Here is a 113,663-nt window from a genome sequence, read left to right on the forward strand (position 1 = left end):
GCTATGGCCTCCAGCACCGGCCCCTTGGGTGTGGCCTGCATGGCCAGTTGTGCGGAATCTGCCGCAACCACAACCCCCAGCACCGCCGGGCGCACGGCATACCCTACGGCCTGACGGGGCTGCACAGCCGCCTCCACCTGCCGCGTTGTGCCCACAAACAGCCGCCCTCCGGTTGCGGGGTCTGGTATGGTGACCACCTGCCCCGGCTGGGCCTGCGCAAACAGCACACGCCCCGGCTCCGGCTGTAGGTGCGTGGCAGGCAGGGTGGCGGGGGCGTGGCAACTCCCCTGCCCCGCCTTACGGGCAACACACAGCAGCCAGCCAGCCTTCTGCCGTTCCACCACGAGGGTGGGATGGTCCGGCAGATACAGCCGCAGAAGCGTGGCGCCGTTAAGGGCTATGCTCTCACGCCGGTCAAACAGGCTGCCATCCCCCGGCAGGTGGAACAAGGCAGGCAGGGCACGGTCCACCACCACCATAAGCTCCGCCCCGGACCAGAACGCCGCCAACCCGGTGTTGCCATCGCACGGCAGGAACAGGCTGGGGTCTGCCTGCGGCACAACACGCGGCAACGCATCCGCCTGCACGCTGGTCACTGGCAGGGCGTGCAGCCCGTCCGACCGGGGCACATCCTGCACGGCCGGGGCGGACTGGCTGGCCGGATGGGTGCGCAGGGGGGCCGTATATGCGCAGGGCCCCGTGGCAACCAGCCCTACGCAGGCCGCGCCTGCCAGCAACCCTATGGCCAAATGCCGCCGGTCTTCTCCCCTCCTGTCTGCCACGTGCCCTGTCTGCCCTTATAACGTTGCGCGTAACCCGGCCTGCGCCCCCATTGGTGTGCGCATGGCCGAACATCTGCCCGGTGTTTAGCCCAGCATGACAAAAACAAACATGGGCTGCTAGAACAGATGCGTGTTTTAGCCCGCATCCCCCAGCCCCGCCCCTCTTACAGGAGCCGCTCCTTGCTTGACCGTTTCACCAGTATGCAGGTTTTTGTTAAGGTGGTGCAGGTTGGCAGCTTTAGTGCTGCAGCCCGTGCGCTGGCCCTCTCCCCCACTATGGTCACCAAGCATGTCACCGCGTTGGAAGACCGGCTGGGCGTAACGCTGTTCCGCCGCAGCACACGCCACCTCTCGCTCACCGAGGCGGGGCGCCTGTTCCTTGAAGGTGGGCAGCGTATTCTGGCCGACATGGAAGAAGTGGAACTGGCCGTAACCGAACAGCGGCGCGAGCCACGCGGCCACCTGCGGCTGAATGCCCCTGTCTCCTTCGCCATACGGTATGTGGCCCCTTATCTGCCGGAATTCAGCCGACTGTACCCACACGTAACGGTGGAACTGGGCCTGAACGACCGCACCGTGGACCTGATAGACGAGGGCTGGGACCTAACCCTGCGCATACGCAAAATGCCCGCTAGCACCCTACGCAGCCGCAGGCTGGCCACCATTCGTATGGTCGTGTGCGCCGCCCCCGCTTATCTGGACCGCGCAGGCACCCCCACCCATGTGGAGGAACTAAGCCAGCACGCCTGCCTTGGCTACACACTCAGCGGCACCAACAGCGCCAACCGCTGGAGCTTTGGTGAACGGGGAGAAAAAACCGTGTCCGTTTCCGGCCCACTTAGCGCCAATAACGGAGATGTTCTGCGCGAGGCCGCACTAGCCGGGGCGGGCATAGTGTACCAGCCCGTGTTTGTTGTGAGCGAGGAACTCCGCGCTGGCCGCCTGCGTGCTTTGGCGCTGGACATGCCCCCCGTACCGGGGCCGGATCTGCACGCCGTTTATGCACCGGGCATAAACCTGCCGCTTAAAACCCGCGCCATGATAGATTTCCTCACGCAGTGTTACGCCCCTACCCCACCGTGGGAACAGGCGCTCGGCAACACGCTGTAAAAGCCAATCCACGCAAATATGCGGCTGCGGGCCAGACGTTACACGCCCGACCCGGCACCGCTCATACGCCAGATAAAGCCTGCTCAATGGCGGCCAGTTCCGTGGCGTCAAATGTCAGATTATCCAGTGCGGCCAGTGTTTCATCCAGTTGCTGCACGTTTCTGGCACCGATAATGGCGGATGTAACCACCGGGTTGCGCAGCGTCCACGCCACGGCCATTTGCGCCAGACTCTGCCCGCGCGCCTGCGCCAGTTGGTCCAGCTGGCGCACGGCATCCAACACCTGCGGAGTTATGGCTGCCTGATCCAGAAAACGGCTTGTGGCCGCACGGGATTCGGATGGAATACCCCCCAGATATTTGCGCGTCAGCACCCCTTGAGCCAAAGGGGAGAAAATAACACACCCAACCCCAAGCTCCTCCAGCGTTGGCAAAAGGGTGGCCTCTATGCCCCGGTTCAGCAGCGAGTATGCGGGCTGGTGCACAAGCAGGGGAACACCCGCAGAGCGCAAAATGACCTCGGCCTCCCGCGTGCTGGCAGCATCGTAGGAGGAAATGCCCACATAAAGCGCCTTGCCCTGCCTGTGGGCCTGCACCAGCGCACCTATGGTCTCTTCCAGCGGCACATCGGGCGTTGGGCGGTGGGAATAAAAAATATCCACGTAGTCCAGCCCCATGCGCTTCAGGCTCTGGTTAAGGGAGGCGAGCAGATATTTGCGTGACCCGCCATTGCCATAGGGACCGGGCCACATATCCCACCCCGCCTTGGTGGAAATAACCAGTTCATCGCGGTAGGGATGCAGGTCTTTTTGCAAAATACGCCCGAAGTTTTCCTCCGCCGAGCCATAGGGCGTGCCATAATTGTTGGCGAGGTCAAAATGCGTCACGCCCCGGTCAAACGCCCGGCGGATGGTGGCGCGGCCGGTTGCAAAGGCGTCCGTATCTCCAAAATTATGCCACAGACCGAGGGAAATACGCGGCAGGTCCAGCCCGGAATGCCCACAACGCCGGAAGTCTGCCTGCTCGTACCGCGTGGCGGAAGGTTGCCAGTTCATTGGATTACATGATCCTTTTTGGATAAAAATGGAAAAATTGTTATTCAGGCTTGTGTTTTACGCTACCAGAGCCACGTTCCCGCCCTGTGGCTCGCAAAAAGTACTCTCCAGCCACACGGGGGCCACCCGCACACGCAGCACGCTCCATGCCAGCACATAGGCCAGACTGCACCCACCCAGAATAATCGGCATGGGCACAAAGCCGCTGGCCCACAGAATGGACGCCCCGCCAAGGTTACCGCAGAACGCGCCAATACCCGTGGCCCGCCCGACCAAGCTGGCTGGCAGCCAGTCCGTAACCACCCCAAACAGGTTACTGGCAAAAACCTGATGCGCCATAAGGGCAACGGTAAACAGGAGCAGACCAACAGTCAGCGACGTTGTGAAAAACACAAACATCATCGGCACAACGCATAGGGCTGCCGTGCCCATAACAATGCGGCGCGCCTGCTCCAAAGACCCCACATAGGGCCGCAAAAGCCCCGGCAGAACACCCCCGCAGAATGCGCCAATACCCGCACCAATATAAACCGTGCCCGATGCGCCGCTCATGCCGCGCATACTCAGGCCAAAATGGGCATGAAAAATATCGGGCAACCAGCTTAGCAGCAGCCACCATGTGGCGTCCGACAGCACCTTGCTAATGGAAAACGCCACAACAACCCGGCGCACCGCTGGGTCTCGCAGCTGTGCCTGTGCTCCACCACCCGCCTGTTGTGGCGCAACCGAGGTAAAGGCAACCGGCCCACGGAACTGCCAGCACAACGCCAGCACAAGCCCGACCCCGCCAAGCGCCACCACAAGGGCGCGCCAGCCAACCAGAGGCAGAGCCAGCGCCACCAGCAGGGGTGTCAGCACCGCGGCCACATTGGGGGTGGCGTTAAGAATACCAATAACCCTGCCCCGCTCGGAACGCGGGAAGACCTGCGCAATAAACTTCATCATACTAGGGGTGCCTGCGCCCTCAAACGCGCCAAGGCCCGCACGGATCAACACAAAATCCCGCACGGAGGAGGCAAAGGCGTGCAGCACGGTCAGCAGGCTCCAGCCTGTTAGCGCTACACCCAACGTGCGTTTTGGCCCCGCCCAGTCCACCAGCCACCCTGCCGCCAGCAGGCTGCACGCTGCGGCAACCTGCGTCCATGCGGCAATGCTGGCGTAGTCCCGCGCCGTCCAGCCAAATGTCTGATCCAGAACGGGCTTGAGCAGCGCAATAATCTGCCTGTCTGCTGCTGCCACCACAATAATGGAGCATAACAGAACTGTTGTAAAAACCTGCGAAGGACGCTTGGATATTCCGTTCTGTGCCATACTCAGAAATCCTTGCGAAGCACAAAGCCGCCGTAACGCCCGTAATCACGCGGGATGGAGCTGGTCACACCGCCCAGCGCGCCATAGGCCATGTAGGAGGCATAATGCGTGTTAATGGCGTTCCGCATGACAAGTGAAAGCTGGAGCTTGAGCTTTTTGTCCTGCAATGTGGTGCTCATGTTCCATATGCCATAAGCCTTCTGCACCGTGTCTGGCGTTTCGGTCAGGGCGAACTGCGTGCGGCTCTGCCATGTGTAGTCACTATCCACCGATACGGTGAAGCGGTTGTTCAGGCTTTTTGTGTAATCCGCGTTCAGCACAAACTTCCAGCGTGGTGCAAACGGTAAGGGCTGGCCATTCACATTGCACGATGCCGGAGCACCCGCAGGGCAGTTAAACTTGTCCACCACAGCGTAGGTGTAGGCAAAGTTGCCGCCCAGCGTCAGCCCCGGCAGGGTGCGCACGGCCACATCCCCTTCGACCCCCTTGGAGGAGACGGACCCGGCATTGATCATACGGTAAACTGCGCCACCGGCCACGTTATCCAGAAAATTAGCCTGATAGTTGGAAAAATTTTCAATAAATGCCGCAAAGTTTGCCGTCACACGCCGGTGCAGGAACTGGGATTTAAGCCCCAGTTCAAAACTGTTGTTCTGCTCGGGCTTAAGCACCTGCGCATCTGTTGCCTGCATATTGAAAAACGTATTGTAAGCAGGCCCCTTATAGCCATGCGAATAGGTAAAATACGCATGAATATCGGGCTTGATGTCATATTGCAGGCCGATGCGGTCCACATACCCATTTTGCGATGTTGAGCCAGAGGACGCATAGGACGGGCGAATACCCGTGACCGCCACGGCGGATGTGGACCGGCGTGACATGTCATACCCCAGATCATCCCGCAGCAGACGCAGACCCAGAATAGCCCGGAATTTTTTTGTAAAGTTCAGGTTCCCTTCGGCAAAAACGGCATAGTTGTTGTTGGTGATGCCATAATGCGACTGGCCATAAGCCGTGCTTTGCCCATTTTGCGAAAGAGCGCGGCTATACACCTCCCGGTCCACCCCATGCAGGTAGTAAAACCCGGCGACATAATCAAAAAAGTGCCCGCGGGGGGAGGCAATGCGCACTTCCTGCGAGGCCTGCCAGAAGTTCAGCGTGCCGTGGTCCCGCACCTCTGGCAGGGTGGCATACACACCGGACAGGCCATCGTAGTCCTGATCCTGAATGTTCTGCCACTGCCTGTAGGCGGAAATGGATGTTAGCTTGTACCCACGCCCAAGATCCCGATCAACCGTTGCGGAAAACCCGCCAGTATGGTCCACGGACCGGCTTTGTGTATTATTGCTGACCGAGGTGTTGTTTTTGGACGGCGTAACCCCCTCGCCCGCCAGAGCGGAGGCCAATGTGGGGTTGGTTGTCACTGCGCCTGTGGGGTACGCTACCTGATTGGTGGAGGTATAAACCCCTGTTGGCACCAGGTCGTTCTGGTACATGTAGTCCAGCCCAAAGGTAACCTGTGTTTCCTCATCCGGGGTCCAGAGGAACTTGCTGCGTGCGCCACGGTGTTCGTAGCCATTGACCATTGTATCATTGGCCAGATTTTTAACATTCCCGTCAAAACCACCGACCAGAAAAGACGCATTGGCAACAAGTTTGGACGGAACAAGCGTGCCCGAAACACCCCCGGTCAGTCGGTATTCATTACCCGAAAAATAGGAGGTCTCCGCAAAGGCATGAAAGTCCGCCGTAGGCTGCCGGGTTACAATATTGACCGCGCCAGCCGAGGCATTTTTGCCAAACAGCGTCCCCTGTGGCCCGCGCATGACCTCCACATGGTCAAGGTCCAGAATATCCGCCGTGGCCTGCCCCGGCCGGGCCAGCACCACCCCATCCAGCACGGTGGAAACAGACGGCTCCACCCCCGGCGAGGTTGCAATGGTGCCTATACCGCGCACAAAGGTTGCCCGGTCCTTGGAGGAGGAGTTGGCCCGAAAGTTGGCGGAAGGGATAAATTCAAAAATCCCCTGCAGGTCATGCACGTTATCCCGCGTGGCCTGTTTGGCGGAATAGACTGATGTTGCCACCGGCACCTTTTGCAACGGTTCGCTGCGCCTGCGCACGCTAACGGTTACATCCTCCGCCTGCCCGGCTTCGAGTGCAGTGTGGTTTGTGGAAGATTTTTTAGTGGCTGGTGTCTGTAACTGCGCCTGTGCGGTGCCAGCGACCATGGCGCAACCAAGGGACGTCACCGAGACATTCAGAACAATACGGCGCAGGTTCGAAGGCAGGGTGAGCATTCTATTTTCCACTACGTCTGGAAGTTTAAATACGAATCGACTCGCAATTAACGATGCAATTTCGTTATGTAGTCAAGATTAAACTATCAATCGTTGTTAATAATAGAATTTTAGTATATTTAACGATCAAGAATCGCCATAATCCGAGTCCGGAACGGGGTTTCCTGCTCCCGACTCCACGCAACACATTGTGGGACTGCTCAATGCCTGAAACAAAGATATGTTGTAAAACAACACTCTAAGACAAACTTCAGACGCATCCCCTTCCATCACACATATTCCACCAAAAATTGGTGTTGTTTTTGAGGAATACCCAAATGTCTCTCGGTCTGGTAGAAAAAACAGCCTCGCCCACCGTTACAAAACTTGGTGGCCAGATTGGCGCGGAGATCAGGGGCATTACCTTGTCCCCCGATCTGGACGAAGCCAGCGTTGCGTTCGTTTACAACGCCATGCTGGAGCATAAGGTTGTCTTCTTTCGCAAACAGTCGCTGACCAGCGCGCAGCAGGAGGCGCTTGGCGCACGGTTTGGCACGCTTGTGTCCCACCCCACGGTCTCCAGCGCACAAGGCACAAAACATATTTTTGAGCTTAAGGCGCGCAAAGGACGGGCGGCCAACACATGGCACGCGGACATGACATTCATGGCCTCCTACCCCAAGGCGTCCATCCTGCGGTGCATCCGCCCCTCCCCTTATGGCGGCGCAACATTGTGGGCCAATACCGCCACGGCGTACCGCTCGCTACCACAACCCTTGCAGGATCTGGCCGACAAATTATGGGCCATTCACACCAATAACGAGTATGACCACACGGACCTGATTGCCGAGCGCGACTGGGAATTTATTCAGTGGCAGGCCAATGTTTTTGCCGCCCGCGTGTTTGAGGCCAAACACCCTGTGGTGCGCGTACACCCCGAAACGGGGGAAAAGACCCTGCTGCTGGGCCAGTTCATTAAACGGCTGGTCGGCTTCAACCTGCCGGATTCACGGGCATTGCTTGGCATTTTGCAAGGGCATGTTACCCGGCCGGAAAATACAATAACCTGGCACTGGCAGGCTGGGGATGTTGCCATGTGGGATAACAGGGCGACTGAACACCGCGCCATTGCCGACTTTGGTCAGGAGGAGCGGGAACTCCAGCGCGTTACACTGGTGGGGGACACCCCCCGCAGCGTGGATGGGCAGCAAAGCCAGCAGGTTGTAAACGGCACGCCCAACCCGGTCCTGCTACTGGAACAAACGGGCACATGGGGCCCACGCGCGCAGGACTAACGTAACAAGGGGTGCGGAGCGGACCCGGCTTTGGGGCCGCTCAGTCCCACGCAAAAGCCATTTCCACCTCGCGCCCGCCTGCAACGGCCTGCTGTTGCGGGCGGCCAAGGTAATACCCCTGTGCTTCCGAACACCCCATGTTGCAGACCATCTGCAACTGGGCGGCTGTTTCCACCCCTTCCACCGTTACGGTCATGGCGCGAATACTGGCAATGCCCAGAATGGCCTGTATGATTTCCTTGGCGGTAGGGTCTGGCAGCGCCTGCACAAAGCTCCGGTCGATCTTGATTTTGTCGAACGAGAATTTCCACAAATAACTCAGCGAGGAATAGCCTGTTCCAAAATCGTCCATGCTGATCTTGCAGCCCAGCGCCTTGAGCTCGCTTAAAATAACGTTCTTGTGTTCGTATTCATCCATCAGCACGCTTTCGGTAATTTCCACCTCAAGCCGCCTGCCATCCAGACCGGTCTCTTCCAGAACACGTTTGACAATTTCGGGGAATTTTCTGTTTTTGAGCTGAAGGGGGGAAACGTTGACCGAGACATTAACATGCGCTGGCCAGTTCAGCGCCTCGTGGCAGGCAATATACAGGATGCGGGCACCAAGCTGATGAATAAGCCCTGTTTCCTCCGCCAGACGGATAAACACATCAGGCGGGATCATCCCCCGTTCGGGGTGGTTCCAGCGGGCCAGCGCCTCGTAGGACTGCACCTTGCGGGCACTAATGCCGTAAATGGGCTGGTAGTGCAGGAGCAGCCCCTCCCCTTCCACCAGCCGGTGCAGGGCGGATACCAGCTCGGCCCTTTCCAGAATTTCGTAGCTCAGATCGGTATCAAACAGCTTGTGCTGGCAACGCCCTAGCGCCTTGGCGCGGTAGAGCGCCATATCCGCATATTGCAGCAGGGTGGTCACATCCCCCGCCTGCGAGGGAAAACCGGCCGCACCAATACTGGCCCCGGACTTGGCCTCCGCCCCCTGAATAATGTAGGGGCGGCCAAGGCTTGCCACCAGCTCCTCCAGCCGCGCCTCAATTTCCGTCAACGGGCCGCAGTGCTGCCAAACAACCGCAAATTCATCGCCCCCCAACCGGGCAACAAAGTCTTCCTCCCGGCAGCAGGCCTTCAGCCGGTTGGCTGCGGCAATCAGCAGTTCGTCCCCGCCGCTATGGCCATACATGTCGTTAATGGATTTAAAGTAGTCCAGATCTATATACAGCAGCACGAACGGGTTGTCCGTATCCTGCGAGAGTTCGCCAAGATGGATACCCAGATAATAGCGGTTGGGTAGCCCGGTCAGGCTGTCATAATGGGCCAGTCGTTCAATCCGGCGCTGGGCGTCACGGTATTCGGTAATATCGTCGGCAACACACAGCTCCCAGCGCATATTGCCGTCATCATCCGCAATCAGCAGGTCATGGCGGGAGACAACGCGCTCGCGCCCCTGCCGGTCCATCAGTGTTTCCTCCACCGCATCGGGCTTTTGGTACAGAAATGGGTCTTCAGGCAGTTTGCCATCCAGCAGCAACGGCGCGTTATGGGAAACATTGGCGTAGGCGGCCGTAGTATGCAGGCCGTATTCCTCCGCTGCCTTGTTATGCACAATAATGTCGCCCGTTTTTATATCCCGCACCTGAATGGCGGTGGGGATATTATCCACAATACCGGAAATAAAGGATTTATCGCGCATGATGGTTTTGTTGGCCTGCCGGAGTTCGCCCGCAATCTTGTTGAGCTCGGTAATGGTATCAATGGCCTGTGCGTGCAGGGAACGCGTCAGGCTGAGTGCTGAACCAAGTCCGTAATACTGCCCCTCTTCCGTTATGATGAATTCGTTAATCTGGTTAAGGGAGCGGATGTTCAGGATTGTTGCAACAAAGTCGGACACTTTTTCGTGCACATCAACCAGTATGGGTTCACACTCCATAAGGAGGGAAATCGGTCGGTTGGCGTAAACCTCGTAGCCAAACCGCTGCCCAAGCCGCAAAAAAAAGTCCCGCCGCTGCACAATGCCTATGGGCCTGTTGTGCTCATCCACCACGGGAATACCCGCCAGTTCGGCATTGTCCTGAAAAATGGCAAGAACGTGCGACCCGGCTTCCGTTGCGTGAACGGGCGCGACCCTGCTCGCAATATCGCGCATCAGGCGTTGGTTAGAATATGCGGGCACGTCCACCTCTAATAAACGCAACGTCATGTTTTTTCGCCTTAATCCAGCCCGCAAGGTCAGGACAGGAAAATTCTTAACAACCGATTAGAAATACAACAACATGAAATATAACCGTTTTTTTGTGAACTTAATGTTATTTTCAGAGATTACGCTTGACCCCTCTTACCTTTTTTCTGCCTCATTCATCCTGCCCTTTTTCACCTTTCTGAATCCGCGCTCCCTCCCGCGCATGGGGCCAGCACGTGGTGGCGCACAGGCCACAACGCGCCGCCGCCCGCCGCTTATCGCCCCGCCAGCCTGCCATCAGGCCGCAATGGCTTGCGCAAACAGCGCCGCATTGCGGTGCGAGTCCGCAGCACCCAGCGCTGTATTATAAAATTGTTTATGATACGCGCTGAGGCCACACGCATCCTCCGGCGCGGGCAAAGCAGTCGGTGCGCGGGCATACACCACGCGGGCCATCCCACACGCATAAGCCAGATTACCAACCAGCAACCCGGCCCCACCCAGACCAGCCCCAGCACCCCCCAGCCGCATTATGGCGGATGCCAAAGCGGGCCTGTAGAATAGAAAATTCCGCCAGCAATCATCATGCGTTGCGGGTTCCATCTGCCACAGGCCCAAAGCGGGACCGCCACCATTCTGCCTGAGCCATACCAGCCCACTTTCCACCAACGCCGTGCCTGCCAGCAGGTTAACCGCGCTATTCCCCCCAAGGCCCAACTGCGCCAGAACCGGGCGCACAAGCATGGCCTTGAGCTGCCCCAGATCAAGGCCCGGCATTGGGCATTCCCTGGTGGCGGCATATCCCACGGCTCACGCAGGTGCAGCCATTGCACCCATATGGTGCTGGCCACCTCCTGGTCGGACAGCAGGGTGGACCCGACCGCCGCACCAATAGTGCACAAAAGCCCCGCCACAACGGCCAGTTTGCGCCACCGCCGCAGGCTGTCCTCCGCCAGTTCGTTCTGGCGGCGTTGTGCGCCCGTCTGTTCGGCCAGTTGCTGGGTCAGGGCCGCAAGGGCGTTGCGCGTATCCTGCGCCTGCGCCGCCCTGTTGCGCTCACGCTCCTGCCCCTGTGCCTCTATGGAAATCAGGCGTTCCATCATGGCGCTCTGGCCGGACTTGAGCGTATCCACATCGTCCTCCAGCCCATCCAGACGGCGGGCGTGGCGGTCCACAATCAGGCGCAGGTCATCCTCAGCCGCGCAGGGGGCTGCGCACTGTGTTTCGGTCATCTGTATTTATCCGGGCATAAAAAAACCGCCTCAGCTGGCGGTATGTTTTGTCAGAGTGATACGGAGCCTTATGTGGCCGCCGTGCTGGTGGTCATCACATCCGTGGGTTGGGCAGGCAGGGCCGTGCTGGTGGTGTCCGTGCCGTTAGCTATGGCGGCAATGGCCTGCACATAGGCCTTCATATCCGCGGTAAAGACTTCGCCCATGGCGGCAGCAAGGTTGGCCTGCTGCTGTATCCATGCCTGCGCCGAGATAGCCTGCGTTTTAAGCGGCACAGCCACAACCGGGGGCGTGTAGTCCACCAGCGCGCCGTTCACGACGGCCATGCTTTTTGTGCCTGTGTCTCCACCTTTTGCGGCCCATTGGTCTGCCGTCATGGCAAACAGCGTGTTGGCGGCGGGCAGCCCATCCATGGAGGAATACTCCCACATATCATACCAGCCACAGGGTTGGTCCATTGTGGCATAATAACGCGCCGGGTAGGCGGCTTTTAGGTCGTCTAAAATGCTCATTAGAACGCTCCTACGGCTATTACCGGAATAAAGTTGTTCTCCACCAGATTATAGAAGTTGCTGCTCCCGCCCCAGCCAACACCGTAAATGGTAAAACCCGTGTTGCTTATAGACAAAGTGCCGTCAGACGCTTTGGCAATACCAATAAATGACCACTTGCCGGGCTGTTCCTGTGTGGAGGGGAGCACCACGGTTGGGGTAACCCCCGGCGCGAATGCCTTTGGAAAAGTGATTGTGGTATAACCGTTGGACGCAAATTTTACATATGCAGTGAAGACCTGAATTTTCTGGGTAGGGTCAGAAAGTGGCAGGTCCGTCACATTAGCCAGAACAGGCGCGTTTGTCCCATCTCCAAAAACCGCGCGGCCATCTGCATTTTCCACCAGTGACGTAATACGTGTCTGACCCGCCGCCGGAACGGACGGCACGTACTGTGCTGCTATCCGCGCCGCTGTTTCCTCTGTTATGGCGGTGTTCAGTGTCTGCTCGGCACTGCTGCGCTGCTGCGCCTCCAAAGTCAGGGCGGCTTGGGTCGCCAGCCCGTTAAACAGGCTTTGCCACATTGCCCCATCTGCTCCGGGTGGGGAGACATTGGCATCCGCCATGCTCACCCAGAATGCGCCGGGTGTGCCGCCGCACACAATGGCCCCGGCCGGGTAACCACCAATGGACTGGGCAAAGGTGGCATCAAACGGGCCAAGGTAGCCTGTCTGCAACACCTGTATGGCGCTGGAAAGCAGGTTGAGCAGGCCGTTCATATCCTGCCCGCGCGGGGGTTCGCCCCCGGCTGCGCGCGCAATAAACGTTTCCGGCGGAAAGCCAAGAGCCACCGAGGCCGTGCCATCCCCCGCCTTGGTCTGTGTTTGCGGTATGCTCACAATGTTCCCCGCAACAGCCTGCGCCCCTATGGGGGTGCCAAACATCTTGCGATCATCTGTGCTTTTCATCAGGATGTACTCTCAATAACGTAGGAAACACCAACCCCCACGGGGCGTGGCAGAACACCGCTGTTCTGAATAATGCTGACCTGCACGGCCGTTGGCACAAACCGGAAAACATAAGTCATGGTCATGTCCCCATTGTCGCGCACATAGGCATCGCCCTGCCCGGCAAACAGGGTCATCAACACCTGATTGATCTGCAGGACGGAACCATCCGCAATATTGGCCAGCGCCTTGGCGTAAATAAGCTGGCGGTAGCCATCATCCGCCAGACGGTAATTGCTGGTTGCCTCCACACCCTGGTACCACGGGGTCTGGTTAAAGCCCTCTTCCGTTAGGTCCGAGGCTTCAAAAAAACCAGTGTAGGACTGGGAGGACAGGGTGAGCACGCGGGATACACCCACAATGCGGCCCCATACATCCAGCCCGTAGCCCTGCGCGGTGTGCATGTTCCACACCATTTGGTACCACTGGTCTATCAGGGGGGCGGGGTCCAGCATCTGGTTCCAGCCCTCAATTAACGCCACAATACGCGGCGCATTGGCATACTGGGACAAAAGGGTCTGCTGCACATCCTGCATCAGGACACCACAACGCTAATTGTGGAGGCCGATACAACGGGGATCTGGTCAATTCCCACCTGTGCCGTCAGCCCGGTAGGGTTTTGTGCAAGGCCCACGCTGACCTCAACAATACGGACCCAGCTCCCCAGTGCGCTCAGGCAGGCATAAAAGCGGCTGGCGTAAACCGTGCCGCCAATGGGCACACGCTGGGCGTCCGCTACGTTTTCAAACGCGGCCACAATGGCGGCCTGCACATCCGTCCCAGCGGTGGAGGGCACATCCACCCCAGCCGCCAGCACCACCGCCACATACACGGGCACCGCCTGCGCGCGCGTAAACTGCACGGTATAGCTTGGCGGTGTGGCATAACTGGCGTTGGGGTCCACAACGACCACGCTGCTTGTGCCCACACTGGCACAACCGGGGGGCTTACGGCGCAGGATGGCAAGCGCCACGTCCTTATCCGCGCCCCCATTTACGCACACATACAGGCTATGGGCTGGCAGGGTTACACCCCCTATAACCAGAGGCTCCGCCGTGCTGTTTTCGTTCACATACGCATCGGTCACGCCCGCAACGGACAGAACCTCCCCCGCAAGAGCGTCCAGCGGGCCAATGGCGTTATGCGCCACAGTCTGCTGCCGACGGAGTTCAAAGGCCTGCCGCCCCTCCACCGCTGCCCCGGTCACACCCGCCGCCGCGTTGGTAACGCTGGTTAGCCCCACGACCGACTGGTACACCCCTATGCTGTGTGGCGGGCACTCCACCGCCCCCGTAACCGTGCAGGAAAATGCGCCAACACCGTTGCCCGTGGCATCCAGCGTAATGGCGCCATCCGCCGCGTAGGTGTTGCCGCTTCCATCCTGCACCAGCGTGCCCTGCGGTACAACGGTGCCAGCCGCCCCCACGCACTGGCAGGTAACAACCGTGGCTGTGGCGGGTTTGCGGGTCATAAAATACAGGTTGCCAATGGCGTCCTGCATTCGGCCTGCGGCTCTGGCCGGGTCCACGCCGTTAAACAGTGCCAGCATCTGGTCATACGCATCGCCCACAATAGCGGTGAGCGACATGGCAAGTTGCCCTTGCGGGGTGGACAGGTCGGTATTGAGCACATTGCCAAAAGCTGCGTTCATATCATCCAGAATACCGGCCAGAATATCGCTCTCGGCCGGGGCCACAAAGCCTGCATCCGTCATGGTGGGTGCGGGAACGGATGTTGTGCCCACACTGCTAGAACCCGACATGCTGCACATCCCCCTGTGTTGTGGATACAAGAACATAGCCAGAAAGCTGGCGGTTGGCGGAAAGTCCGGTCAGCACGCACCGGGCGGCGGCAACCCCGTCCACCGCGCTGGCGGCCTGCTCGGCCTGCATTCTAAAAACCGGAGCCGCCTGTGTATGGGCCAGAATATGCTGCCGGTAAGGCAGGCCCTTGGCCGTGTCATAATAACATTCGCCCAAAAAAACCCTGATGGCGGAAGAAACATTCTGGCTTATGGCATAAGATCCGGACGCCACAGCCACGTTGCCGTTGGCATCTGGCAGCAGGTCCCATGTTGTGCGGTCAAGCAGCAGCGTCGTCATGGTGCCTCAACAAAAAAGGCCGCCCGTAAAGGCGGCCTGTCATGGAAAATATTGTGATCTGTAAAAAGACATTGCCACATTACTGTGGCACACCCGTCTGCCCCGAACCGGGCTGAACCCCGGCATGGGTGTGCGTTTGCAGGCTGATCTGCCCTGCCTGCACGTCCCCTCCGGCACTCACCGCGCCTTGCACCTGCACGGCGCAGTTTATCTGGCACTGGGTGGCGTTAACAATAAACCGGCCTGTTGTGTTGAGCACAAAGTCCTCCCCCACCCAGCCTGCGTATTCCTGCGGAATTCCGTTTAAAAACCCGCCAATATACAGAGAGTCTGCGTAATCATGCTGGCGGAAGGACCCCGGCGCACCCGGCTGGCGCGTGGCCTTTACGCTGGCAATATCGCGCCCACACACAATAATGGCTCCAATATCCCCCACTGCCGGGTCGCAGATCAGGGCGCGCCGCCCACCCTGCAACCGCAGGTAAGGCACATTGTGGATCAGCCCATGCGGCACCGTGCGGCCTGCCCCATCCTGCTGGTGCACCATAGGCTGCACATCCACCGTGCCCACCGGGTTTAGGCCACTGGCGCGCACCGCCCGTACCTGCACCAGCGCTGTGGCGCCCAACATAGCCAGCACCCGGCGAATAGCCGCATTGGTGGCGTTAAAGGCACTTGCGCCATCTTCCGCCTGCAAGGAGCCTATCAGTTTATTTTGCAAAAGCCTGTCCGGCAAAGTCTGGCCTTGCCGCCTCTACTGTTGTGAACCACGGGGCATCGGGCAGCTCGGTTTGCAGGTCGTGGCGCACACTCTGCACCACCCACAACCCACTGGCGGGCAGCGTAACGCCAGATGCCTGCGGGGCCATGCCCGTTTGCAGGCTCACCGTATCGCGGTAGCGAATACCGGGGTTAAACACGGTCTGGAACTGCACGCCGTACTGGCTGTAGCTGGGGTAGCCAAGCAACCCTGTATCGGCCGACACGGGCACGGCCTGCGCATCCGCCTGCGCCACCATGCCCGTGGGCCATATGGCCAGCACCCCCACCCCGATCTGGTAGGCAATTCTGGCCGCGCGGGCGCAGCTATCCACCTGCTCGGCCACGGAACCTTTGTAATACACGCCCCCACGCAGCATGGTCTGCACGCCATAGTCCACAAAGGTCAGCCCCGCCTTGGTGGCCAACACCTGCATGACCGTACTGACCGCAACATCCCCCCCAAACGATGTTGGCGTAACCGGCACCGCCGCAGGCAACGCGCCGGAGAGGGCGCGCAGCTCAAACGCTACATCGGGGCTATTTGCGTAATCCACAAAAGCCTCGACCACACCGCCAGAAAACACAACCGGCTTTTGCTCCCCCGCATTGCCTGCCAGAATGGTCACAGTATTGCGGGTTTGCGTGGCAATACCCGCTTGCAGGACGGAAAGGCGGTTGAGCAACGGCAGCGCCAGCCCTTCCACCCGTAGGGAGCAGGCCATGCCGCTTTCCAGCCCCGTGCTCAAGATCTGGCAGCGCACCCTGTAGCCGCTCAGGGTTATGGTGTCTGTTCCGCCTTGGCCAAATCCGTCCTGCGCAAGGTTAAATACAACCTCCACCTGCCGGTTGCCCAACGTTGCCGCCTGTGTGCCGTCAGACATTCTGCCCCTCCGCATAAACCAGCACAAACCGGCTACCCAGCCCGCTATAGTCCGGGTCCTGCGTGCCCTGCGTATCGGCAAAGGCAAGGTCTCCGGGCATACCATAGGCGGCATTGCGGATAAGCCATGTCCGGTCCTGGCACAGCACGCCCGCCAGCACGGGCACATCATCCATCCACACCGAGGCATATAGGCCAGTCCCCCGCTGTTGCAGGTCCAGCCTTACGGCATGGCCGGAAAGGGGGACGCGCAGGCTCTGGTACGCCACCGCACCCAGAGGAATAACAACCGCCATTACTGGTACCCCGTTACATCCATATTGGAGGCCAGAGCCTGCACATGCCCCGCATTGCACACGGCCTGCCCCTGTGGGCACGCAGTCCCCGCAAGTGTGGTGCTGGCCCCCAGCCGCACCTCCTGCACGCTCAGTTCGGCCAGCAGCAGGCTTACACCCTGCCGGGCCTCCCGCCGCAGGCGGTAGCCGGTTACGTTCACGTTGGCGTAAACCGCCTCGGGCATAACAATGTGGTAAAGGTTAAGGTCTGCTACCAGACTATCCAGTGCCGCCATAAACACGGCCCGCGTCTGCAACGCGCCAGAAAGGCCAGACACCCCAAAGCTGGAGAGCAGGTCCCCCAGCGCACTGGCGCTGCCCAGCTCCATGCTGGAGCCGTCGCACAGCATTTCCACCTCATACAGCCCCGGCACACGCACCTTGTTGTAGGAGAGGAAGGACCCATCCTCCAGCGGTGCATTGGCAATGCGGCACTGGCTTTGCACACCAAGGGCGCGCACATGCCCCGATGTTAGGACCGGTCTGTTATCCTGCGTAAAAATACCCCATTGCCGCTCCGCCTGCGCCAGCAAGGCGGCATCCAGCGCAGTGGCCAGCGTGGTGGAGGCAGAGGCCGAAACCCCGGCACCAACCGACTGGCCCAGCAGCGCAGGCACCCCCGCGGCCACGGGCACATCCCACACCGAAGGAAGACTGACGGGAAGCAAAGGCATAACGGGCTAACTCCATCCCTGTAAAATCGGGCATGTATGAGGGAAGGCCGCACGGGCGGCGGACAAAACAGAAAAGGCGGCCCCGTGGAGCCGCCTATGCGTAAAAACACTCAAAAAAGGAGACAGCCCCGTAAGGCCCGTGCAGGTCTTATGGCGCGGGCAGGCGCCACGCCTCCGCCTTGACCTGAGCCGACACGGCGGGGAACGGGTCCACCCCTGCGTTGCGGATAAGGGTTTGCACGGTCACTTGGTCACAATGCGGGTGTACAGCCCTGTTTTTGCACACATACACCCCCGCCCTGTTGCGTGATGGCGAGTAAACCGCCTTCCACACCGAGCTGGGCACATACACATGGTCACGTCCCAACGTGGCAATGGGCCGGGTATGAAAAGCAGGCCCAGTCACCACAAACAGTTCACCCTCGCGCCGGGCCAGCACCCGCACCTTTTTTTCCAGACGGGCCCATATGCCTTTGTTCAACACAGAAGCCTGCGGAACAATGTTGGACAGGGCATAGGTTTCCGCCTGTGCCTGTGGGGTGGGCTGGTCGCCACTGGGGGCCATGTGCCCCCGGTCGTAGGGTTTTTTCCGCTTGTAATCGCTCAGGGTGGGCCCACCAGACCAGCGCGGGTCGGAAAAAAAGTGCCCCGTCCGGGGGAGCTTGGCGGCCATGCCCAGCTCATCCGCCCGCAAATGCTCCGCCGCCCACAACGGCCCGTGCGATACGGTGGACACAAGGACCACATACCCCCGGTTACACAGCAATGTTGTGCCCTGCTCCAGCCGCGTGCTGGTTAACACCGGCAACTGGGCTTTAACCCCAAACGCATTACACCGCTCCTCCACCGCCCAAGCGGGAGAGGACAGAAAACAGCATACAGCAAAAGCCAGAAACAGACGCATACAGCGACCATAAACCAGATACCCCCCTGCTGAACAGCCATGTAGCCCCCACGCAGCAAGGAACCCTAAAGGAGGGCCTAAAACTGCCCCAGATTAGCCTGCCGCGCCTGCATCCGCAGTGTGTCCATCCGGCGTTCCAGCTCATCCCCTATGGCGCGGGGCGTGCTGCCGTTGGCGTTAACGGTAATCTGTGCCTGCACAGCGGGTCCGGGCTGCACCCGTGCGGGGGTCACCGTGCTGGCAAACCCCACCGCCTGGCTGGTTGCGTGCAGGTACTGTGCTGGCACGGCAGGCAAAGCCAGCGCCTGAGCACCCTTTGCCCCCCAATCCGCCCCCAGCACACCGGGCGGCACAGCATGGGCCATAAGCCCCGCATGGGGTGAGGGAGCATTATGCTCCGGCCACGCGGCATACTCCTGCTGCAACGTCCGCACCACCGCATGGCGCATAGCCGTACTGGCAGAGCGCACACCCGCCTGGCCCAGCAAATGGACCAGACCGTGCAAAGGCCGATGGTACGAACCACCTGCCCCCACCAGCATCCCGGTTGGCAGCCTAAGCGTATGCGCCTCAGTGCCCAGCCCTCCGGCGCGGCCAGCCCACCCTTGGTGCCGCGTGGCCACTGGTCGTGGCAAGACTGCGGCATCTGCTCCAGACGGTATTGTTCTATCACTTATGTTTTTCAAAAAATGAGCAGATGCCTCCGCCCCCTCATAAGGAACCGCTGCAACTGCTGGGTTCGGCGCCACAAGCCGTATTCCCCCGCCAGTATCCACCCTAGGCACCCACCTACGGCGGAGCGGGGCGCGCACCACCCCACCTCCAGCCCCCTGCTGCGTGGGCAGGGGCACGGCCCCTTCCACCACGCCAGCGTGTGCCCGTGCGGGAGCCATAACGGTAGAGACAAGAGCCTCCAGCGCGCTTTGCCCACCATACCCGCGCCCACCAACCGGCTGGCGCACGGGCGCAAAACTGGCCCCTGCCAGCACAGACAGCACAGCCCGTGCCAGAGCGGACCCCGCCTCCCCCGGCCCGGCACCATCCCCCCCGTGGGAGCAGAGCAGGACGGACGCCAGCCACTGTGTTAGCGTTGCCATTGCGTTTACCTGTTAAATCGTTTGACCAGAGCCATTTCCAGCAGGTTTTCAAAATCCTCGCTGTCATACACGCTCTGGAGTTCATGCAGGCTGGCCAGACCTTCCATCATAACCAGCGCATGGCGCTCACTCACATTGGGGCATCGGGCGGCGGCGCGCTGGCTTCCGTCTGAAGCAGTGCCGACAGAAGGGAAAACAACGGGCCGACGCCCTTGAAAAAATCCACATGCAGGGCAAAGGCTTCCTTCTGGAGCCAACCAACAGTGGGAATTTCCTCCAGATCGCTCTCATCCAGCGGGCGGCGGACTGCGGCGTTGCGCGGGTCCGGCTGCACGCTGACACACTGCATCAACCGGGCCAGCAACCCGTCCATCCGCTCTGGGTCCATGGCGCCAAAAAATACCCAGCCCCACAGCGGCAAGGCCCGCCAAACCCGCATCCGCATCCAGCCCCGGAATATCCGCCCCTGAGGCAATGGCGGCCTGAAGGCAATGCCGCCCCCACCTGTCCGCCTCCATGGCGGACATGCGGGTAATGACAAATGTTTTGCCCTTATCCGCCCCTTCCAGCGGAACGCACACCTGTACCTGACGGATAGCCATTACAGCCCCGCTGGGTAAATGGCCTGCCAGCATACGGCAAAGTGCCGGTCCGCCAGCATACGCCCGGCACTGGGCATGGGGGCCATGGCGCGCAGCACACCATTAACCATGGTGTATTTGCGGCCTGTGGAGGTCAACGTCACCTCTGCCCCAAGGCGGTAGAGGGTGCGGGCGGTCTGCTGCGCGGTCATAATGGCCTCAAACACCAATATGCTCTCGCTCGCGGCGGACAGCATAATGTGCTGGTCCACGGGTTCGGGCACAAAACCCGCGTTCAGGTATCCATCAATGGACATCTGGACCTGTGCGCAGCTCTGCTCGGCCACATCCCACGCACGGTCTGTAGCAAAGTTCTTGAGTGTGACAGGCGCATTGTAAAGCCCCGGCACCGTAATGGTAAAAATGGCATTGGCTGCCGAAATATCGAGCGCCATGGTTACTGCACCTCAACACTGTTCAGGGTAATGGCCTGCACGCTCTGCCCATCCGCGTACCACAGGCGTGCGGGGGGAGTGGTGCGCGCCACACGGTAGGACGCCGCAGCGGTAGACACACAGGGCAGGAAGTACCACCCCCGCGTGGCAACGCTATCAGCCGCGGTCGCCACGCCAGATGCGTTGTTGATCTGCTGTTTTTGCGTGGTACTCAGCGCAACACCGGGCTGGATGGCCCCAAAGCCCAGCGCCTGTGTAATGGTGCCCTGCACACTGGCGGCCACCAGCGTATCGCCCTCCGTATTATACGGAATCTGCCCGGTATTGAGCAGCAGGGTAATCAGGTCCGATGTCAGGTTGGCATTCAGCCAGATCTGGTTGACGTAACTATCCGCCCACAAAAACGGACCGGACACACAGCCGGGCCGCATGAACTGGAAGGTGCTGGCCGCGTTGGCGTATGCGCCGTAAAAATTGTAGCCATTATCCAGCAGTGTCTGGGCCGTGGTGCCATCCACCACTGGCGGGGTTACAAGGCCCGATGCATCCTGCACCATGGCCAGCGTCTGCCGCCCGCCCGTTGTCCCAAAGGAGAGGGACGCCATCCACCCAAGGCACAGGGCGGCGGTTAGCGGGTCGTTATACACAGCGCTCACACCGCTCAGGTTCTGGTTTTTAAGCCATACGCCAAACGCGCTCTCGCTGTTCTGGGTTGTGGCCTGTACGTCCGTGTCCCACAGCACGCACCACAGCGTGTTGCTCTGCAACGCCACCCACTGGGCCAGCGCCTGCTTGTCCGCCAGAGCGGGTTCAAACGCGGTTGCAAGGGCGTTCCACCCGCCATTGGCAACCCGCAGCGCGGTCATCTGCTCCGCAACGCTGCTATTGGCAGCAGGTGCCGTGTACCCACCAAACAGCAGGCGGGCGGGCGTCATAACCGCATTGGTATAGCCTGCAAAATACACAGAGGCCATCTGGTATTCTACGGACTCCATACCAAAGACGCTGCCAACATCGGCCGCGGTGGTAAAACTCCTGACCGTACCGGCAGGCACGGCGGTTACATTGGTGCTGAGCACAAGCGCGGTCAGGGCGTTCAGGCCGCCTCCGGCGGCAAGAACACCGGGCGTGACCTTAACAAGGGTGGAAATGGGAATGCCAGCCACAGCGTTACTCCTCTGGCGGGTCGGTCACATCCGCCGAAAGGGCGTTGACCGAAAGGGTTATTGCAAAATCCTGAGCCATGCTCAGGCAGAACGTGACCTGCATGTGCAGCGCCACGGTCCAGTTTTCTTCGTACTGGTGTTCACCATCCCTAAAGCCGGACTGGCCGGGTGGCCCCACATCCAGCGGGGCAAGCTGGAACGGCAGCCCCGCAAAAAACAGGGCGGCCTGCGGGTCTTGCCACAGGGCGGTTAGCGTTTGCGCGTACGCCCCGGCTGCTGGGCCAAACAGGTCAAGCTGCATGGTCAGCCTTGCCGGTTCGCTCACCTCCCGCGTGGTCGCGGTGTAGGACCAGCCATTGGTGGCCAAGCGCGTGCGCTCTGTTACTGTCATGGTGATAAAAGGGGCCGGGGGTGGGGCCACGCGGTTCTGCTGGCCCTGCACAACCTGCACACCCGCAGGCAGAACACTCAGCAGCCAGTTCCGCACCGCGCCATAAATCTGCCCATCATCGGGCGTGGCTACACAGCCGGACTGCTCTGCCGCGTTACCAGAACCTTCGACCATGCACCCTCCCCCCATTCTTCCAAGGACTGGGTGATCAGCCAGTCAGATCCGTAAAACTGCAAAATATCGCCCCCACATTGCAAAGGTCTGTTAAGGGCGCGGGCAGCGGCAGGCACGTACACCACGCGCCTGTCCGCCTGCTGGGTAATGGACTGCACCTGTTGCAGGTCCTCCCCCGCCAGTGCCTGTACCTCCACGCGCAGGGGCAGTGTGGTGTAGGTTGGCGTTTGCGTGCCATCGGGGTTGGTAACGCTGCCCGTGCTGGCCAGAAGCGTTGCCGCAACACTGGGGTTAACCGCAGCAGACAGGCGGCCAGCCAGCGCAAAAAGACGCATGGTGGAATGCTCCCCGTTATGGAAAAATTATGGCCATATGCGCGGCATCTGCGGACCACCGGGCACATAGCGCGCCTGCCGCAGCCCACGCGTGGCCGCCCAGAAGGCCGCCCCATACTGCGTTTGCGCAAACCACGTTGCACGCTCTGGCTGGCGGCCAAAGTCGGTTGTGACCGACACACTCCCCCGGCTGGCGGACGCCACACGGCCAACCAGTCCACCGGCCCCACCCTGCTCCTCCGGCAGGGCCAGTGTGGCAATATGCGCCACCAGAAGGCCCAGCAGCAGGGCACGCCTGCCCACATCCCGCACCGGGCTGGTGGGCGTATTGGGCAGGTAGAGGGTTGCCTCCTCAAAACAGGCCTGCGCCTGCGCCGCGCCCACATTGGCGGCAAGCGTGGCAAAGCGCGCCGACCACGCAGCGTAGTCGAACGCCACAACGCCCGGCCCCGCCGTGGTCGTGCCCGACATCAGGCCACATCCTTGGCAAAGGGCGTGACACCGGGCAGGCTTTTGGGTTCCAGCCCTTCCAGCCCACTGCGGTGCTGGCCACGCTCCGCCAGTTCAGCACTGGCGTCCTGCGCACGGGGCTGGGCAAAAATCAGCCCGTTAACAAGTGGCAGAAAATGAGGGTTCTGCGCAGTCCATGCCTGCCAAAAGCTGGCATCCACCTCCGTGCGGCCACCCATGCCAAGCAGAACATTATCCCGCGCATGGTAGCGCGGGTCTGCCTTGGCCCCGTTCAGCCGCACGCTGGCGGTGGGTTTGGGGGGCGCCATAACCGGGGTGGAAGCACCGGCGCGGGCCGCCAGTTCGCCCGCATCATACAGGTCCAGCACAAGCCCTGCGGGCATCCGGCAAATAACCGTAACCGTGCTAGCGGTCCGGGTGGTGTGAGGTGCTGCCATTGGTGTTAAATCCCTGCCATGGTGACGCAGGCCTGCGGGTAAAACCAGATGGTCCCCCATGTGCCCTGCGATTTTTTCTGACGGAAGCTGGAGGAATACCGCTCCACCGCATGGGTGCGCAGTTTTTCGGTAAACGCGGTGGTTACGGACTGCTGGCCCTCCACCTCGCTTACAAACAACTGCATAAGCGTGGTTGTTGCCTGCCCGCCACCCAGAGTAACCCCGGCTTCGGGCAGGGTCTCAATTTTCAGGTTTGGCAGGTTTTTCTTCAACAGGTCACTCAGGGCAACCTGATACTGGTTTGTGTACAGCAGGCACTGCTGCCGCTCGGTCGGAATGACCAGCGTAAGCGGCGCCTCCAGCGTAAGGTTGCCCCCCATCTGGGCGGACAAAACCCCAAAAGCCTTGAGAATATCGGCATAAACCTGCACGGGGTCGGTTGTATCCGCCCATGTGTTGCCAGCCGCTGCCGTACCTGATGCCGCAAATTTGGGCGTGGGCGCAATGGCAGCAGGCAGGTTGGGGTCGTTCAGCGCGCCGTACAGTTCCAGCCCGGCAATGCCAAACAGGTTGATCTGGTTCTGGTTCCTGTTCAGCACGGAGGCGGAGGCAAGGTTCTTCTGGTTCACCCAGTCAATCTTGGCAGCCCCCATGCGCTCTACCTCACGCTCGCCCCAGCGGGTCCACGTCTGGTAATAAAAGGACTGGCGCTGCACCCAGTTAGCGTTGGAATCCGATGTGCCAGCCGGGCTGTAATCATCATAAGCCGAGGCATAGCCGGACAGTTCCACAACCGGAAACTGGGCTGTATCGGTTGTCCAATCCCCTTTACGCGCCGTGCCATAAATGGCTTCCGAGCGGGTGGGCGTAACCAGTGCGCGAATAACCACCGGGTCTGTGTAGGTGGTAAACAGGGCGGGAATACCGCTGTTAGGCCCGGTAACAGCCGCGTTGGCTGGCAGGGCTGCATCCTGCGCCATTTCGGAAAAATATCGGCTGACACCGCTTAAATGAATACCCCAGTCCCGCGCAAGGGTTGGTGCGTCATGCCGGAAAAATGTGTTCATAACCCGTTAGTTCCCTGTGCCGGACGTGGAGGAAGCCGTGCTGCGCGCAACTGCCAGCGGCCCGGTCATAATAAAGGGCAGGCCCGCAGCGGCCCCCTGCGCCACGGTCCAGCCCGTGTCCACCGTGCCGGTGGGGGCGGCGCCTGCGGCAGCGCACTGGAGAGTGCCATCGCTCAGGGAGGCATAAACCGCCTGCCCGGTTACGGAGGCCGTGGTTGCAAGGGCAAACACATCCCCCCCACTGGCCAGCACCACCATAAAACCCTGCGCAATGGTCATGGTGTTTTCCTGAAGGTAGCGCGTACCCAGCCCCTGCTGGCTGCGCACCACAAACCCGGTGGGCGCTGCCGTGGGGGTTGTGGCGTCAGGCTTGTTCAGCACAGTTGCGCCATCGGCCTGCACCCAAGCAAAGGCAGCAATGGTGACACCCCCTGCCCCGGCGCGGAACCCGTTAGCCCCCGGCACAACCATGCGCTGGGGGTTCTGCCCAGCCCATGCACCGGGGAACCCGGCAGGCCAGCCATAATGCACTGTATTGGGAAAAGGCATTGCATCTGCCTCCTTGTTTTAGAGTTTGCGCGGCGCGTGGACGCCAAAGCGGGTTGCAACAGGGGCCGCATGATCGGCCGCGCCAACAGGCCCACCTGCCACGGCGGAAGAGGCCGCAGAACCAAGGCAGGACAGCACCAGCGCCTTAAGTCCCGGTTCGTTTACGCCATCGGTCTGCACGCCCTGTTCGGCCAGCGCGTAGCGCAAAATGTCGGTCGCGCTGTCCATCCCCAGCACGTCCCCCACCAAGGGGCGCACAAGGCTCCGGGCCTCCTGCGCGTGCTGGTTGCGCAGGCGTTCCGCCGCAAGGGCGGCTGCCACGGCGCTTTGCACGGCACTGTCCTGCGCTGTGGCGGGGGGCTGCGTGGAGGCGGATGCGCCTTCCGCAGAGGGTGTGGCGTTACTGCCTGCCCCCGGCTCCGTGGGCCTGTCCTGCGTGGCGTGCCCACTTGCGGCCTTGGGGGCTGGCGTAGCCGGGGCCTGCATTGCGCCATTGCGTTTAAGCCATGCCTCCAGCTCCGCCATGCTGGCGGTCATGGCCAGTGCGCCAGAGGCAAAAGCCGTGCCAAGGCGGGCAAAAATCTGCCCAGCCGTGGGGGCTGCGTGTTCTTCAACCATTGAAATGTCCTTTGGTTTGGCATCCGCCACCAGCACATCCGGCCCGGCGCGCCCGCTAGGCACGAGCGCTACATGGTTGCCGCGAATGTTGGTCATGCGTCCGTCATAGGGCTGGCCCTCAAACTCGCCTGCCTCCATGACTGGGGTGTAGCGATACGCGCAGGAAAGTTCGCGCTGCGCACCCGAGCGGATGTTGTGAATGGCCCCGGCATTCCAGATCGCCAGGGAATTGGTCAGGTACGGGCTGGCAAAGGTGGCGTCCGTGCCTGTGGTGCCCACCACCAGCTCCGCCCGTGGGGCCTGCGCGGTCACATGCGCATGTTCGGCCAGCACCGGCAGGGCATTAAAGGTGGGGGCGGCGCGCGCCAGTTCTGCCGGGTCACGCAGCAGGCGGTAAAGCCGGTCGGGCACAAGGCCCAACGCATCCGCCCCCGGTATTTCCCGCCCGTAATAGGTGTTGACGGTGGCCTTGCTTATGGGCGTTGCGGCCACATACAGGCGTCCGTCCTCATCCGTCATACGCACGGAACCCATACGGTCATGCGCGAGTATTTTATTCATGCTGTTCTGCTCTTTTTGCCGAAGGCGCGTTGACGGGCGGTGGTGTGCTGCTGGCCTGCATGGGCCGGGCAAGCCCCGCCGTGCGGTACAGGCTGTGGGCATCCGCCGCCTCCCGCGTGCGGGCCTCGTGCGGGGTAATTTTGCCCGAGCGGATGTTGGCCGTGTCCATGTCGGTTTTGGTTTTTTCCACCGCCGCCGCCTCCTGTTCGGACATCTGCCACAAAGGCACGAACTCAAAGTCCAGATCGGGGTCTATGGCCCCCCACAGGTTAAGCTGCACAAGCTGGAACAGCTTACGCAGCACAGGGGCCACGTGCGCCTCCTGAAAAGCGGCGATCTCATCATAAAAAACCCTGATCTCACCTTGGGAGGACGCATTAAGCCCCTGCGGCTGAATGCCAAACAGCTTGACCAGCGGAATACCCGGAATACCGGCCATAAACTCCTGCGACTGGGCCTGAAGCTCCGCAAGACCCGTGAGCGGGGCTGACTTTATGTCAAAATCCTCGCTCTCGCGGTCCAGCACAAAGGTGCCGTTGTTGCTCTGCCACGCGTTCATGGCCGCCACGCGGGCGGTTACGCTGTCTGCATCAATATCCGCATAATGCAGGCCGCCATCGGACTGCATGGTGCCGCTCATGTCGGTTTTTAAAATCTTGGTGGCGTAATTGCTCACCATGTCCGACACGGACTGCCGCGTGCGCAAAAAGTTGTGCACGTAGGTTTCCAACATCTGGGGCAGGGCCAGACCACCAAAGTTGAAGGCGGGTTTAAGAATGTCCGGCACCTCAAACGGCACCACACTCAGCAGGCGGGTGCTGTTCACAAGCACGCCCTGCACCCACCAGTCCGCCGGGCGGTAATAGTCCGCCCGGAGCGGGTTTTCCGCATTATAGCTGTTGGGCGTGGTCCATATGGGGTCTATGTTCACCAGCCGTTCAAGCTGGCCACGCGCCATGCCATGCGGTGTGGCCAACAAGGGCACGGCCTGCCCTGTATCGGTCAGCGGCACGCCACGCAGGCCAACCCATATGTGCCCCACGCCAAAGCCAAGCCCATGCACAATCTGGCGGCGCACCACATCGCGCACATGCAGGCGCAGAAACTCCACCTCCACCGCACGCAGGCGGGCCGCCGTCTGGGCCGCATCCGCCTGCACGCCATTACAGCGAAAGCGGATCCACGCGCGCGTGGCCTCACGCGCAATAATTTCCACGGGTTTTCTAAACTCGGCGCGGAGCATCATGGCCGCAAGGGTGGGGTAGCCCTTAAAGGCGAGCCCCTGCTCCACAAAGCTGGAATCCATGCCATACGCCCCGGCGGCATAGGCCCCTAGCCCCGCATCCATAGCCAGCGCGCCGGCCCCGCGCACGCCCCGTGGCGGCTGGTACGGCTGGAACAAAAGGGCCGCCCGGTCCTGCATGGTTGGTGGAAGCTGTGCAGAACGCCCCCAGCCCAATGCCGCGCCAAGGCCCAAACGCCTAGAACGCGGCTTTGCCACCGGGCCGTTGAGCACCGGCTCCGTGCGTGTAGAACCTGCCCCGGTCTGGGGTGGTGCGCCCAAACACCCGCGCAGGCGGGCCAGCCAGTCTGTCATCCGTTGTTTCCGCCTTTGCTGGAATGAAGAATGTGCCGGACTGTTCCGGCATTAAAGCGGGGCATGGTGCGCCGGTTATGGATAACGCCATCCAGCGCGTACCGCAGGGCGTCCATCCAGTGGTTGTGCGCGTCCTCCACAATGGGCAGGACATCCCCCGTATCTTTATCAACCCTATAGGAATATAAACGAAATTCCTCTGCCACTCGCCTACAGCGCGGATGCACCACAATACGGTCAAATGCCTTAAGCCGCGCTATGCCGTCTTCCACACTACCGGGCCATTTTTTGGCTGCACTAATGCGAAAACCATAGGAGCGGGACAAAAAGCTTATGGTCTCCGGCCGTGCACCATCTGCCTTCCACGGCCATTGCCGGGCCTGCGGTATCTGGTCCAGCAGGGCGGGTATGGCGTCCAGCTCCACGCCAACGCCCCCGGCCTCGTCATCCACATACAACGTGTTGCTGGTAATGTGGCAACGCAGGGCCGCCAGCGGGTCGCGCGCAAAACCCCAGTCCACACCATAATAAAACCGGGTATCCTCCGGCGTAGCAAAGTCCTCCACAACAACCCGGCCTTTAAAGATCTGGGCGTTGGTAAAGGTCTGGTAGTCCCCCTCCCACACATGGCCGTATTCATCGGGGCGGCTGCGCAGGTCCTCCAACCGTTCTGTTGGCAAAGTCCCCTGCTCAAACCAGGGGTTATCCGACCAGTTGGCACGCACCGCCACAAGGTCCGCACGGTCCGACCCCGCCCCACGAAAAAACGCATCCACCGCATCCTGCGGGGAATGTGGGTTCCACGATGCCCATATTTCCGCCCCCGCCTTGCGTAGCGTTGGCCGCAGCAACCGCCAGCTCTGGGCAGAGATGGACTGCGCCTCCTCCACCCATGCCCGGTCAAACCCTTCCAGCGACTTCAGACTTTCCGACGTATGGTTCTGCATTCCCTGAAAAATAATCAGCCCGTCACCGGGGGTTTTAATGGCCCTATCCTGCACATCAAAATAACGTTGCAGGTTAAACTGCCTGATCTTATCAAGAATCAACTGGCGGGAGGACAACTGCGTGGACTTCTGCACCTCGCGCAGACACACCGTTCTGTGGCCTGCCAGCCTTAAATGCTCCTCCACCACGCATTCACCAAAAAAATGCGATTTACCAGACCCACGCCCCCCATAGGCCCCCTTATACCGGCAGGGGGACAGCAGAGGTGCAAACACCCGTGCTGTAGGAATTTTAAGGCTTGGTCTTCTCATTTTCCTTTTCCCACCGGGTCCACAATTACCCGCCGGATGGTGCGTGGCCTGCCATCGGCCTGTGCGGCAGGCTCCACCGTGGCCTCGGCCGCCGCTTTTTCGCCGTAACGGGAGGGTGCACGTTTGGACATAATCCATTTAAGGGTTTCTATCCGCAGGCGCATGGCGGCGGTATCATCCCCGCTAATGCTCTGCACCTCCTGCAAAAGCCGGTCCTCAAACGCCTCCGCCGCCAGCACACGTGCGCGGGCATAACGGGTAGCCAAAGCCTGATTGGTGCGCAGGCTGTGGCGCATTTGCTCCCATGCTGGCATCCCCGCCTGCGTGCTGATCTGCCGCAGCGTCTGCCCCTCCTCCGCCAGACTGAAGATGCGCTCCCACTGTTCAGGCGTAATGGACAGATCGGGTTCTGGCGTGCTGGGAGCGGATGTTTTTTTGCAGGCAGGCATGGGGAGCACTCTTGCTGTGTAGGGTGGACCTGCGCGGCCAGCCCCCTTCCGCCGTCTGGCTGGTACGCTCCCGCATAATCGTGGCGTGAATACGCTGCATGGTGGACGGGGGCAGTTGCCCCACAACCGGGGCACGCACCTGCCGGGCCTGCACAACGCAGCGCACACGCACATCTGGCGGCAGGTTAGCCTGCGCGCTTTCGCACCAAGATAGAGAGACATCGGCCCTATGCCGTGTATTTTCCGCTGGTGGCACCATAAAGCAGAGCAACGCCTGCCCTGCATGAACACCAACGCACACCGCATCCGTGCGGCTCAGGCGCACAACATCGGCATAACAAATTGACTGGGTCATGAATTTTCCAAAAACCGGAGAATGCGGTTTGTGCACCGCGCTGCGCCCAGCCCATAAAAAAAGCCGCCCGATGAGGGGGCGGCTTGCTGCTCTGGCGCAGGAATTCCAATGTAGGTATTTACATACTCAGGCTGCGCGCACATGGCAAGGGGAAAAAACGCATTCTCTTATTTTTTTGTTATACCCTCTTTTATACCGTTATCTTTTTCAAACCCTCACTGTCTTTTCCATCTGGGGTGACTGGGGTTTGCGGTCACGCACCTTGCGCCGCAAAGTGGCATAAAACCCCTCCAGTTGCTCCAGCAACATCGCGCACTGGGCAGAAACCTTAAGCCGCGCACGCGCATCGGACAGATGCGGGAAAATAATCCGCCCGATCTGCATGAATGACAGCTCATCCACCAGCATCAGCTTAAGCCGCACCTCCGCGCAGGCTCCCAGTGCATGGCGCACATCGGCCAGACGGCCCGCAGCATGGGCGCGCGTCATCTGCCACGAAACATCATCATGCCGCGTCAGGGTGCTGGGTTTGTGGTTGGCCGGGTATTCAATATGCCCCACATAGGCAAACACCCAGTCCCTATACCAACGTTCTGCTGCATTGGCGGCATCCTGCGTAATGTCCCGCGCATTCAGCAACGCCTGCACTGTTGTTAACACCCGTAACGGACGCCCCGGCACAAGAGGATCTTGTGCAAAAACGGATTTTTCCATCCGCTCCGCTGTTGGTCCATAATCCCCCTGCGCGGACAAAAGACCAACCGAAGGGTCTACCGCCCGCTTTTTGGAAACCTGCGTGTAGGGTGTGCTCATTTCTATAAAATCCTTGCGTGGACCTGCCTCCACGCCATTGGGGACAGCAGGCCAAAACCTGTTCAAAATTTTGTGATTCTGAGTGGATTCAGGAGATGTTTTTCATATAATCCACATTATCCACAGGGTTGTACACAGGGTGGGCGCCGTGGCGCTGCTCCCATTGCGCCCAGCGCTCCTGTTGCGCGCGCTCTTGCGCAGCACGCCGGTCGGCCTCCGCCACCAGCAGGTTCAGGCGGCCATAAAGCGCGCGTGCCGCACCACATCGCCCCTCCAGCAAAGCCACAAGCTGCGCCGCAGATGGAAAAAACGTAAACGTCACCAGAGCCTGCCGCACGGCCACACTGGTCCATGCCAGCGCGGGCACCGTGGCACAGGCCGTAACCAGCGCCACACAGCGCAGTTGCAGCGCCACACCGGGCAGCGGGTTGGCAACACCTGCGTTCAGCATTTCCGCAAACTCCTCCACTACATGGGTGAGTTCCCGCTCTGGTAATGGGGCCAGCGCGCGCGCCAATGCGGGCAGCACAGTGCGAGCCTCCTCCAGCACGCAGATGGGGGGCGCAAACCCACCGGGCCGAAAGCCATCCAGCACACCAACCAGTGCTGGGCTCATATGGGGCAGCGGGCTGGCCTTGCAGTGCAGCACGGTCATCCCTCCTCCTTTTGCCCCATTGCACGCAGGCCAAGCCGCTCCGCCTGCTCCTCCAACGGGTGCGGCGCACGCCCCGCTGCCCGGCCTGCCCGCCCACGGGTTTTGCCCCGTAGTGCCAGCCCTTGCGTTAAACCGCCTGTATTCTCCTGCCCCGAACGGCGTGAGGGAGTCTCCCTTTCACTCTCCCTCTCCCTTGCATGTGCGTCGGCATTGCCGTGGCATATGGCCTCCGGCTCCCGCCCCCAGCGGCGGGCGGCGCGGGCGCGCTGGGCCAGACGGGCCTTCCATGCCTGATTGGCTTTTTCCGCAATAACCGGATGGTAAAGCCGCCCGTCCGAGCAGACCACCCAGCCATGCAGGGCAACAGCCCGCAGCGCAGGCCACCGCCCACCCGCACCGGACAGATGCGCTAAAACCCGGTCATTATGCGGCAGGCTCCCTGCGGGCACCTGCTGCCACGCCTTGCACCACAGGGCGACGGCGCACTTAAACCCATCCCCCGTGCTGAGGGCGAACAGGTCGCTATCCAACAGGCGGCAGGTATCAAGCGGCATAAATGGTAGCCCCCGCAAATCGCTCTGTGGCGGGGTCAGGGGGGCCGGGGGTGGGCTGTGCGGCCCTTGCGCCCCGTCTGGCAGACTGGTATGTGCGTTGTTCATGCACATAATGTGCGTATTAAAAATACAAACTGCAAGCGGTTTTTACGCACTGACATGCACGACACTTTTGCTCACAATGCAGACATGAACCAGAATCGGGTCACAGACAGGCTTAAAACCCTGCGCGAGCGCGCCGGATACACGGTTCGTGAATTTGCGCGCGAACTGGGGTACGGGGAGAAGTTCTCCTCCTACCGCATGTACGAAACCAGCTACAAAAAGGATGTGCTACCCCTGCCCATGGTCAAAACCATGGTGCCGCTGCTGAGTGGCCGGGGCGAACCGCCCATTACGGCCAACGAGGTGTGGAGCCTTGCGGGCGTTACGGCGGGCGAGTCCGGCCTCGTCGCCAGAGTAACACCCCGACCAGCGCCGCCTCCGCCACAACCCTGTGCGGAGGACCTGCCCCCCGCTGGCTCCAACCGCATTGCCATACCGGAATACGATGTTATTACATCCGCCGGGCCGGGCTGTGTGCCGGTCCTGTGCTCCCCGCAGGACGGGCTACGCCCTGTGGAACACTGGACCCTTCCGCGCGGCTACGTTGCGGCGTTTTCCGAAACCCCAGACACGCTGGCCATTGTCCGCGTAGCGGGGGACAGTATGGAACCGGACTACCAGTCCGGCGACCGGGTGCTGGTGGATACCGCCCACCGTATTCCCTCCCCCCCGGCGTGTATGTGCTGTGGGACGGGTTTGGCCTTGTGCTCAAACGGCTGGAGCTAATCCCCGGCATGGAGGAACCACGGCGAGTGCGGATTATGAGCATTAACGCCGCCTACTCCACTTACGAGCTGACACTGGACGAAATCAGCATCAACGGCCGTGTGGTTGGCAAATGGACATGGAAGTAACCCGGCACGCACCATAGGTGACACCACACGTCTGCGTGTTCTCCCTCTTGATTTGTGCGTTTATTACGCACATATTGAGCCATACTGTAGAGGGAGACTGCTTTGAAACCGTACACAACCTGCCCTGACCATTCACCCACACCGCAGGTTGATACTTATACCCTTGCAGCCCAGCGCGGCCTGTTCAGCACCGATACGCTGCCCAGCGCCACGGCGCAGGAGCTTGCCCGTTACGAGCAGGCCATCCTGCACCTGCGCGCAGCCAGCCACAGCCTGCAATGGCCCTTTTACACCAACACCGCCTTTGCGGCCGACCAACACCGTTACTGCGAGGAAAGCATAGGTGAGATTGTGCAAACCGTGCGTGACCTACTGGAACGCCAACAACAGCCTTTGGGGTAACGCCACACCAGCAGCCGGGCGGGCATAAGGCACCGGCTCACACTCGCCTCCCCCGCTCTTCCGGCCTGAGCGCAGGACTCAGTCTTTAAGGCCTGAAGATTGACTATATTCCCGCGGCATAAACTCATCCTCCTGAAAGGAAATTTTCTAAATCGATATATTGAGCGCGGAAACATTGGTAAGCGGCCATTCGTGCGGCTGGGTTTTCACACGCAGAGAAAGCGCTTCCAGAACAAAGTCTGGGACTAAACGCCTAGTCTGGCCAGCCACCGTCACGCTGGGCGAGCAGGCGCAGGGTTACGGCCAGCGCAACCCCCACCAGCCCGACAAGCCCCCCACCCAGCACCATACCGCACTCAAAATCCACACTCATGATGCCTGAATAGCTGTGTTGTCAGCCTGACATTTGGCAAATATGGCCGCAATATCCGCATCACTGGGGCCCGTGCCGCTTTTGCTTTGCTCAATGGCGCTCAACACCGTGTTGTAAGCCTCCGGCCCATATTTTTCCGCCAAAGAGACAACGGTGCCCACAATGCCCAGAATGGCGCTAATTTCTGCTGCGGTCATGCTTCAGTTACTCCCGGTTGTGGTCGTTGTCGTGGTCGCCGCACCTGCGGCCACAGTGGCGGTTGCCCCGCAGCTTTGGGGGGTAGTCCCTGCCGTAAGCCCTGCCCAGCAGGAGGAAAAAGATGCAAAATCCGCCTGAAGGGCCGCCACGGCGGTTTCGGCCAGAGTGCTGCCGTTCTGGGTTGCCTGCTCCAGTGCGGCAAGTTCGTTCAGCACAGTCTGGCTGGCTTTGCGGGCAAGCTCTTTCTGCCCGTCGCTCAGACTGACACCCGGCACATGCCCTGCCATAACATCGGGCATGGGGCTGGCCAGCACGTGGTAAGCGCTGGCCGTATCGTACACAGCCTGCCGCAACTTGCCCTGTGCGGTTTGCGCGCAGGAACACAGCAGGCACAAAGCCGCAAGGCTGCCTGCAAACACATAGTTTTTCATAAACTCTGATCCGTCAGAAAAATTTCAAGATGTTGCCGTCTTGTCCGCCACGGCATTGGTGGCGGACACATCCGGCTGGGATGCGTTGCTGCCGCTCAAAACAGGCGTTTTTACAAGGTGGGTTGCCATATACGGCACGGCGTACTGCACCCCCAGACCCGCAACCCGCACGATCTGATACACCACCACCAGAACCCGGTTGTGCACAGGGGCTGGCACCGCAGCGGTTATGGCCGCGCATGTCACCATGCCCGCGCAAATAACAAGCGCCATGTTTTGTGGCAGTGCGGCAAAAAATGTAGGAATAAACGCAACAATAGCAGCCACCTTGGCTGTGTTACGCGTTGTGGAGCCCGCAACAGGTGCGGACTGGCCTGTATTGGCCATAGCTAAGGCCTCCCCTTTGGCTGGTTGATCGTTGCCACAAACCGCACCATGCTCAACGGGAGCTGCCCAAGGCGCAAAAGCGCCCATTACCCCAGACAGAACACCTTAAGACCCTGCATACAAAAAAACCTGCTCCCAACACGCAGGAACAGGCTCAGCAGAACAGAAGAAAGAATGTGGGAAAACCGTGGCTTTTCAGGCGTAACGCAGAACGCCGCCCACCGGGCGCACAAATGGCAACGATACAGGGCTTATGGCATAACCTGCGCGCAGGTACAAGCGCTTTCCACCCCGTAACAGCACAAAGCCCGCACACCCCATGTGGCGTTAGCCCTCGCGCTTTTGCTCCGTTGCCAGGCATCCGGGCCGCGTGCATTTGCGATGCTGGAATTCACCACTTCCATCCCAGGACGTCTGGCGCTGCCACGGCCCCCATTTATGGCCAAGAAGGCGGCAGATCATACTTGTGGCAAACCATCTCATACAGAAGGTCCTTTAAGCAGGGTAAGTGAGCCTGCTGTTAAATAAAGGCCGAACCCGCTGTTTGTCACTATCCCCCCACCCCTTGCCGCAAAACGCACACATGTGCTGGCTCACAGCAAGGCAGAACCTGCCCATTCTGCCCCCGTGGAATGAGAACAGTTTCCAAACTGAATACGTACCGGGATGGCTTCCGCATTTTAGGAACAATCTTCAATCTGGCCAAACTTGAGCGGCCACTCTTATGCTTTTCTATTATATCCGCAGTGCTCTTCAGCCTATCGCTTATACTGGGCCTGCCGGTTATACATGAATACTTCCGTACCGGGTATGTGCCCCGCTTCCCCACGGCTATCCTCGCTGCCGGGTTAATGATCCTTGCGGCATTATCGGGCGTTTGCGGTCTGATCATGGATATGATTGCAACAGGGCGCAGAGAAACAAAAAGACTGGCTTATCTGCGATACCTTCCCTTCCAAAGTGAAGAATCCAGCTAACCTTAGTGCACGCAGGAACCTAAAACACCCATGCCAGACCAAAGCCGCTTTGGAAATAAGGTGATGATTTTGTTGCCTTGTTTCATCCTGTTCCTAGGGTTTTTGCTGCATACACACAGGCTTCCCGATCACGATGTCACCTGGTTTGCATGGGGCGCGCGTGAATGGCTGAATGGCGCTGTCATTGGGCAGGATGTGACTGACCCAAACTTCCCGCTTGCGTATCTGCTTTATCTTCCAGCAATCTTTCTGTCGCATTTCATACCGTTTACGCAGGCCCTATACGTCTATCCCCTGCTTTTAACCGCGTTTATTATTTTTATTGCGTGGGATGATGTACCATCATCTGCCCGGCTTCCCATTTTTAGTATGCTGGCTTTTTTTGTTGGCCTGAATTGGCCGCGTGAATTTGCACAAAGGGAAGAGTTGGTCATGCTCCTCGTTTTTCCTTATGTGCTACCTGTTGAAAGACGGGGCTGGCGTGCCATAGTGACGGGTGTACTGGCTGGTATTGGCTTTGCCGTTAAACCCTTTTTTCTTATTCCGTGGCTGCTGTTAGAGATCAAACGCAAGCCTTTCCGGAGCGAGCAGTTGGCCCTTATGGCAACGGGGGCCATATATGCTGTGTCGCTTCTGGTGTTTTTTCCTGTCTTTATCTTCCACCAATTACCAATTACGTCTCAGGTTTATGGTGCGTTCAATAATAAATTCTCAAACTTTATTCGCGATGGGCTTGCTCCCACTCTTATTTCCATCGCATTTTTTCTATGTGCCCTCAAAATAAAGAATAAATTCATAACGGCATTTTCCATTGCGGCAATCGGCTTTAATATTGTCGCTCTCATACAAATGAAATTCTATATTTATCAGTTTCTGGCGACATATGGGTTTATCATGGTCGGCGCAACGGCCATGATCTGTTTAGGCAAAAAATATTGCAAAATCTTAGGCGGTATCTTTCTGGTTCTCGCCTACGCGCCACAAATCAAATTTAACCGCCTCTGGTACAAACACTATGACGAAAACCTTTACCAACAACCTTTGTTCCTGAAAAAGCTTCAGGATGAAGGGGCGCACTCATTCGCCGCCATTGATGTGCATCCTTACCCGGTCTTCCCCACCGTTATTTACGCCAGAGAACAGGGTATCAATTTTGTCGGTTCGGCCAGCAGTTACTGGTATTTACCAGCCGCGGCAAAAGGCAGTGCACTGGCAACACAGATGAGCCAGCAGCAACTCCTGAATGACCTGAGGAAGAAGCCCGACGTTATTATTGTGGATACTGACTGGCGACGCCATACCCACGTCTCACGCAGCTTTAACGGGTTAGCGCTCCTGCTACAGGACCCGCTTATTGCGCAGGAGTGGGCGCACTATGTGCCGGATGGCGCCATCCTGAAAATGGTCTTCTACAAACGGCTACCGGATAAACCCTGAGCATATGGCCAGCAGAAGAGGTGTGATAGCGACCGTAATGAAACCCAACCACGTCACCTCAAGGTTGGTGGCCATGAGCCACAAAAACACGCAGCTCTAACCAAAAAATATAGTGAATATTGGTTTACGAAGGAAAAGCGTTGTAATTGACAAAGCCGATCATCAGAACAAGACTGCACGGTATATTCGCGTTACAATTATCAAAAAAGAACACAATGGGTTAATTTACTATGTCCAAACTGCTGGACTTGAATAAATTTGATATTTTTGACTTGTTTCCGCGCCTAGCCGATCTGGGTGCGGGCGCGTTTGGCGAGGATGCTGATATCTTTGGCGATACATTGGCAGAAGTTATTGAAAATGCGCCGCACGGTCATGCCCTGCCGTTCAAGCAACAAACAGTCAACGAATTAAAGACTTTATTGGCTTGCAATGGTGCGGAAATCAACCATGCAAGCCTTGCTTTGATCCGCATAAGTCCCACTGAATACGTTGAAGAACCACCTCATTGGGGCCGTTTCCCAAGCCTGCGGGCATTCTGGTCTGCCGTCCTTCAGGTTTTTGAAAATGACCCCGAGGTGCAGGCGGGAAAAAAGATTGACCCAAATACACCGCTATGTTCCTGCCCCAATTCTCAAACTCGCAATTCAATATGGGAAAAGAGGGGTGGACCCCCGTGGCACACCTAGGTGTTTCAAATATACTATTCCTATAACCAGATGGTCACGAGCTACTGGTGGCGATCCGCGTCATTATACTCTTGAAGTAATAGTACGTGAAAAAGATTGGACAATTATGCACTTTCTATACAAATAAGGATAAAATATGGTAAAATTTAATTTCTTACCCTGCGATGTATTTCCGCATTTGAACGCTACATGTTCGATATACGAATTTGATGCGACAATCATTTATCCTCTTTCCTATGGAAATAAAAAAACTGCCATACAGAAATATATAGAATCGCATGCCGGGTTTAAAGAAAATTTTCCAGTAATAAATATAGATTCAATTATACCTTATGGATGGGAATATAGTCCGATCCATAAGCTTGCATTTCGGTGAAATAGAGGAAGAAGAGTTTAGTTACGAAGGGAATTTTGAAAAATACCCTCTAGCAACCCTTGAAATATTAGACATAGATACACAACAGGATAATTTGTATTTCAAAGAACAAGTTTCTGTTAAAATTGATAGAGAAAAGCGTGTTATATGTGTTGGTTTCGGGGAAAGAAAAGAAATATATCAAACCTTTTCTCTGGCAGATAATCTGATAGTACATGCAGATAAAGATAACAATCTGGTAGCTATGGTTTTTCGTAACTTCCAATGGATAGATATAGAAACTGAACCCAGCATTCCATGGCAGCATATGGGTAAGAAACGGTCTCTTTTTTTACCCTGACAAAATATCTGCGGAAATTATTTTAATGCCTGTTTGATGGTGTTCCGTTTGGAAAAGTAGATCTTCCGCTTTCCCTCCCAAGGCCGCCTGTCTGCTTAATGAATTTAAAGCAGACAGGTGGCGGTCGCCCTCAAGCCGGACATCGGAGTGGGGATGGCGGCTGCCCGAAAGTTGGCATTTTCAGGTGAACCGCAATAGACTGCGTTTGAGGACTTTTCTGCCGGTCCGCTTTGGCGAATGAAGACAGTCCGTTCGCGCTGAACTGCTACCCGTTCTTGGACCACCCAGCTTGCCGTTATCCAGCTTCTGCTGATAGCGGCGGCCATGTGCCGTGAATGAAAGACGGAAGTCACGTCAGAAGTCAGAAAGGTAGGTCATAGTCATCATCATCGTCAAAGTTGAATGGATTTCTCCAACGTTCCCAGTCATGGACATCGGAATCCGAGCCGTAGTCCTCGCCTAGAGTTTCATAGCGCCGGGACCGCGGCGGCACACTGGAGATGATTTCGATTGCGCCGCGAAGGATCGCCGAGCGGCGCCCCTCAAGAGCCTCTTGTAATTTAGGGCCGATTGCCGGGAGGGCCAGCGGCAGGTTAGTGGTGCTATTGTCGAAAAAGGAGACGTTGGCGTCGCGCATCGCACGAAAGTGCGTGTCGGCCTGGACGGCCTCTCGCGCGCCAGGGACCCGCCAAGTCTTGCGGATGCCCGCCTCATAAATCAGCATCCAATGCTCGCCGCGAAGGCTCTCAGTATTGACCGTGCCCGTCCAATCTGAAACCGCACCGCGTCCGCTCAGTAGACGCCGGGAGCGCAGCATTAGGACGAGGCAGGCGCAGATGCTGTTTTCGATACGCGCAACGAGAGCAGTGGCGCGCTCGCTCAACTTGATCTCGAGGCTACGGCAGAGCCAGAGCACCCAGACCACTTCGAAATGATGGTTGTAGGGCGCGTGATCCTCAATCATCCGTTCGACAAAGTCGTTGACCGCCGAGCCTACGGGATAGCCAGCCGCAGCATAGGTGCACAGGATTTTCACGACGGCGTCGAGGCAACTTGAATTCTCGCGTGCAACGCGCAGCAGGAATGGCTCATACAGGCCCCAGTTCTCGCGTTGGATCAGGACGCGGGAGGTTGTCCGCACCGCATAAGAAGCGATGCTTTCGTCTGGGTGTGACTTCGACAAGGCGATTACTTCGGTAAAGAAGCGCATCAGGTCGTGCCGTTGATCGCGCGCGGACGCGGCGAGCGACAGGCTGGCGATCGCTCCTGGCCAGCTCGCTTCGTTGAAATCGAGTGCCGCAGTGATCGCTGTCTTGGATGCGTTCAGTTGCAGGTCGAATTTCAAAACAGCGCCGCGCAGTGCGGCCAGATAGCGCTCGGCATCGACATGCGAGCCAAAGGCGAGAAAGAAATCGTCGACGTATCGATAGCCACCGAGAAGGCTGGCAGAAATGGCGGGATCGATCTCACGTTCGACTGCGCAGAGGATAAGTTCGGAAAGGATTCGCGAGCTATCTGGCCCAACCGGGATACCGATGGTCTGGCCGTCCTGACAGCCTCGCATCAAGAAATCGAGGCGGTTGCCGAGTAGGGTCGCGTCATGACGGTTACGTTTGGCGGTGCGCTTGTCGTGAAGCGCCCAAGGAATCGAATGGGTATAGATCGCGTGGTAGAAGCTGAGCACATCGGTCTGCAGTATTGCGCGGCTCGTAGCATAGGCCTTGATCCGGTGTTCCGCGAGCAAGGACAACTTGGGCATCGGCACGGCGCGGCTATCGAGAGGCGTGACCAGCGCCGGTGTCATGCTGATCGCCGACGTCGCCATCTGGGTTTCGATAGCCCTCCAGTTTTGGGCGAGGGCCTGCACCAGATAGTATTGGTTGATTGGGTTGGGGATAGCCAGCATCCGACGAGAATGCCCCTTCCGCGCCATGTCGAAGCGGCCACAGTTCGAGGGAAAGGGGTAGTTGCGCTTGTCCTTCGCAGGCAACGCGTCGGCATGAGTCTTCCAAGCAGCGGCGACGGGCGTGATGTTGCGGGCAAAGCTTACGCTGGTGAACGGCGGCGGAAGTTCCTTTGGCAAATAGCCGCGCCCAAGCAGTGCATCGATCCGAGCGTCCTCTTCCATGCATGCTAGCATAGCATTTTATTTGATTTCGTTACAATCGTGTGAAACGGACGGTCGAGCTTTTGAAGAGCCCAAAAACGGTCAGGCAGATGGCGGCCCAGCAGCGGCTGAACTGCGTCCGGTTATACCCGCCGGTCAGCAAGGCACCCCAACTGCTGCCGTTCGCTCTGTCATTTAGCGAGCCGGGAAGCGGTCAGTCTGCAGATGGTTGGTAGGCGTCATGAACCTGCGTGCTGCGAATGGCTACTTTCGGCTATCGCTTCCCGACAGCCGACCTTCCGTTCCCCCCCCCGGAGCTGAACTACAATCTCAACGAGGAGCTCGATGGAAAAGCGTTTCTCAATGGGCGGTTGATCGTGCGCGTCGAACGTGTTTCGACCTGTGTGTCAGCGGTCTCGACCCGAAGTGGCGTCGTCGGATCGCCGCTGCGGCGCGACCTGCTGGAATGAGACAAAATGTTTAATGGCGATCCTCGGATTGAGGCTCAGTCTTACTATTTGACGTTCGTCTATGCCGACCATCGGAACGACGATGTCGTATCCATGCCTATCACGGCGCATCCGGACCGTTTTGAAGACACGGCCGCTGTCAACCTTCTATCGTGCCAACCGAAACAGCATCATCACAAGTCATGATCTCTGCGTCGGTCGATCCCGCCGGAAACATAACGCTCGGCGGGTCTACCGAAGCAAAACCCGATGAAACAGAGCCTTTGTGCTGAACCAGAGTTCAGTAGAAATTCTCCAGACACCGTTTATCTCCCAAATGTTCCTAAAATTACTTATATAGTAAAAGCATATCGCAAAGGCTCTCTGCGGCCCTTGGCCTATAGGGACAAGACTAAGGCTTGCTTTCGCGCTCTTGCTCTACACAGGGCGGCGTAGGAGCGATGTTGTGGAGATGGGGGAGTTGTCTATCAAAGGTGGCGCGATCAGGATTACCCAGATCAAAACAGGAGCATATCTTGAGCTACTTATGCCGGCCCGATTGATTGAAGCGATAGATGCCATGGCTACGCTGCAAAAAAGAAATATTGTACAATTCTGCGCGGATTAGCATTTTTTTAGGGAGAAATGGTGAGCCGGGAGGGACTCGAACCCTCGACCATTCGATTAAAAGTCGAATGCTCTACCAGCTGAGCTACCGGCTCACACATGGAACCACGCGGTCAGGGACCGTGCGTGATGGGGCTGTTCCTAACTGGATTAACCCCTTGCGTCAAGCGCAGAAAGGCATTTTTCCGCCAGAAACCCCACAAAACAAAAACGGCCCGCCTGAGTGGGCGGGCCGCTTGCGTGGGATCAGGCTTCCGCCTTGTCCGCCGGGACCATTTTGGCAATCCGGTCGGGCTCATTCACCACGCCGGACATGCCGGAGCCGCGTTTGATCTTGTCCACGTTCTCCATGCCTTCAATCACTTCACCCACAATGGTGTACTGGCCATCCAGATGGGGGGAAGGTTCGAACATGATGAAGAACTGGCTGTTGGCGCTGTTCGGGTCAGACGTGCGGGCCATGCCAATGGTGCCACGTTCAAACTTGGCCTTGTTGGTAAATTCGGCCGGCAGGTCCGGCAGGTCGGAACCGTGCATACCCGTGCCCGTGGGGTCCCCACCCTGCGCCATAAAGCCGGAGATAACGCGGTGGAAGGGCACGTTGTCATAAAAGCCCTGTTCCGCCAGCGTGCGAATACGCTCCGCCGCTTTGGGCGCCAGATCCGGGCGCAGGCGAATAACGACGCGGCCTGCGGGCACATCCATATAGATCAGGTCTTTTTTATCTTCTGTGGACATCAGAAACTCTCCTGTTAATGCAACACCCAACCCAACGCGCGGGTCAGCCTGTGCGTTCGGCCAGACGGGCCAGCAGGCGCGCCTGTGTGTAGGGTGTTACGAACTCTGAAATATCGCCGTTATAGCTGGCAATTTCCTTCACCATCCGGGAGGAAATAAACTGCGTACGCTCGGACGCCATAAGGAACACGGTTTCTATTCCGCTATCCAGCCTACGGTTTACGCCCGACATCTGCACTTCGTAATCAAAGTCGGACAGAACGCGCAGGCCACGGAAGATCAGCGTGGCCCCATTCGCCCGCACTGCCTCCACCAGCAACGAGTGGAAGGAGACCACAGTCATGTCTCCCCCCGTGCGGGCCTTAATGGCTGGCAGAGCCTCGCGCACGCACTCCATCCGTTCATCCAGCGGCATAAGCGGGCTTTTGCCGGGGTTGCGGGCCACGCCAATAATCAGCCGGTCCACAAGCCTGCTGGCCCGCTCAATAACATCCAGATGGCCGACTGTAACCGGGTCAAACGTGCCGGCATACAACCCGACACGTCTGGGTGCGGCAACAGCACTGGTCATGTATCGGAACCAGCACCATCGTCAGACGCCTGCGGCGCTGCGGCATCGTCCGCCTCGCCCGCTTCATCCTCACCATCGTCCATGACCGGGAACACACTGGTAATGCGTTCCGCATCATTCAGCCGCAGCAGGGTCACCCCACTGGCCTGACGGGACATAATGCGCACCTGGTCCACCGGCACGCGGATCAAGCGGCCTGCATCGGTTACCAGCATCACATCCGTGCCCGGCAGCACCGGCAGCGTAGCCGCAACTTCCGTGCCCCGCTTGTTGGCGGAGAAGGTCATGTTGGTAATCCCCTGCCCACCACGCCCGCTTACGCGGTAATCATAGGCGGAGGAGCGGCGGCCAAACCCACCATCGCTCACAATCAGCAGCACTTCTTCCGCCGCTTCAAGCTGGGCGAAGCGTTCGGGGGTCAGGGCCTCGGTGCCAGTTGCACCTTCGTCCTCATCCCCGTCCGCCACGGATACGTCGGCATCATCCTCGGTGTCGGCTGCATTTTCGGCCCGGCGTTTGGCGTTGGCCATCCGCAAGTAGGCTGCGCGTTCCTCCACCGTGGCCTCAACATGGTTGAGCACGGCAAGGCTGATAACCCGGTCCCCTTCCGCCAGACGAATACCCCGCACACCGGAGGAACCGCGCCCTGCAAACACACGCACCGTGTCATCCGTAATCTGGAAGCGGATGCAGCGCGCCTTGCGGGTAGCAAGGAACACGTCCTGCCCTTCGCGGCAGGTGGCAACGCCGATCAGGCTATCGCCTTCATCCAGCTTCATGGCGATCATGCCGGACACGCGGATGTTGCGGAAATCGCTCAACCGGTTACGGCGCACACCCCCGCTGGCGGTGGCAAAGATAAGGTGCAGGCTTTCCCACAGTTCCTCATCCTGCGGCAGAGGTAGCACGGCGGTAATGGTATCCGTTCCCAAGTCTGGCAGCAGGTTGACCAGTGCGCGGCCTTTGGCGGCGGGCCCGGCCTCTGGCAGACGCCAGACCTTCTGGCGGTACACCTTACCACCGGAGGAGAAGAACATGACCCACTGGTGCGTGTGGGCGTTAAAGGAGCGCACCACAATATCATCCCCGCGTGTGCCTGCCCCGGTGCGGCCACGGCCACCACGGTTTTGCGCACGGAACACATCCAGCGGGGTGCGTTTGATAAAGCCTTCCCGCGTGATGGTCACAACCATCTGGCCGGGTTCGATCAGGCTTTCATCGTCCTGATCCCCATCATAATCCGCAATATCGGTTACGCGCGGCGTTATCAGTTCGGCGCGGGCGCGGGCCAGTTCCTCGCACAGCACTTCCATACGGCGGGGGCGGCTGCTGATAATTTCCAGCAGTTCGTTAATCCGCACCGCCACTTCGGACAGTTCGGACTGGATCTTGTCCCGCTCAAGCCCGGTCAGGCGTTGCAGGCGCAGTTCCAGAATACCGCGCGCCTGTGCTTCGGTCAGGCGGACCTTGCCGTCCACCACCACGTTGCCTTCATCGTGGATCAGGGCCAGCAGCGGTTCCACATCCGCAGCACTCCACTGCGCCGCCATAAGCGATTCACGCGCAGTGGCAGCATCCGGGGCGGCGCGGATAAGGGCGATAACCGCATCAATATTAGCAACGGCAATAACCAGACCAACCAGAATATGGGCCCGGTCACGCGCCTTGTTCAGATCATAACGCGAGCGGCGCAGAATGACTTCCTCGCGGAAGGCAATAAACGCCTCCAGCACGTCCTTCAGCCCCATAAGGCGAGGTTTGCCGCCATCCAGCGCCAGCATGTTCACGCCAAAGGAGGTCTGGAGCTGGGTAAAGCGGTAAAGCTGGTTCAGCACCACTTCAGGCGTGGCATCACGCTTGATTTCGATAACCACGCGCATACCCGAACGGTCGGATTCGTCACGGATATCGGCAATGCCTTCGACCTGCTTGGAACGCACCAGATCGGCAATACGCTCCTGCAAGGTAGCCTTGTTGACCTGATAGGGGATTTCCGTCACCACAATGGCTTTGCGGTCCTTACGGATTTCCTCAATATCGGCCTTGGCGCGGATAATGACGGAGCCACGCCCCGTAGCAAACGCGCTGCGAATACCCGAACGCCCGAGAATGGTGCCACCTGTGGGGAAGTCCGGCCCCGGCACAATTTCCATCAGCTCTTCAAGCGTCATATCCGGCTTGGCAATTAGCGCCAGTGTGGCGTCCACCACTTCCCCCGGGTTATGGGTGGGAATGTTGGTGGCCATGCCCACGGCAATACCGGTTGCGCCGTTGATGAGCAGATTGGGGAAAGCGGCAGGCAGAACCGTGGGTTCGTTCTCGCTCTCATCATAGTTAGGCTGAAAATCGACCGTATCGCGGTCAATGTCGGCCAGCAGGAAGGTGGAGGCTTTGGCCAGCCGCGCTTCCGTATAACGCATGGCCGCAGGGCTATCCCCATCGACCGAACCAAAGTTACCCTGCCCGTCAATCAGCTTGACGCGCATGGACCAAGACTGCGCCATACGCACCATGGCTTCGTAAATCGAGCTATCACCATGTGGGTGATATTTACCCATGACCTCACCGACCGCGCGGGCCGACTTGCGGTAGGGCTTGTCGTGCGTAAAGCCACTCTCGTGCATGGCGTAAAGGATGCGCCTGTGCACCGGCTTCAGACCATCGCGCACATCGGGCAACGCACGGCTGACAATTACCGACATCGCATACGCGAGGTAGGAGGAGCGCATCTCCTCCTCAATGGTCACGGGCAGAAGGTCTGAAGGCTGCGGTGATCCGGTCTGGTCAGAAATCTCGGTCAAGGTTCATCCGTTCTGTCATGCTGCGCGGGTTCCGGGCCGTAGCCTGCACTCCGCGCCAAATCCACCTGAACACCGGTTGCCACGGTGCCCGGTATTTTCTAGCACACAACCCCCGCAAACTACTAGCGCTGGCCGGGTTTTTGGTCGGCATAAACCAGCCTGTATGCGTGATTTTCTTGCTCAGCGCCGCTGGCTGTGGCCATCATGGCCAATAACCAAGGAGTTTACGAATTATGCGCCTTTTACTTGCCCTGCTTGTGCCGTGGCTTCAGTTCTTTACCATTGGCCGCCCATTTGCAGGCATTGTCTGCCTTGTGTTGCAGGTCACGCTTATTGGCTGGATTCCGGCCACCATCTGGTCGGTTTATGCGCTAAGCCAGTACACAACAGACCAGAAGATTGCCCGCATGGGCCGCTCCGCCAGAAGCTAACGCCACAACAACAAAAAAGGCGGCCCCCAGTGTGGGAAGCCGCCTTTTTGCACACCCTCGCCCATAGGCCCAAAGAGCCTGAATGGGCCGGGCAGATGCCGCTTACTTACCCGTCATAATCCGGTCAATAAGCTGTTTAGTCGTGGGCACAAAGCCGTTGGCATAGAACGGGTCCGTGCCAAAGCGCCACGCATTGGTGCCGCCAAACATCAGGTTTTCATCCATCACCTTGTCCGCATCGGGGCCAGAGGCGTGGGCGGCGGCCTGAAGTGTTTTTTGAATACAGAAGGAGCGCGGGTCCGCCCGGTGCCCGTTGCTGTAGCTGGGGCCACGCTGGCTCCAGTTGGAGAACTTGCATTCGGACAGGCAACCCATGCAGTCCGTCTGGTCCGCCACAATCATGCGGGCCCGGTCGGGGGTCACAAAAATCAACGTGGAATCGGGGGTGCGCATGGGCTCAACAAACCCTTCGCTTTCCCACTGTTTTACACGCGCCACGTCCTCAGGTTTAAGGAACACTTCGCGCTTGCGTGGCCCCACGCCGTAAGGTGTTGTCAGCTCATCCGTGGCTTCGGTCGCAAACGGAACCTGATGTTCCGCACGCTGGCGCAGCTCATGCAGGAAGCCATTATTCACAGCGGAAGAGTAGAACCCCGTGGGGGAGAAGCGGTTGAGGTACACATCGCCCTTCTTCAGGGTCAGCAACCGGCGTTTCCACGCATCGGGGATCGGGCTTTCCTTGGTTAGCAGCGGGCGGGTGCCAAACTGGAAGGCAATCGGCCCCAGTTCTTCACTGTCAATCCAGTCCTGCCACTCTTCCAGCCACCATACGCCACCGGCCATGATGATGGGGGTATTATCCAGCCCAAAGCCACGCATGGCCTGCCGCAGGGCCAGCACACGTGGGTAGGGGTCTTCTGGCGCAAACGGGTTTTCCGTGTTGGACAGGCCGTTATGCCCGCCTGCCCGCCACGGGTCTTCGTACACAACGCCGCCCAGCAAGTCCGGCGCCTTGCAGTAGGAGCGCTTCCACAACGCATTAAAGGCGCGGGCGGAAGAAACGATAGGGTAGTAGTGCACGCCAAACTGGGCAGCAATATCCGCCAGCCGGTAAGGCATACCCGCGCCACAGGTCAGGCCGTGGATCAGGCCCTTGGCCCCTTCCAGCACCCCGGTAATCACCCGCTCGGAAGCGGCCATTTCCCACAGGATATTGGCGTGGATGCGCCCTTTACCGCCCGAAACCTCGTGCGCAATCTGAGCCTGCGCAATGCCGCCACGAATGGCGTAGTCCACAAGCTCCTCATGCCGTTCCCGGCGGGTGCGACCATGATAAACCTGCGGGACTGGATGACCTTCCGCATCGTAGCTATCTGCATTGACGATGGAAATCGTACCAGCACCCCCCGCAGCAGCCCAGGCCCCGGCCGATGCTCCTGTGGAAACAGAAACACCCTTACCGCCTTCTACCAGCGGCAGGACATCCGCCCCCCCCATGCGAAGCGTGTTAATCGCCTTCATGACTATCCTGTCGTTTCTCTAGATACCCGAGTCTGGTCCGCCACGCGCTAAACCCGCGTGTGGGATGCCTTATTCGGCATCCCGGCGCGGTGCGCGGGCAGGTTTTTCACCCACGGTTTCCGTAATGTCGGCACCCGTAGCCTGATCAACAACGCGCATGGACAGTTTAACCTTGCCGCGGTCATCAAACCCAATGACCTTGACCTTAACCATGTCGCCGTCCTTCACCACATCGGTGGTGCGGCCAACGCGGCCCTGTGCCAGTTCGGAAATGTGGACAAGACCATCACGCGCGCCAAGGAAGTTGACGAACGCGCCAAAGTCGGCGGTCTTAACGACTTTACCATCGTAAATGCGGCCCAGTTCAGGCTCGGCCACAATGCCGTTAATCCGGTCCAGCGCCTTTTTGGTCTGGTCTTCGGCTGTTGCGGCAATGGTGATGGTGCCATCGTCACCAATATCCACCTTCGCACCCGAATATTCCACGATCTCGCGGATAACCTTACCGCCAGAACCAATGACATCACGGATTTTTTCGCGCGGCACCTTCATGGTGGTGATGCGCGGCGCCGTGGTGGCAACGCTCGTGCGGTTTTCGGTCAGCGCCTTGCTCATTTCGCCCAGAATGTGCAGGCGGCCATCGCGCGCCTGACCCAGAGCGATCTTCATGATTTCGGGCGTGATGGACGTAATCTTGATGTCCATTTGCAACGCGGTCACGCCAGCTTCGGTTCCGGCCACCTTAAAGTCCATGTCACCCAGATGGTCTTCATCACCCAGAATGTCGGACAGGACGGCAAACTTTTCGCCTTCCTTAATCAGACCCATGGCAATACCGGCCACAGGGCGCTTGAGGGGCACACCGGCATCCATAAGGGCCAGCGAGCTACCGCAAACGGTCGCCATGGAGGAGGAGCCGTTGCTTTCCGTAATTTCGGAAACAACACGCACCGTGTAGGGGAATTCCTTGCGGTTGGGCATCAGCGGGTGCAGGGCGCGCCATGCCAGCTTGCCATGCCCGATTTCACGACGGCCGGGGGAGCCAACGCGACCGCACTCACCTACGGAGTAGGGAGGGAAGTTGTAGTGCAGCAGGAAGTTGGTGCGGTATTCGCCTTCCAGCGCATCAATCACCTGTTCGTCCTGACCGGTGCCCAGCGTGGTCACAACCAGCGCCTGCGTTTCGCCACGGGTAAACAGGGCGGAACCATGCACGCGGGGCAGCACGCCCACTTCCGGCACAATCGGACGCACGGTTACGAGGTCACGCCCGTCAATACGCTTGCTGGTCTTGAGCACGGAGGTGCGGACCACGTCGGCTTCCAGATCCTTGATCATGGGCTTGGCGGCGGCTGCGTCCAGCTCGGCGGCTGTCAGCTTTTCCACAATGGCTTCACGCGCGGCCTTGAGCTTTTCGTAGCGGACCTGCTTCTGCTTTTCCTTGTAAGCATCGGCAATCAGCTTGCGGCCCAGCTTGTCCACCTGCTTGCGCAGGGCGACTTCTTCCTTGCTTTCGCTCGGCAGATCCCACGGTTCCTTGGCGGCGTGTTCGGCCAGCGCAATAATGGCGTCCAGCACCGGCTGGAAAGCGGTGTGGCCAAAGGTCACGGCTTCCAGCATCACTTCTTCGGACAGTTCGGATGCTTCGGATTCCACCATCAGCACGCCTTCGGCGGTACCGGCCACGACCAGATCAAGGTCGGTTTCCTTAAGCTGTTCCAGCGTGGGGTTGAGGATGAACGCGCCATCCTGGAAGCCAACGCGGGCAGCGCCCACGGGGCCGAAGAACGGAATGCCGGACAGGGTCAGCGCAGCCGAGCAGCCGATCAGGGCGGGAATGCTCGGGTCGTTTTCCATGTCGTGGGTCAGCACCGTGGCGATGACCTGCACCTCATTACGGAACCCTTCGGGGAAGAGGGGGCGAATGGGGCGGTCGATCAGGCGGGAGACCAGTGTTTCGTTTTCGGAAGGACGGCCTTCACGCTTGAAGAACCCACCGGGGATCTTGCCTGCTGCGTAGGCTTTTTCCTGATAGTTGACGGTCAGGGGGAAGAAGTCCTGACCCGGCTTAACGTCACGTGCGCCAACAGCGGTACACAGGACCACGGTTTCGCCGTACGTAACCAGCACCGCGCCATCGGCCTGACGGGCAACCTTACCGGTTTCCAGCACCAGCGGGCGACCGGCCCATTCAATTTCTTTACGGAAATAATTAAACATTCTGTCTTCTCATCTTCTGTTTACAGAGTCTTTGTTCAAAACCACGGCAAACAGCGGGACAGAACCGAATGGCAGACAGCGCCTCGGACGGCATGGTGACTGGCGGCAGCACCGCCCAGGCGCCATGTGGTCGGAAACGCCGTGGCCTTACCCGGATCGTCAATGCCCGCGTGCCAAGCCTGTGGCGTATCTACGAATATATGGGGGTTGGGCGGCCATAAGGCCAGCCCAAAAACCCCCACACATTCACCCAGCACGCCCGCAGGCACGGCATACCACCGCCCCTGCGAACGCAAATTCTGGTTTTAGCGGCGCAGACCCAGACGTGCGATCAGAGCTTCGTAGCGGCTCTGGCTCTTACCACGCAGGTAGTCCAGCAGGCTGCGACGACGGCCAACCATGATCAGCAGACCACGGCGGGAGTGGAAGTCCTTCGCGTGGGTCTTGAGGTGGTCGGTCAGGTTGTTGATCCGTTCGGTCAGGATTGCAACCTGCACTTCGGGGGAACCCGTGTCGCCCTGAGCGGTCTGGTATTCGGAAATCAGCGCCGTGCGGCGTTCAGCAGTAATCGACATCACATGTCTCCATCAGAAAAATGTCATAGAATCCGTACTGGCTTCAGCTGCCCGTCTTCAAGGCGACCAAGACCCAGCACACGCCCTGCGTCCATGACACGCACAGTCCCTGAAGCATCGGTCTGGGGGATACGTCCCATCAGATCCAACAGGCTCAGAGGCCGCCCGTGGCGTAGAAGAACAGCTTCCTCCTCAGTCAGGGCCAGCGCCGGGATGTCGGCCAGCGCGGTCTCGACCGGAAGAAGCAGCTCCGCAGAAGCATGGGCGTTGTCGTCGTTTGGCGTCAGTTTGTCCAGCATAATTGCGTCGGCCTCGGTAAAAGGCCCCACGCGCAGGCGGCGCAGCACCGCAATATGGCCCACCGTACCACAAGCCAGCGCCACATCACGTGCGAGTGCGCGCATGTACACGCCCTTGCCGGATTCGACCTCGAACACCGCCGTATCCGCATCGGGGCGGGCGATCAGTTCAAAACGGTCCACACGGGCGGGGCGGGGCGGCAGTTCGGGCGGGCGGCCATCACGCGCCATGTCATAGGCCCGCTCCCCGGCAACCTTGAGGGCAGAATACACAGGCGGCACCTGCATGATGTCCCCCGTAAGGGCGGGCAGAGCCGCACGGAGCTGCTCGTCGGTCGGGCGCACGTCGGATGTGGCGGTCACCGCGCCATCCGCATCATCACTATCGCGCGCTTCCCCCAGCCGCAGCGTGAACTGGTAGACTTTTGTCCCGTCCATAACATACGGCACGGTCTTGGTCGCTGTGCCAAAAGCCAGCGGCAAAAGCCCGGTAGCCAGCGGGTCCAGCGTGCCGCCATGCCCGACCTTTTGCGCGTCAAACAGCCGTTTGGCCCGCCCCACCACCTGTGTTGACGTCATGCCGGAAGGCTTGTCCACAATCAGCCAGCCATTAAGCGGCCGCCCACGTCTGCGTCGCATGTCATCTCCCGTATGCGGGGGAGCGTGCGCCATGCTGGACATGCCCCCGGTTTGCCGCCACCGGACCAACCCGGCGCCACACCAAAGCGCTGCATCTAGCCGAGCACGCCCGCGCCTGCAATGCTGGGCTGATGAAAATGCCTGACCATGGAAATTATTAGCAAACTCAAGACCGAGACGCCCCGCGCAGCCCCTCACAACGCCCCTGTTAACCCGCGGTCACTATGTCGGGACTAGCCAGCGCGCGGTAGCGTGTCTTAATGTCGTCATAAACAATGACCATGCAAACAGATTCCTCCCCCCCCACCGCCACGGCAGACCATGCCACGCGGCCCTCGTGGTCCATACGGACCGGACCGCACGGCCCCTGCCTGAGCGTACAGGGCGCATGGACCGTGCCCAATGGCGGGGTCATGCCATTTGCGGGGACGGATATTCCCACCCCTGCACCCGGCTCCACCAGCCTGAGCGTGGATACAACGGGGATTACGGCATGGGATTCGTCCTTCGTGTCCTTCTTGTGGGAGGCCAAACAGGCGGCGGCCAGTGCAGGACTGGAGTTTGACCAGAGCGGCCTGCCCGCCCCCGCGCAACGCCTACTGGCCCTGCTGCCCCCCAACCCCACGCCACCGGCCCGCCATGATGACCACAGGGAAAACCTGCTGGAAAAAACCGGCGGCCTGACCCTGAGCGCACTGAACGAGACCGGCATTTCCGCATCCCTTGCGGTGGAAACCACGCTGGATGCGGTGCAGGCTGTGCATGGCAAAAGCCGGATGCGCGTCAAGGATCTGGTCACGGACCTGTGGAACGCTGGCCCCAATGCACTGCTGATTGTGGGTGTGGTCAACTTCCTTATCGGGGCCATTCTGGCCTTTGTAGGGCTGGTGGAACTGCGCCGCTTTGCCGCCGAAATTTATGTGACCAACCTTGTGGGCATTGCCTGCGCGCGTGAGATTTCGGCCATTATGACCGCCATCATCATGGCCGGGCGCACGGGTGGGGCCTATGCCGCGCGCATTTCCACCATGTTGGGGAATGAGGAAATTGACGCCCTCAAGGTGTTTGGCATCCCCATTTCCAGCTACATTCTGCTGCCTGCCATTCTCTCCCTCTCCCTCATGATGCCCCTGCTTTACCTCTACGGCACGCTCATTGGCATTCTGGGCGGGTTTGTGGTGAGCATGAGCATGATGGACGTGTCCCCCATGGGGTACTGGATTTCCACCATCAATGGCGTGGAGCTTAAGGAATTCGGGTTCGGGTTTGTCAAAGCCTTCTTCTTTGGCAGCTTTATTGCCCTTGCCGCCTGCCGCGTGGGGCTTATGGCCGGGCGCAGCGCCGCCGACGTGGGTATTGCCGCAACCCGTGCGGTGGTTATTGGCATTGTCGGCATCATCGCCATGGACGCCGTGTTTGCCGTCATGGCCAACGCGCTGGGAATTTAGGCAATGGCCGATAGCGATATTCTTATTTCCGTGCGTGACCTTGAGCTGTCCTTTGGTCCCAAGATCATTCAGCAGCATGTCTCGTTCGACCTCAAACGGGGCTCCATTTTTGCCGTCATGGGTGGGTCGGGCTGCGGCAAGAGCACCCTGCTCAAAAGCCTGATCGGGCTTTTGCCCCCCACAACAGGGCAGATCCTGATTGGGCAGGAAGACTACTGGGCGCAGAACGAGCAGCGGCGGACCGAGATCAACCACCGCTTTGGCGTATTGTTCCAGTCCGGCGCGTTGTGGAGCTCCATGACCGTGGGCGAGAACGTGGCCCTACCCATGGAAATGTTTACCACCCAGCCGCCCGATGTGGTGCGCAAGCTGGTGGAACTCAAGCTGGGGCTTGTGGGCATGGAGCAGGCCATAGACCTGTATCCGTCCGAAATTTCGGGCGGGATGCGCAAACGCGCAGGCCTTGCACGCGCCATAGCGCTGGACCCCGACATTCTGTTTTTTGATGAACCGTCTGCAGGTTTGGACCCCATTACCTCCGCCCGGCTGGATGACCTTATCCTAACGCTGCGCGACGGGCTGGGGGCGACCATTGTTATTGTCAGCCACGAGCTGCCAAGCCTGTTCGCCATTGCCGATGATGGCATTTTTCTGGATGCGCGCACCCACCGGCCCATAGCCCACGGCTCCCCGCGGGACCTGCGTGACCACAGCACCATACCGGAAGTCATGGCATTCATGAACCGCTCCTCCACCATCCCCACGACAGACGAGACAAAGGCTGACCGGCATGTCTGAGAGCACAAACCGCAAAACCGTTATCGGGGCCTTCGTGCTGTTCGGCGGCTTTTTGGCCCTGTTTATTGTCATGGCCTTTGGGCACATGAGCTTCCTCGCCCCCTCGCGCGAGGCGGTGGTGGTGTTCCAGAACTCCATTACCGGCCTGTCTGTTGGTGCGCCGGTCAACTTCCGTGGGGTCAAGGTGGGCACGGTCAAAAGCATTACCCTGCGCTTTGACCCGGCAGACCACAAAGCCTACATCCCCGTAGTGCTCACGCTGGAGCCGGACCAGATTCACGTCGTCAAGGACGTGCCCGGCGGCAACAAGGTGAGTATTCAGGAACTGATCGGCATTGGCCTGCGCGCAGAGCTGAACCTGCTCAGCTTTGTAACCGGCCAGTCCAACATCGAGCTGGACTTTGACCGCTCGGTAGAGCCGGTTCTGCACCCGCGCATTACCAACCTGCCCGAAATTCCCGTCCGCATGTCTGCCGTGGAAAAACTGAAGGATACGCTGGGCCAGATCCCCATCAAGGAGATCAGCCACCATGCGGATGCGGCCCTGCTGTCCGTCACCCAGTTGAGTGACAGCCTGAACAAGGACCTGCCGCCCCTGCTGCTTAGCGCCAAGGTTACGGCTGACCGCTCGCACGAGACCATAGAGGCCGCAACCGCCGCCATTAAAGACCTGCAAGCCAAGCTGGACGTCACGCTGGGCAAAATGGACCAGTTGATGGAAACGGGGAACACGCAGCTAAACGCCCGTGGCGCGGACCTGCACGCCACGCTTACATCGGCCACCCAGACGCTGGATTCGTTACAGGCCATTCTCTCCCCCCGTTCCATCGACCGCGCCAATCTGGATGCCGCATTGCGTGACATTGCCGCCACCGCCGCATCCCTGCGTCTTCTCCTCCGATGTTGAACGTAACCCGCAACTTCTGCTGATGGGACGCCGCCCATGACCTTTGCGCCACGCCGCTCACTTCTGGCCGTTCTGGCCGGGTGCTCCCTCCTGTCCGGCTGTGCCTCCCCGCCGCTGCGGCTGTACACGCTAGGTGTGCCATCGGACGCCAACACCATTGAACCGCACCTTTCCTCCCGCGCGGCTACCATTGCCATCAGCCGGGTGATCATGCCCGACTATCTGGACTCGCAGGACATCATCACCCGTCAGGGCGAGGAAATCCTGCGTAGCCCGCGCTCGCGCTGGGCCACACGCCTCTCCCTTGGCGTTACGGACCTGCTGACCAACGTGCTGGCCAACAAGCGCCCATCGGAGCTGATTACGGACCAGCCGCTGGCGGATGTGGCCACCATGCGGGTGCAGATTGATATTTCCCGCTTTGATGTGGATGCAGACGGGCGGGCCACGTTGGATGCAACATGGGCCGTACTGCCGCGTGACCCCAACCAGCCGCTTACGCGCGAGCGCACACACCTTGTGGCCACGGGTTCGGTCAGCACGGATGCGGACGTTGCCTCCCTTATGCGTGACCTGGTCATCCGGCTGGCGGAAAAGGTTAACACCACCATTCCACCCGCACGCTAACACCCCCGCCGTTCTTCCCACCCCTGCAGGTGGGCACAGACGCCAAAGCGCGGTATGGTGCCCACCCGCACGGCCGCCACGCCCCAACTCCAAAGGGCAAGCACACGCTGCGGCACACGAACAGGGACAGGGAAACAGTTCAAGGTGGGTAAGACATTCTGCGTGGTCGGGGCCGGCTTTAGCGGCGCGGTTATTGCCCGGCACCTTGCCAGCCGTGGCCACAAGGTGGTTGTGGTGGATGAGCGCTCTCATCTGGCAGGCAACTGCCACACGGAGCGCGATAACCAGACCGGGGTTATGGTCCACCGTTATGGTCCCCACATTTTCCATACTGCCAACGAGCGGGTCTGGTCCTACGTGCAGCAGTTTGGCACGTTCCGCCCCTACGTTAACCGCGTAAAGGCCATTGCCCGCGGGCAGGTGTTCAGCCTGCCCATCAACCTGCTGACCATTAACGCGCTGTTCAAAACCACATTTGGTCCGGCACAGGCCCGCGCCTTTATTGCCAGCAAGGCCGACCACACCATTACCCAGCCCCGCACCTTCCGCGAGCAGGCCTTGAGCATGGTGGGCCCCGAACTCTACGAGACCTTTTTTGAAGGCTACACCCGCAAACAGTGGGGCTGTGACCCGGACACCCTGCCGGCCTCCATTCTCAAACGCCTGCCGCTGCGCTTTAATTATGACGACAATTACTTCAACCATCCCTACCAAGGGATGCCGCAGGATGGTTACACGGCCATTGTCTCCAATATTCTGGCGGAATTCTCCAACACCATAGACATCCGGCTGGGCGCTACGTTCGAGGATATGCCCGAGACCTTTGACCATGTGTTCTACACTGGCCCGCTGGACCGCTACTTTGGGTTCAAACTGGGACGGCTGGAATACAGAACGCTGGATTTTGAACGCTTTGTTAGCCCTGAACCCGATTATCAGGGCACGGCGGTCATGAATTACTGCGACGCAGACGTACCCTACACCCGCATTGCCGAACACAAGCACTTTGCCCCGTGGGAACAGGCACAGTTTGAACAGACTGTCTGCTTCCGCGAGTACAGCCGCGCAGCCCAGAAGGCCGACATCCCATACTACCCCATCCGCCTGAGTGGCGAGCAGCGCCTGCTGCGTGCGTATGAGGATATGGCACGGACCAGCAAGGGGGTTTCCTTCCTCGGGCGTTTGGGCACATACCGCTATCTGGACATGGACGTAACCATCCACGAGGCGTTGGAGGCGTGTGACCAGATAGACGTTGCACTGGCCAGCCATGGCGCGCAGGCGCTGCCCGCCTTTTTTACGCCCCAGCCCTGAGCCTCGGCCACGCTATGGCCGAAAACCATCCCACGGGTTGCAATTACAAGGCGCGTTGTCGAAGATAGCCTTTAAATACCCGCCCAATACCATGCCTATTTACGGCTTTCTTACAGGACACCCTGATGCAAAAATACTTTATTAGTCTGGACAGAACGCCCGAACGCACAGAACGTTTTTTAAAAGCCAATGCCCATATCAAGGGCTTTGAAAGATATGCAGGGCTAGATGGCAAAAAGCTGGACCGGGATGATGTGATTGCCAAAGGACTCATGGCCCCCGACTGCGGCTTTACCGCCGGGGCAATGGGGTCCGGGCTTGCCCACGCAACCCTGTGGGGCCGCGTTGTAAAAAGCGGTAAACCCGCCCATATTTTTGAAGACGATGCTTTTCTGTGCCGCAACTTTGAGCAGGAAAGCGACCGGATTATTGCCAACCTGCCCGATGACTGGGAAATTATCCTGTGGGGCAACAATTACGACAGTATTCTGGAATTTGAACTGCTGCCCGGCATTACGCAGTGCGTTGCCATCTTCAACCAAGACGATGTCCGCCGTGGTATTCCTGCATTCCTGAACATGGATGTTTCCTCCAGCCCGTTCCGGCTGAGCCAGACTTTTGGCATCTGTGGCTATGCCATCTCACCACTGGGGGCCTCCCGTCTGCTGGAACGCTGCCTACCGTTCAAATCCGTGGAAGTAACCTACCCCGGCCTTGGTATGCGGGTGCTGACCACCACCTCCATCGACCACCTGATGAACATCCACTACCGCAACATCAAGGCTTACACGTCCTTCCCGCCCCTATGCGTGACGGATAATGACTCCTCCAACAGCCTGAACAAATAAAACCAGCGAGGTTCTGGAGCACTTACCCCTCCAGAACCTCCACCCGGCTCAATTCCCTTGCAGTCTGCCAATAAGGTATTGGTTCACCTTGTTCAGCAGTTCTTTTTCAATATAAAATTTTGACTTGAGATATTCGAGATACTCCAGCGCAGTACTCCCTAAAACTCTATCGAGTGTCTCGCTGTTTTCAAAAAGGATATTGGCGTCCGCATTCAGGTTGGTCTGGAAGAACTCCTTTACCTGATCATAGAGTGGGAAGAAGGCTGGACCGCTGATAGATTCCAGATGCCAGTTTAAAAACGTAATCGCATAATTATAAAAATGGTCTTTTGCGGGTACCCACAACCCACGTTTGACCAAAAATACACGCAGTAATTCCAGCGCTTCCAAACAACAGGCAAAACTGCTGCTCCGGCTGTTGCTGACAGAGCCTTTTCTGTTCTCAATATGATGAAGCAGAACATCATCAATATACATAATTCTGGGCGCAACCAGAAAAGACGCAGCACTAAAAAACAGGTCGTTTGTTAAGCGTATTTCCTGAAATTCAAGGTGATTCTCAGCAATGAAATCCCGCCTAAAAAGCCTGTCCCATGCCCACCATGTCGCGCTATCAAAAATATTCCCCTCCACCTCCATGGCGGAAAAAATCTGATAAGGGCGGAACTGGTCAAAAATGGGATAGTGGATTTTTTCTTCAATATTAAGGGTCAGATCTACCCGGTCCGCCTGATAGAAAATGATATCCGCCTGCGCAAGCGTTAGTGCATGTAAGCATTTTTCAAAAATATTCGATTCATATTGGTCATCACTATCCAAGAACAGAACGTACTGACCACTGGAATGCCGAAAACCTACATTCCGCGCATGGCCTGCGCCACCATTCTGCTCGGTCTTAATGACTTTAACATGGTTGTAAGAGCGAAAAACGTCCTGTAAACGCGCAAAGGTTGCATCTGTTGAGCAATCATCAACAATCATAACCTCAACATCATAGCCCTGCATGATGTGTTTTGTCTGATTCCTGATGTTATCAATAAGAGTATCAAAATACTCTTCAGCATTATAAACCGTGATGATAGCCGATATTTTATATGACACGCTTGTCTGAGCCTTCACCACAAAATTCTGAGAATGCGTATCAGTCTATCATGCCTTTGCCATCAAACCCAACGAAAAACCCCGCATTGTAGAAAACCCGACTGACTGCAAAGACCGCCTGACAGCAAAAAAGGCTGCATCATGATCCTGATGCAGCCCTTGCCGATTTGTTCAGACCTGTTTGAACGCAAACTATCTCACGTCAAAAACACCCATTTAGGCCACGCTTTCTACACTCTGGGTCTGCGGGGTTTGATAAGCAAATGCCTTTGCCTGATACGCCAGATAGAGCTCTGTCATGGGGTGGGCGGCATCGGGCTTCCACGGCTTGTTCTCCCCCGTAAAGTGGATCAGCGCGGGGTTATGAACCGCAGCGGCGGCCACACTTTTCGGGTAGGCGGCCTCCAGTTCACTACTGCTATAAACCCGAGACCCGACATTCCACCTTAACGGCAGAATTTTAATGTCGTCCTTATAAGCGATATTGATGATGTCCTGATCCTGAAGGGTCAGGTTTTTCATATTCTTCAAAAAAGATTCCAAATATAGGAACCGCAGGTTCTTATATTTTCTAACGGCCTGCTCCCGGTTAAAAAGCAGAACGCCGGCGTTAATATAGCTCTTGTTCCAGTTCAGCCCGAACAACCTTCTGGACTGGCTGACGCCACCTTCATCATTACAGCCAGCAAGCGTTTTGCCGTCCATATCCATGTTCCACAGGGTGATGATGTCGTCACAGACGAGCGTATCCAGATCCATATAGATCAGGCGTTTAACACTCTGGGGCAGGCATTCGTGCATAAACAGCCGGTAATAGGTGTTCCGGTTAATATGCTCGCGGTTATGCGGGTAAACCGTAAAGATGTAATCGTCCTCTATGGCATAGAAGTCGAACTTTACTTCTTTAAACTTGTTGCACAGGAAGTCCCGCGTCACCGGAGACAGTTTTTCGTCATGCAGAACGTGGAAGCGGAGGCGCGAGGCATCCGACGTGTTTTTTATGACTGAATAAATGGAGACGAGGGCCTGTTTAATATACCCATCATCAAACGACACAACGATATGCACATCCTCTGCATGAGGGTGCGCGACCTTCCGGACTGATCGGGAAGAAATCTGCGCCATGATCTGTTTATAATTATATTCTGGCTCAAAATCAGTATAGATGATCAGCCCAGCATGAATAATATTGTTACTTTTCTCCAAAAGCTTGTGCTTCAGAACAAACGCATACAAAAACCGCTCGGCCAGAAAGCCATATACCCGCTTCTGGTAATCATCATAATGCGTTGTATCCAACACCTCTTCTACAGAGAAGAGAACCGAAAATAGAAAGGAACAGTATTCGTTAAACAGGTCCCGCCGCATGACAAAGATGTTGCCGAATACGGACATCTCCAGGTTCATGGAAATAATCATGAACTCGTAATATTCCGGCGCTTTATTTTTTATAACTGACAGCGCAATGTCGAGGTCTTTTTTATAATGGTTGTAACAGTAATGGTTATAGACCGTCATCGTATTACCGGGGGACGATGTGGGGTGCACATTAACCAGAGGTGACAGAACAATAGGGTTCTGGCGGCAGGTTTCTTCAATACCGGCTGAAAGATACTGGGTAATATCGACTTTTTTCTCAATATAAAGTGTGCTGTTGCGGTCTCCGCCTGCAAAATTCAGGTAACGGCGGTAATGGTTGAGCCCGACATAGTCATGGTTTGTGTTTTTCCATATCCAGTACAGGCCGGTCAGCTCACACCATTCCCTGTTTTTATGGGAAATATTATCCCCTGTATCATCCCCGATCATGCCATCAAGAACATGGTTGGAAATGGCACGACCTACCTGGATTGGTTCAAAATATTGATTTCTTGCGATTAACCCTTCTTTATGATGACATACATAAATCTTAATATCCATTATATGCGTCTCTCAGCCCAGATTTTGGAAAATATTTTTTCATCAGTTGGTATTTGTATATCGTCTATCACCCATGCGGGGAATACAAGAAGCCCGATTTACGCATGGCTTACATTACGAAAATAAAACAGACGGCATGACACCATCTGTATTATCGGCATACAAATAACCCACCCAATAGTTTGCATCAATCTGGAATATTCAGAAGTGTAATGATTTCAGCAAGATCAAGTGGATTTATTTGCCGTGGCTCCACTTCAAACCGTGCCAGCCTGCCTACCAGTTTGACGGGTTTTAAATACTTTTCCACACAGTGGTAATATGGGCGGTTTGTATAGTCATCCCACAACACAACAACGGGCTTTTGGGTCAGGAACAGGGTTGCGAGAAAGCACCCTACTCTGAACCGGCCATCTATCAGAACCAAGTCAGGCTGCTGGAACAGATCATTCCGCCAGATAGCAAGGGAATAGTTGCTCCAGTTCCGCCAGGCTCTCTCATCCACAGGGAAGCCCCACTCCTTGGTCGGACCAATATCCACCCACTGCAACAGCACGCGGGCGGCCGGGTAATCCCTCTTCAGGACTTCGTGCAGGTTTTTTGCCCAGTCCAGATCACTTTCAACAGACATAATAAAAGGATGCTGCTGTCTGGCGGCTTCAACTGTTGAGCCGCCGCTCCCATATTCCAGAATAATATTATGCTTTTTATACGTTTCTACAATATATTCCCCTTCATCTGGCGGAAAGGTCAATACTGGCACTGTTGGCATAAAATTCATCCTGACTATCTGGCGCGGGCAAAGAGCTTTCTGTTCCCCTTACATATCCCGCCAGCAGAATCCACCACCATTCATTGAATAATTCAATCCATCCCCCTCACAGGGAAAAACCGGCCGCAGGCCGCCCTACATCCATGTTGCGGGCCTCATTATCCTTCTATATCCTGAAAATATTGGATATATTTTTTTTCAAACAGGGAAATATCGCCGTGTCGGAATCTGATAGAAGTCATTGTAACCAGACAATAGATAAATTCATTTATTTTGGTAATCTTTACCCGCATGAACCGCAATTTCAGTCTGGCCTGTTTTATGGTCTGGCCCTCACCCCCCGCTTTGAGCGGGACATCGCGCATGATGCACGGAAGAATATGCCGTTTGCGGATGGAAGCGTAAAAGGCTTTCAGTCTCAGGATGTGTTTGAACATATTCCGTATCAGAAAATCCCTGCCATTATGGACGACATTTTCAGATGCCTGCAAAAAGGCGGCATCTTCCGCCTAAGCCTCCCGGACTACAACAGCCCGCTACTACGCAGGCGCTCTGTTTATGACGCGGACGGCAATATTCTGTGCGATCTGGCTATGGGCGGCATGGTCTCCGCAACCCTCAATGACGGGGTGCAGGTAGGTTTTGCCGGAGAGGAGGGCGATTCACACATCTGGTTCCCCACCTTTAACACCGTTCTGCCACTTATTCTGACGTCCGAAATCCGCAAGTGTGACACCATCCAGATTCACCATGCGTGGATTGATAAGGACAAGTGGATCTGCAAGCCGTTCGAACAGGGTGTCATGCCCGTATCCAGAGTGCCACCGCATGATATGCGGGCCGATGGCAAGCCCATTTCCATTGTGATCGATTTTATTAAATAATTCCTACCATGGGCACGGCGCACCACACCCCCGCATTGTCGGGCGGATAACCAGACAATTAAGCCACACCCCGGCCATTGAGTAGGTGCGCGCCAGCGGTTAAACTGGTAACAGATGTGTTTGATTAACCATTCCGGAGCCCACCAGACATGAGCGAAACTGTAACCGGCGCAAAAGAAGCAGATGCTGCCGACGCAGTTCCAAGAGCAGACGCCCCCAAGTCCAAGCGGAAACTGATTATGGCGGGTGCTGCCGGTCTTGTTCTCCTTGTTGGTGGTGGGGTGTTCTGGGAAAAGGACAAAATCTTCACGTCCAAGCTCAAGCGGGATGTGGGTAACAAGGCGGAAGCCGCCATGCACCCGCCCATTCTGCTGGGCATTCCTCCCATGGTCTCCAACCTGGACACGTCGGGCGGCCATCCAGTTTACGTCAAGCTGACTGCCAAGGTGGAAGTCAGCGGTGTGCCTAACGAAGCCGCACTTCAGGACCGGATTGCGGAAATTCAGGACATCTTCCAGACCTACCTGCACGAAACACGGCCGCAGGACATCCGGGGGAATGGTATTTACAGGCTGCGCGAATCCATTTTGCGCCGTTTGCGCGCACAGCTTGCCCCCTTGCAGGTTACAAACCTGTATCTTGTTGAATTCCTTGTCCAGTAAAGCTCTCCGGCTTCTGACATCCGTTTAAAACAGACACACCTCAGGAACCGTAGCGACAAACCACATGCAGGATGTAGACGACACAGCATCAGGGGCCGGGCACGAGCCGGAAGCCGATACCACACCGGATGCTCCGCATACGGAGGAACCGCACGCCACCGGGGCAGAGGCAACGCCAGAGGCCGAAGCCACCAGTGCGGCGCCAGAAGACGCCCATGCCGAACCACAGGGCAGCGCGGAACCCGGAGCCGAGGCGCATACCGACCACACCACGGCCGGGGATGATGCCCCCCCGCACGCCGAGGCAAAGGCAGAGGACGCCCACGCCGGGTCCGCGGACCATGATGCACACGCCGAACACGGAGAACACCCCGGCTCCCCGGAGGAAGACCCGTTTGGCAGCCACCTGCTTGACCAGTCGGAAATTGACAACCTGCTGGGCCACACGTTTGGCGGGTTTGAAGAGCCGGAAGAAACCGGCATGGAGCGCGTTATCAAGGCCGGGTTTGTGGCCTACGAACGCCTGCCCATGCTGGAAATTGTTTTTGACCGGCTTGTGCGCATTCTCTCCGCCACCCTGCGCAACTTCACCAATGACAACGTCGAAATCACCATCGAGGGCATTCGCTCCCTGCGCTTTGGGGACTACATGGGGGCCGTGCCCTCCTCCTCCATGTTTGCAGTGTTCAAGGCCGTTCAGTGGGACAATTACGGGCTTGTCGTGGTGGATTCGGCCATGTCCTACTCCATTATCGATATTCTCATGGGCGGGCCGCGTGGCGTTGGGCATGTGGGGGTGGAAACACGCCCCCATACCGCCATTGAGCGCGCGCTAATTGAAAAGCTCATCACCCTCACGCTGTCCGACCTGTCCGCCGCGTTCAACCCGGTCTGTACCGTGGATCTGACGTTTGAACGGCTGGAAGTCAGCTCCCGTTTTGCCGCCATTGCCCGCGCCTCCAACGCCGTGGTGCTGGCCAAGCTCCATATTGATATGGAAGACCGCAGCGGCAACATGGACCTGATTATCCCTTACGCCACGCTGGAACCGGTGCGCGACCAGCTTTCGCAGCAGTTCATGGGCGAAAAGTTCGGGCGCGACTCGATTTGGGAAGACCATCTGTTTTCCGAAATTCTGGAAACGGATGCGCAGGTCTCCGCCGTGTTTGACGAAAAGATTGTCCCGCTTTCCGAGGTGCTCAACCTCAAGATCGGGTCTCTTATGACCTTTCCGCACAAAAATGGCTCGCCCTTCCCCATTCGTCTGCAATGCGGGCAGACACCCCTTTTTGAAGGGCGTCTGGGCAAACTGGGCAACAAGAACGCTGTTAAAATTCAAAAACGGCTGGTCCCGCCAGAGGAACACCACCTGCCGCCGCCCCTTGGCGTGCCGCCACAGCCACCCCACCCGCAGCCCCCTGCTGCACCAGCAGCGCCAGCGGCCCAGACCGGAGGATCACCTGAATGATGTTCACACAGATCCAGATGATCATCGAGATCATTCTCTCCGTCTTTCTGTTCCTTGGCATTATCTACAGCTTTTACCTCGGGCGGGTGTTGGGCAACCTCAAGCGTGACCGCGCCAGCCTGCTGGAACTGGTGGAAAAGCTGGAAAGCAGCGTTAATCAGGCGGAAGAAGGCGTGGACAAGCTGCGCGTTGCCGGGGAAGTCAGCGGGCGTCCCCTCAGCCGTATGATTGAGCAGGCCAAAATAACCGGCACGGAACTGGACGACATGGCTTCCAAGGCCGATTCGGTTGCCGACCGGTTGGACGCGGCCATGACCGAGGTGCCATCGCAGGAGCGGCGGATGCAAACGCTGATCCAGCAGGCCGAAACCGCACGGTTGAGCATTGAGGAAACACTGGAAAAACTGCAACAGGCCAGCCAGAGCGCCCAGCAAACGGCCCAGCAGCTTGTAGAATCGGCGTTGGAAAGTGCGACCACCGCAGCCCAGAACGCCGCAGCTTTGGCAGAAAAAACGCAGGAGCAGCAGGAACAGCCGCCCCAGACCCAGTTTGCCGACACGCTGAACATGCCCGTGCCCGCAACCCTTACGCGTGAACGCCCTTATTTGAAGGCGCTGGAAAAAGTAAACGACCCGGATGAAAACCGCGCCAGTGCTTAACGTTTCCACCTAAGCGTTAACAGTTTGCACGTCCCTTCATGCAGGGAATCAGGCCTCTTCCCACAAATGGGAGGAGGCTTTTTTTATGCCCCCCCGCAGAGTCGGGATTATAAAAAACGGCAGAAAACCAGCCTTTTCGGCCCATTACGCCGGGCAGAAGCCCGTCATCCAAAGGCGCGTTCGCAGCTTTTTTGGACCAAATTCAAAAAAATATGATCGCATTAACCTTCTCTTAGCCATTCGGGGGTTTATTCATCCTTGAACAAGGGCGATTGCCCACCGAAATGGAGATCACAACGTGAGCCTTTCTATTAACACCAACACCTCCTCAATGGTTGCTCTGGAAACCCTGAACGCAACCCAGAGCGCCCTGAGCGCCACGGAAAACGCAGTTTCCACCGGTAAAAAAGTTGCTAACGCTTCCGACGGCCCTGCTTCCTTCGGTATCGCTTCCCAGATGACCGGCAACATCTCCGGCCAGAGCGCTGTGAACGACGGCCTGTCCTACGCTTCCGCAGTTGTCAGCTCCACCAACACCGCTGCCAACCAGATCCTGTCCGTGCTGGCTGAAATCCAGAACGCAGTGACCAGCGTTGGTAACAACTCCGGCAGCGACACCTCCCTGTCCCAGATCAACGACGAAATCACCGGCTACCTCGGCCAGATCGACACGATCGCACAGAACTCCACCACCAACGGTGTGAACCTGCTGTCCGGCGGCACGACCGATGGTCTGTCCATCACCGCTTCCTCCCTGAACTACGTGACGGGTCTGCAGGGTTCGCTGGCTACCGTCAGCAGCTTCAAGAGCCTGAGCAGCGCAACGGGTAACACGCTGAGCGCCATGCTGGGCCTGACCAGCGCCGGTGTTGCTGGTAGCGTCCCCACCACCAACAGCCTGTTCGCCAGCTACACCACGGGCAGCATCACTGCAGCTTCCCTGCAGAGCGCCATTTCCAAGGTGCAGGCTGCTATCGTCTCCATGACGAACTTCACGTCTCAGCTGGGTAACAACACCAAGCAGATCGCTAACCTGACCACCTTCGGCCAGAGCGTGACCGACAACCTGACGACCGGCGTTGGCGCCCTGACCGATGCTGACATGTCCGAAGAAAGCGCAAAGCTGACCTCCCTGCAGACCAAGCAGTCCCTGGCCATCAAGTCCCTCTCGATCGCCAACGGTCAGTCCCAGAACATCCTGTCCCTGTTCCAGTAATCTTACTGATACAGTTGACGAAAAGTGCCCTCGGCGAAAGCCGGGGGTATTTTTTTGCGTTGTGCAGATCAGGCAGAGCCTCTGTCTGGCGCATAACCGGCCGCAGCAGATACGCGCGCCACAGCACCCCATACAACAAAGCCCACTTAGGTGGCACAGCCCCCAACTCCCTATGGGTCAGGACCGGGCCAACCAAGCAGGCTTTGCGTTTGGTCTAATAAAAAGTGGAAAAAACGGGCCGGGATTAAACCGCCGTCCGCCCCGCCACCCTGTTTTGCAGCATGGCGTAAAACGCCGAAAAGATTTTGTGCATCTGCGGAATTTTGTAAGGGAACATGGCCTCATCATCGCAAGCATGGATGATCAGGGCATTGGACAGTTCAAAAATCAGCAGGTCACCATCGGCTGTTTCCGCACAGTCAAAGCCAAAGTAATCCAGCTTGACGGCATCATAAATGCCACGCAGGGCCACAGCGTGCCGTTGCCCAAACGCCTGATCGAAGTGGAGCATAGCCTGTGCCTCCTCCATTCTTCTGGAGGCAAATTCCTTCATTTCCCGGTACGGGTAATGCACCATCCAGTGGGAAGAAATGCCCATATGCGCCAGATAGGCTTTGCCCTCCACCAGCACAACGCGGTACTTGCGGAATAGCCCATCGTCCGATGCGTAGTTAATGAAGTTGGCCACAAAAAACAGCTCGGCTTCAACCTGCGCCAAGTAAGCGGACAGGTCTTCCGGCTTCTCAATTTTGCAAAGACCAATCCCACCATGCAGCCCCAGCGGGCGCACAATAAACGGATACACCAGATTAAGCCCCGCTGCGTCCAGCGTGGTCTGCCCGGCAGCCAGCTTTTGCAATGTGGGCCGGTCGGTCCGGTAAGTCTGCGCCATTTGCAGGCCCGGCACGGTATGCAGCAGGTCAAACGCGGCAGAGCGCGACAGTTGGGGAATATACTGGGGCTTGTTCAGCACCGGGGTTGGGCTGTGCGCCAGTACCTCCGCCAGTTGGGATAATATGGCGGTATGGGTGTCGGCCTCCCCTATCGCCACAAAAATAAGGTCATGCGGGGGGAGCGTAGCGGGCCATGGCAGACCGGGGCCAACATACACCACGTCCATGTTAACGGGCGCATTTTCCAAAATACACTCAATGGGTGTGTTGGCCGTCAGGTCACCCGGAGTTTTAACCACCAGCAGGCGCAGCGCATCCTTACCACCACGGGCCAGATTAAAGGTCTGTTGCAAGCTCAATGCCGCATCCAGCAAGGCAGCAGCCTGTTCGTTCTGGAAGGTCATCTGCATGATAAGAGAAAGATCAAGCAGGGTCTGCGCATCCGGGGACTGGCTGGCCTTTTGCAGCAGTTCGGTCCGGTAATGCGTAATATCCTGCCCCTGCAAGGACTGGCGCAGGAGCTGGGATAAGCCAAAAGAGTTCATGTTTCTGCCCGGCTATGGTCAGCTCAGGTCACACAGGGGGTGCCAACACCATAGCCTTGCAAAGCACTGGAATTTACAAAACACGCCAATAGTGTGCCTACCGACGTTTATTTCATCAGATTAATGGTACGTGTCAGCATGGAGCGGGTGATCTGCATGGTGTTCAGATTCGCATCGTACGAATGCTGGGCGTCATGCGTATCCATAATCTCGACCATGGTGTTCACGTTTGGCACCTTCACATAGCCCTTGGCATCCGCCGCGGGGTGGGAGGGGTCATAGCGTGTTTCGAATGGCGTATGGTCCTGCCCGATGGACTTGACCTTAACGCTGGAAGCCCCCGTTGCCTGATCCAGCGTGGACTGGAACGTAATGGTCTTGCGGCGGTAGGGGTCTGCTCCGGGGGTGGAGCCGGTCGTATCTTTGTTGGCAAGGTTTTCCGCGGATATGCGCAGGCGTTCAGCCTGTGCGCGCATCCCGTCGGCGGAGACGCCGATCGTGTTGGTAAAATCCATCTGCTGCTTCCGTCCTTACGAACTGGTGCCAAGCGCGGTGGAGAACATGCCCATGTAGCGGGTGTAAACCGTTGTCGCAAAGCGCTGCTGGTCGTTGGTGTCGGCTATTTTTCCCAGCTCATCTTCCAGCCGGACCTCGTTCCCATCTATGGATTTGGTGCCGCCTGTGGTCCTGCGTGCGAGGGATGTATTCCCCGGCCCGGCCATGTGCCCCGGCTGTGTCTCAACCATAGCCATTGTCATCTGGCTTTGCAGCACGCCAGAAAAAGGCGCAATGTCCTTGGAGACATAGCCCGGCGTATTGGCATTGGCCACGTTGCCAGCCAGAACCGACTGGCGCGATTCCAACCACTGCATACGCCGTTCAGCCAAAGAAAACAGGTCCGTCCCGCTATGGGTCAGCGCGGTCTGGGATGACAGTGCCTCCAGCATAAAATGCCAGCTCCCTTGTGTTTGTAGGCGGTGCCGTACGCATTGGCGTGGAATACACTCTTCACGGCAGCTTGACCGAAGAATAGCGTCCCTTAAGCCCGATAGCTACAGATTTATTGGCTACCCAAGCCCGGCCCTGCCCGAACAGAGGCAACCGCCCCCCATGACAGAACCACCACACGGCGTTATGGCTTGGGCATATCCTAGCACACTACGCCCGTCCGCCAAAGCGACCAGACCATGCGCACACCCCGGTTTACTGATGCAACGCTCCTGGCCGGAGCAACCTTTGCCATGCTGGCGTGGAGCCTGCTGGCCCACACCACGTTAGCATCCCTTGCGGGCATAGGCGTCGCCTTGTGGTTTCCCGCCTCCGTTCGCCTGTATGCGGTTCTGCTGCACTGGCTCCCCGTGGCCAGCGGTGTGCGCACCCACGCGGACTATGTGCCCCCATCCCAGCAACAGCAGCACGAGCTGGTGGCAAGCTGCCTGCTAACTGCCGCCTGCACCCTGACCCTGCTGATTTACACCCCACCGTCCGAGGCACTGGCCTGCGCCATCGCCCTCAACTTTGCCAATCTGCTGGCCCAGTTTGACCGGCGCGAGGGCTGGCTGCCCAATGCCATTCTCATGCCCATGTTGTTGTGCGGACTGCTGGCGGGTGCGGGGCTTGGTTACCCCGGCAGCGCCATAACCGGGGCCTGCACGGCGTGGATACTGGGGGGAGCGGGCCTATTTGCCCTGTCCATATCCCTGCGCGGCAACTTTATGTCTGGCGCGGATGCGCTGTTGCTCTGCGCCTGCGGGGCGTGGGTCGGCTTTGGCGGTATCTGGGCTTTTCTGCTGTTTGCCGGGTGCGGCCTATGGGGCGTATGGGCGGTGCGGCGCACCACACGCACCCCTATGGTACAAGTGGCACCCAATGCCGCCTTACGGCCCGTATGGCGTTACCCGCTTGCCATACCCTGCGCGCTGGGGCTGCTGCCTGTTTTTCTGCTCCGCAGCACGCCACTCCTGCCACACTGGGCGCAAACTCTGCTGGGCGGGTAACTCCCAGCGGCCCCAAGTCAGGGCTGGTTAGCTGCTGCGGGCTTCTGGCCAGCCGAGGCACTGGCGGCGGTGGTAGGCGTTGTTCCCCCACCTGCGTTAGCAAACGGAACACGCGCCCGCTCTCGCCATCCATCTTGCGGTCCCCGACCAGCTTGGCCAGCCATGCCAGCGTAGCCTCGTCCGAAGCCTGAGACGCATCGGACGCCAGACGCAGCGCCAGTGTCTGCTGGGTCGCACTTAACGGACCCTCTGGCGGAATGTCCGCCTCGGCCATCTTGCGCACATTGGCCACGGCGGCAGCCCATTCGCCCCGACTTTCGTGGATGCGGGCGGTCATATCCAGCGAGTCGGAGAACGTGTCGCCATTCAGCAGGCCGAGGGCGGAGGTCTGGTCGCCCCGCGCCAGATCAATCCGGGCCTGAAGGCGGCGGCGGGAGGCCTTCATGTCATCCGGCAGGTCCGGGTCATCCGTACGCTGGAGCACATCGGTCGCGCCCGGCAGGTCCTTGAGCGCAATGTAGGATTCCGCCAGCCCCTGCCCCGCCAGCGCCTTGAGTTCGGGCGAATCCAGCATGGGCACGGCATCGGAGAACGCTTCCTGCGCCTCATCCGCCAACCCAAGGCCAAGCAGCATCTTGCCGTAAGCCATCAGGATTTCGCCCTTTTTGGTACCCGGTTGCAGGGCGGAAAGGTGGGCGCGCAGCATGGCCGCACCATGCAGAATGGCATCGCGGTCGGTATCCTTGACCACCTCGCTGGCCACGGCTGCCAGTGTCTGGAACAGCATGGGGGACAGCACGGGTTCGGACACCTGCTCAGGCGTGTCCTTGACCATGTCCAACGTTGCCAGCGCCTCGGGCCATTTGCGCGCGCGCATGTAGGCATCGGCCTGCAACAGGCGCACAGTGGCCTCGCGCCCGGCCAGACGGGCATCCGGCATCAGGCTGTTGAACATTTCGGCCGCGGCAAGCGGGGTCAGCTTGCCATCGGACATATCGAGCGAGGTTTTCTGCTCCAGCGCCTTTTCCGCCACCACGGGGTCCGGGTCGGTCGAAAGGGTGTTGAACACATCATACGCCGGGGCGCGTTTGCCTGTGCGCAGGTCGCGGAAGGCAGCCGCCAGACGGTAAACCGACCCTTTGGGCAGCTTGTCCAGCACGGTCAGGTCTTCTTCCGAGCCATAACGGCCAATCTGCTCAGCGGCAAAGGGCAGCAGCACACTGCGTACGCTGTTGGGGTAGTTGTCCAGACGGGTAAAGTCCCGCGCCAGAAGGTGGGCGGCCTCGGCCTCGTGCCCGCCCTTGGCGGCAAGGTAGAGGCCACGCCAGACCTGCGTTGCCCGCTGCTCGTTATCTGGCCACGGGCCTTCCAGCAGGAATGCGCCATCCATGTTGCCACTCAGCAATTCGGAGGCCGCCAGCAGGAAGCTGACCTCGGGGCGCACGGCCTCTTCGGGGTCATCTTCCAGCGCCACGGTCAGAATGCCGCGGGCTTCCAGAAAAGCGCCAACACTAAAGGCCGCGCGGGCTTCCTCCAGCCGTGCGGCAAAACGCTGCGCGGGGTCGGAATCGGCTGCGGCCAGCAAGGACTTGTGCAGGCGGGCCTCAAGCTGGTCATCCGGCAGTTTTTGCAAACCCAGCCAGTCCAGATCAACCGTATTGGCGTACACGGCCACCTTGCTGTCTGGCAGCGGGCTTACGGCCGAGGTCAGCAACGCGCCCTCCGGCGTGGCCCGCAGCCCTACATCGGGGGATGAGGCCGCTACCACAACGCCTTCGGTCGTGGGCCATACGTCATACCCATCCCCATGACGGAAGGAGAGAATCCCCCCGTCATCCGTGGTGGAGGTGCCAACAAACAGCTTTTTGCCCGATGCGGGGTCCGTAATGCTCAACACGCGGCCGGGGCGGCGCATGGGGTACAGAATGCCCCCATCCGCCACCAGCGGGTTAATCACCCGCCGGTCGCCATAAACATTACCCGGTGGCGGTTTGTCGCCCAGCACCCAGCCTTCGGCCTGCTGGGACAAAAAGAACTCACGCGTGTCTGGCAGCTTAAGCTGCAACAGGGTCGCGCCCGGCAGGGTTGTCACCGTAAGGGTGGAAAAAATGCCATCCCCGCGCAGGGCGCTGGTGTCCATTGGCTCGGCATTGTCCACCACAATAATAAAGCTGTCGCCACTGCGGAAGGCAGCCAGCCCCATGCGGGCGGGAACGGGAATAAGCACCCGGTTGGGCGATGTGGCCGGGGGTGACACGGCACCACCATTCCCTCCCGCAACGGTGCCCGAGTTGGCGGGCTGCCCCACCTTCTGCCCCGGTTTGCGACCTTTGCCAGCGGTGGGAGCGGGTGCGGGTGCAGGCGGCGGCAGGGGCACATCCAGCACTGTGGCCTTCCACGGGGCGGGCAGACCTTTCAGCAGGTCTCCATCAACCGCGGCGTTGGGGTCGGCCTGTGCGGGCGTTGCGGCAGCACCGGCAGCCACCCCGGCCGCTGCTGCTGTAGCGCCCGCCGCTGCCGCGGCGTTAAGGCCCGTGCCCTTTGGCGGGGTAGGTGTGGCGGTCTGGCTGGTACGGGGCGCATGGGTGCGCCGCGCCGCATCGGCCACGGTTGTCATGGCGGAGCAGGACAGAAGCAGGGCAATGGGAAGAAGGCAGCGTCTCATGCAAACGGATCTGCTGAAATACACGTCTCGTTAATCCTGAACGAACAATAGCCCTGCCGTGGGGCGGAACTCTTCTGCACATAAGGTGGCTGAGGCAGAAGAACTGTGGCTGACCGGCCCGCCTGCACCGGCGGAAAAAGAAGACCCGTCAGCCATGCAGGACCAGAACGGACACTGCCGCTGCTGTGCACTCATCAATACCCTGAAGCGTCATGCGTTAAAAAAACACCATAACCCGGCCATGTGCCCCAGCGGACCGGGGCAGTCCGGCCTGCCGGTGTACGATCAGGCCAGCAGGTTAACGAAGCTTGCCGTGCCGGAGTGCTGGTTATGTGTGTTGCCCGAGGGCACAACCTGACCGGACGCATCAAACTGCATGGAGGAGGAGGACCCGTCCTGCGCAGTGGAGGAAACCTTGAGCGCGCTGGAGGCCACATGCTCGGGCTGCACGGACCGGTGCGCCGACTGGGCCATGTGTGCCGTGGCCGTACGCATGCTGGAGGCAAGCTGGGCGGCAACCGTGGTATCTGCCATGTGATGGAACCTCTTTAAGGCATACAGGAAACAAAAAACCGGTATGCCGCACGGCAGGGCCGCATGCAAACCAGTTCAAAAAAATCTTGCGCTCAGATTATGGGATGGCCATGCCTTAGCCAAGGTGTTTTTTGGAGTCTGCGCCCGTGCAGCGCCGATCGCACCCCAAATACCCGGCCAGCATAACGCAACGGCCAGCGGGAGAGGACAGATGCACCGCAGTTTCCCGCGGCATACCCCTCCCCAAACCACGGAACCGATAGACGGAAAAAAACATGCGCCTGTTGTGTATCGGAGACAATTCAACACATGGCGATATCCGGCCATGCCACGGTCTGGCCGAAGCCGCGGTGGAGGGGGCCGTCTCCATTACCATGTCCGGGCCGGAAGGGGTGGTGGAAACCCTGCGCCGCTCGCAGTACGATATTGCGGTTATCCAGCAGGCCCGGCCTGATACACGGCTCCTGCGCCACATCCGCAACAGCCGTATTCCCACCCCCATTATGATGATTATCCGCACGCTTACCCCCACGGAGGTTGCGGAGGCCCTGTCCATCGGGGCGGATGACTGCGTGCCCGCTTCGGTCGAGCCGGTGGAACTGCTGGCCCGCCTGCGCGCCATTGTGCGCCGCACCGGCGGGCATGACAGCCTGACCCTGCATATTGGCCGCATGGTGGTAAACGTGGACAACAGGCAGGTGCGGATTGATGACCGCCCCCTCCCCTTGACCCCGCGGGAATACGACGTGGTGGAACTGCTGACCCTGCGCAAAAATCAGGTGCTCAGCAAGGAAGCCCTGCTGGACAACCTGTACGCCGGGCAGGAAGAACCACACGGCAAGATTATTGACGTGATGGTCTGCAAAATCCGCAAAAAACTGCGCGACTTTGGTATTCAGGACCCGTTCATTACCCAATGGGGCATTGGCTACCGGCTGAACGAGCAGGCGTTCATCCCCCTTGGCGCCCGCATGAGCGCGCACAGCACCACCCCCGCCTCGCGCGAGACCAGTCTGCCGGTCACCAAAGGGATCAACGTCATTTCCCCCGCCAGCAAGATGGACGTGCTGTAACCGCAAAGATCACCCAGCGCGCGCAAAAGCCACTGGCCTTGCACCGGCCAAATGGATTACAGTGGGCGCATATTCCAGACCACATCGTGGCGGGGGCGGGCATGACCAAAGGCCGACCCTCCGCGCCAGACAGGGCTAACATGACCAGCGACATCACCACACGCAGCCTCGATGCGCTCAACGCCTATGGGCAGACCCAGCAGAGCATGCAATCCTCAACGGATGCGCAGGGCACGGGTTCCACAGGTGGGGCCGACATTGTTTCGGGCTTTACATCCGCGTTGGACAATGCGCTCAAAGGCGCCATACAGACCGGCAAAACGGCGGAAGCCCAGACCGCAACGGGCCTGTCTGGCAAAGGCAACATGACCGACATCGCCACCTCGGTGGAAGAAGCCAAGCTGACCCTGCAAACCGTAACCACCGTGCGTGACCGCGTGGTGCAGGCGTATCAGGACGTCATGAAGATGTCGATCTAAGCCAGCCCCGGTCATGCACAGCACAGTCGATATTCACGACATACTGCGCCAGACACTTTTTGTGGCGGTCAAGCTGGGGGCACCCTCCCTGCTGGCCTCGCTGGTGGCGGGTGTTCTGGTTTCGCTGTTTCAGGCCATGACACAGGTTAGCGAAGCCACGCTGTCCTTCGTGCCAAAATTTGTGGCCGCCATGACCGCCCTGCTGCTGACCGGCTCCTACATGGCCTCGACCCTGAACACCTACGCCCATACCATTTTTGACCAGATCATTATGGTTGGCGGGTCATGACCGCCGTGCGCCACCGCCGCGCCACTGCGTGGGCATGACCGACTACCTGCTGTTCCCCGGCGGGTCCATACAGGTACTTGCCGCCATGTTCCTGCTGGTTCTGTGCCGGGTTAGCGCACTGGTTCTGGCCTCCCCCGGACTGGGGGAAAGCACCTCCCCCATGGTGGTCCGCGCAGGCATTGCCCTGTGCATTACCGTTGCCATTCTCCCGCTTGAGCAGGACGCGCTCAACGATGTTTCCGGGCAGGCGCTGCACATGCCCGCCCGCGCCATAGCCATTATTGTGGGCGAACTGCTGTATGGCATTTTTATTGGCTGGCTGGCGCGGCTTGTCTCGCTCGCACTCGGCATTTCCATGCAGATTGTGGCCATTTTTACAGGGCTTGCCAGTGTGCTCCAGCCTGACCCGGACCTGGGCGCCAGCAGTACGGCCATCAGCCATATGGCGGCGTTTCTGGTCCCCGTTATTTTTCTATCGTCAGGGTTGTATGTGCTGCCACTGGCGGCGGTAACCGGGTCCTACACGCTGTTCCCCCCCGGCCACATGCCCATGGTGGGTGATATGGCGCACAGTGTGGCGCAGGTTACATCCCAGTCCTTTACGCTGGCCTTCCAGCTTTCCGCCCCTTTTGTGCTCATCGGCACCCTGTGGCCCGCCATGCTGGGGGTACTTAACCGGCTTATGCCGTCCATTCAGGTCTATTCCATGGCCATGCCCGCCCAGTTGCTGGGCGGTGTGCTGCTGCTGGCCATTCTTATTCAGGTCATTACTGGTGTCTGGCAGGAACGGGCTGGGGATCTGCTGCTTGGCCTGCCCGGCATTGGCGCCAATACGGCAAACCACACGGCACACCACTAGGAGCCGGGGCACATGGCGGACGACAGCACAGGCGAAAAGAGCCAAGCCCCAACCGGCAAACGGCTGGAAACCGCGCGTGAGGAAGGCAACATTGCCCAATCGCGCGAGGTGCAGCTTGTGGTTATCCTCAGCGGGTTTCTCATCGTCTTTACCACCACTACCAGCCTGTCCGCCTTCAAGTTCGCCAAGCACATGTACGGGCTTATGGCGCATTTTGACAGCATCCCCTTTGACCGGGCCTCCCTTTACCGCGCCTCCATTCAAGCCATGCTGGAAGGGGCGTGGCTGGCCGCCCCTCTGGTTGGCACGGGGCTGGTGGTCACTCTGGCTTTTGGCGTGCTGCAAAGCGGGTTTCTGTTCCGCCCGCAGGCCGTCATCCCCGACATCATGCGCCTTTCCCCCGCCAAGGGGATGAAGCGCCTGTTCAGCAAGAACAATCTGGTCGAAACCCTTAAAAGCCTTATCAAACTTACGGTGTTTGGCCTTGTGCTGTTTGGCGTGGCCAAGGAAACCCTGCGCGTGGCCCCCCTGTCCGAACGGTGGAGCGTGCCGCACCTTACGCGCGAGCTTGTCTCCTGGTTTGTGTACGCAACACTGGTGGTGCTGGCGGTGCAGGCCGTTATTGCGGTGCTGGACGATGTATGGACCCGCTGGAACCGCCTGCAACAACTGCGCATGAGTTTTCAGGACATCAAGGACGAAACCAAGGAGATGGACGGGGACCCCAAGGTTAAGGCCCGCCAGCGGCAGATTCGTATGCGCCGCCGCCGCCGCATGGTGCAGGCGGTCAAGGAGGAAGCCACGGTGGTTATTACCAACCCGACCCACTACGCCGTGGCCCTGCAATACGAAAACGGTGTTAACAGCGCCCCCAAAATTGTCGCCAAAGGCACGGATGAACTGGCGGCCCGTATGCGTGAGGCGGCGGAAGAGGTGCGCGTTCCCATTGTGCCCAACCCACCACTGGCCCGCGCGCTTTATACCCTGCCGCTGGACTCCGAAATTCCGCCCGAATACTTCCAGCCCGTGGCCGCCATTATTGCCTATGTGATGAAGCTCAAAACCCCCGGCTCACGCGCCACTCCGCCCCCCGCACCTCCAAACAACCGGCGTGGCAACAGGTAACCCCCCCTGCCCGCCGCCTGTTTTTGGCCCACCCCATGCGTGCAGGCCACAACCACCCCTCCATGAGGACCATAAACGGCGGTTTACAGTTCTTTCATGCAGGAAAACCTTGCGTTCCGCGCCCTACATGCTACTCAGTTGGGCAAGTCAGGCTTCAGGTTTGTGGTGCGGCATGGTCCCGCCATCAGAGCCTGTAGGCCATTAACCCCGTGGCTGATGCGCGTGCCCCATCCGGCACAGACAGCCAGCGTAATATAACTGCGCATCCACAAGGCAGGGACGGCACATGTCAATCTTTAACTCCCTTACTACGGCTGTCAGCGGGATTAACGCTCAGTCCACCGCGTTTACCAACCTTAGTAACAACATCGCCAACAGCCAGACCGTCGGCTACAAGGCCGACACCACGGCTTTTCAGGACTTTGTGGCCGGTGCCGGTTCCACCTCCGGGTCGTTTGCACAGGGCGTGGCCAACTCCGTTGCCGCCGTAACCGTGCAGCACGTCAACTCGCAGGGCACGGCGTCCTCCAGCACGGATGCGCTGGCCATGTCCATCTCTGGCAACGGGCTGTTCAACGTCTCCAAGGAAACAGGGGCCGTTTCCTCCGGCACCACCCAGTTCCAGAGCACCCAGTACTACACCCGTAACGGTGAGTTCTATGAGAACAAGGACGGCTATCTGGTCAACACCAGCGGCTACTACCTTGATGGCTACATGGTTGATTCCACAACCGGCACGCTGGACACCAGCAAGCTGACGCAGATCAACATTGCCAACGTCACCTTCCGCCCCACGCAGACCACCACGCTGACAACGAGCGGCACCCTCTCCTCCTCCGCCACGACCGGCACAACGGTTACGTCCGCCGCAACCACGGTTTATGACGGCAGCTACAACGTCAATGCCCCCCTCGCCAACACCGGGCAGATCAGCCTGAAATGGACCAACACGGGGACGGACACATGGACGGTGCAGGCCGTTGCCAGCGCCAACTCTGACGGCACAACGGCAACGCTGGGGTCGGATGCAGGCCCCTACACCGTTAAGTTCAACAGCGATGGGTCTTTGGCGTCTGTCACCAACAGCTCCGGCACCAACATGACCTCCACGCTCAGCGGTGCCGCTGTGGCCCTGCCTATCTCCGTAACCTACCCCGATGGCGCCACGCAGAGCGTCAGCCTCTCCCTTGGCACCATTGGTGGCACAAGCGGCATGACGGTTGGCACAACGTCCACAACGCCCTCCATGACAAGTGACAGCGTAACCTCCGGCACCTACGAAAGTGCGGAAATTGAGAGCGATGGCTCCGTCATGGCCGTGTTCGACAACGGGGACACGCAGCTGATCGGTAAGGTCGCGCTCAGCAACTTCGCCAACGTTAACGGTCTGGAAGCGCAGGATGGTCAGGCTTACGCCGCCACCGCCTCCTCCGGTAACGCCAAGACCGGCCTGGTGGGTGAGAACGGAACCGGCTCCGTGACGGTAGGTTATGTGGAATCCTCCACCACCGACCTGACAAGCGACCTGTCCGCCCTGATTGTGGCGCAGGAAGCCTACACCGCCAACACCAAGATTGTGACCACGGCAGACCAGCTGTTGCAGGCCACCATCGCCATGAAGCAGTAAGTCGCTTTTTAAACCAGCGTGCTTTTGCACCGGCCTGCTCTCAAGCAGGCCGGTTTTTTTATGCCCGCTTATTCAGCGGCAATGGGGTAATCGTCGTCATAATCCAATCCGGGTTCGGACAGGACAAAGTTGCTGACCAGATCCACCATTCTGGCCGAACGGCTGGTCAGATGCTGGCAGTCTCTGGAGGCGTGCTCGGACATGGCCGATGTTTTTTCCGTCAGGTCCCGCAGGGCAGCGGCCTCGCGGTGGGTGCCTTTTACGCTTTGCTGCTGGCCCCCCATTTCCTTGTTGATCTTGCAAATGGCGTCGTTCACCACGGTAATGCCCGCCCCTATGTTGGACAGGTCCACCACCATCTGGCTAACCGCATCCGCCCCGTTGCGAATGACCGCCTCGTTCTTTTGCGCACTGGCGGCAATCTGCCTTGCAGCCTGTGACGTTTTGACCGACAGGTCGCGGATGGCCATTGCCACAACGGAGAAGCCACGCCCCATTTCCCCCGCGCGTGTGGCCTCCACATTGGCGTTAAGCGCCAGAAAGTTGGTCTGCGCGGCTATGTTCTGAATAGAGCCAACCAGATCGGAAATGGTTTTCCACGCGGCCTGAATATCCGCCATGGTGGCGCGTACATCGTGCATATTCACATTGCCACGCTCTGCCGCGGCCACACATTGGCGCACGGCTTTTTCCGCCGCGACCGTCTGCCCCGACACATCATCGAGTGACGTCTCAAGCGAGGCCGTCGCATCGGTCAGGCGGTGGATGGACCCAACCTGCGCCTCGTTCTGGCTAAGAATACGGGCATTGCTCTGGCTGATGGAGGTTGCGGTTTCCTCCACCTGTGTGGAAACCTCACGAATATCAGACACCACGCCATTCAGCCCGGTCTTGAGCTTGGCAAAGGCTGCGGCCAGCACGGGGGAACGTTCGGCCACATCATGCGCCAGAGTTGCGCTCAGGTCTCCTTCCGCCACCCGCTCTAGGGCCTGTGCAATCTGCTCCAGTGCCGAGCGTTCGGAGGCTGCCTTCTGCCGTTCCTCCTCCAGCCGTGCCAGATAGGTGGAAATAACCAGATCCATGTCCAGAAAAGTGGATTTGATAATGGCGCCAATCTGCTGGCCCAGCTTTTCGCCCGCTTCGGCTGCCGCATCCCCCCGCCCAAAGAGGGAGCGCCGCCCGTTTGGCATCCCCCGGCGGATCAGGCGGCGGCATATGGCATCCAGCAGCACGGCGTAGCCATCTATATACCACCGGGGTTCCAGCCCTATGCGGGCGTGGGCGAGGCCAATACGGGTTACATCGGCCACATAATCCGGCCCGAACTTGCCCGATAGAATAGTGTCCCAGTGCATCTGTTGCAGGGAGCGGGCCTTGGTTGTGGTGGCCTCGGTTGGAAAAAACCGGGCCAGTTCTGGTACATCATGCACACGTTTGTAAAATTCGGACAGGCTTTCATCCAGTATGTCAGCCATAGCGGGGCGCATGTCGGCCAGCGTCTCACGCTCGGGCCGCTCTATGCCCATAAAAGACAGCCTGTCAGCTATTGAGGCAGGCTGTTGCTGGCCTGTCCGGCCGTCCGAATTGTCCATAGTCGAGCCACCTTATTGTTGGCTCCCTCGCCGTTCAGAGCATGGCGTCAGCGTCAAAATCCTGCCCATGCGCTGCGGATGTTTCCAAGCCTTCCAGAACGGTTTCTGCAATACTGATCAAGGGAGCGAGAGACAGATTGGTATCAAGAATGGCGCGAATGCCGTAACGCTGGGCCTGCGAGGCCAGCCTTACAAAAACTTCCCTGTCTTCATAACTGGTGGCGCCCGCATCCAGCGAATTTGCCTTCATGATCATGGACCACAAACGCTGATTCTTGGTCAGGGCACTGAGCCGAACGGAGGGTTCGGAACTGGCTGCCGCCGTTTCCAACTCTTCGATCAGCAGTCTAAAGCAGGTGGCATCGGCCTGTCGGTCCGTCAGGGAGAACCCGGCCACATTCTGGTAGGCGCGCATTGCGGGATGGATCATGATTGCACCATATCTAGCTCGGCTGGTTTTTTCCCAAAGGGGCCAAAATCAGCCACGTGTGTGTCATTCATTCTACACCCGGCACCCGAACGTGACCAGAGCAACCTAACGGAACCTACAAGCCGAGTGTTGGCAGCAATTAGTAAACAATTTATAAATTTTTTCCGATTCTTCATCCATATTCATCAATGTTTAAAATAACCCAACAGGTCCGCAAATCCCGCACAGCAAAAAGGCCGGACACGTTGGGTGCCCGGCCTTTTTTGCAGTTTACATCCGCCCCAAAAGAGCGGTTGGCGGTTACCCGCCGGGTTTAGAAGTCCGACCAGCCATCTTCCCCACTGGTCACCAACTGGCGGGGAGCAGCGGCGGGTCTGCTGGCGGCCAATGACGCCGGACGAGCAGACGGGCTGGCCAGAGCCGCACGCTTTGGTGCCCCGCCAGCCAGCGCCGGAGCCTGACCAGAGAGTTTGAACTGGCCAACAACCTTAACAAGGTGGGCGGCCTCGGTCGTCAAGTTATGGGCGGCGGCGGCGGTTTGTTCCACCATGGCGGCGTTTTGCTGGGTGGTGGCGTCAATATGGGTGGCGGCGGTGTTCACCTCGCCCAAGCTGCCCACCTGCTCACGCGCAACCGTGGCAATGTTGCCAACATGGGTGGTAATGGCCTCCACCTGCCCGGCAACCATCCGAAGTTCCTTATCCGTCTGCTCCACAAGGCGCACGCCCTCGGTCACCTGACGGGTGGAAATTTCGATCAGGCTCCGAATATCGCGCGAGGATGTGGAAGAGCGCTGGGCCAAAGCCCGGATCTCGGTTGCGACCACGGCAAACCCGCGCCCTGCATCCCCCGCACGGGCCGCTTCCACGCCTGCGTTCAGGGCCAGCAGGTTGGTCTGGAAGGCAATGTCATCAATAATGCCAATAATAGCGGACATTTTGGCAGACGACGTTGCAATTTCCTGAATGGCGGACATGGCGGACAGCATGACCTGAGTGGAACGCTGCACGGCGGCATGAGCGCTCAGGGCTGCGGCGCGGGCTTCCTGCGCAGCTTCGGACTGGTTGTCCACGCCATTTTTAACATTGGTTACAGAGGCAGCCATCTGCCCCATGGCAGCAGCTTGGCGCTCGGTCCGCTGGGCAAAATCCTGCGATGCCTCGGCAATTTCCATGGACCCACCCTGAATAAGGGCGGAAGCCGCAGCCACTTCCTCCATCGCTTCAGACAGGGAGGCCACAGCCTCGTTAAAGTCACGGCGCAGGGCGTCAAACTCTGGCGCAAAGGGGGACGTGAACTGGAAGGCCAGATTCCGGCTGGCCAGTGTTTTCATCCCCTTGCCCAATTCCACAATCAGGCCATTCTGCTCAACCGCGCGTTCCTGCGTAATAGTACTCAACCGCTGCTGCTCGGCGGCACTTTCCTGCGCGATTTTCTGAAGGTCCAACTGCTTGACCAACACACCGCGGAAGGTAGTGAGCGCCTTGGCCAGACGGCCCGCGCAATCAGTCCATTCTACATAGGGGATGGTCTCATCCAGCCTGCCCGCCGCAATGCGCTCGGTCAGGGCTGTAATGGTCTCAAACGGTACGGCAGCCCGGGTGATCAGCACCCAGCGGGCCAGAAACACCATAAGGGAGCTGATAACAAACCCACCCAGCCCAAGGTAACGCTGCACGGCTAGCGGCAGATCCATTTCGGAACTGACAAGCTGCACCAGAATCTGCAAAATCATGTAGGCTTGCAAGCAGGCCATCACGATGGAAATTTTCCGCCTTAATGGCGCTTTTTCAGTAAACCAGGCCAACATAATTTTTCCGCCTTAATCGCAGTTATTGACATGAGGCATAGCCGGTTGCCCCCGTAGTCCGTCAATCTATTGTTAAGGGGTTTGTTAGTTTTATTCTGACATGCGTGAAAAAAATAACACACGGCCCCGCCTGCACGGCGTGCTGCTGCACATGTCACGCTGCGCCCCGTTATGCATATTGTGCGGAAAAGGTCAGGCTGTTTGCGGGCTAAGGCCACGCCGGGGAAGCCACCCCCTAAAAAGAAGAGCGGGGTATGGCCAACACCATACCCCGCCCGTCATCAGGACCCGGTGGAGGAACTGTCTGACGTATCGGACGTGTCGTCGTCCGAAGAAGAAGACGATGAGGAAGAAGATGAGGACGACGAAGACACCTGAGACACGTTGGTCAGCTCGCTCATCGGGATGGTGGCGCTGCCCATCTGCACTTCCATGTCGTCCGTCCCGGTCTGGATACCCGTAATGGTGCCCGTAACCGTAAAGGACACATCGGACGTATTGCCCGACGAATCCATGGTCTTGACCGCAACGCTGTAGGCCCCGTCGGACAGCTGGTTGCCGCTGTTGTCGGTGCCATCCCACGTCCACGTATTGGTTCCGCTGGTAGCGGTAACCAAGTCGTCCTTGACGATGGTGCCTGCGGAGTTGGACACCGCAATGGCAACCGTCTGCCCCGATGTGCCCTGGAAGTTGACCTGCGCGGAGCTGTTCTGCAACGGCAGGGTGGTGGACGTTGCCGTTGCCTGCGAGCCAACAAGTGCGCTGTCCGAGCTGAGCTGCCCGCTCTCGTTAAGCGAGATGAGCGAGGAGAGCTTGGAGTTGGTTTCCACCTGCTGTTCCACCCCGGCAAACTCCACCAGTTCGCTGGTGAAGGAGTCACTGCTCATGGGGCTGCTGGGGTCCTGATGCTGGAGCTGCGTGGTCAACAGGGTCAGGAACGTGGTGTAGTTATCCGCAAGCGAGGACAACGCTGACGTAGCCGACGTTGACGACGTGGTGGAAGACGTCGAGCTGGACGTGGCGGCAGAGCTTTTGGCCGTTGCCTCCGCTGCCGAGAGCAGACTGTATTCGCTGGTCGTCAGTGACGTCGTGGACATAAGCCCGCTTCCTTCCTGTGTGCCTTGTAGATACGCCCGGGGTCAGGCGGTAATGTTAACCCCACGTCCATCATTTACGCGCGTGCCGGATGAGGTTGCACTGCCATCCTGTTGCTCCGCACCCGCCAGATCCGATGCGGTGGACAGAGCATTTGCGGCCCATGCGTTCCCGCCCGAAGACTGGCTACCGCCCTGCCCTGCACTGCTGTTGGCACCGCCAAAAGCGCCATCGGCAAAGCTGCTGCTGCTACCCGTATCCTGCTGACTGGTATTATTGCCTGTGTCGCTCGCGGCAACAACATCAATCTTCAGGTGCTCTACGTTTACACCCGCAGCGTCCAGCGCTGCAACAAGCTCGTGCCGTGTATTGGCCAGATGGTGCGCGGTTGCGGCATCCTCACTCTGGAGCACAACACCCGTGGTTACGCCATCCGTCCCCTGTACGCGCACATGCACGGGGGTAGAATCGGCGGTCATCACGGTCATGGATACGCCGGTATCCGTACTATCCGCCCCGGCAAGGGAGAACAGGCCCGTGGTCTGCTCATCCTCCTGCGCGGCGGTGGCCGTTGCCTGCCCGGCCTGTGCTGTTGTTGTTGCGGTGCTCTGGCCCTGTGTCTGCCCTAGCGCCGTACCCAGCGTGGAAGAAAAGGAGGATGCCTCCTGCGCCGCACTTTGCGCCAGTGTGCTGGTCTGCGCCCCGCTATCGGCCAGCAAGGCCTGCTGCCCTTCCTCGCCCGCGCCACTGCCGGACTGGTCGGAAAAACCACCTTCACTTTCCTGCACCGTGCTGCCCAGCGCCACCATGGCGGTCGTGGCGTCGGCTGTAAGGCCTGCCTGCCCATCCGTGGTCAGGGTGCTACCAGCAACGGCATCTGCCGCCTGCCCGCTCTGCTGGGTAGTGGACTGGGTAACGCTAACATTGCTGACAACAGCAGCAACCTGCTGGAGCGTAAGCGCTGCGGACTGCTGCGCCGTATCCGTAGCCGCCGTGGCAGCGGAGGCGGTGGTGGCCTGCGTGCCGGGCTGGCTGGCCACACTGGCTGCCAGCGTACCCAGCGGGTTCTGCACCACGGGGCTTGCGGTGGCCGAGGCCATCTGCGGTGCGGTGGCACTTTGCGCCACGCTGGCAAGGTTTGGCCCTACCGAACTTGTTGCAGGCTGCGCCAGAGCCGAGGCCAAACCAGTGGCAAGGCCGGACAACGCCCCGGTCAGGGAGACAGACCCGCTCTGCCCGGCCAGACTGGTCAGCCCCTGCGGCGCGAGGGAACCTGCGGCAACAGACAGCGCCCCTTGCAGCAGAGCATCAGCCGACAGGCTGCCCACACCCTGCCCATTGGCAAGCTGCGCGGCCTGTGTGGCGTTGGCGTCCAAAGTAGCGGCGGATGTGGCATCGCTCCCGGCCTGTGCCGTAGTCACCCCTGCCGTCTGCGCTTGTCCGGGCAGCGAATCCGCCCCCTGCAAGGCCATCTGCATCAGCGTTTCCGCCATGCTCCATACGCTGGAATCCTGCGTCGTCTGGCTGGTGTCGGCCGCAGTGGCTGTGGTTGCGCTCTCATCCGCCGTGGTGGCGGCCTGCTCATCCGTGCTGGTGTCTTCAGTCTGGGTTTTTGTGTGTTTGCTGCTTTGCGCCTTCCCCGCCACGGCGGTGGTGGTGGCGGCACCCGTCCCCTTGGCCTTGCTGGCCGTGGTGCTGGTTGTGGCGGCCGGCGTGGAGGAGGCTGCGGCAGACTTGCTGGAGGTGCTGTTGCTACTGGTGGTAGTGGAGGAGGACGCCGTACTATCAGACTGGTCCGCACCGCCCTGCGTGCCGCTGGTAGTGGCCGCAGACGTGGACTGCTGCGTGGCGGCATGGCGGCCGTGGGTTGCCGTGGAAGATGGGGCGGCCATGCTCTTCAGCACAGCAGCAAAACCACTGGTCTGCGCAGCGGTCGTGGCCGCCGCCCCTGTGCTAGTGCGGGAGGAAATAGCGGCCAGAAGGGAGGAAAGCGGCGCTTCCTGCGCGCTTTCGCTCGTATTCACAGCACTTGTTGACTTGATACCCATCAGCTTTTCCCCTCCTCCAGCGGACCCGCTGGTGGCATTCCTTATACCCTGTTAGGCCGCCGCTGCCCCCGGGTGACTTGCTTCGGACAGGGCAGAATCAAGCTCAGCGAATGTGGGCATAAACGCATGCGGTATGTCCTTACGCCCGATTTCCGCGCAGATCTGCGGCGGGTTGCCTTGCAGATGCGCCACGAAAACCGTGCGGATTAGGTCCTGATACCGTGCGTCCTGCGAGACCACATCGCGCATCCTAGACGAAAGTGGGGCCACAACGCCATAAGACAAAAGCACACCCAGAAAGGTCCCAACAAGTGCGCCTGCAATCATCTCACCCAGAATGACCGGCGGCTTGCTAATGGAGGCCATGGTTTTAATAACCCCCAGCACGGCGGCCACAATGCCAAGGGCTGGCAGGGCGTCGGCAATGCTTTGCAGGCTTTCGGATGTGTGCAGCTCTTCGCTCAGGTTCTTTTTAAGCTCACGCCCCATCACTTCATCAAGCTGGTAGGCGTCATCCATGTTCAGGCTGATCAGGCGCAGGTAATCGCAGATCAGTGCGCGGGTTGGCACATCGTCCCGCACATTGGGAGAGAGCGCAAAAATGCTGCTGTCGTTCGGGTTTTCAATATGTTCTTCAAGCGCCATGTTGCCCTTGGCCTGCGCCAGCCGCATAAAGCGGAACAGCGTGACCAGCAGCTCCGTATAGGCCGCCTTGTTGTAGCGCGGCCCCTTAATGGTGCGGCGCAGGTAATGCGGGAATTCCTTGAGCACGTCCTTGGAATTGGACATGACAAAAATACCAACTGCAGCCCCAAGAATGGTCAGCAGTTCGAACGGCATGGACATAATAAGCGGCGCAAGCGCCCCGCCCGATGCCACAAACGAGCCAAACACGCAGAGCAGCGCAAAAATGAGCCCCCCAATGAACAGCATTTAACGGTCTCCACTTTCAACTACGTTGTACCGGCTGGCACCACCTGCCTGCGGCACGTCATCATCCTGTTACGGGCGGTTACTGCGGTGCGGGTGTCCACGTATCCTGCGAGGGCTGGAACGGCTGGTCCGCAGGGGCTGGGGCTGGGGCCGGAGCCTCCGCTGGCTGGGTACGCGGCCTTGTCACCGTACGCACACGCACCCCTCTCACCCGCCGGGGAGCCGCCGCCGGGGCAGGCTGGGCATCCGCCGGGGTTGTAGCCGGTGCGGCTGGCGCTTGCTGCCCTGCTGCCGGTGCGGCAGGCGCAGGAGCGGGCGGCGTTGAGGCCGCCGGAGCCGGGGCACCGCCCTGCGGGGGTGTTGGCGTAGCAGGTTGCGCGGGCTGCCCGTTGGCCTGCCCATTGGGCTGCTGCGATGTGGCATCCCCCTGCGCGGGCATGGGCACAATGGCCCCACCCGGCTGGCCGGGATTTTCAAAGCGACGATGCAGGATCAGCACCACACGCCGGTTAGCCGCAGCACCGGGGTCGGACGGCACCGCCAGATCCCGGTCCGCTCGGCCCGATACGCTCAGAATATTACGGTCGGGGTACCCAGCCCTAACCAACACCTCCCGCGCGCCATCTGCCCGCTGGGCGGAGAGGGTCCAGTTGGACATGCCTCCACGCTTGGTCGGGCGGTACTGGTCGGCATCGGTATAGCCCACAATGGACAACTGCTCTGGCATGGGGGCCAACCACGCGCCAATCTGCTCCAGCATCTTGCGGCCAGCCGCATTGGGGGTGGCGGAGGCGGTGTCGAACATGGGGGTGTTGTTGGCGTCCCGCAGTTCGATCCGAATATCATCCCGCCCGAAGGAGACGGTCATGTTCTTGGTCGCGGCCTGTGTATCCGGGTTTTGCGCCACGGACTGCTCCAGCCCTTTGACCATATTGTCAATCTTGGCCTGTTCCGCCGCAGCGGCCACAGGGTTGTCCACACCAATGGTGCCAATGCTCCTGCCGCCACCACTTTCCGGCCCACCAATGGGAATAATGGAGGGGGAGGCAGGGGTAAGCTGCGCCTTAAGCCCACGGGTAATGTTATCGGGCGAGCCGCCCTCCTCCGAGCGGCGGGGCGCATCCTTGGCGCCGGGCTGTTCGCCCCCGTTATCGTCCGGGGCGTCCCCATCTTTGACCTTACGCAGCGTAGTGCCCGCCGTAAGGGGGGAGGGAGATGTTTCCAGCATCCCGTTGGAGGACCCCAGACGGGTGTCTTTTTCCGCCATGGGGTTAAAGAACTGCGCAATACCCTTGCGCTGCTCTTCCGTTGTCGCATTCAGCAGCCACATCACCAAAAAGAAGGCCATCATGGCCGTCATGAAGTCGGCGTACGCAATTTTCCATGCGCCGCCGTGATGACCCTGCTCGCCTGAATCGCCCCCACGTTTGATAATGACGGGGCGTTTGTTGTTATTTGGCATGTGGTGCTACTGCGACCTTAGGCGCCCTTGTTGTGAGCCATACCAACACGGCAGGCTGGTTTACCGTGAAACGCGGCACGGCCTGCATGTGTCAGATTAATGGAGGTATCCAGCCAGACTTCCCCCCCGATTTCGCGCCAGCGGCGGCAGAAGGTAAAGTCCTCGCTCTGGTACGTTCCGGTTTCGGGGTCAATGCTGCCGTCAAACAGGGCATAGGCGGTGCTGCCCGTGTCACCATCGGCGGCGTCAATCCGGCGGTAGGCGGTCTCGGGGTAGGCTTTAACCATCCGTTCCAGCGCGTTGCGGCTGATCATCATAAACCCGGTGCCCGCGTAGTGGGTTTTGACCATGGGGCCTTTTTCCCACGTCTGGTGCATGGCTTCGGTCTCGCCCACATACCGCAGGGATGCGGTTTCCTGCGCTTCTCCATGCACCATGTTCTGCTGGGTGGTTTTGTCCCAGAAATATTCGCGGATCGGGTAGGCCCCGGCCACCACGTCCTTGCCAGCCGCCAGCAGGCGGGCCGGTGCCTCGGCCGGGAAGCCAATATCCGCATCAATAAACAGCAGGTGCGTTGCGTCAGACAGGGTCAGGAACTTGTGCATCAGGGTATTGCGTGCACGGCTGATCATCGCATCATCCCCCAGAAGGGAGAGGGTCATGGGGACCTGAAGCACTCCGGCACATGCAATGATGGATTCCATATACTCCTGCGTAACCATCCCGCCAAAGCACGGGGTCGCAACAAAAATTTTTGCGGGTTGCAGCTCTGTCTGTTGCATACGTTTTCCTAATCACTCACGAGTGTGGGGAGAAACGGGTCGCATTGTGCACGATCACTGTCAGCCCCTCATGTTCTGTAAGCGATAGCGGGCACACTCCGCTTTCTCAAGGAGCAAACATAAGAAAAGAGCCGTTTGCCATCGTTTTTTAACGGCTTTGCATGTTATCGCCGCCAAACGATGGACCCATGCCCGCTCCTACTGAAAAAACGGACGGGCCCGGCGGGACAGGTCGTCCAGCTCCGCCTGCTCACGCCGTGCAAGCAGAACGCGCGCCTCTTCCTCACGCTTCTCCAGCAGGGTCTGCGCGGCCTTGTAGGCGGCATTGGCCTGTATCAGTTCCTCGCGCACCCGTATGGAATCGTGGCGGGTCTTGAGCACCATCTGCTCGGCCTGCGCAACGTTCTCCTGCGCAACGGGCAACCACAGCCGGAAGGACTCCCGCCCGGCATCCCCCTCTGCCTCGTCCCGCTCAAGCTCGATCTGGGTTAACTGGCGCTCCAGCTCCGTCAGGGCTGCGTTTTCGGCCGCCAGTGCGCGGGCCATACCGGCGCGGGCCTCATCCGCCTCTTTTTTGCGCAGGCGGATCAACGCATGAAGGGAGCGGATTCTGGCGCTGCTCATGGCTGTTCAGCTACGACAGCGCGCCCCGTAGGGCATCAAAACTTTCAGGCAGGGTGGCGCGCTCACCCTTGCGCTGCTTGAGCATTTCCTCCACCGCCGGGGCCACGCGAATGGCCTCGTCCACGCGCTGGTCATTGCCGGGGCGGTAGGCGCCAAGGCGGACCATGTCCTGCATCTCATCCCAAGTGGACAGGCAGGAGCGAGCTTGCAGCACAAGCTGGTTCTCCTCCTCCGTCAGGCATCCCGGCACTGTGCGCGAGAGCGAGCGCAGTACATTGACCGCAGGGTAACGCCCGGATTCCGCAATGCGGCGTTCCAGCACCACGTGCCCGTCCAGAATACCGCGCACGGCATCTGCCACGGGTTCGTTCTGGTCATCCCCTTCCACCAGCACAGAGAACATGGCGGTCATCTGCCCGGCATGGCCTTGCTCGTCCATCAGGCCCGGGCCTGCGCGTTCCAGCAGGCGGGGCAGTTCGGCAAAAACACTGGGTGGGTAGCCACGCGTGGCAGGAGGTTCGCCCGAGGACAGGCCAATCTCACGCAAAGCCTGACAGAAGCGGGTTACGCTATCCATCAGCATCAGCACCGACTTGCCCTGATCGCGGAAGTGCTCGGCCACGGCCATGGCGGCATAGGCGGCCTCGCGCCGCATAAGGGGGGATGTGTCGGACGTGGCGACCACCACAACGGACTTGGCCAGCCCCTCCGGCCCCAGATCATCCTCTACAAACTCGCGCACTTCGCGCCCACGTTCGCCCACCAGCGCAATAACTGCAACGTCACACGCCGTATCCCGCGCGAGCATACCCATAAGGGTGGACTTACCCACGCCCGAACCCGCAAACAGGCCAAGGCGCTGGCCCTCGCGGCAGGTGGTGAACAGGTTGAGTGCGCGCACCCCAAGGTCTATGCGCGGGCCAAGGCGCGCACGCATGGCGGCCTCCGGCGGGGAGGCATGGAGCCGCTGGGGCGTACCCTCGGACGGGAGCGGGCCTTTGCCATCCATAGGCCGCCCCATGGGGTCCACCACCCGGCCCTGCCACCCGGCATTGACCATAAGCGTACCCCCGGCCCTGCGCCGCCTCTGTTCCTGATCATAAAGCTGGAAAGTCGCACGGCAGCCCGAACCAATACCCTCCAGCGAGCCAAAGGGCATGGCAATGGCAATATCCTGCTGAAAGGCCACAATTTCGGCCTGCGTCTGCCGTCCATCCAACCCGTAAATGGTGACGCGGTCACCCACGCCGGTAAAGTCCCGCAGACCACTGAGCGAGACTGACAGGCCAGAAAGGCCCGTAACCCGCCCCTCCAGCATTCCCACGGGCACATCATGCCGGGGGCTGGAAATAGCGCCACGCACGGCGTCCAGCACGCCCGAAAGGGCAGATACGGAAGCCTCGACTGGCGAGGGAGAAAGCGGTTCCGAACTCACGTCAACAACAAACCAGATACGGGGTTATGCTGCCCCGCCCCATACGTGCAGGGCAGGACCACCTTGCCTAGAACAGGCTGGAATAAATACTGCCCGAGGAGGAGGAATCGTCACTGCCATCATCAAACAGGGCGAGAATACCCTCATCGCTATCATCCCCACCAAACAGGTCCAGCAGGCTGGCGGGCGTATCCGGCGTTTGTGGGTTGATCTGCAACATGGCCAGATACTGCTCGGCATATTGCTGGATCTGCTTGGGCGTGGACAACTTGGTGAGGTCCACCTTCTTTTCCAGCAGACGCACCTGCTGGTCATAATCCAGCGCGCCAAACTGGTCCGGGTCGTAGCCGGAGACTGTCTCCACCACAGTCAGCAGGGTCGAGTCTGACATAAGCTGGGACAGGGACGTAATGCTGCTCATGGTGCGGGTAAAGTACAGGGCGTTACCAACACCGTTGTCACTCAGCGCGGAGCTACTTTCGTACTGCCGGAGTTCGTAATCATCCGCGATGGTCTGAATTTTTTCAGACGTAAAGGGCGTTGCGCTCACGCTGCCCCCGCTGGCACCCCAGACTTCAAACGCATCGGCAAAGGTCTGCCACGTGGAATTGCCCGAAGCAGCCGCAACCGATGTGGACGATGTGGGGTCCTGCGTCAGCAGGGCGTTAACCAGCGTAGTCTCGTTACTGGCGGCATCCACGCCGTAAGCCCCGGTCACAACCTGCAACACGCTAGAATTGGCCAGCAGGGCGCTGGCGGTGGTGATGGTCGCAGCAGCACTTGCAAACGCACTGATGCCCGACTGCACCAGCGAGGTCATGTTGCTCTGGAAGCTGGAGGAAATGGACGCAATAAGCGTGGACGACATAACGCTGCCGGTCCCGTTATTCTGCCCCCATGTTTTAAAGGCCTCGGCAAAGGCCAGCCATTCGGAATTGCCCGATGTCTGCGCCAGAGAGGTGGAGGAATCCGGGTCCTGCGTCAGCAGGGTTTTCACCACATCGGTATCGCTGGCCAGAGACCCCAGACCATACGCCCCCAACACCACCTGCAAGGATGAACTGTCATTCAGCAGGTCATTCACCGAAGTCATGCTCAGCGCATCACTCTTGAAGGACGTAATGGCAGCGCTGGTCTCGCTCCCGATTTCCGCCGTATATTTGCTGGCAATGGCGGTAATGGTGGAGGAGGTAAACGGCGTGGATGTAGCTGTGCCATCCCCTTGGCCCAGCGCCTTAAAGGCGGTGGCAAAGTCCTGCCATGCCGTACTGCCCGACGCCTGCGCCAAAGAGGTGGACGATGTGGGGTCCTGCGTGAGCAGCGCGGTAAGAATACTGGTGTTGTCCGTGCTGGAATCCAGCCCGTAATTGCTCATGACCATGGAGAGCACGGTCGAATTGCTCATCAGGGCGGACGCGCTGGTGATGGTCGCCGCCTGACTTTTGAACGCATTAACATTGGTGTCGATCGCGTTGTTAACCGCAATCTGGTAGCGCAGCGCAATGGAACTGAGGGTGGAGGAGGTAAACGGTGTGGACGTAGCCGTGCCGCCCCCCTTGGCCATAGCCTGAAACGTGTAGGCAAAAGCCTGCCACGACGTGTTGCCCGATGTCTGCGCCAGCGATGTGGAGGAGCTTGGGTCCTGCGTGAGCAACGAGGTCAGGACTGTTGTGTCATCCTCAAGCGATTCCATGCCAAAGGCGCTCAGCACCACATCCAGCACGGTAGAGTTGTTCAGCAACTGGCTGGCGGTGGTAATGGTCGCCGCCTCGCTTTTGAAGCTCGAAATATCGCTGGTGAGGGAGGCCGTTGTGTCGGTCTGATATTCGTTGACGATGGAGGTAATGGTGGAGGATGTCAGCGGCGTTGTCTGCACGCTGCCCCCGCCTTCCCCCCAGGATTTAAACGCATCGGCAAAGGCCAGCCACGTGGCGTTGCCGGATGATTTGGCGAGCGACGTGGAGGAATCGGGGTCCTGCGTCAGCAGCTTCTGCACAATGGCGGTCGCGCTGGAATACGACCCCATGCCATAGGCACCCAGCACCACCTGAAGGGTGGAGTAATTCTTGAGCAGCTGGCTGGCGGTGGTAATGGTCGCGGCGGATTCTTCAAACGCGGCTACGGCCTGCTTGGTCGTCACATCGGTCTTGGCATAGTTGGACGCGGCCGCATCTTCATTCTTCAGGGCCATCAGATACTGGCTTACCGGCGAAATACCGCTAACGCTCATAAATCCAATCCTTTACGTGCTGCATACCAATGCGATGGCCGTTGCCTGCGACCTTAAAAAAACCATGTATTCGGGCACAGTATATGGCCTTGCCCCCAACAAAGCCACAGGAATATGCTCTGTCAGCTTTCATGCTTCCAAGGCTTTCCTTGTGTCCTACTCTGCCGTATTCTCAATGCACATAAACGGGTTTCGCCGCGGGTCTCTGTTTTGCATGATCTGGTACCGGCAATGGCGGCGCCTCCCATTATCTCGTGCGTATCCGGGTAGCGGACGTATTTTATTCAACCTGACCCCAGCAGGAACCGTAGATGTTCAAGTTTTTCATCAGCAATGACACAACGCCAGGCCAGACGGACCGGTTCCTGCGCCTGAACGCCCATGTTCCCGAGCTTGTCCGCTCCATTGGCGTTAGCGAGCAGACGCTAGACGTGCAGGCCATGAAGCAGATGAACCTGATTACGGCCGAATGTCAGTTCTCCCCCCGCGCATTTGCCGCAGCCCTGTCCCACGTGGCGCTGTGGGGCAACGTGGCCCAGCACAAGACCGCCGTGCATGTGTTTGAAAACAACGCCGTGCTGTGCGCCAACTTTGAAGCGGAAAGCACGCGCATTCTGGCCAGCCTGCCAGAGGACTGGGACTTTGTGCTGTGGGGCAACACGCCCGGCGCAACCATTCAGTTTGATGTTCTGCCGGAACTGGCGCTCTTTTCTGGCGCGGTGCAGCCTCCGTACTCCGCCCGTGGCGCCGCCGCGCTGAGCGAGATGAACGTCACCTCCCTCGCCTTCCCGCTTATGGCCACGCAGAGTATCGCTGGCTATGCCATCTCCCCTTCCGGCGCGGAAAAGCTGATCAAGGCCTGCGTGCCCCTGACCAGCACCAGCGTACCCGCTGCCAATGGGCAGGATGGCAATGTGGCCGCACAGACGCTTCCGCAGTTGATGAGCCTGCACTACTCCACCATGAAGGCTTATGTTTGCGTGCCGCCCCTTTGCATGACAGACGCCTCGGCTCCCTCCCTCTAAAAAAACACAGCACGGAACCCGCCAGATGCACACAGGCAGCCCCTTGCCACCCAAGGCGACACCCAACCGCGCCAGCCAACTGGCCAAGGCTGTAGCCGGGCTGCTGTGCACCACGCTGGCGGGGTGCATGTCCCCCGCGGCACCGTATCTGGAAAAGGGCAAAACGCTCTCCGAGGCCGGGTTTGTGGCCCATCAGGCCGACACAACCGCGCGTTACGCCATGATGAACCGCCTGCCGCCGGGGCAGTTAACCTACCGCCCCTCCCCCGATGGACCGATTTACCTTTACGCGGACCCCATTGGGTGCGGGTGTGTGTATATGGGCTCGGAAAACGCCTTCCGTACCCTGCACAACATGACCACGGCGCAGATGCAGGACAAAAAGAAGCAGCCCCCCTCCGTTGTGGAGGAACTGGCGGCCATGACGGCGGAAAACCGGCGTGACACCTTTTTGTGGGACTGGAGCGCATGGTACTCCGGCGCGGACCCGGCCGGGAACCAGCCGCGCAAGGTTATTGGCGGCTACTGGTAAAGCTGTAATTTGGGGCGGAGCGGCTTAAAAGTCGCCCCGCAAGGCCAGCGCCCCACCACCGTGGGCACCCACCGTGTAACTGCCAGATGCGCCATACCCAAGGCGCTGCTCCTGCGCTGCATCGTCCAGCACAAGTTTGATAAGCGTATCCTGCGCGGCAATGGCGCTTTGAAGCAGGTCGTCATTCGCTTTGACCAGCGCGTTAAAGCGCTTAATGGCGGCTTCCATTTCCGGGCCGACCTGACTGGCCCGCTCTTCCGCCGTCAAGGACCGAACCTGCGCGGGTGAGAGCAGCTTGCGCAAAAGCTGCGTCAACTCCCGCTTGCGGGGCACAAGCTTCTCCACATCCTGCCACTGACCGGACTTCAGCAGTTCGTTTTCCTGCTCCAGCAGAGCGCTTACAGCACCAAAGCACTGCAACAGCCGGTCTTGCAGATCCTGCGGCTTATCGGTCATGATTCGCCCTTTTCCTGCTGTGCTTTTTCCTGCATGGCCACCATCTGGCGGTACACGCTGTCCGCCAGACCAATGCCGCCATTATTGGCAATCTGCTTCCCCATTTCCAGCACCTGCAACGACCGGAACTGGGACTCCGCCGCCCCGCCGCCAAACAGGCTGTTGGCCGTGTCCACCGTGTCAAACATAGGCTGAAGCATTTCGCCTATGGTCACGCCTTCAAAGTCGATGGCGGCCTTGCGCGTTTTTTCCAGCGCCTCAGCACTCAGCCCCGCGCGGGTGGACGCGGCGTTCTGGGCGCTGGCAATCTGGGCTGCGCTTACGTTGGGAATTGAGCTCATTGCTGACTACCTCACTTCCAGATCGGCCTGTAGCGCGCCATCCGCCTTGATGGCCTGCAAAATGCCAATCATGTCTCGCGGGCCCATGCCCAGTGCGTTCATCCCCGCCACAAGGCTGGCCAGTGTTGGCCCTTCCCGCAGGATACCCAACCTGTGCGAGCTATCCGTGCTCACATTGGCCTGCGTACGGGGGACAACGGCGGTCACACCGTTGGAGAAGGGGGCTGGCTGGGCCACCTGTGGTGTTTCGGTGACCTGAATGGTCAGGTTCCCCTGCGCAATGGCCACGGTGCTAATCCGCACACTGTCACCCATAACAATGGTGCCACTGGCCTCATCCACCACAACCTTGGCCATGGTATCCGGCTCAATCTGGAGGTCACCAATCCGGTACAGGGTCAGGGACGGGTTGCGCCCGGTCAGGTCCACGGCAATGGTGCGCGGGTCATCCACCTGCGCCATATGCGCGCCAATTCTGCGGTTGATAACCTCGGCCACACGGGTTGCGGTGGTAAAGTTGGGGTTATGCAGCGAGAGGTGAATAACCCCCGTCTCCCCCAGTTTGACCGGCACCTCACGTTCCACCACGCCACCATTGGCAATATGCCCGCTGGTGGGGATGTTACGCGTAACCGTTGCGGCCTGCCCCCCCGCCGTAAAGGCGTTGGTCACAAGGGAACCCTGCGCCACGGCGTACACCTCGCCATCCGCAGCCTGTAGGGGCGTTACCAGCAGGGTACCCCCGGTCAGGTCCTGCGCGTCACCCACGGCGGAAACGGTTACGTCAATCCGCCCGCCCCCGTGTGAGAACGGCGGCAGGGTGGCGGTGACCATAACGGCGGCCACGTCATGCGTCTGCAACTGAATTTCACGGTCACGGATGTTCACGCCCAGACGGTTGAGCATGCTGATCAACGTCTCACGCGTGAAGATGATGTTGGTCAGACGGTCGCCCGTGCCATGCAGGCCCACAACAAGCCCGTAGCCGACCAGTTGGTTGTCCCGCACGCCTTCGTAATCAACAATATCCTTCACCCGCACCGTAATGGCATGAGCGGGAGAGACGGGCACAAACAGGGAGAGCATGAAAACGGCGGCCATAACGGCCCGAACCCAGACCGACGCCCCCGCCCCATACGGTTGGAAGATGGCGCCGCCACATTGCCATTGTGACTGGCTGCGCTGCCATGCCCGTTGCTCGCCTTGAGGCGGTTCCTCATATACCTGCTTACCCCTGATTGATCAGCCCGGCACCGGGTGCAGGGTCATCACGTCACATTGTGTCATAAGGATAGGCGCGCTGGCCATTCCATTCAATGCCCATGTAACCTGCCTCGGCCCCTGCCCAAAAGCCTTTTTTACCACCCCATGCACCCCGCATCCCATCCCGCGTGATGCCAAAGGAAGCCGGGAACAGCAAAGATGATGCAAAATCATGGCATTAATCAGCCCGGACTTGGCAGGGCATGATCTTTTGGACATGAATCCTTGCATCCTGCGCCCCGCAGGAATACAGCCCTGTATAGAAAGACCCGACCAAGGCCAGTTTTGCCTGTCTGTCGCGCGCTGTATTCTTCCATTACTGGCATAATGGCCAACAATAGTAAGGAGGTAAGGGACACGCTGTCCGGCTTTGCCCAGACCCACGCTCCCGCCCGACCCCGCATGATGCCTTACTCCCCCCGCACCCTGCCCGGCCGCTGGCTGCTCTGCGCAGCCCTGTTTTCCTGCACTGCCCCTCTGGCCGCCACACAGGCCCATGCCCGCTCTGTGGAGGCGGAGATGTGTACGGCAGCCACGGCGCAGGCCGAGCGCAGCCTGCATATTCCCGATGGATTCCTGTCCGCCATGGGGCGGGTGGAAAGTGGGAAGGTCGAATCCGACGGCACGGTTTCCGCATGGCCGTGGACCGTTAATGCTGCGGGTATTGGCTACCATTACAACAGCCGGGCAGAAGCCGTGGCTGCGGTGCAAAGCTTCCGCCAGCAGGGCATCATGTCCATTGACGTTGGGTGTATGCAGGTCAACCTGCAACAGCACCCCGATGCGTTCTCCTCGCTGGAACTGGCGTTCGACCCGCAACGCAACGCCATGTACGCGGGCAATTTTCTGCTCCAGATGTATGACAAGACGGGGAGCTGGCCGCGCGCGGCCGCCGCCTACCACTCCCAGACTCCCGGCATAGGCACCCCCTACCAGTGGAAGGTGCTGGAGGCATGGGCCATGCCGCAGGATGGGCGCGATGCCGTGGCGCAAAAAGGCCCGGTGATGCCGCAGGTGTTCCCGCACCCCGTTACCCCCTCCGTTCGTCACCCGCCTATGATGGTGGCGGAAGCCAGCACGGGCACGGGGCCGGATGGCACACCCATTATCTCGCACCCCAAGGTGTTTCATCCTTTTCAGGGTATGCGCAATTTTGTGGAGCCCGCACCTGTGGGCAACAGCCACGGCAGCGGAATGCGCGGGCGCTCGCTGGCCTCCTACCGGGCCAACCCCGTGGCGCGCGCCTCTACCCAGCGTGTTGCCTCCCAGAACGGGGATTAACGCCAGCGCCACGACAAGGCCGTACCCCCGTGGTGCAGCCTTGTGTATGAGCGGTGCAGGGAGGGCTGGTTAATCCAGCGCGCCCTTGCCCGGCCGCCACGTTGCCACCCATTGCCGCAGGGCTGCGCCCATCTGCTCCAGAACCGGCTCAAACGACCGCTCCTGCGCACGGAAAATACGCAACGTTGGGTACCACGGCCATGTCTCGCCCGAATCCCCCCAACGCCAGCACGCATCCCGGCGGCTGACCATCCACACCGGTTTGCCCAGCGCACCCGCCAGATGCACGATGGATGTATCGACCGACACCACAAGGTCCAGATTCTCAACAACTGCGGCCGTGTCGGCCATGTTGTACACATCCCCCATCAGGTCCAGAATGGGCTGGCCGTGCCATGCCGCCAGTTCCTCCCGCGCGGGACCATGCTGGAGGTTAACCAGCACGGCATCCACCGGGGTCAGGGCCGGGCCAACGTTGGACAGAGCGGTAGAGCGGCGCTGGTCCACAATGGCTTCGGACGCCTTCGGCCGTTTGCCCCCTGCCCACACAATGCCAATCCGTGGGCGTCTGGCGGGCATACGGGCGGCAAAGCGCGCCACATCCGCTGGGTCCACCTTAAGGTAGGGAATGTCGGCCGGAATATCGGACGGGCACTCCACCCCCAGCACAAACGGCAGGTCCGGCAGGGTTACTATGGCGTCATACCCGCTCTGGCGGACAAACCTGCAATCCTCCACAACCGTGGCCATGGGAAAGGAGAGCGCAAAGAGCCGCAGCAGGTTGGAGGGCACCACAAGCGTAACCTTGGCCCCGGCCTGCACCAGACGCGGCACAAAGCGTACAAACTGAAGGCTGTCCCCAAACCCCTGTTCCTGACAGACCACAATGGAGCGGCCCGCCAGAGTATCCCCCTTCTGGAGGCGTGGCAGGCTATGGTACCATGCCAGCGGGTCGGTCAGGCCCATAGCGCGGTCCTGATAATACTTGGCCCCCTCCCCAAAGCGCCCGGCCTTGAACAGGGTCAGCGCGTAACCCAGCCGGATGGCGGCGTTATCCGGCTCCTGATCAAGCGCCTTTTTGTACCAGACCAGCGCCTCCTCCGAGCGGTTCAGCCGCTGGAGCACGCACCCCATGTTGTTCAGCAGGGCGGGTGTAGTGTCCTGCGCATTGGCAAACCAGTCCTCCAGAACCCGGAGGGCCTCGTCCAGAAAACCGGCATCCTGCAAGGCGAGCGAAATATGCTCGCACGCATACAGCCACATATCCGGGTGGTTCTGCACAATCTCGGCAAAAATGCGCAGGCCCGCCATCAGGTCCCCCTGTGCGATCAGGGTATTGGCCAAAAAGAGCTTGAGCTCGTGCATTTCGGGCTTGAGGTGCATTGCCTTGCGCAGCAATGCGGCCACCAGATCGTAGCGCGCTGTGTAGGTGTTCAGCAGCAGTATGGCGCTAAGCAGAATGGGCACGTTGTCCTGATGTGCCAAAAGCACATCCCGCACCAGTTGTTCGCCCGCTGCCTGATGCCGTAGCTCGAACAGCATGACAGCCAGATCATGCAGGCGTTCGGCTGTTGGGTTCTGTATCAGCGCCTGCCGCTGTTCCCACAGGGCTTCCACCGTCAGCCCCTCCGGCAGGGGAATAGGGAATGTGTCGTTCGGGCTGCTGGCAATGCGGCTCATATCAGCCTGATCCGCCATGGCGGTGCCCGCTGGTGCTGGCTGTGGGCTGGCCGGGACCTGCTGCTGGCCACCGTGCCGCTGGGTGGCTACCCAAGCCTGCAAAGCCGTCCCCACCTGCTGGAGTACCGGCGCAAGCGAACGCTCCTCCGGGCGGAAAATACGCAATGTTGGATACCACGGCGATGTCTCGCCCGAATCCCCCCACCGCCAGCACGCATCCCACCGGCTGACCATCCACACCGGTTTACCCCAGCGCGCCAGCCAGATGCAGCGGAGAGGTATCGACCGAAATAATCAGGTCCAGATTGTCCATAATGGCCGCTGTGTCGGCCATATCCTGCACATGCTCCATCGGGTCAAAAATAGGCTGGCCGTGCCATGCCGCCAGATCGGCCCGTGGTGCGCCAAACTGAAGGCTGACCAGTGTGGCGTCCACCGGCGTAAGCGCCTGCGCCATGGCTTCCAGCGTGGTCGAGCGCAACTGGTCGGCCATCACATCCTCGCCCGACTGCCGCCGGTCCCCCGACCAGACCAGACCAATGCGGGGGCGGCCCGCAGGCAGCAGGGCCGCAAAGCGCGCCACATCCGCCGGGTCCGCGCGCAAATACGGCACAGTGGCGGGAATATCCGCCGCCCGTTGCAGGCCTGCTATATAAGGCAGGTTGGGAATAGGCAGGGCATAGTCAAACTGTTCGTCCAGCTTGATCTCGGCCAGAATACGCACGGTCAATTCCGGGTAGGACAGGCGCAAAAGCCGTTCCAGAACACCCCCAACCGCTACCGTTACCTGCGCGCCGCGCTCTACCAGACAATGGGCAAAGCGGATGAACTGGAGCGTGTCGCCCAGCCCCTGCTCCTGGTACAGCACCACTGTTTTGCCAGCAACGTCATCCCCCTTCTGCAAGGTGGGGATCTTTGCAAACCAGCGGGTCAACTGGGTTAGCTTGGGCGGGCGTTGCGCGTACAGTTCCCACCCTTCCCCATACTGACCGGATTTGAGGAGTGCGAGCGCGTGACCGAGCTTGAGCCCCTCATCATTCGGGTCCAGCGCCTTGCCCTGTTTATACCAGGGGATGGCCTCCTCCGAGCGGTTGAGGCACCCTAACGCACACCCAATGAGGTTAAACATCTGGGCCTGTGGCGCGCCCTGCCTAATGGTAAACAGCATGACATCCAGCGCCTCCTGCGGATAACCCATACGCAGGAATGTTTCGGAAATCTGGAGTGTGGCCTCCACCCTCTGATCGGGAAAACGGCGGATCACATCCGCAAGCTGGGCACTGCCGCCGGGCAGGTCGCCCTTGGCCACCAGCGCCTTGGCGAGGTGAATTCTGGCTGTTGCGTTATCAGGCTCCAGCGCCACCACCTTACGCAGCATGGCGGCAGCAATATCGTACCGGGCAGCGTGGATGGAGAGGATATAGGCAGCCACCAGCAGATACGGGGTCTGGTCGGGAAAACGGGCAACAAGCTCCAGTGCCAGCCGCACGCCCTCATCCGTCATCCCGCACCGGCACATGGCCTCGCACAGCCCTCCGGCCTTAAGCGGGTTCGGATTTTGCAGAAGAATCTGCTTCTGGGCCATGAGCTTTTGCATATTTGCCTTTTCAGGCTCCCACATCGCTGTCATGTCCGCCCTTTTTATACCCTTGTGGTCATCTGTGTTCAGCCTTACCACGCTCCCCCCGGTCATGCCATGCGGGGGTGCATCGCCTTCAGCCTCGCCGGATTGTGGCAACCCATGTCTGCAAGGCCGCACCCACCTGCTGGAGCACCGGCCCAAACGTGCGTTCCTGCGGGCGGAAAATGCGCATGGTGGGGTACCACGGCGTCTGTTCCCCCGCATCACCCCACCGCCAGCACGCATCCCACCGGCTGACCATCCATACCGATTTGCCCAGAGCCCCCGCCAGATGCAGCGGAGAGGTATCGACCGAAATAATCAGGTCCAGATTGTCCATAATGGCCGCTGTGTCGGCCATATCCTGCACATGCTCCATCGGGTCAAAAATCGGCTGGCCGTGCCATGCCGCCAGATCGGCCCGTGGCGCGCCAAACTGAAGGCTGACCAGTGTGGCGTCCACCGGCGTAAGCGCCTGCGCCATGACCTCCAGCGTGGTCGAGCGTAACTGGTCGGCCAGCACATCCCGCCCCGTGCCCCGCCGCTCGCCCGACCAGACCAGACCAATACGCGGGCGGCCCGCAGGCAGCAGGGCCGCAAAACGCGCCACATCCGCCGGGTCCGCGCGCAAATACGGCACAGTGGCGGGAATATCCGCCGCCGTCTGCATCCCCATAACGGAGGGCAGATAGGGCACCGGCAAGGCGTAATCATACCGCGCGTTCCGATCCATATCCGGCAAGGAGCAGACGGTCATGGAGGGAAAAGACATGGCCAGAAGCCGCACCAGCATGGGATATGTGGCTATGCTGACCTGCGCCCCCAGCCCCACCAGACCAGCGGCAAAGCGGATGAACTGGAGCGTGTCTCCAAACCCCTGCTCCTGATACAGGACCACTTTTTTGCCTGCCAGATTGGCCTGCGCCACATCGTCCCGCTGGAGTTGGGGCACGCTGGCTAGCCAATGGGTGAGGCCGTTTGTCTGCGGGGGTCTGTGCGCAAACCATGCCCACCCTTTGCCGTACTGCCCGGCCTTGAGCAGCGCAAAGGCGTAGTTAAGGGCCGTGGTGGTATTGTGCGGCTCCAGTTCCAGCGCCTGTTGGTACCAGAGCAGGGCCTCGCCCGAGCGGTTCAGCCGCACCAGTGCGGCCCCCATGGTGGCAAGCAGGGCCGCATCGGGCGGGCCTTCGGCCACAAGGGTGTACAGCAGGTGCAAGGCCTCCATTGGCCGCCCCACGCGCAACAGCGTGGCCGCCAGATTTTGCCCCACAACTGGCCGCTGCGCAGGGGCGCGGGCCATGACCTCCTCATACAACGCACAACCACCGGCAACATCGCCCTGTTCCACCAGCGCCGCCGCCAGCCGGACCGCATACGCCAGATTATGTGGCTCTAGCGCCACAACCTGACGCAACAAGGCCACCACAATATCCAACCGGGGCGTATGGTGGGCCATAACATCAGCCGCAGCCAACACGAGGGGCGCATTATGGGGGTGGGCTGCCACAACCTCCAGCGCAAGGCTTACGGCATCGCGGTTGCGGCCCGCATGGCACAAGGCGGCGCACACCTCCGCCATCCCCGCCGCCGTGGGCTGGTGCAAAACCTCCTGCCTGCGGGCAACAAGGGCTGCAACCTCCGCCGCATCCGGCTCCCAGGTCTCCCTCATGCTCACGTTCTGCCCGTACTGTTCATAGGGGCGGACCTTACCATACCAGCCGGACTTAACCAGCCGTGGCGCACCCCGCCAACTGCGCACAAACAGGAAGACACCGCAGGGCCAGAACCATTTTCTGGCCTTGGGTTGCACTTGGTGTTAACTGTACTTGCATAGCACATACAGGGGCTTTAATGGCGCAGTCTGTCATGGTCCGCAACAGGATGGATCATTACAGAATCCGCCGTAAACCGTGCCGCTACAAACACCAAAGGGAACGTGGTTCTTGAATACTGCCGATGGCAACTCGGTCAAAAAAGCCGCTGCTGGCAAACTGGCGGACAAGACCGCTGCCGCACGCGTAAGATTTGCATCGACCTCGCGCCTTCTTACGCAGTCGGTCGGCACATTGCGCAACGGCGGATGGAAAGCCCTGCCGTGGCGCGCCATGATTCCGGGCACGGATATCGGGCTGGCCGTGGGCGTGGTGGTGCTGCTGTCCATCCTTATTCTGCCACTGCCGACCTTTATTCTGGATATGGGGCTGTCCATCTCCATCACCTCCTCGGTGCTGGTGCTGATGGTGGCGCTGTTCCTTGAGCGCCCGCTGGACTTTACCTCCTTCCCTACCCTTTTGCTGCTCACCACCCTTTTGCGCCTGTCGCTTGAAATTGCCACCACGCGGCTGATCCTCAGCCACGGGAGCGAGGGCCCCTATGCCGCAGGCCACGTTGTGGCCGCCTTTGGCGGGTTCCTTATGGGCGGGGACGTGGTAATCGGCGGGATTGTGTTCTGTATCCTGCTGGTTGTGAACTTTATGGTCATTACCAAGGGGTCGGGGCGTATTGCCGAGGTGGCGGCCCGCTTCTTCCTGGACTCCATTCCCGGCAAGCAGATGGCCATTGATGCCGACCTTGCCTCTGGCGCCATCAACGAACGGACGGCCCGCGTCAAACGTAAGGAACTGGAGGAAGAAAGCGCCTTCTACGGCTCCATGGATGGTGCGGCCAAGTTTGTGCGTGGGGATGCCATTGCCAGCATCATTATTACCGCCATCAACATTGTTGGCGGGCTGACCATCGGCGTGCTGCGCCACGGAATGCCGCTGAGCGAAGCAGCCAGCACCTTTACCATGCTCACGGTGGGTGATGGTCTGGTCTCCCAGATTCCGGCCCTGCTGGTGTCCACCGCCGCCGGTATTGTGGTGACCAAGGGCGGAACAGATGGCACGGCCGACGTTATTCTAGCCCGCCAGTTGAGCGGTAACGCCAAGCCTCTGGGTGTGGCGGCGGCCCTGTCCGCCCTGTTTGCGCTCATGCCCGGCCTGCCCGCGCTGCCGTTTATGGCCATTGCCATTGCCGCAGGCACCGGCGCGTGGCTGCGTAGCCGCGCCCCCGAATCCGACAGTGATGGGGATGTGACTGAAATTACGCCACAGCCCACCACCACCCCCATTTCCGAAATTCTCAAGCTGGACCTGCTCCGCCTTGAGCTGGGCTTTGGCCTGCTGCCCCTAACCAGTGGAGACACCCCCCAGCTTGCCGAGCAGATTAAGGCGCTGCGGCGTTCCGTTGCGACCGAGATGGGGTTTGTAACCCCGCCCGTGCGGATTCAGGACAACATCCACCTACCTTCAGAAAAATACGTCATCAAGCTGAAGGAAATTGAGATTGCCTCGGGCGAGGTCAAACCGCACAAGCTGCTGGCCATGACCCCCTCGGGCGGTGTGCCGCCCATACCGGGCGAAAAAACCACGGAACCCGCCTTTGGCCTGCCTGCGGTCTGGATTGAACCCGCGCAGAAAACCAAAGCCATGGCCATGAACTGCACCGTGGTGGACCCCGCCAGTGTGATTGTGACCCACCTGAGCGAAACCGTGCGCCAGAACCTGCCTGACCTGCTGACCTATGTGGCCACACAAGCCCTGCTGGATGATATGCCGCGTGAGCAGCAGAAGCTGGTTAACGACCTTATTCCCTCGCAGGTGCCACTCAGCACCGTACAGCGTGTGTTGCAGGCGCTACTGGCCGAGCGTGTTTCCATCCGCGACCTGCCCACCATTTTGGAAAGCATTCAGGAAGCGTGCGGCATGGGGCTGCGGGGCATTCAACCCCTTACCAACCATGTGCGCATGCGCCTGTCGCGCCAGATCTGCAACACGCTGGTTGGGCCGGGTGGCTACATTCCCATTGTGACCCTTTCTTCCAAATGGGAATCGGATTTTATGGCGCATATCACTGGCCCGGCGGAAGACCGCAAGCTGGCCATGCCGCCTTCCATGCTCAATGTTTTTGTTGGAAAACTGCGCGATACCTTCAACGCGCTCTCCACTAATGGCGAGATACCGGTCATTGTCGTTGCCTCCCCGGTCAGGGATTCCATGCACGCCATTGTCGAACGGGTGCGTCCTTCCATTTCCGTTCTTTCGCAAGCTGAGATATACCCTCGTGCCCGGATCAAGACGGTTGCGACCATATCGTGACAGGCAGCCAGCAGACCGCACCATGGGAGTAGAATATGCAGGATAGTCCCTCCGACACCGCCGGCCAGCAGGCTGCGGAGCGCCGTCAGGGAAACACGGAGGAAGGTTTGTCCACGCCCGATCCGGTGCAGGACGGAAACACTGCCGCAACAGACGGTGTTGCCCTGCCGGTCAGCCATCTGACGGTAGAGGACATCCTGCGCTGGCACTCCGTGCCCGGTCCGCTTATTCAGGCGCTGGCAGGCAATACTCTGGCGGAAGGGTTGGACAATGTTCTGTCCTTTGGCACCCTGCCCGATGCGACCCAGACCCCGCTGGCTTTTGGCGGGGCCTCCGGCTCTGGCAAAACGCTGGTGCTGGCCAAGCTCGCGGCTCGCTTTATCCTGTCGGAAGACCACAAGGACAGCCCGCCCCCGCTGGTTATTGCGTGCGACCACACCACGGGGAGCTTTGCCAAACTCTCCGCTCTGCTCCAGCCCTATAATATTCCCATTATTCAGGGCAGCACGTCCGAAATACTGGCCGATGCCGTGCACCATAAGGAGCCGGGGCAACCCATTCTGGTCGATCTACCGGGCATTTGCGTGTATTCCCCCGTAAGCATGTCTAAAATGATGCAGATGGTCGAACGTGTTGGCGCGACCCTTAGCCTTGTCCTGCCTGCCGGGCTGGATGCCGAGGAATCTGCCGATATTGGCTATGCCTTTGCTCAACGTGGCGCCACAACAATGGTTGCCAGCAAAATGGACCAGGCTGGCCGGGTGGGCGGCATTATTGCTGCGGCAGCCTGCGGGCTAAGCCTGACCTACGGCAGTTGCTCCTCCAGCATTGTTGGGGGCCTTGTGCCGCTGAATGCCCGCATTCTGGCCAACCGCCTGCTAACCCTCCCCTCCTGACCAAACAGGAGGGCTGGCCCCACACTCAACAGCGCCCCTCTTGCACCTGCCTGAGGGGCTGAAGGCTGCGTGCCGGGTTGTTCTGCGGCTTGGAGAGCCAGACTATGATCCTGAAAAGACTGTTCGCTTTTTGTGGGTTTACGCTAAAAAAAAGTGCGATCCTGCTCTGCTTTCTGCTGCCTTTTTTTCAGTTACGGGGCCGCGCGATTACAAACTTTATTGTCGCGTTTATTGCCATCCTCTTTTTGTTCCACACCGTTTTCAGAAAAAAATATGCGGAGCTCCTGCACGGGTGGTTCCCCTACGCCATGGCCTTGTGGGGGCTTATGGTTCTGTCCTCCGTATTGGACCACTCCTTGCACGCCGTGCTGGAATCTCTGGCTATTCTAAGATACTTCGTTTTTGCCAAAGCGTTGGAAGCGTGGCTGCTGGACAACAAAAAAGACCGGCAGATTCTGGGTTTTTCCGTAACACTAGCTGCCCTGTGGGTGCTGGTTGAATGCTGGCAGCAATACATTTGGGGGACCAACATATGGGGTTTTCCCAGATGGGTAGACGGTGCGCTGACCGGCCCGTTTTTTGACCCCCGCGCAGGACCGGCGCTGATGATCACCATGTTCCCCGGTTTGATGATCTACCCACTTTACATGGTGCAGAATAAAAGCATCGCGCAAAGGGTGGCAGGATTTGGCATTTTGTCCTTCCTGCTGCTCACCATGGTGATTATCGGGCAAAGAATGCCTGCGCTGCTTGTTTTCTTTGGCCTGTTTGTGTGCGCTATTCTGTTAAAAACAACCCGCGTGCCGGTCCTTTTATCAACACTGGCCGGAAGTGTGGGCCTTGCGTTGCTGCCGGTCATCTCTCCCCCAGCATATAACAAGCTGGTCCTGCACTTTTTTGCCCAGATCAGGGATTTTCCGCACTCCCCGTATGGTCAGATCTTTATGCGCGCGCTGAACATGCTTTACGCACACCCCCTGCTGGGTCTGGGGTTTGACGGTTTTCGCCGCCACTGTGCCGATACAGCCTACCTGTACACCATTCCGCAGTTTGCCCATCTGGTTGCCGGGCAGGACCCTGCTGTGGGGTGCAACATTCATCCGCACAACATTTATCTGGAAGTCGCCACAACCGTTGGGCTAGTCGGGCTGTGTGTGTTTGTCTGTCTTGTGGTGGTCTGGATGAAAAGGCTGCTGCGCTCGGCTCTGACAAATACGAGCCTTATGCCATCCATGCTGTTCATTACGCTGTGCATGGTGTTCTGGCCGTTGGCCTCAACCAGTTCCCTTTTTACGGAACGCACAGCCGGATGGGTGTTTTTGCTACTGGGGTGGGGGCTTTCCATTGCCAAAAGCACCCACAAATCTTTGCCGCCTTAAGCGGCGGCACAAAAAGCCGGTCTGTTTAAAACAGGTCCACTTCGCCAGAATGGCAGGCGGGTTCGACCTGCGTGCCGTCCTGCAACACCTGAATAACGTGGCTGAGCTTAACGCCACGGCTTAACACGGCAATGTCCAGCGGCTGCTCCACCTGTTGCCCGTAAGACGCCCCCAGATTGCGCAGAATGGTAGACACGGCTTCGACCGTCTGTGTTGCGGAATCCAGCTTTTGCAAAGCCTGCACATCAGCATCACTCAGGGGCGCGGCATCCATGTTCTCGCCCACCACACGCTGCACACCCATAAAGTCCTGGCAGGTTTCATCCAGCAACCCAACCAGATGATCCACAACCTCACTCACACTCCGCTCGGTCCCTGCCATAGTGTGGGGCAAAGGGTGCACAACATCCATGTCTTTATCCTCTCCGGCTCGGCTTCTTTAAAACAGTTCAACTTCGGAACTGGCTTCCTTGGCCCACTTCCGTTCTGCTTCAGCCTCACGCCGGCTGTAGGCGACTTCCTGCTTACCAATACCGTGCACGTCCTGCACCAGATTTTGCTGTGCGCGACCCGTGGTCGGCCAAAAACGGATACGACGGGCCAGCCTGCCCCCCAAGCTCTGGGACACGCAGCGAATACCCTCATCCGTCAGATACTGGGTGACGAACTTGATGTTTTCCTGCCCAATCCGCCCCAGACTTGGCACAACCGCAGCCCCGCCAAACACCTTGCACACCAAACGGTTGCGCTGCCCGCCAGCCTTGAGCAGACCATTGACCAGCATTTCCATGGAGTTTACGCCAAACCGCATGGCTGTGCCGGAATGATTGTCCCCCCCGTCGGGCAGCAGAAAATGGTTAATGCCACCGACACGCGCAATCGGGTCAAACATACAAACCGATACGCAGGACCCAAGCAGCGTTGCAAAAATCACTGACGCATCGCCAGAGATTGCCACCTCTCCCTGAATAACCGTTTTTACTGCAGGGTGGTCGTTCACTTGATAGGCCCGAACACCTTTTCCAGAACCTCGCGCAGCTTGGCTACGGTGTAAGGTTTGGCAAGGAAGTTGTTAACCCCAGCCTTGACCGCTTCCTGCACCAGATCCTTGCTGGCCTCGCTGGTCAGGATAATAAAGGCCACCTTCTGGATTTTTGGGTTGCTGCGCACGGCACGCAGCAGGGCCAGACCATCCATAACCGGCATGTTAAAGTCGGAAATAACCAGATGCGTGGGGTTCTGGTCCAGATATTCCAGAGCTTCCTTACCGTCCTTGCGCTGGGCAATATTGGTAAAACCAATTTCTGCAAGGCTGTTGGCCAGAACCTGACGGATAGAAGCCTGATCATCAACGATCAAAGCCCTGATTTGTGAAGCGGCAGGCATTTGTCTCCCCCTTATTCCTAGTCTTAATTCCGGCCTTGTTAGACCGGCATCAGATACAGCAGGCGGTTATATCCGCCCATTTTTTTGCGGTCAGCGTGTATGAATGGCCATTGCCGCAGCGCTGATCTGGCGCAACGGCACAACCTGACAGGCTGCACCAATTTCGGCTGCGACCCGTGGCATTCCATAAACAACTGAAGACGTTTTGTCCTGCGCGATTGTAAAGGCTCCGGCCTGCCGCATGGCCAGCAGTCCTTCCGCGCCATCGCGCCCCATGCCGGTCAGCAGAATACCCAGCGCATTCCGCCCTGCATTTTTGGCAACGGACTTGAACAGCACATCCACCGAGGGGCAATGCCCGCTTACTGGCGGGCCGCTTACCAGCCTTGTCACGTATTTGCCACCACTGGCTTCCACCACCATGTGCCTGTCCCCACCGGGCGCGATTCTGACCATGCCGGGGAGCAGGGCTTCCGCATCCCGCGCTTCGGCAATGGATAGTGCAGGCATGGACTGGTTCAGCCGGTTTGCAAAGCTTGCCGTAAACAACGGAGGCATGTGCTGGCAGATCACCACTGGCGGGCTTTTTTCGGGGAAGCCGGAAAGCACTTCCTCCAGTGCTTCCACCCCACCTGTGGAGGAGCCAATGGCCACCAGATCCACCGCGTTGCCCCATGTTGTTCTGGCATGGCCAACGGGGGCCGGAGGGGTGCGGCGCTGCGTTCTGGCCACCGGCTGCGAGCGGGCCGCCAGCACAACCAGCCGCCCAAGGCCCGCAAATGCGTCTTCCCCCGGTGCGGCATTGTGTTTGGGGTAGCAGTCAAACGCCCCCATCTGGAGCGCGGTAATGGCCGTATCCGCCCCTTTGGCCGTCAGGCTGGACACCATGACAACCGGGATGGGCCGCAGCCGCATGATTTTTTCCAGAAACTGCAGGCCGTTCATCCCCGGCATTTCCACGTCCAGGGTAATGACGTCCGGCTGGTCCTTAATAATCAGGTCGCGGGCTTCCAGCGGGTTTGCCGCCTCGCCACAGACTTCAATATCCGGATTCTGCGCAAAGGACCGTTTGATCAGCGCCCTGATTGTACGGGAATCATCAACAATCAGCACTCTTACGGGTTTGAGCATAAATCAGCTGTCCTTCCGGTAAATGGTCGGAGCAACCTGCTCCAGGCCGCATTGGCGGGGATTGGCCACTTTTTCCGAGTGCCCAACATACAGGAACCCGCCTCTTTCCAGCTTGTCAGCCAGACGGCCCCACAGACGCTCACGCGTAGGTTCATCAAAATAAATAACGACGTTACGGCAGAAAATAACAGAGAACTGCCCCCGCATGGGCCAGTCCGCATTCAGGTTAAGCACCTTGAAGGCGGGCAGCGTGCGGATATTGCCGTAAAAAGACAGGTTTCCGCGGTCATCGGGGCGCATGAACTGGTTTTTCTGTGCAGTAGAAATACCGTCCGTCTCACTCTCAATGTAGGTACCGACCGAGGCCTGCGCCACCACGTTGGAGTTGATGTCGGTCGCCAGAATACGCATGTCATACGATGCCGCCTCGGGGAAAGACGACATCACGGACATGGCGATGCTCCACGGCTCCTGCCCGGTCGAACAGGCAGCAGACCAGATGCGCCCACGCCCGCCACTACGCAGACGGGACTCCAGCCCCGGCATAACGTTCTGTTCCATATGCACAAAGTGCGGCCGTTCGCGGAAAAAGCTGGTGACGTTGGTTGTCAACGCACAGATCAGCTTTTCCATTTCCGCCCGGCCAGCAGGGCTTTGCGCAAAGCTCAGATAGGCGTGGAAGGAGGGCATCCCACTTTCCCGCACACGGCGGGAAACACGCGAATACACCAGCGTACTTTTTGATTCGGGGATAAAAATACCCGCTTCATGCTTGGCAATCCGCCGAACCATCTGAAAGTCTGCGTCGGTATACTCCGGGTCAGCCGTGGACCGTGTATCCACAACCATCAGGAAGGCATCCCGCCTACCAGCTGGCCCACAACCACTTCCAGACGCAGCACACCAATCATGCGGTCTGCAATCATGACCAGACCGCTCAGGCTGCTGTCTTCCTCGGCTACGGCCTGAATGTCTTCCAGATTCACATCCGCCATATCAATCACGCGGTCCACCAGCAGGCCACAGACCGTGCCGTTGCGGGACTCAACAATAATAACCACCCGGCGGGGGTTATCGGCCTGCGGTTCCACATTCAGGTACACCGCAAGGTCAATAACGGTCAGGATAATGCCACGCAGGTTAATGGCGCCGCAGACATAATGCGGGGCAAAAGGCAGGGCCGTGGTTTTTTCAAACCCACGAATTTCGCGCACGCTCAGGATAGGAATACAGTATTCCTGTTCCCCCACAGCAAACACGATCATTTTTACAAGTTTGGCGTCCGCTCCGGCTTCGTCCGTCATGTCCATTTTCCTACTCAAATACAGATCGTCTGATGGGGTCTCTGTTTACGCCGCAAGCCCTGTGCGAACATCGGACGGCCTTGTGTCAATCCGTCCAAGAGCATTTGCAACCAGTGCGGGAACATCCAGAATAAGGGAGACGCTGCCATCCCCCAGAATGGTCGCAGCGGATACGCCGGGCATCTGGCGGTAGTTCTTCTCGATACTTTTGATCACGACCTGAGCCTGATCGCGAATATCCTCCACAATCAGGGCCGCGCGGGCGCCAGATTCGTTTTCTACCACCAGAATCACGTCATCCTCGGACAGACCACCCGAGCCATATCCCCCAAGCCCCAGCTCGGACGCCAGCGGAATAAGCGGCATACAGGCCCCACGGATGGACACAACATTGGCGCCATCTGGCAGCATGTAGATGTCCTTGTGGTTGACCATCATGGTTTCCACCACGGAGGAGACCGGAACAACCATTGTGGAACCAGCAGCCACAATCAGCATACCGTCCAGCACGGCAAGGGTAAGCGGCAGGCTGAGGCAGAATGTCGTGCCCTCACCGGGTACACTGCTAATTGTCACACGCCCACCAAGGCCCAGAATGGCCTGCTTGACCACGTCCATCCCCACGCCACGGCCGGAAAGATCGGACACGGTGGCAGCGGTGGAAAAGCCGGGTGCAAAAATAAGGTTGTTAATCTCATCGTCCGTCAGCACAGCATCAGGGGCAATAATGCCGCGCTTGACGGCCGTTGCCAGCACACGTTCCTGATTGATCCCGCCGCCATCATCCTTGATGGTGATGAGAATACGGCCCGACCGATGCCCGGCGGAAAGCAGAATATGCCCGGTAGCGGACTTGCCTGCGGCAATCCGGTCCTCGGCACTTTCAATCCCGTGGTCAACGGCGTTACGCAGCATGTGGGTCAGCGGGTCGGACAGTTTTTCCACCAGCGTGCGGTCCACTTCCGTGTCCTCGCCTTCCAGCGTCAGCACCACGTCCTTGTGGGTCATGGAGCTGGCCTCGCGCACAACGCGCTGCATACGCTGGAACACACTGCGCACAGGCTGGGCGCGCACGGCCATAACAGCGTCCTGAATGTCACGCGTCAGGGCCTTCATGCTGGCAATGCGCTTAATCATTTCCTGCTGGCCGCCATCTTCGCGCTCGCCAATGGCTTCCAGAGCGGCCTGTGCAATGACCAGTTCGCCCACCAGATCCATCAGGTCATCCACGCGGTGCAGGTCCACGCGGATGGTTGCCTGCTCCACAGGGCGGCGCACGGCAGCCGTATTCCCTGCGGCAATAGGCGCCGTAGCCGCTGGTGAGGGCGGGGGCGGCAGTTCCGCCATAATTTTTTCCGCCACGGAGGCAGATGCAGGGTGCGGTTGCAGGTCCACCCCAGCGGTAGCAGGCTCGGACTTGGCGGGTTCAGGCTGGGCGGCCGCTGGCGGCTCCGGTGCTGCTGGTGCAGCCTCCTCCGGCGCACTCTCCCCCCCATTGGGGCCAGACCCACCATCACGCGTGATGGTGACATCGCACACGTCACTCACCCAGTCGAAGACCGTATGCACACTTTCTTCCGGCACAGCGGCTGGCAGAACCACGCGCCAAGACAGATAGGATTTTTCGGTTTCCATACCCGCCAGAGCAGGCAGGTTTGCCGTGTCACACGTTACTGTGCTGGTGCCACCATGCGCCACCGCCACGTCAGCAAGGCCGATCAGCAGGTTCCGCGCATCATCCCCCCGGTCATACATGGCCGTATGCGGGCTGAATGTGACAACAAGCGCAGACGAGACCGCAGGTTCTTCCGGTATATCAAAGTCACCGAAGTCAAAGTCGGCCATAACCGGCTCAAAGTCCATCGGCACGGGCACGAAGTCGGCTGGAATGACGTCTTCCTGCTTCTGGGGTGCCGCGCCGCCGCCTTCGCTAATAATAGCTTCAAGCTCGGCCTGACTTTCCGCAATGCGACCTTGGTCAACCGCCGCCCCACCTTGGGCTTCGGCAACCAGATCGCTCAGAATATCCATAGCCTTGAGGAAGGTTTTGACGATCTCTGGCGTTGGGGCGACACGACCGGAGCGCAGACCGTCCAGTGAACTTTCGAACACATGCGCAAACCGAACAAGGTTTTCCAGACCGAACGATGCGGCCCCCCCCTTGATGGAATGCACGGCGCGAAAAACGGCGTTGATTGTCTCCTTACCGGATTCACCATCCGAAAGGGCGGACAGACCACTCTCCAGTTCCTGAAGCTGCTCTTCACACTCCTGGAAAAAAACCAGAAGGATATCGTCCATGTCACCACTCATGCTGGTCTCTCTCCTTCAGGCAGTCACCCGGCGGATGGCCGCCACAAGGCTGTCTGTGCTGAACGGCTTGACAATCCAGCCGGTCGCCCCTGCCGCACGGGCTCTGGCCTTTTTCTCGGGATCGCTTTCCGTTGTCAGAACGATAATCGGCAGATGCTTGTAATGCTCCAGCCCACGAACCGCCTCAATAAACTCAAAGCCATCCATGCGCGGCATATTGATGTCTGTAATAATCGCATTGGG

The 113,663-nt window shown here is 59.2% G+C and carries 114 protein-coding genes, 1 tRNA gene and 4 pseudogenes (1 of these 119 running past the window's edge); 35 read left to right on the plus strand and 84 right to left on the minus strand.

Features of this window, described 5'->3' with window-relative positions:
• Positions 1-782, minus strand: a pseudogene (locus tag AGA_RS13880) (hypothetical protein); the annotation flags it as partial.
• Positions 783-962: 180 nt separating this feature from the next.
• On the opposite strand from AGA_RS13880, the gene AGA_RS00005 reads away from it, so the two are divergent.
• On the plus strand, positions 963-1,892 hold the full coding sequence (locus AGA_RS00005) for a LysR substrate-binding domain-containing protein (protein ID WP_059022468.1): 930 nt from the start codon (positions 963-965) through the stop codon (positions 1,890-1,892).
• Positions 1,893-1,953: 61 nt separating this feature from the next.
• Here AGA_RS00005 and AGA_RS00010 read toward each other — a convergent pair whose 3' ends face one another.
• From AGA_RS00010 to AGA_RS00020, 3 genes are read right to left on the minus strand one after another with little or no spacing between them, the layout of a single operon-like run.
• Complete coding sequence (locus AGA_RS00010; RefSeq protein ID WP_059022469.1) at positions 1,954-2,946, minus strand: aldo/keto reductase; 993 nt, start codon at positions 2,944-2,946, stop codon at positions 1,954-1,956.
• Positions 2,947-3,003: 57 nt separating this feature from the next.
• The gene (locus AGA_RS00015; protein WP_083503481.1) at positions 3,004-4,257 is read right to left on the minus strand and encodes an MFS transporter; all 1,254 of its coding nucleotides are present in this window, start codon (positions 4,255-4,257) and stop codon (positions 3,004-3,006) included.
• A 2-nt stretch (positions 4,258-4,259) separates the two neighbouring features.
• Positions 4,260-6,557, minus strand: a complete 2,298-nt coding sequence (locus tag AGA_RS00020; protein WP_059022470.1) for a TonB-dependent receptor — start codon at positions 6,555-6,557, stop codon at positions 4,260-4,262.
• Positions 6,558-6,874: 317 nt separating this feature from the next.
• Between AGA_RS00020 and AGA_RS00025 the strand changes: the two genes are divergently transcribed.
• The gene (locus tag AGA_RS00025; protein WP_059022471.1) at positions 6,875-7,831 is read left to right on the plus strand and encodes a TauD/TfdA dioxygenase family protein; all 957 of its coding nucleotides are present in this window, start codon (positions 6,875-6,877) and stop codon (positions 7,829-7,831) included.
• A gap of 40 nt (positions 7,832-7,871) precedes the next feature.
• Here the strand turns inward: AGA_RS00025 and AGA_RS00030 are convergent, their stop codons facing one another.
• Positions 7,872-10,025 (minus strand): putative bifunctional diguanylate cyclase/phosphodiesterase, encoded by a 2,154-nt coding sequence (locus tag AGA_RS00030; protein ID WP_059022472.1) that lies wholly within the window; start codon positions 10,023-10,025, stop codon positions 7,872-7,874.
• A gap of 276 nt (positions 10,026-10,301) precedes the next feature.
• A complete protein-coding gene (locus AGA_RS14400; protein ID WP_059022473.1) occupies positions 10,302-10,781 on the minus strand; it encodes a hypothetical protein in 480 nt (159 codons plus the stop codon).
• Between the two features lie 41 nt (positions 10,782-10,822).
• Here AGA_RS14400 and AGA_RS14405 point away from each other — a divergent pair, with 41 nt between their 5' ends.
• Positions 10,823-11,410, plus strand: a complete 588-nt coding sequence (locus AGA_RS14405) for a hypothetical protein (protein WP_197556479.1) — start codon at positions 10,823-10,825, stop codon at positions 11,408-11,410.
• Here AGA_RS14405 and AGA_RS00040 read toward each other — a convergent pair.
• The 30 genes from AGA_RS00040 to AGA_RS13890 all read right to left on the minus strand — a co-directional run bounded on the left by AGA_RS00040 (position 11,305) and on the right by AGA_RS13890 (position 32,080).
• On the minus strand, positions 11,305-11,748 hold the full coding sequence (locus AGA_RS00040; RefSeq protein WP_059022474.1) for a hypothetical protein: 444 nt from the start codon (positions 11,746-11,748) through the stop codon (positions 11,305-11,307). The genes AGA_RS14405 and AGA_RS00040 overlap by 106 nt on opposite strands.
• The gene (locus AGA_RS00045; RefSeq protein WP_059022475.1) at positions 11,748-12,695 is read right to left on the minus strand and encodes a hypothetical protein; all 948 of its coding nucleotides are present in this window, start codon (positions 12,693-12,695) and stop codon (positions 11,748-11,750) included. Before AGA_RS00045 ends, AGA_RS00040 begins: the two co-directional genes overlap by 1 nt.
• Positions 12,695-13,270 (minus strand): DUF2612 domain-containing protein, encoded by a 576-nt coding sequence (locus AGA_RS00050; RefSeq protein WP_059022476.1) that lies wholly within the window; start codon positions 13,268-13,270, stop codon positions 12,695-12,697. The genes AGA_RS00045 and AGA_RS00050 overlap by 1 nt, the downstream gene beginning before the upstream one ends.
• Complete coding sequence (locus AGA_RS00055) at positions 13,270-14,496, minus strand: baseplate J/gp47 family protein (RefSeq protein WP_157065252.1); 1,227 nt, start codon at positions 14,494-14,496, stop codon at positions 13,270-13,272. The genes AGA_RS00050 and AGA_RS00055 overlap by 1 nt, the downstream gene beginning before the upstream one ends.
• Complete coding sequence (locus tag AGA_RS00060; RefSeq protein WP_059022478.1) at positions 14,483-14,836, minus strand: hypothetical protein; 354 nt, start codon at positions 14,834-14,836, stop codon at positions 14,483-14,485. The genes AGA_RS00055 and AGA_RS00060 overlap by 14 nt, the downstream gene beginning before the upstream one ends.
• 79 nt (positions 14,837-14,915) lie before the next feature.
• Positions 14,916-15,557: a Gp138 family membrane-puncturing spike protein gene (locus tag AGA_RS00065; protein ID WP_059022479.1), complete on the minus strand. Its 642-nt coding sequence runs from the start codon at positions 15,555-15,557 to the stop codon at positions 14,916-14,918.
• A complete protein-coding gene (locus tag AGA_RS00070) occupies positions 15,547-16,479 on the minus strand; it encodes a baseplate hub protein (protein ID WP_059022480.1) in 933 nt (310 codons plus the stop codon). Before AGA_RS00070 ends, AGA_RS00065 begins: the two co-directional genes overlap by 11 nt.
• Positions 16,472-16,774 (minus strand): phage baseplate plug family protein, encoded by a 303-nt coding sequence (locus tag AGA_RS00075; RefSeq protein ID WP_059022481.1) that lies wholly within the window; start codon positions 16,772-16,774, stop codon positions 16,472-16,474. The genes AGA_RS00070 and AGA_RS00075 overlap by 8 nt, the downstream gene beginning before the upstream one ends.
• Positions 16,774-17,487 (minus strand): hypothetical protein, encoded by a 714-nt coding sequence (locus tag AGA_RS00080; protein ID WP_059022482.1) that lies wholly within the window; start codon positions 17,485-17,487, stop codon positions 16,774-16,776. Before AGA_RS00080 ends, AGA_RS00075 begins: the two co-directional genes overlap by 1 nt.
• Before the next feature lie 148 nt (positions 17,488-17,635).
• Positions 17,636-18,391: a DNA/RNA non-specific endonuclease gene (locus AGA_RS00085; protein ID WP_059022483.1), complete on the minus strand. Its 756-nt coding sequence runs from the start codon at positions 18,389-18,391 to the stop codon at positions 17,636-17,638.
• A 77-nt stretch (positions 18,392-18,468) separates the two neighbouring features.
• Positions 18,469-19,488 carry a hypothetical protein gene (locus AGA_RS00090; RefSeq protein ID WP_059022484.1) on the minus strand — a complete coding sequence of 340 codons (1,020 nt, stop codon included), beginning with the start codon at positions 19,486-19,488 and terminating at the stop codon, positions 18,469-18,471.
• 5 nt (positions 19,489-19,493) lie between these two features.
• Positions 19,494-19,622, minus strand: a complete 129-nt coding sequence (locus AGA_RS14285) for a hypothetical protein (protein ID WP_264811858.1) — start codon at positions 19,620-19,622, stop codon at positions 19,494-19,496.
• Positions 19,619-19,822 (minus strand): hypothetical protein, encoded by a 204-nt coding sequence (locus tag AGA_RS13945; protein ID WP_059022485.1) that lies wholly within the window; start codon positions 19,820-19,822, stop codon positions 19,619-19,621. The genes AGA_RS14285 and AGA_RS13945 overlap by 4 nt, the downstream gene beginning before the upstream one ends.
• Positions 19,776-20,090, minus strand: a complete 315-nt coding sequence (locus tag AGA_RS13950; RefSeq protein ID WP_059022486.1) for a hypothetical protein — start codon at positions 20,088-20,090, stop codon at positions 19,776-19,778. Before AGA_RS13950 ends, AGA_RS13945 begins: the two co-directional genes overlap by 47 nt.
• Positions 20,090-20,524, minus strand: coding sequence for a phage tail fiber protein (locus AGA_RS00105; RefSeq protein WP_059022487.1), 435 nt, complete (start codon positions 20,522-20,524; stop codon positions 20,090-20,092). The genes AGA_RS13950 and AGA_RS00105 overlap by 1 nt, the downstream gene beginning before the upstream one ends.
• Before the next feature lie 2 nt (positions 20,525-20,526).
• Positions 20,527-21,690 carry a DUF3383 family protein gene (locus AGA_RS00110; protein ID WP_059022488.1) on the minus strand — a complete coding sequence of 388 codons (1,164 nt, stop codon included), beginning with the start codon at positions 21,688-21,690 and terminating at the stop codon, positions 20,527-20,529.
• A gap of 4 nt (positions 21,691-21,694) precedes the next feature.
• Entirely contained in the window at positions 21,695-22,255 is a 561-nt protein-coding gene (locus AGA_RS00115) for a phage neck terminator protein (RefSeq protein ID WP_059022489.1), read from the minus strand.
• Entirely contained in the window at positions 22,210-22,590 is a 381-nt protein-coding gene (locus tag AGA_RS00120; RefSeq protein ID WP_059022490.1) for a hypothetical protein, read from the minus strand. Before AGA_RS00120 ends, AGA_RS00115 begins: the two co-directional genes overlap by 46 nt.
• Positions 22,591-22,617: 27 nt before the next feature.
• Positions 22,618-23,061, minus strand: a complete 444-nt coding sequence (locus tag AGA_RS00125) for a DUF4054 domain-containing protein (RefSeq protein ID WP_059022491.1) — start codon at positions 23,059-23,061, stop codon at positions 22,618-22,620.
• A complete protein-coding gene (locus AGA_RS00130; protein ID WP_059022492.1) occupies positions 23,061-23,498 on the minus strand; it encodes a hypothetical protein in 438 nt (145 codons plus the stop codon). The genes AGA_RS00125 and AGA_RS00130 overlap by 1 nt, the downstream gene beginning before the upstream one ends.
• Before the next feature lie 5 nt (positions 23,499-23,503).
• Complete coding sequence (locus AGA_RS00135) at positions 23,504-24,565, minus strand: hypothetical protein (protein WP_059022493.1); 1,062 nt, start codon at positions 24,563-24,565, stop codon at positions 23,504-23,506.
• A gap of 6 nt (positions 24,566-24,571) precedes the next feature.
• Positions 24,572-25,114, minus strand: coding sequence for a structural cement protein Gp24 (locus AGA_RS00140; RefSeq protein ID WP_059022494.1), 543 nt, complete (start codon positions 25,112-25,114; stop codon positions 24,572-24,574).
• An 18-nt stretch (positions 25,115-25,132) separates the two neighbouring features.
• Positions 25,133-26,293, minus strand: coding sequence for a DUF2213 domain-containing protein (locus tag AGA_RS00145; protein WP_059022495.1), 1,161 nt, complete (start codon positions 26,291-26,293; stop codon positions 25,133-25,135).
• Entirely contained in the window at positions 26,286-27,890 is a 1,605-nt protein-coding gene (locus AGA_RS00150) for a phage portal protein (RefSeq protein WP_059022496.1), read from the minus strand. The genes AGA_RS00145 and AGA_RS00150 overlap by 8 nt, the downstream gene beginning before the upstream one ends.
• Positions 27,887-29,149, minus strand: coding sequence for a PBSX family phage terminase large subunit (locus tag AGA_RS00155; protein WP_059022497.1), 1,263 nt, complete (start codon positions 29,147-29,149; stop codon positions 27,887-27,889). Before AGA_RS00155 ends, AGA_RS00150 begins: the two co-directional genes overlap by 4 nt.
• Positions 29,146-29,598, minus strand: a complete 453-nt coding sequence (locus tag AGA_RS00160; protein WP_059022498.1) for a terminase small subunit-like protein — start codon at positions 29,596-29,598, stop codon at positions 29,146-29,148. The genes AGA_RS00155 and AGA_RS00160 overlap by 4 nt, the downstream gene beginning before the upstream one ends.
• On the minus strand, positions 29,534-29,953 hold the full coding sequence (locus AGA_RS00165) for a hypothetical protein (RefSeq protein WP_059022499.1): 420 nt from the start codon (positions 29,951-29,953) through the stop codon (positions 29,534-29,536). Before AGA_RS00165 ends, AGA_RS00160 begins: the two co-directional genes overlap by 65 nt.
• A 207-nt stretch (positions 29,954-30,160) precedes the next feature.
• Positions 30,161-30,766 carry a hypothetical protein gene (locus AGA_RS00170; RefSeq protein WP_157065253.1) on the minus strand — a complete coding sequence of 202 codons (606 nt, stop codon included), beginning with the start codon at positions 30,764-30,766 and terminating at the stop codon, positions 30,161-30,163.
• Positions 30,767-30,854: 88 nt separating this feature from the next.
• A complete protein-coding gene (locus AGA_RS00175; RefSeq protein WP_059022500.1) occupies positions 30,855-31,421 on the minus strand; it encodes a hypothetical protein in 567 nt (188 codons plus the stop codon).
• On the minus strand, positions 31,418-32,080 hold the full coding sequence (locus tag AGA_RS13890; protein ID WP_083503647.1) for a DUF1376 domain-containing protein: 663 nt from the start codon (positions 32,078-32,080) through the stop codon (positions 31,418-31,420). Before AGA_RS13890 ends, AGA_RS00175 begins: the two co-directional genes overlap by 4 nt.
• A gap of 84 nt (positions 32,081-32,164) precedes the next feature.
• On the opposite strand from AGA_RS13890, the gene AGA_RS00185 reads away from it, so the two are divergent.
• On the plus strand, positions 32,165-32,806 hold the full coding sequence (locus AGA_RS00185; RefSeq protein ID WP_231945848.1) for a S24 family peptidase: 642 nt from the start codon (positions 32,165-32,167) through the stop codon (positions 32,804-32,806).
• A gap of 230 nt (positions 32,807-33,036) precedes the next feature.
• Positions 33,037-33,336 (plus strand): hypothetical protein, encoded by a 300-nt coding sequence (locus AGA_RS00190; RefSeq protein ID WP_059022502.1) that lies wholly within the window; start codon positions 33,037-33,039, stop codon positions 33,334-33,336.
• A gap of 369 nt (positions 33,337-33,705) precedes the next feature.
• Here the strand turns inward: AGA_RS00190 and AGA_RS00195 are convergent, their stop codons facing one another.
• The 3 genes from AGA_RS00195 to AGA_RS00205 are packed head-to-tail and all read right to left on the minus strand — an operon-like array spanning position 33,706 to position 34,812.
• The gene (locus AGA_RS00195; RefSeq protein ID WP_059022503.1) at positions 33,706-33,906 is read right to left on the minus strand and encodes a hypothetical protein; all 201 of its coding nucleotides are present in this window, start codon (positions 33,904-33,906) and stop codon (positions 33,706-33,708) included.
• A 3-nt stretch (positions 33,907-33,909) separates the two neighbouring features.
• Positions 33,910-34,338 (minus strand): hypothetical protein, encoded by a 429-nt coding sequence (locus AGA_RS00200; RefSeq protein WP_059022504.1) that lies wholly within the window; start codon positions 34,336-34,338, stop codon positions 33,910-33,912.
• A 24-nt stretch (positions 34,339-34,362) separates the two neighbouring features.
• Positions 34,363-34,812, minus strand: coding sequence for a hypothetical protein (locus tag AGA_RS00205; RefSeq protein WP_059022505.1), 450 nt, complete (start codon positions 34,810-34,812; stop codon positions 34,363-34,365).
• Positions 34,813-35,765: 953 nt separating this feature from the next.
• Between AGA_RS00205 and AGA_RS00215 the strand changes: the two genes are divergently transcribed.
• The 3 genes and pseudogenes from AGA_RS00215 to AGA_RS13610 all read left to right on the plus strand — a co-directional run bounded on the left by AGA_RS00215 (position 35,766) and on the right by AGA_RS13610 (position 38,544).
• Complete coding sequence (locus tag AGA_RS00215) at positions 35,766-37,139, plus strand: DUF2029 domain-containing protein (protein ID WP_157065254.1); 1,374 nt, start codon at positions 35,766-35,768, stop codon at positions 37,137-37,139.
• Positions 37,140-37,369: 230 nt separating this feature from the next.
• Positions 37,370-37,747 (plus strand): annotated as a pseudogene (locus AGA_RS00220) (hypothetical protein); the annotation flags it as partial.
• Between the two features lie 443 nt (positions 37,748-38,190).
• Complete coding sequence (locus AGA_RS13610; protein ID WP_231945849.1) at positions 38,191-38,544, plus strand: hypothetical protein; 354 nt, start codon at positions 38,191-38,193, stop codon at positions 38,542-38,544.
• A gap of 361 nt (positions 38,545-38,905) precedes the next feature.
• Here the strand turns inward: AGA_RS13610 and AGA_RS00230 are convergent, their stop codons facing one another.
• Complete coding sequence (locus tag AGA_RS00230) at positions 38,906-40,672, minus strand: RNA-directed DNA polymerase (RefSeq protein WP_059022509.1); 1,767 nt, start codon at positions 40,670-40,672, stop codon at positions 38,906-38,908.
• Between the two features lie 239 nt (positions 40,673-40,911).
• On the opposite strand from AGA_RS00230, the gene AGA_RS13955 reads away from it, so the two are divergent.
• Positions 40,912-41,121, plus strand: coding sequence for a hypothetical protein (locus AGA_RS13955; RefSeq protein ID WP_231945850.1), 210 nt, complete (start codon positions 40,912-40,914; stop codon positions 41,119-41,121).
• Positions 41,122-41,746: 625 nt separating this feature from the next.
• Here AGA_RS13955 and AGA_RS00235 read toward each other — a convergent pair.
• The 4 genes from AGA_RS00235 to gyrA all read right to left on the minus strand — a co-directional run bounded on the left by AGA_RS00235 (position 41,747) and on the right by gyrA (position 45,837).
• Positions 41,747-41,822 (minus strand) — tRNA-Lys (locus tag AGA_RS00235).
• Between the two features lie 151 nt (positions 41,823-41,973).
• Positions 41,974-42,465, minus strand: a complete 492-nt coding sequence (locus tag AGA_RS00240) for a peptidylprolyl isomerase (RefSeq protein ID WP_059022510.1) — start codon at positions 42,463-42,465, stop codon at positions 41,974-41,976.
• A gap of 43 nt (positions 42,466-42,508) precedes the next feature.
• Positions 42,509-43,036 (minus strand): pantetheine-phosphate adenylyltransferase, encoded by a 528-nt coding sequence (coaD, locus tag AGA_RS00245; RefSeq protein ID WP_059022511.1) that lies wholly within the window; start codon positions 43,034-43,036, stop codon positions 42,509-42,511.
• Complete coding sequence (gyrA, locus tag AGA_RS00250) at positions 43,033-45,837, minus strand: DNA gyrase subunit A (protein ID WP_059022512.1); 2,805 nt, start codon at positions 45,835-45,837, stop codon at positions 43,033-43,035. The genes coaD and gyrA overlap by 4 nt, the downstream gene beginning before the upstream one ends.
• Before the next feature lie 233 nt (positions 45,838-46,070).
• Between gyrA and AGA_RS00255 the strand changes: the two genes are divergently transcribed.
• Positions 46,071-46,268: a YqaE/Pmp3 family membrane protein gene (locus tag AGA_RS00255; RefSeq protein ID WP_059022513.1), complete on the plus strand. Its 198-nt coding sequence runs from the start codon at positions 46,071-46,073 to the stop codon at positions 46,266-46,268.
• Between the two features lie 102 nt (positions 46,269-46,370).
• Here AGA_RS00255 and AGA_RS00260 read toward each other — a convergent pair whose 3' ends face one another.
• A complete protein-coding gene (locus tag AGA_RS00260; RefSeq protein ID WP_059022514.1) occupies positions 46,371-47,789 on the minus strand; it encodes an NAD(P)H-dependent flavin oxidoreductase in 1,419 nt (472 codons plus the stop codon).
• 69 nt (positions 47,790-47,858) lie between these two features.
• Positions 47,859-50,009 carry a polyribonucleotide nucleotidyltransferase gene (pnp, locus tag AGA_RS00265; RefSeq protein ID WP_059022515.1) on the minus strand — a complete coding sequence of 717 codons (2,151 nt, stop codon included), beginning with the start codon at positions 50,007-50,009 and terminating at the stop codon, positions 47,859-47,861.
• 68 nt (positions 50,010-50,077) lie between these two features.
• Here pnp and AGA_RS13615 point away from each other — a divergent pair, with 68 nt between their 5' ends.
• Positions 50,078-50,230, plus strand: a complete 153-nt coding sequence (locus tag AGA_RS13615; protein ID WP_157065256.1) for a hypothetical protein — start codon at positions 50,078-50,080, stop codon at positions 50,228-50,230.
• A gap of 84 nt (positions 50,231-50,314) precedes the next feature.
• On the opposite strand, the gene rpsO is transcribed toward AGA_RS13615, so the two are convergent.
• Both rpsO and truB read right to left on the minus strand, forming a co-directional pair.
• Positions 50,315-50,584 (minus strand): 30S ribosomal protein S15, encoded by a 270-nt coding sequence (gene rpsO, locus AGA_RS00275; protein ID WP_048853324.1) that lies wholly within the window; start codon positions 50,582-50,584, stop codon positions 50,315-50,317.
• Between the two features lie 23 nt (positions 50,585-50,607).
• Positions 50,608-51,522 carry a tRNA pseudouridine(55) synthase TruB gene (gene truB / locus AGA_RS00280; RefSeq protein ID WP_059024540.1) on the minus strand — a complete coding sequence of 305 codons (915 nt, stop codon included), beginning with the start codon at positions 51,520-51,522 and terminating at the stop codon, positions 50,608-50,610.
• A 275-nt stretch (positions 51,523-51,797) separates the two neighbouring features.
• Between truB and AGA_RS00285 the strand changes: the two genes are divergently transcribed.
• The 6 genes and pseudogenes from AGA_RS00285 (at position 51,798) to AGA_RS00310 (ending at position 57,464) form a co-directional block, all read left to right on the plus strand.
• A complete protein-coding gene (locus AGA_RS00285) occupies positions 51,798-52,970 on the plus strand; it encodes an MlaE family ABC transporter permease (protein WP_059022517.1) in 1,173 nt (390 codons plus the stop codon).
• Positions 52,971-52,973: 3 nt separating this feature from the next.
• Positions 52,974-53,768, plus strand: a complete 795-nt coding sequence (locus AGA_RS00290) for an ABC transporter ATP-binding protein (RefSeq protein WP_059022518.1) — start codon at positions 52,974-52,976, stop codon at positions 53,766-53,768.
• A pseudogene (locus AGA_RS00295) lies at positions 53,761-54,715 on the plus strand (MlaD family protein). The gene AGA_RS00290 and the pseudogene AGA_RS00295 overlap by 8 nt, the downstream one beginning before the upstream one ends.
• The gene (locus AGA_RS00300; RefSeq protein WP_059022519.1) at positions 54,712-55,302 is read left to right on the plus strand and encodes a PqiC family protein; all 591 of its coding nucleotides are present in this window, start codon (positions 54,712-54,714) and stop codon (positions 55,300-55,302) included. The pseudogene AGA_RS00295 and the gene AGA_RS00300 overlap by 4 nt, the downstream one beginning before the upstream one ends.
• Positions 55,303-55,446: 144 nt before the next feature.
• A complete protein-coding gene (gene glf, locus AGA_RS00305; protein WP_059024541.1) occupies positions 55,447-56,616 on the plus strand; it encodes a UDP-galactopyranose mutase in 1,170 nt (389 codons plus the stop codon).
• Between the two features lie 125 nt (positions 56,617-56,741).
• On the plus strand, positions 56,742-57,464 hold the full coding sequence (locus AGA_RS00310) for a glycosyltransferase family 25 protein (protein WP_059022520.1): 723 nt from the start codon (positions 56,742-56,744) through the stop codon (positions 57,462-57,464).
• A gap of 48 nt (positions 57,465-57,512) precedes the next feature.
• Here AGA_RS00310 and AGA_RS00315 read toward each other — a convergent pair whose 3' ends face one another.
• The 3 genes from AGA_RS00315 to AGA_RS00325 all read right to left on the minus strand — a co-directional run bounded on the left by AGA_RS00315 (position 57,513) and on the right by AGA_RS00325 (position 61,257).
• Entirely contained in the window at positions 57,513-58,583 is a 1,071-nt protein-coding gene (locus AGA_RS00315) for a glycosyltransferase family 2 protein (RefSeq protein ID WP_059022521.1), read from the minus strand.
• A 198-nt stretch (positions 58,584-58,781) separates the two neighbouring features.
• Complete coding sequence (locus tag AGA_RS00320; protein WP_059022522.1) at positions 58,782-60,485, minus strand: DUF4422 domain-containing protein; 1,704 nt, start codon at positions 60,483-60,485, stop codon at positions 58,782-58,784.
• A gap of 187 nt (positions 60,486-60,672) precedes the next feature.
• Positions 60,673-61,257, minus strand: coding sequence for a hypothetical protein (locus AGA_RS00325; protein WP_197556480.1), 585 nt, complete (start codon positions 61,255-61,257; stop codon positions 60,673-60,675).
• A 218-nt stretch (positions 61,258-61,475) separates the two neighbouring features.
• On the opposite strand from AGA_RS00325, the gene AGA_RS00330 reads away from it, so the two are divergent.
• From AGA_RS00330 to AGA_RS00350, 5 genes are all read left to right on the plus strand, one after another.
• The gene (locus AGA_RS00330) at positions 61,476-62,141 is read left to right on the plus strand and encodes a methyltransferase domain-containing protein (RefSeq protein ID WP_157065257.1); all 666 of its coding nucleotides are present in this window, start codon (positions 61,476-61,478) and stop codon (positions 62,139-62,141) included.
• Positions 62,142-62,290: 149 nt separating this feature from the next.
• Entirely contained in the window at positions 62,291-62,803 is a 513-nt protein-coding gene (locus AGA_RS00335) for a flagellar basal body-associated FliL family protein (RefSeq protein ID WP_059022525.1), read from the plus strand.
• Between the two features lie 64 nt (positions 62,804-62,867).
• Positions 62,868-64,271, plus strand: coding sequence for a flagellar motor switch protein FliM (gene fliM / locus AGA_RS00340; RefSeq protein WP_231945852.1), 1,404 nt, complete (start codon positions 62,868-62,870; stop codon positions 64,269-64,271).
• Complete coding sequence (locus AGA_RS13895) at positions 64,268-64,930, plus strand: DUF6468 domain-containing protein (RefSeq protein WP_173568020.1); 663 nt, start codon at positions 64,268-64,270, stop codon at positions 64,928-64,930. The genes fliM and AGA_RS13895 overlap by 4 nt, the downstream gene beginning before the upstream one ends.
• 298 nt (positions 64,931-65,228) lie before the next feature.
• A complete protein-coding gene (locus AGA_RS00350; RefSeq protein WP_059022526.1) occupies positions 65,229-66,146 on the plus strand; it encodes a flagellin in 918 nt (305 codons plus the stop codon).
• Between the two features lie 244 nt (positions 66,147-66,390).
• Here the strand turns inward: AGA_RS00350 and AGA_RS00355 are convergent, their stop codons facing one another.
• From AGA_RS00355 to AGA_RS00365, 3 genes are all read right to left on the minus strand, one after another.
• Entirely contained in the window at positions 66,391-67,584 is a 1,194-nt protein-coding gene (locus AGA_RS00355) for an ATP-grasp domain-containing protein (RefSeq protein WP_059022527.1), read from the minus strand.
• A gap of 107 nt (positions 67,585-67,691) precedes the next feature.
• Complete coding sequence (flgC, locus tag AGA_RS00360) at positions 67,692-68,099, minus strand: flagellar basal body rod protein FlgC (RefSeq protein WP_059022528.1); 408 nt, start codon at positions 68,097-68,099, stop codon at positions 67,692-67,694.
• 15 nt (positions 68,100-68,114) lie between these two features.
• Positions 68,115-68,531 (minus strand): flagellar basal body rod protein FlgB, encoded by a 417-nt coding sequence (locus tag AGA_RS00365; protein ID WP_059022529.1) that lies wholly within the window; start codon positions 68,529-68,531, stop codon positions 68,115-68,117.
• A 294-nt stretch (positions 68,532-68,825) separates the two neighbouring features.
• Here AGA_RS00365 and AGA_RS14370 point away from each other — a divergent pair.
• Positions 68,826-69,377, plus strand: a pseudogene (locus AGA_RS14370) (prepilin peptidase); the annotation flags it as partial.
• A 55-nt stretch (positions 69,378-69,432) separates the two neighbouring features.
• Here the strand turns inward: AGA_RS14370 and AGA_RS13960 are convergent.
• The 3 genes from AGA_RS13960 to AGA_RS00380 all read right to left on the minus strand — a co-directional run bounded on the left by AGA_RS13960 (position 69,433) and on the right by AGA_RS00380 (position 72,780).
• A complete protein-coding gene (locus AGA_RS13960; protein ID WP_231945853.1) occupies positions 69,433-72,246 on the minus strand; it encodes a tetratricopeptide repeat protein in 2,814 nt (937 codons plus the stop codon).
• Between the two features lie 30 nt (positions 72,247-72,276).
• The gene (locus AGA_RS13965) at positions 72,277-72,441 is read right to left on the minus strand and encodes a hypothetical protein (RefSeq protein ID WP_173568018.1); all 165 of its coding nucleotides are present in this window, start codon (positions 72,439-72,441) and stop codon (positions 72,277-72,279) included.
• A gap of 90 nt (positions 72,442-72,531) precedes the next feature.
• Complete coding sequence (locus tag AGA_RS00380) at positions 72,532-72,780, minus strand: hypothetical protein (protein ID WP_059022531.1); 249 nt, start codon at positions 72,778-72,780, stop codon at positions 72,532-72,534.
• A gap of 275 nt (positions 72,781-73,055) precedes the next feature.
• Between AGA_RS00380 and AGA_RS00385 the strand changes: the two genes are divergently transcribed.
• From AGA_RS00385 to AGA_RS00405, 5 genes are all read left to right on the plus strand, one after another.
• Positions 73,056-73,853: a response regulator transcription factor gene (locus tag AGA_RS00385; RefSeq protein ID WP_059022532.1), complete on the plus strand. Its 798-nt coding sequence runs from the start codon at positions 73,056-73,058 to the stop codon at positions 73,851-73,853.
• Positions 73,854-73,954: 101 nt separating this feature from the next.
• Positions 73,955-74,332, plus strand: coding sequence for a flagellar hook-basal body complex protein FliE (locus AGA_RS00390; RefSeq protein WP_231945855.1), 378 nt, complete (start codon positions 73,955-73,957; stop codon positions 74,330-74,332).
• Between the two features lie 13 nt (positions 74,333-74,345).
• On the plus strand, positions 74,346-74,621 hold the full coding sequence (locus tag AGA_RS00395) for a flagellar biosynthetic protein FliQ (RefSeq protein WP_059022534.1): 276 nt from the start codon (positions 74,346-74,348) through the stop codon (positions 74,619-74,621).
• Positions 74,608-75,480, plus strand: coding sequence for a flagellar biosynthetic protein FliR (locus tag AGA_RS00400; protein WP_231945856.1), 873 nt, complete (start codon positions 74,608-74,610; stop codon positions 75,478-75,480). The genes AGA_RS00395 and AGA_RS00400 overlap by 14 nt, the downstream gene beginning before the upstream one ends.
• Positions 75,481-75,492: 12 nt before the next feature.
• On the plus strand, positions 75,493-76,605 hold the full coding sequence (locus AGA_RS00405; RefSeq protein ID WP_059022536.1) for an EscU/YscU/HrcU family type III secretion system export apparatus switch protein: 1,113 nt from the start codon (positions 75,493-75,495) through the stop codon (positions 76,603-76,605).
• A gap of 134 nt (positions 76,606-76,739) precedes the next feature.
• Here the strand turns inward: AGA_RS00405 and AGA_RS13620 are convergent, their stop codons facing one another.
• On the minus strand, positions 76,740-76,898 hold the full coding sequence (locus tag AGA_RS13620) for a hypothetical protein (protein ID WP_157065258.1): 159 nt from the start codon (positions 76,896-76,898) through the stop codon (positions 76,740-76,742).
• Between AGA_RS13620 and AGA_RS00410 the strand changes: the two genes are divergently transcribed.
• Positions 76,892-78,232 (plus strand): flagellar hook protein FlgE, encoded by a 1,341-nt coding sequence (locus tag AGA_RS00410; protein WP_059022537.1) that lies wholly within the window; start codon positions 76,892-76,894, stop codon positions 78,230-78,232. The genes AGA_RS13620 and AGA_RS00410 overlap by 7 nt on opposite strands.
• A 68-nt stretch (positions 78,233-78,300) precedes the next feature.
• Here AGA_RS00410 and AGA_RS00415 read toward each other — a convergent pair whose 3' ends face one another.
• The 11 genes from AGA_RS00415 to AGA_RS00465 all read right to left on the minus strand — a co-directional run bounded on the left by AGA_RS00415 (position 78,301) and on the right by AGA_RS00465 (position 92,673).
• Positions 78,301-79,824: a protoglobin domain-containing protein gene (locus tag AGA_RS00415; RefSeq protein ID WP_083503485.1), complete on the minus strand. Its 1,524-nt coding sequence runs from the start codon at positions 79,822-79,824 to the stop codon at positions 78,301-78,303.
• A 34-nt stretch (positions 79,825-79,858) separates the two neighbouring features.
• Positions 79,859-80,254, minus strand: a complete 396-nt coding sequence (locus AGA_RS00420) for a flagellar biosynthesis regulator FlaF (RefSeq protein WP_059022539.1) — start codon at positions 80,252-80,254, stop codon at positions 79,859-79,861.
• A gap of 313 nt (positions 80,255-80,567) precedes the next feature.
• Entirely contained in the window at positions 80,568-82,010 is a 1,443-nt protein-coding gene (locus AGA_RS00425) for a methyl-accepting chemotaxis protein (protein ID WP_231946143.1), read from the minus strand.
• A gap of 335 nt (positions 82,011-82,345) precedes the next feature.
• Positions 82,346-83,161: a flagellar hook assembly protein FlgD gene (locus tag AGA_RS00430; RefSeq protein WP_059022541.1), complete on the minus strand. Its 816-nt coding sequence runs from the start codon at positions 83,159-83,161 to the stop codon at positions 82,346-82,348.
• A 42-nt stretch (positions 83,162-83,203) separates the two neighbouring features.
• Positions 83,204-85,207: a hypothetical protein gene (locus AGA_RS00435; RefSeq protein WP_059022542.1), complete on the minus strand. Its 2,004-nt coding sequence runs from the start codon at positions 85,205-85,207 to the stop codon at positions 83,204-83,206.
• Positions 85,208-85,258: 51 nt separating this feature from the next.
• The gene (gene motA, locus AGA_RS00440) at positions 85,259-86,140 is read right to left on the minus strand and encodes a flagellar motor stator protein MotA (RefSeq protein ID WP_059022543.1); all 882 of its coding nucleotides are present in this window, start codon (positions 86,138-86,140) and stop codon (positions 85,259-85,261) included.
• 79 nt (positions 86,141-86,219) lie between these two features.
• Positions 86,220-87,602: a flagellar motor protein MotB gene (locus AGA_RS00445; RefSeq protein WP_083503486.1), complete on the minus strand. Its 1,383-nt coding sequence runs from the start codon at positions 87,600-87,602 to the stop codon at positions 86,220-86,222.
• 17 nt (positions 87,603-87,619) lie between these two features.
• The gene (locus AGA_RS00450) at positions 87,620-88,384 is read right to left on the minus strand and encodes a hypothetical protein (RefSeq protein ID WP_059022544.1); all 765 of its coding nucleotides are present in this window, start codon (positions 88,382-88,384) and stop codon (positions 87,620-87,622) included.
• Positions 88,385-88,582: 198 nt separating this feature from the next.
• The gene (locus tag AGA_RS00455; RefSeq protein WP_059022545.1) at positions 88,583-89,008 is read right to left on the minus strand and encodes a flagellar FliJ family protein; all 426 of its coding nucleotides are present in this window, start codon (positions 89,006-89,008) and stop codon (positions 88,583-88,585) included.
• 10 nt (positions 89,009-89,018) lie between these two features.
• Positions 89,019-90,326, minus strand: coding sequence for a flagellar protein export ATPase FliI (gene fliI / locus AGA_RS00460; protein ID WP_194299284.1), 1,308 nt, complete (start codon positions 90,324-90,326; stop codon positions 89,019-89,021).
• A gap of 184 nt (positions 90,327-90,510) precedes the next feature.
• A complete protein-coding gene (locus AGA_RS00465) occupies positions 90,511-92,673 on the minus strand; it encodes a DUF1217 domain-containing protein (protein WP_059022546.1) in 2,163 nt (720 codons plus the stop codon).
• Between the two features lie 311 nt (positions 92,674-92,984).
• Between AGA_RS00465 and AGA_RS00470 the strand changes: the two genes are divergently transcribed.
• Together AGA_RS00470 and AGA_RS00475 are read left to right on the plus strand one after the other, a co-directional pair.
• Positions 92,985-93,698, plus strand: a complete 714-nt coding sequence (locus tag AGA_RS00470) for a glycosyltransferase family 25 protein (RefSeq protein ID WP_059022547.1) — start codon at positions 92,985-92,987, stop codon at positions 93,696-93,698.
• 25 nt (positions 93,699-93,723) lie between these two features.
• Positions 93,724-94,230, plus strand: coding sequence for a hypothetical protein (locus tag AGA_RS00475; protein ID WP_173568016.1), 507 nt, complete (start codon positions 93,724-93,726; stop codon positions 94,228-94,230).
• 24 nt (positions 94,231-94,254) lie between these two features.
• Here AGA_RS00475 and AGA_RS00480 read toward each other — a convergent pair whose 3' ends face one another.
• From AGA_RS00480 to AGA_RS13970, 4 genes are all read right to left on the minus strand, one after another.
• Entirely contained in the window at positions 94,255-94,686 is a 432-nt protein-coding gene (locus tag AGA_RS00480; RefSeq protein ID WP_059022548.1) for a hypothetical protein, read from the minus strand.
• The gene (locus AGA_RS00485; protein WP_083503487.1) at positions 94,683-95,027 is read right to left on the minus strand and encodes a rod-binding protein; all 345 of its coding nucleotides are present in this window, start codon (positions 95,025-95,027) and stop codon (positions 94,683-94,685) included. Before AGA_RS00485 ends, AGA_RS00480 begins: the two co-directional genes overlap by 4 nt.
• A 6-nt stretch (positions 95,028-95,033) precedes the next feature.
• The gene (locus AGA_RS00490; RefSeq protein WP_059022549.1) at positions 95,034-96,128 is read right to left on the minus strand and encodes a flagellar basal body P-ring protein FlgI; all 1,095 of its coding nucleotides are present in this window, start codon (positions 96,126-96,128) and stop codon (positions 95,034-95,036) included.
• A gap of 172 nt (positions 96,129-96,300) precedes the next feature.
• On the minus strand, positions 96,301-96,447 hold the full coding sequence (locus AGA_RS13970; protein WP_231945858.1) for a hypothetical protein: 147 nt from the start codon (positions 96,445-96,447) through the stop codon (positions 96,301-96,303).
• 170 nt (positions 96,448-96,617) lie between these two features.
• Between AGA_RS13970 and AGA_RS00495 the strand changes: the two genes are divergently transcribed.
• On the plus strand, positions 96,618-97,571 hold the full coding sequence (locus AGA_RS00495; protein ID WP_059022550.1) for a transglycosylase SLT domain-containing protein: 954 nt from the start codon (positions 96,618-96,620) through the stop codon (positions 97,569-97,571).
• Positions 97,572-97,640: 69 nt separating this feature from the next.
• On the opposite strand, the gene AGA_RS13315 is transcribed toward AGA_RS00495, so the two are convergent.
• From AGA_RS13315 to AGA_RS00505, 3 genes are all read right to left on the minus strand, one after another.
• Complete coding sequence (locus tag AGA_RS13315) at positions 97,641-99,485, minus strand: tetratricopeptide repeat protein (RefSeq protein ID WP_231945860.1); 1,845 nt, start codon at positions 99,483-99,485, stop codon at positions 97,641-97,643.
• Between the two features lie 10 nt (positions 99,486-99,495).
• Positions 99,496-100,848, minus strand: coding sequence for a tetratricopeptide repeat protein (locus tag AGA_RS00500; protein ID WP_172793708.1), 1,353 nt, complete (start codon positions 100,846-100,848; stop codon positions 99,496-99,498).
• Between the two features lie 118 nt (positions 100,849-100,966).
• Positions 100,967-102,541: a glycosyltransferase gene (locus AGA_RS00505; RefSeq protein WP_231945862.1), complete on the minus strand. Its 1,575-nt coding sequence runs from the start codon at positions 102,539-102,541 to the stop codon at positions 100,967-100,969.
• Positions 102,542-102,977: 436 nt separating this feature from the next.
• On the opposite strand from AGA_RS00505, the gene flhA reads away from it, so the two are divergent.
• The 3 genes from flhA to AGA_RS00520 all read left to right on the plus strand — a co-directional run bounded on the left by flhA (position 102,978) and on the right by AGA_RS00520 (position 107,286).
• Positions 102,978-105,011, plus strand: a complete 2,034-nt coding sequence (gene flhA, locus AGA_RS00510) for a flagellar biosynthesis protein FlhA (RefSeq protein WP_059024546.1) — start codon at positions 102,978-102,980, stop codon at positions 105,009-105,011.
• Between the two features lie 35 nt (positions 105,012-105,046).
• Entirely contained in the window at positions 105,047-105,907 is an 861-nt protein-coding gene (locus AGA_RS00515) for a P-loop NTPase family protein (RefSeq protein ID WP_059022551.1), read from the plus strand.
• A 104-nt stretch (positions 105,908-106,011) separates the two neighbouring features.
• The gene (locus AGA_RS00520) at positions 106,012-107,286 is read left to right on the plus strand and encodes an O-antigen ligase family protein (RefSeq protein ID WP_059022552.1); all 1,275 of its coding nucleotides are present in this window, start codon (positions 106,012-106,014) and stop codon (positions 107,284-107,286) included.
• 25 nt (positions 107,287-107,311) lie between these two features.
• Here the strand turns inward: AGA_RS00520 and AGA_RS00525 are convergent, their stop codons facing one another.
• The 8 genes from AGA_RS00525 to AGA_RS00560 all read right to left on the minus strand — a co-directional run.
• Positions 107,312-107,698, minus strand: coding sequence for a hypothetical protein (locus AGA_RS00525; protein ID WP_059022553.1), 387 nt, complete (start codon positions 107,696-107,698; stop codon positions 107,312-107,314).
• Positions 107,699-107,725: 27 nt separating this feature from the next.
• A complete protein-coding gene (locus tag AGA_RS00530) occupies positions 107,726-108,286 on the minus strand; it encodes a chemotaxis protein CheD (RefSeq protein ID WP_059022554.1) in 561 nt (186 codons plus the stop codon).
• The gene (locus AGA_RS00535; protein WP_059022555.1) at positions 108,283-108,672 is read right to left on the minus strand and encodes a response regulator; all 390 of its coding nucleotides are present in this window, start codon (positions 108,670-108,672) and stop codon (positions 108,283-108,285) included. Before AGA_RS00535 ends, AGA_RS00530 begins: the two co-directional genes overlap by 4 nt.
• Positions 108,673-108,762: 90 nt before the next feature.
• Positions 108,763-109,803: a protein-glutamate methylesterase/protein-glutamine glutaminase gene (locus AGA_RS00540; RefSeq protein ID WP_059022556.1), complete on the minus strand. Its 1,041-nt coding sequence runs from the start codon at positions 109,801-109,803 to the stop codon at positions 108,763-108,765.
• Positions 109,804-109,806: 3 nt separating this feature from the next.
• Complete coding sequence (locus tag AGA_RS00545) at positions 109,807-110,652, minus strand: CheR family methyltransferase (protein WP_059022557.1); 846 nt, start codon at positions 110,650-110,652, stop codon at positions 109,807-109,809.
• On the minus strand, positions 110,652-111,107 hold the full coding sequence (locus AGA_RS00550; RefSeq protein WP_059024547.1) for a chemotaxis protein CheW: 456 nt from the start codon (positions 111,105-111,107) through the stop codon (positions 110,652-110,654). Before AGA_RS00550 ends, AGA_RS00545 begins: the two co-directional genes overlap by 1 nt.
• A 45-nt stretch (positions 111,108-111,152) precedes the next feature.
• On the minus strand, positions 111,153-113,420 hold the full coding sequence (locus AGA_RS00555; protein WP_059022558.1) for a chemotaxis protein CheA: 2,268 nt from the start codon (positions 113,418-113,420) through the stop codon (positions 111,153-111,155).
• Positions 113,421-113,435: 15 nt separating this feature from the next.
• A protein-coding gene (locus AGA_RS00560) for a response regulator (protein WP_059022559.1) crosses the window boundary here: on the minus strand, positions 113,436-113,663 show its 3' portion. It continues 156 nt past the right edge of the window; the window shows 228 of its 384 coding nt (coding positions 157-384); its start codon lies beyond the right edge, outside the window; the stop codon is at positions 113,436-113,438.

Source organism: Acetobacter ghanensis, assembly GCF_001499675.1.
In the GTDB taxonomy this organism is placed as follows: domain Bacteria; phylum Pseudomonadota; class Alphaproteobacteria; order Acetobacterales; family Acetobacteraceae; genus Acetobacter; species Acetobacter ghanensis.

Coding starts and splice junctions, on each gene's coding strand:
- AGA_RS00010 (WP_059022469.1), bottom strand. CDS start 2,946: ATGAACTGGCAACCTTCCGCCACGCGGTACGAGCAGGCAGACTTCCGG.
- AGA_RS00015 (WP_083503481.1), bottom strand. CDS start 4,257: ATGGCACAGAACGGAATATCCAAGCGTCCTTCGCAGGTTTTTACAACA.
- AGA_RS00020 (WP_059022470.1), bottom strand. CDS start 6,557: ATGCTCACCCTGCCTTCGAACCTGCGCCGTATTGTTCTGAATGTCTCG.
- AGA_RS00025 (WP_059022471.1), top strand. CDS start 6,875: ATGTCTCTCGGTCTGGTAGAAAAAACAGCCTCGCCCACCGTTACAAAA.
- AGA_RS00030 (WP_059022472.1), bottom strand. CDS start 10,025: ATGACGTTGCGTTTATTAGAGGTGGACGTGCCCGCATATTCTAACCAA.
- AGA_RS14400 (WP_059022473.1), bottom strand. CDS start 10,781: ATGCCGGGCCTTGATCTGGGGCAGCTCAAGGCCATGCTTGTGCGCCCG.
- AGA_RS00040 (WP_059022474.1), bottom strand. CDS start 11,748: ATGAGCATTTTAGACGACCTAAAAGCCGCCTACCCGGCGCGTTATTAT.
- AGA_RS00045 (WP_059022475.1), bottom strand. CDS start 12,695: ATGAAAAGCACAGATGATCGCAAGATGTTTGGCACCCCCATAGGGGCG.
- AGA_RS00050 (WP_059022476.1), bottom strand. CDS start 13,270: ATGCAGGATGTGCAGCAGACCCTTTTGTCCCAGTATGCCAATGCGCCG.
- AGA_RS00055 (WP_157065252.1), bottom strand. CDS start 14,496: ATGTCGGGTTCTAGCAGTGTGGGCACAACATCCGTTCCCGCACCCACC.
- AGA_RS00060 (WP_059022478.1), bottom strand. CDS start 14,836: ATGACGACGCTGCTGCTTGACCGCACAACATGGGACCTGCTGCCAGAT.
- AGA_RS00070 (WP_059022480.1), bottom strand. CDS start 16,479: ATGTCTGACGGCACACAGGCGGCAACGTTGGGCAACCGGCAGGTGGAG.
- AGA_RS00075 (WP_059022481.1), bottom strand. CDS start 16,774: ATGGCGGTTGTTATTCCTCTGGGTGCGGTGGCGTACCAGAGCCTGCGC.
- AGA_RS00080 (WP_059022482.1), bottom strand. CDS start 17,487: ATGCCTTTGCTTCCCGTCAGTCTTCCTTCGGTGTGGGATGTGCCCGTG.
- AGA_RS00085 (WP_059022483.1), bottom strand. CDS start 18,391: ATGCGTCTGTTTCTGGCTTTTGCTGTATGCTGTTTTCTGTCCTCTCCC.
- AGA_RS00090 (WP_059022484.1), bottom strand. CDS start 19,488: ATGGCAACGCTAACACAGTGGCTGGCGTCCGTCCTGCTCTGCTCCCAC.
- AGA_RS13950 (WP_059022486.1), bottom strand. CDS start 20,090: ATGGCTATCCGTCAGGTACAGGTGTGCGTTCCGCTGGAAGGGGCGGAT.
- AGA_RS00105 (WP_059022487.1), bottom strand. CDS start 20,524: ATGGCGCTCGATATTTCGGCAGCCAATGCCATTTTTACCATTACGGTG.
- AGA_RS00115 (WP_059022489.1), bottom strand. CDS start 22,255: ATGGTCGAAGGTTCTGGTAACGCGGCAGAGCAGTCCGGCTGTGTAGCC.
- AGA_RS00120 (WP_059022490.1), bottom strand. CDS start 22,590: ATGCGTCTTTTTGCGCTGGCTGGCCGCCTGTCTGCTGCGGTTAACCCC.
- AGA_RS00125 (WP_059022491.1), bottom strand. CDS start 23,061: ATGTCGGGCACGACCACGGCGGGGCCGGGCGTTGTGGCGTTCGACTAC.
- AGA_RS00130 (WP_059022492.1), bottom strand. CDS start 23,498: ATGGCAGCACCTCACACCACCCGGACCGCTAGCACGGTTACGGTTATT.
- AGA_RS00135 (WP_059022493.1), bottom strand. CDS start 24,565: ATGAACACATTTTTCCGGCATGACGCACCAACCCTTGCGCGGGACTGG.
- AGA_RS00140 (WP_059022494.1), bottom strand. CDS start 25,114: ATGCCTTTTCCCAATACAGTGCATTATGGCTGGCCTGCCGGGTTCCCC.
- AGA_RS00145 (WP_059022495.1), bottom strand. CDS start 26,293: ATGAATAAAATACTCGCGCATGACCGTATGGGTTCCGTGCGTATGACG.
- AGA_RS00150 (WP_059022496.1), bottom strand. CDS start 27,890: ATGACAGACTGGCTGGCCCGCCTGCGCGGGTGTTTGGGCGCACCACCC.
- AGA_RS00155 (WP_059022497.1), bottom strand. CDS start 29,149: ATGAGAAGACCAAGCCTTAAAATTCCTACAGCACGGGTGTTTGCACCT.
- AGA_RS00160 (WP_059022498.1), bottom strand. CDS start 29,598: ATGCCTGCCTGCAAAAAAACATCCGCTCCCAGCACGCCAGAACCCGAT.
- AGA_RS00165 (WP_059022499.1), bottom strand. CDS start 29,953: ATGACCCAGTCAATTTGTTATGCCGATGTTGTGCGCCTGAGCCGCACG.
- AGA_RS00170 (WP_157065253.1), bottom strand. CDS start 30,766: ATGAGCACACCCTACACGCAGGTTTCCAAAAAGCGGGCGGTAGACCCT.
- AGA_RS00175 (WP_059022500.1), bottom strand. CDS start 31,421: ATGACCGTGCTGCACTGCAAGGCCAGCCCGCTGCCCCATATGAGCCCA.
- AGA_RS13890 (WP_083503647.1), bottom strand. CDS start 32,080: ATGAACAACGCACATACCAGTCTGCCAGACGGGGCGCAAGGGCCGCAC.
- AGA_RS00185 (WP_231945848.1), top strand. CDS start 32,165: ATGAACCAGAATCGGGTCACAGACAGGCTTAAAACCCTGCGCGAGCGC.
- AGA_RS00195 (WP_059022503.1), bottom strand. CDS start 33,906: ATGACCGCAGCAGAAATTAGCGCCATTCTGGGCATTGTGGGCACCGTT.
- AGA_RS00200 (WP_059022504.1), bottom strand. CDS start 34,338: ATGAAAAACTATGTGTTTGCAGGCAGCCTTGCGGCTTTGTGCCTGCTG.
- AGA_RS00205 (WP_059022505.1), bottom strand. CDS start 34,812: ATGGGCGCTTTTGCGCCTTGGGCAGCTCCCGTTGAGCATGGTGCGGTT.
- AGA_RS00215 (WP_157065254.1), top strand. CDS start 35,766: ATGATTTTGTTGCCTTGTTTCATCCTGTTCCTAGGGTTTTTGCTGCAT.
- AGA_RS00230 (WP_059022509.1), bottom strand. CDS start 40,672: ATGGAAGAGGACGCTCGGATCGATGCACTGCTTGGGCGCGGCTATTTG.
- AGA_RS13955 (WP_231945850.1), top strand. CDS start 40,912: ATGGCTACTTTCGGCTATCGCTTCCCGACAGCCGACCTTCCGTTCCCC.
- AGA_RS00240 (WP_059022510.1), bottom strand. CDS start 42,465: ATGTCCACAGAAGATAAAAAAGACCTGATCTATATGGATGTGCCCGCA.
- coaD (WP_059022511.1), bottom strand. CDS start 43,036: ATGACCAGTGCTGTTGCCGCACCCAGACGTGTCGGGTTGTATGCCGGC.
- AGA_RS00255 (WP_059022513.1), top strand. CDS start 46,071: ATGCGCCTTTTACTTGCCCTGCTTGTGCCGTGGCTTCAGTTCTTTACC.
- AGA_RS00260 (WP_059022514.1), bottom strand. CDS start 47,789: ATGAAGGCGATTAACACGCTTCGCATGGGGGGGGCGGATGTCCTGCCG.
- pnp (WP_059022515.1), bottom strand. CDS start 50,009: ATGTTTAATTATTTCCGTAAAGAAATTGAATGGGCCGGTCGCCCGCTG.
- AGA_RS13615 (WP_157065256.1), top strand. CDS start 50,078: ATGGCAGACAGCGCCTCGGACGGCATGGTGACTGGCGGCAGCACCGCC.
- rpsO (WP_048853324.1), bottom strand. CDS start 50,584: ATGTCGATTACTGCTGAACGCCGCACGGCGCTGATTTCCGAATACCAG.
- truB (WP_059024540.1), bottom strand. CDS start 51,522: ATGCGACGCAGACGTGGGCGGCCGCTTAATGGCTGGCTGATTGTGGAC.
- AGA_RS00285 (WP_059022517.1), top strand. CDS start 51,798: ATGACCATGCAAACAGATTCCTCCCCCCCCACCGCCACGGCAGACCAT.
- AGA_RS00290 (WP_059022518.1), top strand. CDS start 52,974: ATGGCCGATAGCGATATTCTTATTTCCGTGCGTGACCTTGAGCTGTCC.
- AGA_RS00300 (WP_059022519.1), top strand. CDS start 54,712: ATGACCTTTGCGCCACGCCGCTCACTTCTGGCCGTTCTGGCCGGGTGC.
- AGA_RS00310 (WP_059022520.1), top strand. CDS start 56,742: ATGCAAAAATACTTTATTAGTCTGGACAGAACGCCCGAACGCACAGAA.
- AGA_RS00320 (WP_059022522.1), bottom strand. CDS start 60,485: ATGGATATTAAGATTTATGTATGTCATCATAAAGAAGGGTTAATCGCA.
- AGA_RS00325 (WP_197556480.1), bottom strand. CDS start 61,257: ATGCCAACAGTGCCAGTATTGACCTTTCCGCCAGATGAAGGGGAATAT.
- AGA_RS00335 (WP_059022525.1), top strand. CDS start 62,291: ATGAGCGAAACTGTAACCGGCGCAAAAGAAGCAGATGCTGCCGACGCA.
- fliM (WP_231945852.1), top strand. CDS start 62,868: ATGCAGGATGTAGACGACACAGCATCAGGGGCCGGGCACGAGCCGGAA.
- AGA_RS13895 (WP_173568020.1), top strand. CDS start 64,268: ATGATGTTCACACAGATCCAGATGATCATCGAGATCATTCTCTCCGTC.
- AGA_RS00355 (WP_059022527.1), bottom strand. CDS start 67,584: ATGAACTCTTTTGGCTTATCCCAGCTCCTGCGCCAGTCCTTGCAGGGG.
- flgC (WP_059022528.1), bottom strand. CDS start 68,099: ATGGATTTTACCAACACGATCGGCGTCTCCGCCGACGGGATGCGCGCA.
- AGA_RS00365 (WP_059022529.1), bottom strand. CDS start 68,531: ATGCTGGAGGCACTGTCATCCCAGACCGCGCTGACCCATAGCGGGACG.
- AGA_RS13960 (WP_231945853.1), bottom strand. CDS start 72,246: ATGAGACGCTGCCTTCTTCCCATTGCCCTGCTTCTGTCCTGCTCCGCC.
- AGA_RS13965 (WP_173568018.1), bottom strand. CDS start 72,441: ATGAGTGCACAGCAGCGGCAGTGTCCGTTCTGGTCCTGCATGGCTGAC.
- AGA_RS00380 (WP_059022531.1), bottom strand. CDS start 72,780: ATGGCAGATACCACGGTTGCCGCCCAGCTTGCCTCCAGCATGCGTACG.
- AGA_RS00385 (WP_059022532.1), top strand. CDS start 73,056: ATGCGCCTGTTGTGTATCGGAGACAATTCAACACATGGCGATATCCGG.
- AGA_RS00390 (WP_231945855.1), top strand. CDS start 73,955: ATGACCAAAGGCCGACCCTCCGCGCCAGACAGGGCTAACATGACCAGC.
- AGA_RS00395 (WP_059022534.1), top strand. CDS start 74,346: ATGCACAGCACAGTCGATATTCACGACATACTGCGCCAGACACTTTTT.
- AGA_RS00405 (WP_059022536.1), top strand. CDS start 75,493: ATGGCGGACGACAGCACAGGCGAAAAGAGCCAAGCCCCAACCGGCAAA.
- AGA_RS00410 (WP_059022537.1), top strand. CDS start 76,892: ATGTCAATCTTTAACTCCCTTACTACGGCTGTCAGCGGGATTAACGCT.
- AGA_RS00415 (WP_083503485.1), bottom strand. CDS start 79,824: ATGGACAATTCGGACGGCCGGACAGGCCAGCAACAGCCTGCCTCAATA.
- AGA_RS00420 (WP_059022539.1), bottom strand. CDS start 80,254: ATGATCCATCCCGCAATGCGCGCCTACCAGAATGTGGCCGGGTTCTCC.
- AGA_RS00425 (WP_231946143.1), bottom strand. CDS start 82,010: ATGGCCTGCTTGCAAGCCTACATGATTTTGCAGATTCTGGTGCAGCTT.
- AGA_RS00430 (WP_059022541.1), bottom strand. CDS start 83,161: ATGTCCACGACGTCACTGACGACCAGCGAATACAGTCTGCTCTCGGCA.
- AGA_RS00435 (WP_059022542.1), bottom strand. CDS start 85,207: ATGGGTATCAAGTCAACAAGTGCTGTGAATACGAGCGAAAGCGCGCAG.
- motA (WP_059022543.1), bottom strand. CDS start 86,140: ATGCTGTTCATTGGGGGGCTCATTTTTGCGCTGCTCTGCGTGTTTGGC.
- AGA_RS00445 (WP_083503486.1), bottom strand. CDS start 87,602: ATGCCAAATAACAACAAACGCCCCGTCATTATCAAACGTGGGGGCGAT.
- AGA_RS00450 (WP_059022544.1), bottom strand. CDS start 88,384: ATGCAACAGACAGAGCTGCAACCCGCAAAAATTTTTGTTGCGACCCCG.
- AGA_RS00455 (WP_059022545.1), bottom strand. CDS start 89,008: ATGAGCAGCGCCAGAATCCGCTCCCTTCATGCGTTGATCCGCCTGCGC.
- fliI (WP_194299284.1), bottom strand. CDS start 90,326: ATGCTGGAGGGGCGGGTTACGGGCCTTTCTGGCCTGTCAGTCTCGCTC.
- AGA_RS00465 (WP_059022546.1), bottom strand. CDS start 92,673: ATGAGCGTTAGCGGTATTTCGCCGGTAAGCCAGTATCTGATGGCCCTG.
- AGA_RS00470 (WP_059022547.1), top strand. CDS start 92,985: ATGTTCAAGTTTTTCATCAGCAATGACACAACGCCAGGCCAGACGGAC.
- AGA_RS00475 (WP_173568016.1), top strand. CDS start 93,724: ATGCACACAGGCAGCCCCTTGCCACCCAAGGCGACACCCAACCGCGCC.
- AGA_RS00480 (WP_059022548.1), bottom strand. CDS start 94,686: ATGACCGATAAGCCGCAGGATCTGCAAGACCGGCTGTTGCAGTGCTTT.
- AGA_RS00485 (WP_083503487.1), bottom strand. CDS start 95,027: ATGAGCTCAATTCCCAACGTAAGCGCAGCCCAGATTGCCAGCGCCCAG.
- AGA_RS00490 (WP_059022549.1), bottom strand. CDS start 96,128: ATGGCCGCCGTTTTCATGCTCTCCCTGTTTGTGCCCGTCTCTCCCGCT.
- AGA_RS00495 (WP_059022550.1), top strand. CDS start 96,618: ATGGCCAACAATAGTAAGGAGGTAAGGGACACGCTGTCCGGCTTTGCC.
- AGA_RS13315 (WP_231945860.1), bottom strand. CDS start 99,485: ATGGTCAGCCGGTGGGATGCGTGCTGGCGGTGGGGGGATTCGGGCGAG.
- AGA_RS00500 (WP_172793708.1), bottom strand. CDS start 100,848: ATGCAAAAGCTCATGGCCCAGAAGCAGATTCTTCTGCAAAATCCGAAC.
- AGA_RS00505 (WP_231945862.1), bottom strand. CDS start 102,541: ATGAGGGAGACCTGGGAGCCGGATGCGGCGGAGGTTGCAGCCCTTGTT.
- flhA (WP_059024546.1), top strand. CDS start 102,978: ATGATTCCGGGCACGGATATCGGGCTGGCCGTGGGCGTGGTGGTGCTG.
- AGA_RS00515 (WP_059022551.1), top strand. CDS start 105,047: ATGCAGGATAGTCCCTCCGACACCGCCGGCCAGCAGGCTGCGGAGCGC.
- AGA_RS00520 (WP_059022552.1), top strand. CDS start 106,012: ATGATCCTGAAAAGACTGTTCGCTTTTTGTGGGTTTACGCTAAAAAAA.
- AGA_RS00525 (WP_059022553.1), bottom strand. CDS start 107,698: ATGGATGTTGTGCACCCTTTGCCCCACACTATGGCAGGGACCGAGCGG.
- AGA_RS00535 (WP_059022555.1), bottom strand. CDS start 108,672: ATGCCTGCCGCTTCACAAATCAGGGCTTTGATCGTTGATGATCAGGCT.
- AGA_RS00540 (WP_059022556.1), bottom strand. CDS start 109,803: ATGCTCAAACCCGTAAGAGTGCTGATTGTTGATGATTCCCGTACAATC.
- AGA_RS00545 (WP_059022557.1), bottom strand. CDS start 110,652: ATGGTTGTGGATACACGGTCCACGGCTGACCCGGAGTATACCGACGCA.
- AGA_RS00550 (WP_059024547.1), bottom strand. CDS start 111,107: ATGACGGACGAAGCCGGAGCGGACGCCAAACTTGTAAAAATGATCGTG.
- AGA_RS00555 (WP_059022558.1), bottom strand. CDS start 113,420: ATGAGTGGTGACATGGACGATATCCTTCTGGTTTTTTTCCAGGAGTGT.